This is a genomic window from Marinobacterium litorale DSM 23545 (assembly GCF_000428985.1).
Taxonomy (GTDB): Bacteria; Pseudomonadota; Gammaproteobacteria; order Pseudomonadales; family Balneatricaceae; genus Marinobacterium_D; species Marinobacterium_D litorale.
The window spans coordinates 1-115,343 of the sequence record NZ_AUAZ01000009.1 but is presented as its reverse complement, the minus strand read 5'-3'; the positions used below and the strand labels follow the sequence as shown (position 1 = coordinate 115,343).

Below are 115,343 nucleotides of genomic sequence, written 5' to 3'. Positions count from 1 at the left end.
TTTTCCATGGCTCCACACAGATTGGCTTTGGGCGGGCCGTCACCGATGGGGCTACGTTTACCTGGGTTGCCGATATTGTCGTTGCACCCGAGTATAGGGGCAGCGGGTTGGGGCAGTGGATGATGGAAAGCCTGGTTATGCATCCGGTTATAAAGGGAACCCAGATGGTGCTGCAAACCCGGGATGCTCAAGGGTTGTACGAGAAGTTTGGTTTCTCTGGCAACACTGCGCTGATGAGCACCAAAGTGACTGATTTATAAAAGATCAAAATGGTCACCCCTGAGTTGCTGGGTCACGGAAAACCCTCTTTTGGCTTTCCCGATGAAGTGTTATGCATAAGGAGTAAGCAATGAGCGCTTACGGAACGTTGGTGGTTTTCTGTGGCAAGATGGGAGCGGGTAAAAGCACCTTGGCGTCCCAAATAGCCCGAGAACGTGGAGCTGTGCTTATTTCAGAGGATGAATGGTTAGCCTCGCTTTTTCCCGGAGAGATCAATAATTTCAATGATTACCTCAGATACTCGTCCCGTCTGAAGCCGGTACTCAAAAAACATGTTGAGCAGATGCTCGTAGCGGGTACCAACGTGGTTCTGGACTTCCCTGGAAATACCCGGAAACAAAGGACCTGGTTCAAGGAAATATACGCTGAGCGCGGCATCCCTCACCAGCTCTACTATCTGGCGCTGGATGACGAAACCTGTTTACAGCAGTTAAGGCAACGCCAGAAGGATCAGCCAGAACGAGCACAGTTCGATACGGAGGAGGTGTTTCGGATGGTAACTGCTTACTTTGAACCACCTGCCGAATCCGAAGGGTTTAACGTAGAGGTTGTGGTGCGGCAGTGCTCTTAGCCAACATAGGTAGTTTTTGAGACTGCGTCCAATATGGAGAGGTCCCATGTCAGAGATAGCGAAAACCCCGGAACCGCCCTATTACGCGGTTATCTTCAGCAGCCATCGAACCGAAGGGGACAATGGTTATAGGGAGATAGCGGAGCGTATGGTAGCGCTGGCCGCATCCCAGCCCGGTTTTTTGGGCGTAGAGTCTGCGCGGGAGGGCTTGGGTATCACCGTCTCATATTGGGAGAGCCTGGAGGATATTGCTAACTGGAAGAAGCACAGCGAGCACCGCGAGGCCCAACGGATTGGCCATGAAACCTGGTACTCAGATTTTCGGGTAAGAGTGGCGAAAGTAGAGCGTGAGTATGGCATCTAAAATACCCTCAGTCCTTTAAACGATCCCAATAGATCCAACAGGTGCTCTATGAAAGTAATGATCGATCTCTGTGTGATTCCACTGGGCGTTGGCGTTTCGGTTTCCGAGTACGTCACTGCCTGTCAGCGTGTGCTTGAGGAAACCGGCCTTGAGCATCAGATGCATGCCTATGGCACCAATATCGAGGGTGACTGGGATGATGTGATGGCTGCGGTGAAACGTTGCCATGAGGTGGTTCATGAGATGGGCGCGCCGCGTATCAGCTCCTCCATGCGCCTTGGCACCCGGACTGACAGGGAGCAGAGTATCGAGGACAAGGTTCAGAGCGTGAGAGCCAAGCTGACGGCCGATTAAGCAGTCAGTTCTGGAACTTTAAGCGGCCGGGTACAACCAAATAACGAGGAACTTCGTAACTCACAACATCGACAGAGAAACGATGCGATAAAGAATCTCGCACTGAACCACCGCTGCTGTGGCGCATAGTCAGCACTGACTGGACCAACATATGGATTTTGTAGCGTTGTTGAATGAGTTTGTGTTGCTGTGGGCGGTGGTGGACCCGATCGGCACGGTGCCGGTTTTTCTTGCGGTTGCTGCAGGACTGTCTCTCAAGGAACAACGCAGGCTCGCGTTAAAGGCCACGCTTGTCGCGTCCGGTGTATTGCTGTTTTTCGGTATCGCCGGTGAAGCGCTTTTGCAGGCGATGGATCTTCCCCTGGCATCGTTTCAGGTGGCCGGTGGCCTTATTCTGTTTATTTTCGCGCTGACGATGATTTTTGGGTCTAGCAAGCCGGATGACGAGATTGATCAGATCGGTAAAAATGAAGATCTCGCTGTCTATCCTCTGGCAATCCCCTCTATTGCCTCTCCCGGGGCCATCCTGGCGACCATTCTGATGACCGACAGCCATCGGCACTCATTGGAAGAGCAGGTAGTATCGATCTTATTGCTTGTAACCGTGTTACTTTGCACGTTGCTGTTGCTTCTTTTAGCGCCGGTGATCCAACGCGTTATTGGACGTGCCGGGGCGAGCATTGCCAGCCGGACCATGGGTTTTCTGATTGCTGCGGTAGCAGCGGACCACGTGATTGAAGGTGTTTCGACTTACGTTAGGACTTGGGGGTAACTGGTATGAAGCGGGATTCACACATTGAACTGCCGTTAAACGAACCCGATCCGATCATTCGCTGGAGTCATTACGCGATTCGCTTTGCCGTTAAGCTGCTGGCCATCCTGATGGTGATCGTGATCTTTTTCGGCATCGGTGACGTGGTCTACGTGCTTTACCAGCGACTGACCGCTCCGCCCGTCTTTCTTCTCAATATCAGCGACATTTTCGAGAGTTTTGCCGCGTTTCTCGCCGTACTGGTGGCCATCGAGATTTTTGTGAACATCCGAATCTACCTCAGTAGCGCCGAGATTCCGGTCAAGCTGGTTCTCGCCACGGCGCTGATGGCGGTTGCCCGAAAGGTCATTGTGTTGGACTTTGATAAGTTGGATGCGCTTGAGGTTCTGTCACTGGCCGCCGTAGTACTAGCCCTTGGGGTAACCTATGGGTTTATGGTGTTATCCGAGCGCTCACGTCGTGATGAACCAGAGGCTGAGGGAGAGTCTGCAGGCCCGGTAGAACCCCATTGACTGTTTTCACGAGAGGTGGACTGTTTCGGCGTCTATGAACAACTCTAAGCAACTCAACTACCTCAGCTGCTACAGCCCCGAAGTCCAGCAGCAGGCCCGGACCCTGCTCGATGCCAACAAAGCCGGCGCCTGGCTGTTGAGGAAATATCCACAGGCTCATGAGCTGGGGTCGGAGAAAGCGCTGTATGAGTATGCTCAGGGGATCAAGAATCAGTACATGCGCAGTTCATCACCGATCAGCAAGGTGGTGTACGATGACAAGATCCATGTGATCAACAATGCGCTGGGCCTGCATACCTATGTGTCGCGGGTGCAGGGTAAAAAGCTCAAGGCCAAGAACGAGATCCGGGTTTCTTCGCTGTTTCGGCGGGTGCCGGAACCTCTGCTGCGGATGATTCTGGTTCATGAACTGGCGCATCTGCGCGAGAAAGAGCATGGTAAGGCATTCTATAAACTCTGCTGCCACATGGAGCCGGATTACCACCAGCTGGAGTTCGATCTGCGGTTGTATCTATGCCACCGGGACCGTTTTGGGGAATTGTGGGAATGATCACGCTTTATCAGTTTAAGTTTTCGCATTTTTGCGAAAAGACCCGATGGAATCTCGACTACAAAGGATTGCCGTTCTCCGTCCGGAATCTGTTACCTGGCCTGCATCTGAAGGTTACCGGCAAGCTGGCACCCCAAAGCAGCGTGCCGATCATCGTTGATAACGGACAGATTGTGCAGGGCTCAGCCCAAATCCTTAACTACCTGGATGAGCAATACCCCGAGTATCCGCTGACGCCGGGCGATCCTGCGCTGGCTGAAGAAGCACGGGCCTGGGAGAGGTTTGTTGATGAAGAGATAGGCTCCACGCTCAGGCTATGGTTTTACTACTATGCCCTGCCTGATCGAAAGTGTGCCCTGAACTTCCTGCTTGATGGTGCGCCCTGGTATGGCAGACCGTTGTTTGCGGTTATCTACCCCAAGGTGCGGGCGAAAATGATCGATTTTATGGGAATTAATGCCGAGACAGCTGCCGCAGCCAAGGAACGGTTTGAAACCGCCTTGGACCGGTTGGATGAGGTATTGGCCGGGAAGCGATTTTTAGTTGGCGACCAGTTTTCACGGGCAGACCTGGCCGCCTGTGCCCTGCTTTCACCCTATTGCGCACCCGGGCGATCAAATAGAGAGATCGACTCGGTATTCCCGGGGCCGGTGCGTGAGCTGCGCGAAGCACATAGGGAGCGGCCCTTCTTCAAATGGGTCAATGCGATGTATGGCGAATACCGAAACCCCCGGTAGACGGGTACCTGCGTGCTTTAGTGCTCGTCGTCTTCGCCGTCCGCTTTCAGGCGCTCGCGACGTTTCTCCTCATCCCGCAATATCTGCTGAATCTCCGCCATCACCGAGTCCACATCCGCCGTGTGCAGGTCCTCTTCCACCAGTCCGGTGAGCTCCGAGTCCAGGGTCAGCTCGCCGGCTTCAAACAGTTTCCACATCTCCGCTGCGTAACGGGTTTCCAGCAGCTCTTCGGCGAACTGGGCGTAGTAGCGAGTCATGTTATTCACATCCCGCTCCAGCATAGAGCGGGCGTTGTTGTTGGCTGCGGCATCGACGGCTTGGGGAAGATCGATGATCACCGGGCCATAGTCATCCACCAATACGTTGAACTCGGACAGGTCGCCGTGGACCAGGCCGGCACAGAGCATCCGTTTGACGTATTCCATCACCAGCAGGTGATCTTCGCGCGCCTGCTCGGCAGACATGGCCACATCGTTCAGGCGTGGAGCTACGTCACCCTCATCATCAGTGACCAGCTCCATCAGCAGGACACCATCGAAGCACCCATAGGGCTCAGGCACCCGGACACCCTGTGCCGCCAGTTTGTATAGGGCGTCCACTTCGGCGTTTTGCCAGGTCTCCTCGGTCTGGTTACGGCCAAAGCGAGAGCCTTTTTCCATGGCGCGGGCGCGGCGGGAGTTACGGACTTTTCGTCCCTCCTGATAGAGCGCCGCCTTTTTGAAGCCCCGTTTCTGGGCTTCCTTGTAGACTTTGGCGCAGCGCACCTCGTCGCCGCAGCGTACCACGTAAACCGATGCCTCCTTGCCGCTCATCAGTGGCCGCAGAACTTCGTCGATCAGTCCATCTTCCAGTAGTGGCAACAGGCGTTTAGGCGTCTTCATAGCGCTCCTGCGTGACGGGTATCCTATTTAATTCCGACATAGACGGTATTGGTCGCCATGCGATCCTGAAAGGGGTTATGAAAATCCACTTCATGGACCTCCACCTCGGCAAAGACCTGACGCAGCAACTCGGTGAACGGCGCTTCGGGCGGCTCATTGGACCAGAATCCAAACACCCCACCCGGCACCAGGTGGGTTGCCAGCTGGGCCAACCCTTGTTCACTGTAGAAGGGTTTGCTGGCATCGTTCAGTAACGCCCGGGGAGAGTGGTCGATATCCAGCAGGATGGCATCAAGCTTGCGGCCGGGCTGGTCGGGGTCGAACCCCTCAGGGCTGGCGCTCAGCGCAAAGAAATCACCTTGCACGTAGCGGCAGCGCGGGTCGGCGTTAAGGGTGGCTCCCAGCGGCGTTTTCTCCTGCTGATGCCATCCAATGACCGGAGGCAGGTACTCCACCACCATCAGCTCACCGACATTGTCATGGTTGAGGACCGCTTCGGCGGTGTATCCCAGGCCCAGCCCACCCACGACCACCGAGAGGTTGTCACCAGTCACTGGGCGCAGCCCGCAGTCAGCCAGCGCGATTTCGCCATCGACAAAGTAGCTGGACATCAAAAACTCGTCGCCAAGTTTTACTTCATAGATGTCCCGGTCACCCATGATAGGGATGCGCCGCCGTCTCAGGGAGATGGTGCCGATGGGCGAAGGCTGAGAGTCGATCTCTTCAAATAGTATGCTCATCCCCGCATTCTACGTGTTGATCGAGCGCCGGGATACGTTTTCTAAGCCCGGGGTAGACCGCTACAATGGCCGCTTCAGACTTTACAACGGTGCACTATGACAGATAACCCGGCACAACCCTTCTACCAGCTGAAACCGGATACCGTGATCGATTCGGTAGAGTCATTGGGTTATCTCAGCGATGGCCGAATACTCGCGCTGAATAGCTACGAGAACCGCGTGTATCAGGTGGGAATCGAGGAGAGTACACCGTTGATCGCCAAGTTCTATCGCCCCGGACGCTGGAGCGATGAGCAGATCCTTGAGGAGCATCAGTTCTGCTTCGAGATGGTGGAGCAGGAGCTGCCGGTGGTGCCGCCGTTGCGTAATGAGGCGGGCGAGAGCCTGTTCCGGTTTGAAGACTACCGGTTCTCCCTCTACGAACGTCGCGGAGGGCGGGCGCCGGAGCTGGGTGATCCGGATCACCTTTACCGGCTGGGGCAGACCCTTGGCCGCATCCATCTGGTGGGGGCGGTTAAGCCGTTTATCCATCGGCCGGAACTGAGCATCCAGAGCTATGGCATCGACAGTATTTGCCTGATTACCGACCGATTTATTCCCGCCAGTCTGCGCGAGGCCTATATCAGCCTGGCCGATGACCTGATTCACGAGATCGGCTCAGCCTTTGACCGGGCCGGTTCCCTGCGCATGATTCGCGCCCACGGTGACTGCCACGGCGGAAATATCCTGTGGCGGGACAATACCCCCAACTTTGTCGATTTTGACGATGCGCGTATGGCACCGGCGATTCAGGATTTGTGGATGCTGCTTACCGGGGACGACCGTCAGGAACAGCAGTTGCAGTTAGCCGAAGTGGTGGAAGGCTATAATGAATTCGCCGACTTCGACCCGCGCGAGTTACACCTGCTGGAAGCCCTTCGGACCCTGCGGATGCTGCATTACAGCGCCTGGCTGGGCCGTCGCTGGGAAGACCCGGCCTTTCCGCATAACTTCCCCTGGTTTAACACCGAACGCTACTGGGGCGAGCACCTGCTGCAGTTGCGTGAGCAGTTTGCCAAACTGAGAGAAGCGCCGCTGGAGCTGCTTTGATTTTGGCAGCCCAGCGTCTCGGTTGTAGAATTTGGAATTAGCGGAGCTCGGCCATTTTCAGAACAAAAGCTTCGTTAATTTGCTCGATTACATCGATTGCAGCGGCTTCGAATCTTTCCGGGTCTGCCCGAACGATATAGTCTCGGGTAATGTTGCTCCCTATCCCGCCGAGAAGTCCCACGACATTGGTGACTGTCTGTACCGTTTTATGAGTGTCTGTGGTGCTGTCCTCAACCGCCGCGAATTTAATATCGGAAGTGAGTGGCTGCCCCGTACGTAGTGATCCCACTTCGTCGCTGAAGCTACCTCCCCAGCCGCTAATGATCCCCAGATTGGCGCCCGGGACCAGGGTCATGCCTTGTCCGACGCTCACAGAGCTTGTGCTGGTGAAAAAGTCGCCGTAGGAACCCGTGTTCGCAAAATCGAGGACGTAGCTGACGTTGATAACCGGGATACCGGTGGCTTTCGCGAACTCGGCCGTCACGGCATTCGGGCTGGAAAAGCCAAAACCCCCACTTTCACCCGGTATCTCGCCCATGTAGACATGTGTTTTCCCAAAAACAGCGGGGGTGTGGTAGTAGGTCACACCGTAGTCGGAGAGTAGGCCCGAGTTATCCGATTCTAGCGGGAAGTCAAACAGCTTAACTTTTTCATAACCTTTGTATCCCTGAAGTACGCCAAGCTCGACAATTTCGTAACCGGCCTTTTGTAAGCGCTGTGTAAAGGAGTTATACGCTACTTCTGTTAATGCCTGTTTGTGTTGGTCATCAACACCCTCTAGCTTAAGGCGCGCGACTGATTTCCCGCCGTATGCACTACCCATAATGCCGCCTCCGGCTTTCGCTTCAGCCCGCTTACTATCGACAAATCCAACCTTGAACGAACCGATTATCAGCTTGCTTTTTCCTGCGAAAGCTTTTGGTTTGTTAACCTCCATGTCTGCGTATTCGCTCATGCCGAAAAGGCCGCCTTTAGTGCGCTCTGCAGTAGTGACATCCTGGGTCGCGCGGTTTCCGGTCACACAGGCGGTGAGTACAAGGGATAGTAACGAAAGAGTTGCAGCTCGCCCGAGTGAGCGGCGTAGAGCAAGAGTACGCATGTGTATTGCCTCCATTGCAATATAAGAAGGCAATCTTTTATCAGATTGGAACGGCCGTTTGAAGTGTAAAGTGAGTGCAGTTTAGACAAAGGTTGACCCGAGGCCGGAAACCCGGCGCTCTGTAGCATGCAGTACCCTTTTAGGTGCAGAGGATTGTGGCGAAACGAAGCTTCGTGGGTGTTCCTTTACAGTTTACGCACGCGGAAGTTCTTACCCTTGATGGTGCGGGACTTAATCTGCTCCAGGGCAGCTTCCGAGCACTCCCGTTTAACCGCCACGTAGGTGGTGAAGTCTCCGACTTCTATATCGCCAATATCATCACCGCTGAGTTTGCCGCCAGCAGTCAATGTGCCGACGATATCGCCGGGGCGCAGTTTGTTTTTACGGCCACCGGCAATCGCCAGCGTGCGCATGGGCGCGCGGGGCGGTCGATAATCATGATTGGGTGTCGGCAGCTTGTCGATACGGGTGATCTCGGCGTTTTGACCGGCACTGATGCGCTCCAGTTTGATCGTCTCTTTCGGCCCCACCAAACTGATGGCGCTGCCGCTACGTCCGGCACGGCCAGTCCGTCCGATACGGTGGGTATACACGGCCGGCTCCCTTGGCAGGTCGATGTTTACGACCAGATCCACCGAGTCGATATCCAGGCCGCGGGCGGCTACATCGGTAGCGATCAACAGCCGCAGGCTGCCGTTGCCGAACAGGGTGATGCGTTGATCCCGGTCGCGTTGCTCCATATCGCCATGCAGTACACCCACCTGAAAGCCCGCCTCTTTCAGGGCGGCGGCGTATTCATTGCAGCGCGCTTTGGTGTTGCAGAACAGCACTGCGGCTTCGGGTTCCAGGGTTTGCAGCAGAGCGATCAGCGTGTCGGCCTTATAGGGCTCATCGCACAGGTAGGCGGTTTGAGTGATAGCACTTTCCGTATGCTGCTCCGGTGCGGTTACCCGCTCTGGATTTTGCTGGTAACGCTGGGAGAGCTGCTCAATATCCTGCGGGTAGGTCGCGGAGAACAGCAGGGTCTGGCGTGAGGCGGGCGTGGCGTCGATGATGGTACCGATATCCTCGGCAAAGCCCATGTCCAGCATTCGGTCCGCTTCATCCAGCACCAGCGAGCTGACCTTCTCCAGCGTCAGTGTGCCCTTGCGCAGGTGATCCTTAATCCTACCCGGCGTACCTACAACGATATGGGCACCGTGCTCCAGCGAACCGATCTGTGGTCCGATGGGGGTGCCACCGCACAGCGTGACCACCTTGATATTATCCAGGTAGCGGGCCAGCCGGCGCAGCTCCTTGGCCACCTGGGTTGCCAGCTCGCGAGTGGGGCAAAGTACCAGCCCCTGAACGGCAAATAGACGGGGCTTGAGGTGTTCCAGTAATCCGATACCAAAGGCTGCGGTCTTACCGCTGCCGGTCTTGGCCTGGGCGATCAGGTCCTTGCCTGCCAGCACCACGGGAAGGCTGAGCTGCTGGATGGGCGTCATCGCCTGGTAGCCCATGGCGTTGAGATTGGCGATCTGGCCGGCAGGCAGGTTGAGAGAGTCGAAGCGGGTATCGGTCACGGCAGGTCCGGTTATTTAATCGATGTTATCAAGACGGCCAGTATACAGGGGATCGTTCCGTCAGTAATGGCTGGCAGGCGGGCCGCGCAGCCACGGGTGTTTAGCGCGGCGGGTCGATCTGATTGCCAATGCTGGCGTTGACGCGGAACCAGCCGGCGATGCTGAAACGGTCCGCTTTTGCCGGTAAGACTTCGTGGGGGAAGCGGTCGCTGAGAAACACAACAAGGGTACCGGCAGCGGGCGCCACTCGCTCGATCGGGTGATCCCCGGCTTCCGGGTAGATCACCAACTCGCCACCGTCGGATTGCTGCCACTGAGGGTTGAGATAAAACACCGTGGTCAGTACCCGGTTGGTCTGGCCGCGAAATGCATCCAGATGACGCTTGTAGAAGGCGCCTGGCGCATAATGGGCGAAATGGCACTCGTAATCAAAAAGGCCCATGAACAGGCGTCGGTTGATCCCTTCACGCAGGCTGTCCATCCAGTGCAGATAGGCGGATTCACTCACATCACTGTGCTCCAGCCAGCGGATCTGATCCTGTCGGATACGGCTGTTCAGATGCTGATCCTGTTCCCGGCCCACACCGGCACGGCGAAAGTCTTCATCGTTGAGATGATTGATGCGCTGAAAGAGTGCGGACGTCAAAGCCTCTGGTAGGCCATCGTTCAGGATCAGGTAGCCTTTATCCACCAAGGCATCGGCGATATGGTCGAAAACCAGCTCGTGGCTGGGAGAGGCTAAACTGTTCATGGCGGGACTCCGGATGGGGTGGCTTTATATAAACCGAAACGGGGAGCGAGTCACGCAAAAGATTTCCCGTTTGTTACACCCAGTGTAGACTCCAAAGCCCATTTCACAGTTATCGATTTGAACAGGTTGGCGGTATGCGTCGGTCAGGACGATTTCTACCGGCAGCAGCTTTACTGCTGTTGTTGAGCGGATGTAGCGGAGAAGCGGAGTCGCTGGAGCTGACCGTGATGGCGTCCGCCTACAATTCGGTACCGGACCAGACCAACGAACACCCCAATACGGCAGCCTGGGGCGACCGTCTCAGTCCCGGAATGAAAGCGGTGGCGGTGTCACGGGATCTGCTCAGAAAGGGCCTGACCTACGGGACGATGATTCGGATCGAAGGCTTGGAGGGGCGCTATATGGTGATGGACAAGATGCACAAGCGCTGGAAGCAGAAGATCGATATCTACATGGGGAACGATGTGCAGGCGGCGCTGGACTGGGGCGTCCGCGAAGTCACAATTCACTGGACGCCCCGCACCGAGGACGACTGAGCGCGCTTAAGCGCCGAGCGCCTTGGCATGATGACGCAGGTGGTCATCGATAAAGCTGGCAATAAAGAAGTAGCTGTGATCATAGCCCGGCTGCAGGCGCAGCTCCAGTGGATGACCGTTTTCCTCACAGGCCTGCTTTAGTGCTTCCGGTTTGAGCTGCTCAGCCAGGAAATCATCCGCCTCGCCCTGATCCACCAGCAGCGGCAAGCGCTCGCTGGCCGAGGCGATCAGTTCGCAACTGTCCCAGGCCTTCCAGCTTTCCCGGTCGTTACCCAGATAGCCCGCCAACGCTTTTTCACCCCAGGGGCAGTTGATCGGGTTGCTGATCGGTGCAAAGGCAGAAACTGACTGGTAGCGGCCCGGGTTTTTCAATGCACAGATAAGAGCGCCATGACCACCCATGGAGTGGCCGCTGATGGAACGCTTGTCGGTGACCGGGAAGTGCTCCTCGATCAGCGCAGGCAGCTCATCCACCACGTAATCGTACATGCGGTAGTTTTCTGACCAGGGGGCTTCGGTCGCATTCACATAGAAGCCGGCTGCCGAGCCGAAATCGTAGCTGTCATGCTCTCCCGGATGATCGGTGCCACGCGGGCTGGTATCCGGGCAGACGATCGCAATACCCAGCTCAGACGCCAGGCGCTGGGCACCCGCTTTCTGCATGAAGTTTTCATCGGTGCAGGTGAGGCCTGAGAGCCAGTAGAGCACGGGTACCGATTGGCTCTGAGCCTGTGGTGGAAGATAGATCGCAAAAATCATCTCAGTACCGGTACTGGATGACTGATGCTTGTAGCGCTTGAGCCAACCGTCAAAGCATTTGTTGCTGGCGATTAGCTCGGGGGTTGTATCGGACATGAGGGTCTCCTTGAGTCTATGGGCGGCACCGGGGTGGGAGATGCTTTGGAGCGGTCACTGCAGCCCGACACGCCGTAAACCCGTCCCTGGGGGCTCGATGGCGCGGGGCGGCCTCCCGCCATCCATGGCGCCAACGGTCGGTCAACAGTGACCCCTCTGCGCCTGCATCCTTGGGTGCCTCCCCATCTTGGATGTACTGCGGCATATCAGAACGTATCGGGTATCTGCTAAGCCGACCTTCAGCGCCAGGGATGGCGCTGCAGAGCCTCCATGGATGGATTCACGGCGTGTCGGTGTGCAGATGCCCGATGCAGCGACACGAAATCACTGATCAAACAGGATCACGGAACGGATGCTCTTGCCTTCGTGCATCAGATCGAACGCCTTGTTGATATCCTCAAGTCCCATGGTGTGGGTGATGAACGGATCGATCTCGATCTTGCCGTTCATGTAATCCTCAACGTAGCCCGGCAGCTGGCTGCGGCCCTTGACGCCACCGAAGGCGGAGCCTTTCCAGACGCGACCGGTAACCAGCTGGAACGGACGGGTGGAGATCTCCTGACCGGCACCGGCAACACCGATGATGACAGACTCGCCCCAGCCCTTGTGGCAGCACTCCAGTGCGGAACGCATCACCTGCACGTTACCGATACACTCGAACGAGTAATCCACACCGCCGTCGGTCATGTCGACGATCACCTGCTGGATCGGGTCGGAGTAATCCTTCGGGTTGACGCAGTCAGTGGCGCCGAACTGCTTGGCCATCTCGAACTTATCTTCGTTGATATCGATGGCGATGATCCGCTCGGCACCGGCCATGCGAGCACCCTGGATGCAGGAGAGACCGATACCACCGAGGCCAAAGATCGCGACGGTAGAACCCGGCTCAACCTTGGCGGTGTTCAGTACCGCACCGATACCGGTGGTGATACCGCAGCCCAGCAGGCAGACCTTTTCCAGCGGTGCATCAACGTGGATCTTCGCCAGCGAGATCTCCGGAACAACGGTGTACTCGGAGAACGTGGAGGTACCCATGTAGTGATAGATGGTCTCGCCGTTCAGAGAGAAGCGGCTGGTGCCATCGGGCATCAGGCCCTGACCCTGAGTCGCGCGGACCGCCTGACACAGGTTGGTTTTGCCGGAGAGACAGAACTTACACTTGCCGCACTCTGCAGTGTACAGAGGAATAACATGGTCGCCCGGCTTCAACGTGGTAACGCCAGGGCCGACTTCTTCAACGACACCGGCGCCTTCATGGCCCAGGATCGACGGGAAAATACCTTCCGGATCTTCGCCGGACAGGGTGAAGGCGTCCGTATGGCAGACACCGGTAGCGACGATGCGGACCAGTACTTCGCCCGCTTTCGGGCCCTGAACATCAACTTCTTCGATAGTAAGCGGTTCACCTGCTTTCCAGGCGACGGCAGCGCGAGATTTCATAACGGGCTCCTGTAACTGAGTATCAATTGAACCCAGACAGTTTAGTTGCTGGATAGACAAGTGATAACAGCACGAATAGGAAAGTATTTTTGCTCAGTAGCAATAATTATGGCATACAGGCACAAATTCTTCGGGAGGTGGCCTGTGCGTAACTGGGATGCGATTGAAGCTTTTGTTGAAGTGGTCCAGCAGGGCAGCTTTTCCGCAGCCGCGCAAAAACTGAATGTGTCCGCGTCCCACATCAGCCGACTAGTGTCACGGCTGGAAGCAGAGTTGAACACACCGCTGCTCTATCGCACCACGCGCCGCTTCCGGCTCAGTGATGCCGGCGAACATTACTATCAACACTGCCATCATTTGCTGGAGGGGTTTGATGCCGCCGAGGAAGCGCTCACCAGCTATCAGGCTGAACCGGCCGGGAACCTGCGTGTGACCTGTGCGACCACCTTTGGGGAACGTTTTCTGGCGCCGTTGCTGAACGATTTTCTGCTGCGCTACCCGAAAATGTCGCTGGACCTGCATCTGACCAATCGTCAGACCGACCTGATCGGGGAGGGCTATGATCTGGCAATACGGATGGGGCGGCTGAGAGATTCATCGCTGCTGGCGCGCCGTCTGTGTGATCGGCGGGAGTATCTCTGTGCCAGTAAAGAGTACCTGCGGCGCTTCCCCATGCCCCATACCCTTTCGGAGCTGGCCGGTCATAACTGTCTGTTGGGTTCCAACCCCTGGTGGCTGTTCAGTGAAAAAGGCCAGCGTCGCGAGTTGAAAGTGAGTGGTAACTGGCGCTCCAATTCAGGCCCGGCGCTGCTTGATGCGGTACTTAAGGGACTGGGTATCGCTCAGTTACCGGATTATTACGTGGAGCCTGCATTGGCGCGAGGGGGGCTGGTTTCCATGCTGGAGCAGTATCGCTATCCGTTCAGCGGTGTCTGGCTGGTTTATCCGCAGACTCGGCAGCGCTCACCTCGTTTGCAGGTGCTGTGCGACTTTCTGATCGAACGCTTCCGTGAGGGCTCGCCCTGGCAAACGTCCTAGCACCCGTCATTCGTGGCAGGGTTGCGGGCCAGGTTAACAAACGCATTCAGGTAGTCCACGTCGCTATCCGCCACGCGGCTGCCTAAAAAGATCTGCTTGTGGACCCCTTTTCCACCCAAGCGGAGTGGCTGGATGGGCAATCGATTTTGATACTCGACGACGAGCCAGCGGGGCAGTGCGGCGACACCCCGTCCTGCAGCGACCATCTGCAGCATGATATCGGTGGTTTCGATCTGTTTGTGGCGCCGGGGGGACTGTCCGGCCGGCGTCAGAAAGCGGTTGAAGATATCCAGCCGTTCGGGCTCCACCGGGTAGGTGATCAATGTCTCTCCCGCCAGTTGCTCCGGCTCTACCTGAGACTGAGCTGCTAGCTTGTGTGTATCGGCGACGACCAGCACCTGCTCATAATCGAAAACCGGCTCGAAATGTAGCCCGCTTCTAAACAGTGGATCCGGGGTGACCAGCAGATCGATCTCGTGACCGAACAGGGCACCGATGCCGCCGAATTGAAATTTCTGGCGCACGTCCACGTCGACGTCGGGCCACTGTTTCAGATACGGACTCACCACTTTCAGCAGCCACTGGTAGCAGGGGTGGCACTCCATGCCAACTCTCAGTGTTCCGCGCAGCCCTTCGGCAAACTGACGGACCACATCCTCGGCGTGTTCAAACTGGGGCAGCAAGCGCTCGGCGGTTTGCAGCAGATACTCACCCGCCTGGGTCAGCCTTAGCTGGCGCCCCTCCTTATTCCAGATAGCTGTGCCCAGACGTTGTTCCAGCTTGCGCATGGCGTGGGTCAGCGCCGGTTGCGTCAGACAGAGTTGAGTTGCAGCCGCGGTCAGGGAGCCTTCCTGTTTTACCGCACGCAGAATCATCAGGTGATGGCGTTCGAGCATCTTTAAATCATTAGTTTGAATAATGGATGTATAAAATAATGCCATTATTTTTTATTGATTGCAGTCGCTAGCATACTCCCGAACTGATTTAGGGAGAGGCATATGAGTCTGATACACAACCTGGGATTTCCGCGTATCGGGGCGCGGCGTGAGCTGAAATTTGCGCTGGAAGCGTACTGGCGCGGTGATTTGAACGAGGCGCAGCTGAATGATAAAGCGGCGACTCTGCGCACCCTGAACCGCGAGCGGCAGCAGGATCTGGACCTGATTCAGGTGGGTGATTTCTCACTTTACGATCAGGTGCTCGATATGAGCGTCACTCTGGGTAACCTGCCGACACGTGTTTTGCAGACTGAAGGTGGCGAGCTGGAGCGTTATTTCCGTGCCGCGCGTGGCCGTGCTGCCGGTGATACGGCCTGCCAGTGTGTCCATGCAGGAGAGATGACTAAATGGTTCGATACCAACTATCACTACATCGTACCGGAGTTTGATCGTAGTACGCGCTTTTCGCTGAATAGTGATCGGCTAGTCCAACAGGTCCGTGAGCTGGGCGCTGAGGATAAGCCGGTGAAGGCCGTGGTGCTCGGGCCGCTGACCTATCTGTCGTTGGGAAAATCCAAGGATGAGACACAGCCATTGCAGTTGCTGCCGGAGTTGCTGGAGGTTTACGGCGAGCTGCTGACAGAACTGGCCGCAGAGGGGGTCGAGTGGGTTCAGATCGATGAGCCCGCATTGGTGACCGATCTGGCTAATGACTGGCAGCAGGCGTATCGCCAGGCTTATCAGCAACTGGCATCGGCAAGTGGCATCAAGTTGTTGCTGACCACCTATTTTGGCGCTCTGGAAGACAATCTGGCCCTGGCCTGCTCACTACCGGTAGCGGGTATTCATCTTGATGCGGTTAAAGCACCTCAGGAGGTACAGGTCCTGATTAACCATGCCCGGCCCGATCAGGTGATTTCACTGGGCGTTGTGGATGGTCGTAATATCTGGCGCACCGATCTTGAGGCGTTACTGGATTGGCTGGAACCGGTATCAAGACAGCTGGGAGAGCGCCTATGGCTGGCGCCCTCCTGCTCATTGTTGCATGTGCCGGTGGATCTGGCACTGGAGCAGGAGCTGGACGCTGAAATCCGGAGTTGGCTGGCGTTTGCTCAGCAGAAGCTGGATGAACTGAAGCTGATTCAGCGCGCCTTGCGTGAGGGGCGCAGCGCAGTCGCTGACGCTTTGCTGGAGAACCAGGTGGCGTTGCAGAGCCGTCGCGCGTCTGCCCGGGTTCGTAATCCGCAAGTTCGAGCTGCCGTTGCTGCCATGGAACCGAGTCTGGGTCAGCGGCAGAGTCCCTACGCAGAGCGCGCAAAACTGCAGCACGCACGCCTGCGTCTGCCGCTTTATCCGACGACCACCATCGGCTCCTTTCCTCAGACCGATCAACTGCGTCAGTTGCGCCGGGCGGTGCGGCAGGGGGAAATCGATGAGAGTACCTATCGTGGGGCGATCAAGCAGGAGATCGAGCGGTGTATTGAACAGCAGGAAGCGCTGGGGCTCGATGTGTTGGTACACGGCGAGGCGGAGCGCAACGATATGGTGGAGTATTTCGGCCAGCAGTTGGACGGTTATACTTTCAGCCGCTTCGGCTGGGTTCAATCCTATGGTTCGCGCTGCGTTAAACCCCCGATTCTATTTGGCGACATCAGTCGGCCCAAAGCGATGACGGTGGAGTGGACTCAATACGCGCAGTCTCTTACCAAGAAGCCGATGAAGGGGATGCTCACGGGCCCTGTCACGATCCTGAACTGGTCATTTGTGCGCGATGATCAGCCTTTGGAAGCCACCGCGTATCAATTGGCGCTGGCGATTCGTCAGGAGGTGCAGGATCTGGAAGCGGCCGGCATCGACATCATTCAGATCGATGAAGCGGCGTTGCGCGAGGGGCTGCCGTTACGCAAAAGTCAGTGGCAGAGCTACCTGGATTGGGCGGTGGAAGCGTTTCGGATCAGCGCCAACGGTGTAGCGGACAGCACCCAGATCCATACCCATATGTGCTACTCCGAGTTCAACGATATTCTGCCGGCGATTGCACGGATGGATGCGGATGTGATCACCATCGAGACTTCGCGCTCGGATATGGAGCTGTTGGATGCCTTTGAAACATTCAGCTACCCCAATGAGATCGGTCCCGGTGTGTACGATATTCACAGTCCCAATGTGCCGTCGGAAGCGTCCGTGTATGCGCTGATGCAGCGGGCCGCCGAGCGCATTCCAGCGCAGCGGCTCTGGGTCAATCCGGATTGTGGCCTGAAAACCCGACAGTGGAGCGAGGTGATTCCGGCACTCAGGAATATGGTTGCGGCGGCGCACCGGTTGAGAGCAGAGGCTGGCTGATCGCCGCAGAGGCACTGAACCCAAGCTGCTCGATCAGATGGCTCAGGGTGGGTGCGATGGGGGCATCAACCTTGAGATCCAACAGGTCGTCGGCGCGGGTTCTCCCCAGCGTCAGGGCTGCCATTGGCTTGTTCCACTCCCGGGCCCGGCGGCAGAAACGGAAGCCGGAGTACACCATCAACGATGAGCCGATAACCAATAAGCCGTCAGCTCGTTGCAGTGCATCGAGCGCGTCCTGAACACGGGTTTTGGGGACGTTATCGCCGAAGAAGACGACGTCAGGTTTGAGGATGCCGCCACATTCGGGGCAGTGGGGTACGCGAAAATCGCTGAAATCCACCTCCAGATCCGCATCACCATCCGGTGCGCTGGTCGCCGTGAATTGCGTAAATGCGGGGTTCAGAGAGCCGGAGCGGCGGTGTACTTCGTCGCGGGTGCAACGGTAGTCGCAGTCCATGCAGATAACATCGCCCGCCTGCCCGTGCAGGTCGATGACCGCCCGTGACCCGGCTCGCTGGTGTAAACCATCCACGTTCTGGGTGACCAGCAGCTCAACCAGTCCTTCTTGCTCAAGGGTGGCCAGCGCGTGGTGAGACCGGTTGGGCCGGGCCTGCTGAATCACAGGCCAACCGATCAGGCTACGGCCCCAATAGCGTTGCCGTGTCTTATGGTTTGCCATAAAGTCCGCATGCTGCACCGGTTGCTTGCGCTTCCAGTCGCCGTTCCGGTCCCGGTAATCGGGAATGCCGGAATCGGTACTGATACCGGCTCCTGTCAGAACCAGCAGGCGCGGGTGGCGCTGGATAAAGTCGAGCAAGGCGTCGCCTGAGACCATCGGTTTGCAACCTCCACTCCAAAAAAACTTAATCCTTATACTTTAACAGACTCTTTTCGGATTTTTTCTTACAGCCAGAGCCGTGAGTGCCACTGGCAATCCGCCAACCGATCATGTTTAAAATCGACCAAACTCTCTCTGGAAAGGATGACCATGACCCGTATCTATCTTTACGATCACTGCCCGTTTTGTGTCCGCGCTAGTCTGGTTGCAGGTTACAAACACGTGGCGTTTGAGCGGGTGGTGCTGCTCAATGATGACGAGAAAACCTGTTTCGATCTGATTGGAGCCAAGATGGTGCCGATACTCGAGCATGATGGTGCGCTGATCGGCGAGAGTCTGGATATCTGTAAACGGCTCGATGAGATTGGGGATGAGAAACAGATCATCCTGCCGGCATCCGGTCTTGATCAGCAGGTAGCTGATCAGCTAAGCCAAGTGGGACATGCCCAGTGGGCGCTGAGTTTTCCACGGGTGATCCGTATTGGTCTGCCGGAGTTCGCCACCGAGGGAGCCCAAGCCTATTTCCGTAGTAAAAAAGAGAAGATGCTCGAGATGAGCTTCGATGATGCGCTGGCCAACACCGGGGCGCACAAAAATGCGGTTGAACAGGTCCTTGCCGACCTGCCCAAGCTGCCACTGCCCTCTGAGCGGGAAAATAGACTGAGCTGGGATGATGTCATTATTTTTCCGCGGCTACGCGGCTTAACGCTGGTGAAAGGACTCGAGTTTCCAGAGTCGATTCAGACGTATCTGAAGGAGATTTCCAGTCTGACCGGCGTCGATCTCTATTTTGACCGGGCAATATGAGGCCTCGCTTTCGAAGTATCCACGGTGGATAACGAGCCGTCGTGGTTGACTTGCACACTTGCAAAGTCCTCAGCGAGTATCAGCTTGCCCGAATAGTAGAGACGGGCTTCCGACTCGATCTCATCGATGCCCTGATCCCGAACGTGCCTGGATTTCTGAACATACCTCGGACTGAAATGGGTCAGTATCAGGCTCGGGATTGCTTCGGACTGGGCAAAGCGTGCCACCCGGGCGGCACTGGTGTGCTGGGGCTCTGGCCCTACGCGTTCCAGAACAGGTTCGGTGTAGGTTGCCTCATGCACCAGCAGATTCACGCCCAGGCACAGCTCGGTCAGGGCTTCGGGGGTATCGTTGTCACCGCTGATAACGGCTGCCCGGGGCTTGTGTGATGGGTGGGTATAATCCTGGCTGCAAAGGAGTCGGCCATCCTCAAGGACGGCATCCTCACCGCGCTGCAGCCGGTTATAGATCGGACCGGATGGGATCGCATCCTGCCGGAGTCTGTCGATATCCAGTTTTAGCGCGACACGGGCTTCCTCCAGTCGATACCCCCAGCACTCGGTACGGTGGCTCAGCGGGGCTGCTTGAATGTTGAAGCCCGCGGCCTCCAGGGACAGGGATTGATCCACAGTTTCAAAGATCAGGGGGTATTCGATACGCAGTTCGGTGATCCTGATCACGGCTTGCAGGTATTCCCAAACAGCGGGCGGGCCGACGATGATCAAGGGGTCGGTACGCCCGTTGAGCTGGCAGGACGCGAGAAGTCCGGGCAGTCCGTAACAGTGGTCCCCGTGAATGTGGGTGATCAGGATTGCCGCCAGTTTTTGTGGCGACAGTGCGGTGCGCAGCAGTTGATGCTGGGTCGCTTCGCCGCAGTCCACCAGTATCCAGGCTTTGCCTCGCTCGGGCTGAATAGCTGTTGCACTGACGTTGCGCCGACGGGTCGGGGCACCGGAGGAGGTGCCAAGAAAGGTGATTTTCATGGTTAGTATCCGGTGAGCCGTTGCATCGGGCCAGTGTAGCGTGAATAGCCCAGGAAACTATACAGCGATGATAAAGGGGCCGGCCCCTTCAGGGCTGAGGTGCCGGCGGCGAGAGAGGGAAGCGTTCACGCTACATCATGGGGATCGCCCAGGCGCTTGCGACCGTGCAGCATTGATCTGACCAGACTTTCGCGGTGGCGAAGGCTCGCCAGGATGACTCCCGCCACATGCAGACCGACCAGTAGCAGTATGCCATTGCCGATCACAGCGTGGAGCTCCTGTACCCAGTCTACGCCCCAGTAACGGTCGGTGGTGGCGAGCCAACCGGTAAAGGTCAGTGCACCCAGTCCCGCCAGCAGGGCAACCACCATCATCCCCCCGGCTGGATTATGGCCCAGGTAACGGGCTTCACGGCCGTGGCGGATGTCGTGCAGGTAAGCGAACACTGTGCGTGGATGGCGCACAAATTGACTGAAGCGAGCGTAAGGTGAGCCTATCAACCCCCATAAGAGACGGAAGCAGATAAGACCCACAACAATATAGCCACAGGTTTCATGCAGCTCCTGCCACTCCTCAGAGCTGATATAGGCCACCGCAAAACTCGCGACCAGTGACCAGTGAAAGAGCCTGACCAGCGGATCCCAGACTTTGACCGTCGTCGGTTCTTTTACGGTGGACATGGAGCGTCTCCTTACTCCTGAGTCTTGACCACTTCGAAGGTTTTCGGGTCGAAGTACACTTCGGCACGCTCGCCTTTGTCATCCAGGGCGTAGACTTCGTAGCAGCCCTCATCCACCTTGATGCGTTTTACTTCCCAGCCCTTGTCTTCGAGAGACTGTTTCAGGGCCTCCATATCTTGCCATTCACTTTTCGGTACGTCGCACAGTTCCTGTTCCGCGTACACGTTGGCGGACAGAGCCGCGGTTGCAATCAGCAGCGTTGAGATCAGTTTTTTCATCGGTAGTGCCCTCTTTTGAGTGATCGATGACGGCACTTTAAAGCTGCTTGCTTAAATGAAACTTAAGCGGTCATGTTTAGATGCAGGTCAGTCGTCGGGGGCGGCCTCTACCAGACGGTTACGGCCCTCACGTTTAGCCTGATAGAGCGCCTGATCAGCCAGTCCGAACAGAGACTCCAGTCGGGTCTGGGTCGCCGGTACTCGTGTGACGACGCCGAGACTAACCGTCATCGTCAGCGTATGGCCTTCGATGTGGATCGGTGTCCCTGCCAGGTCGCGGCGCAGATCGTCCAGCCGCTGACGGATCTCATCCGGCTGTTCCGTGGTCGCGATATAGAGGAACTCTTCACCGCCCAGTCTTATCAGGTGGTCTGTGTCCCGGCGGAAGTGCTGGCGCAGTTGTGTGCCAAGACTGGCCAGGCAATGATCACCGATGCCGTGACCATAGGTATCATTGATTCGCTTGAAATGATCCACGTCGAGCATCGCCATGACCAGAGTCAGCTTGTGGCGGCGGGCCGTTGCCAGCAGTGATTCTCCATGCTGGCTCAGCCAGCTCCGGTTGTGGAGGCCGGTCAGACTGTCCGTTTGGCTGAGCGTGGCGAGCTGGTCGTTGGCCTCGGCCAGCTGCCTGTTCAGCGATCCCAGTTTACGGTTCCAGAGTACAAGCAGCATTAGAGCCGTTCCCGCTGCCAGGGCGACCTGCCACAGCAGTGTGTAGTCGGGCGGTGGCTCCAGGCTGAGATGTGTCCACTCATTGGCCAGGCGCTGACGCTCCTGGGGGGAGAGCTGCTCGATCGCCTTGTCCAGAATCGCCATCAGTTGCTCTTCCCCGGGAGGGACGGCCAGGCTCAGCTGGGCATCCTGAGGGACTCGGCCGATCACCCGGATATCGGCCATGCCCAGCTGAGCCAGACGGCGGCTTGTGGTGGCCAGCAGGCCGATATAACCGTAAAGCTCACCTTTCTGCAGTTGTTCTAGAGCGGCCTCTTCACTGCTTATCGTTTTCAGGTTGAGCCCCGGATGATGCAGTGCCAGGGTTGCCTGAAGACCGCTATCCGCGGCCACGCCAATGGGTTGATCACCCAGCTCGGACAGTGAATCGATAAAGGGGGCCTGCAGTCGGCCCAGCACAACAACCGGCATTTGCTGGTAAGGCACACTGGTCGGGTGCTGTTCAGTGCCGGTGGTAATTGTCACCGGTAACAGGTCGCACTGACCGGATGCCAGCGCCTGTTGTGCGGCCTGCCAGCTATCGGTGGCCCGGTGTTCGAAACTGAGGTTCAGCTTGCGTTCCAGAATCGACAGCAGGCTGGCACCCAGGCCCACATAGCGGCCATCCTCCATGGACTCCAGTGGTAAACGCTGGGGGTGGGAGCAGAAACTGAAACGATGCTCCCTGGATTGCAGAAAGCGGTGCTCAGCCGGTGTCAGATTCAACGCTGTCTGAGTAAAGGTGATTTGGGCACCCAGCCATCGGTCGGCAATGGTGTTGCGCTCGGTCACCGAAATCGCTTCCAGCGCCGCATCAATGATCTCCGGTAGTGGGGCCAGCTCTGGACGTACCCCAAAACGCAGGTCTTCATTTTCGATGCCCGAAAGCGTGAGTTCACCGGCCACCTGGACATTGCTCAGGCCCAGCCGGCGCACCAGATGATTGCCCAGTGGCAGGGCGCCGATCACCAGATCCAGCTGTCCGCTGGCGAGCGCTTCAAACATGGCGGCCTGATCGCGGTAGGCGATGCTGGTCACGTCTTTCCAGGACCGGACCTGATCCTGATAAAAGATGCCTTCTCCGTAGCCGATCCGTTTGTCACTTAAGTCCGAGCGGGTTTGAAAGCGAAACCCGGGGTCGCGACTGAATACGACCACCGGGATGCGGTGATAGGGCTTCGAAAAACGGGTGAAGGCTCGACGCTCCGAGCTCTCGGACATGTTGGCGAGAAGGTCGATTTCGCCCCGCTTGAACAGCTCGATCAGGGTGGCCCAGTCATCGGCGACCGGTGTGATCTGCAAACCGGTCAGTTCTGCGATGCGGGACAGGTAGTCCACCGACATGCCTTGAAGCCTGCCGTTGTCGAGGAAGCTGAACGGGGCGTACTGGTCCATCAAACCAACACGCAATGGTGGCAGTTGGCTCAGGTAAGCTTTCTGCTGTGCAGTCAGCTGCAGATCGCCTCCCGCCGTCAGGGCTTCACCGCCGTACTCTTGCCAACGTTCGCGCAGCTGTTCGAGCCAGCGCGGATCAATCGCCTTCAAGCCCGCATCAAGTCGCTGTTGCAGCTCCCGGTCGTCCGGTTGCACGGCAATCCGGAAATCCTCGCTGGCCTGTTTACCCAAAGGCGCTGGCGAGAGAATGCGAAGCTGGTGAAACCCATCCCGGCGGGCCAGGTAATTGAGGGTGATTTCGGGCCCGACAATAGCATCCACCCAGCCGAATGCGAGGGCGCGAACCAGGTCGGGCAGCAGGTCGTAGTGGCGCACTTCAATCCCGGCATCCTGAAAGGCATCGGCGTAGTAAATATCGCGCATGACTCCGAGCCGGAAGGGCTGCAGATCTTCGACAGTCTTCACCGGAGGCAGTGGATTGGCGGGGTTGTGCACGATCACCGTCTGGCGCAGGTGGTAGGGCTCGGTAAACAGCATTTTACCGACCCGCTCCGGGCGCCATGAGACCTCATCGATGGCATCCAGATCACCCCGGAGAAAAGCCGAATAGATCTCCGGCCAGCTGCCCATGCGGTAGCGGAAATCGATCTGGGTTTGCTGACTCAGTTCGTTAAGTACGTCAATAGAGAATCCCCGTGGCCCCAACGGTCCCATACTCGAGTAGGGCTCGTTATCGGCTACAACTCCGATGCTGATCGTATTACTGGCCTGGGCTGAAAATGAAAGAGCCAGTAGCAGCGAAGCGAGCAGAGATAGGAGGATACAACCGGTGGTACGGGCCGTTTCCATACGAAAACCCTAAAATCTTGCGAACGTCGAAGAAACTAGGCTAGCACGAAGGTGGGAAGTGGGGGTAGGAGAAAGCAGGGGGCCGTTGTAACGGCCCCCTGCTCGTTTGGCGCTTCTATCCCTGAGCCTTGGCTTGTATGCGGCGACGATGCAGGACTGGCTCGGTGTAGCCATTGGGCTGCTCGCGGCCCTTGAATACCAGATCGCAGGCGGCCTGGAAGGCCACGGAGCCCTCGAAATCAGCGGCCATGGGGCGGTAGATCGGGTCGCCTTCGTTCTGGCGATCGACGACAGCGGCCATCCGCTTCATGGTTTCCATGACCTGGCTCTCGGAGCAGATACCGTGGTGCAGCCAGTTGGCGATATGCTGGCTGGAGATACGCAGGGTGGCGCGATCTTCCATCAGGCCGATATCGTTGATATCCGGCACTTTGGAGCAGCCGACACCCTGATCGACCCAGCGCACCACATAGCCGAGGATCCCCTGTGCATTGTTGTCGAGCTCCTGCTGAATCTGCTCGGCGCTCCAGTCCGGGTTCTGTGCCACCGGAATGGTGAGGATGTCATCCAGCGCTGCGCGTGGGCGGGATTTGAGCTCCTCCTGACGGGCGAAGACATCCACCTTATGGTAGTGCAATGCGTGCAGGGTGGCAGCGGTGGGTGAGGGCACCCAGGCTGTGTTGGCGCCAGCCAGCGGGTGGCCGATCTTGGCTTCCAGCATGCCGGCCATCAGATCCGGCATTGCCCACATCCCCTTGCCGATCTGAGCCCGGCCACTCAGACCACAGGCCAGGCCGGTATCCACGTTCCAGTCTTCGTAGGCCTTGATCCAGGCCGCGCCTTTCATATCGCCTTTGCGGATCATCGGACCGGCTTCCATGGAGGTATGGATTTCATCACCGGTACGGTCGAGGAAGCCTGTGTTGATGAATACCACACGCTCCTTGGCAGCGCGGATACACTCTTTCAGGTTGACGGTGGTGCGGCGCTCCTCATCCATGATACCCACTTTCATGGTGAAGCGGGGCAGGCCCAATGCCTCTTCGATGCGGCCGAACAGTTCATTGGTGAACGCAACCTCTTCGGGGCCGTGCATTTTCGGCTTTACGATGTAGATCGAGCCGGTCACGGTGTTGTTGAATTGACCGTTACCCTTCACGTCATGAACGGAGATCAATGTGGTGACCAGGCCATCCATGATCCCTTCGGGAATCTCATAGCCATCGCGGTCGAGAATCGCCGGGTTGGTCATCAGATGGCCCACGTTGCGCACGAACATCAGGCTGCGACCCTTGAGTGTTACCTCACCGCCGTTGGGTGCATTGTAGAGTCGGTCCGGGTTCATGGTACGGGTGAAAGTCTTACCGCCTTTACTCACCTCTTCGGTCAGGTCGCCCTTCATCAGGCCCAGCCAGTTGCGGTAAACAAGGATCTTGTCTTCGGCATCGACAGCGGCAACGGAGTCTTCACAATCCATGATGGTGGTCAGCGCGGACTCCATCAGGATATCTTTCACGCCCGCAGCATCGGTCTTGCCGATCATGTCGGTACGATCGACCTGAATCTCGAAATGCAGGCCGTTGTGGACCAGTGCGATACCGTTGGGGCTGCTGGCCTCTCCAGTGAAACCGACCAGTTGACTCGGCTCTGCCAAACCGGTTTCGCTGCCATCGCGCATCGATACGACCAGTGCGCCATTTTGCACGTGATAGCCGGCGGAATCTTTGTGGCTACCCTGGGCCAAGGGGGCGTTGTCATCCAGGAACTGACGGGCGAACGCAATCACCTTGGCTCCACGAGCCGGGTTGTACTCGGAACCGGCCTCGGCCCCGCCCTCTTCGGAGATGGCGTCGGTACCGTAGAGTGCGTTGTACAGGCTGCCCCAGCGGGCGTTGGCCGCATTCAAGGCATAACGGGCGTTCATCACCGGAACGACGAGCTGTGGGCCGGCCATGGTCGCCATTTCCGGGTCCACATTGCTGGTCGAGGCGGTGAAGTCTTCGCCTTCGGGCAGCAGGTAGCCGATATCAACCAGGAATTTTTTGTAGGCGGCAAAATCGAACTGGCCACGGTTGTCACGGTGCCACTGATCGATCCGGGCCTGAAAATCATCGCGTTTGGCCAGCAGTTCGCGATTGCGCGGCGCCAGTTCATGCACGATGGCATCGAATGCGGCCCAGTAGGCATCCACTTCCACGCCGGTGCCCGGGAGGGCTTCGGTGTTGATGAAGTTATAGAGATCCTCAGCGACCTGAAGGCCGCCAACCTGTACGCGTTGGCTCATGAGATATGCCTCAAATTTTTGTTTATGTCCCCCGGATTTCGGCGAGGCTGCACTTTGCCGGGAGGCTGGGTTACCACTGAATATAATTGTGCAATGCGAAAATAGCGCAATTCAACACCAATGTAACCCCTTTTGGCCTAAAGTATGAAAAAACGGATCGTTCGTGTTATTTAGCAACACGATTGCGAAAAGTAGAGATGTTTTCGCGTATTTTTTGTTGTTTTTTTACTAGAAAGGCTGCGTCAGTTCCGGGGGACGGGGTTTGTTGATTCATATGATCCTATAATTGCTTTGATGAAACAAATGATTCAGACATGGGTAATCACGCGTTGTCCGAGACCGGATTTCCTTAATTGGCCTCAGTCGTCTTCTGGACCGCTGGCCGGCGGTTTCTTCGGCGGCGCACGGAAGAGGTGCACATCCAGTTGTGGAAACGCGATTTCGATGCCCGCCTGACGGAATAGGCGATCGATCGTGTGGTTCAGGCTGTCAGTCACCGGAATCCGGTCCTCCATACGGCTGACATAGACCCGCAAATCAAAATTCAGAGTGCTGTCACCAAAGGCCCGGAAGTAAGCGGAGGGCTCCGGTTCATCAAGCACATCCGGGTTCGCTGCGGCGGCGTCGAGCAGCAGTGCTTTCACTTTCTGCGTGTCGCTGCCATAGGCAACACCCACCTGCAGCACGACACGGGTGGTGGCGTCGGTCAGCGACCAGTTGATCAACCGCTCGGTGATAAACGTTTTGTTGGGGATCACCACCTCCTTCATATCCCAGTCGACCAGCGTGGTGGCCCGGATCTGGATCCGGGATACGTTACCGGTTACATCGCCGATGGTGACGGTATCACCGATACGAATAGGCTTTTCGAACAGCAGGATGATGCCCGAGACAAAGTTGGCCACAATCTCCTGCAAGCCAAAACCGAGGCCGACGCCCAACGCCGCCACCAGCCATTGCAGTTTGCTCCACTCCAGCCCAAATTGACCGATACCGGCCATGACCCCTACCAGAATCAGGCTGTATTTAAGCAGGGTCGTGATTGCGAAGCCGCTCCCGGCGCTCAGGCGCAGATGCCGAAGTACCAGAAGCTCCAGTAGTCCCGGCAGGTTGTAGGCGGCCAGCAGGCTCAGTCCCAGTGTCAGGACGCCGGTAAGCACGTCCGCCAGTGTGACTGAGCGTAACTGGCCGGCATCGGCGCCACCTTGATAGACGCTCCAGAGCGGGATGCGATCGAGAATATTCAGGCTGGGCAGGTAATCACCCAGCGTGATCCAGATCAGCAGTCCAAAGCCGCCTGCTACAGCGACTTTCAGCAAGGTTTGGCTCTGCTCGGACAGCGTTTCCAGGTCGTAAAAATTCTCCTCCAGTTCGCTGCTTTCGTTTACGCCCTCTTCACGCGCAGCGCGCTGTTCTGCCCGCTTTTCCAGGGCTTGCGCCAGCGCCAGTCTGCGCTCCTCCATCATCAGCCAGCGTAATCCCAGGCGGTAGCAGATAAAGGCGAGCGCGAGCTGCAGAATCACGAGTGCTAAAAGCATGATCATGTAGAGAGCGCTGAGCAGGTAACCGGCAAGACCCAGTACAAACATGGCCACATTGAATGCCAGCATCAACCCGATCCAGAGCCGTGCGTCTCTCCAGCCCTGTGTATTGCCCGTCAGCTGGTTGATCGGGGTGTGGTTTTTCCACAGGGCCCACCAGAAACGTACCAACAGCAGGGTCAGCAAAAGAAATAGCAGGCGACCGCCGGAGGCGAGCAATTCCGGCTCTTCCAGGCCGTCGCTGATATACAGCCCGGCCAGCAACGGAAGGCTTAGCAGGCTCAGCAGGTGGAGTTCCCGGTTCAGGGACTGGCAGAGGGGTTGTGGCAGTCCCAGGTGAGCATGCAACAGACCGTGGGGGGTGCTCAGCCAACCGTGGAAGCACTGCTGAATAAATATGAGTCCGCCGAAGGTAAAGAGTATCAGGGTGAGCGTATCGTGCAGGGGATAGGCGGGATTGAGGTTGGTCTGCAGCAACAATGCAAAGACGGGTACGGGGGATGCAATCACCACGGGGGCGGCCAGCAACACCAGCGAACGAACAAATCGATCCTGGGTTACACGACCAATTTCAGCGTGCCACTGGGCGCGGTGGTGTCGTACAAAGCGGCGCAGAGTGATGGCGACGCCGGTCAGAAGCGTGAAAATCAGCAGTGCGAGCCAGAGCCGGTGGTTGTGACTCAGTAGTGATGCGCCACTGCCCAGGCTTTTCCAGCGCTGGTGAAGGTGAGTCAGCCCCTGCAACAGGTTGCCGGGTAGATCCGTATCTATAGCCGGTACCGACGGCTGCCAGAGTAGCTGCTGGTTCACCAGGGTCCGGGCCTGACGCAACTGCTCATTGATCTGCTGCTGGGAGGCGAGAATCTGTGCGCGCAGATTAATCAGCTGTTGGCGGCTGTGATGGAGCTGATTGAGCAGACGGATGCGGGTATCCAGCAGGCTCTGATATTGTTCGTGAGTGGCGGCTCCGAAGACCGCCAGCGAGCTGGGAGGATTACTCTTGGCTTGTTCGGCACTGAGTATCTGGCGATTAGTTGCCAGATTCGCCAGGCGTAGCTCATTGATAGACGAGCGTGTGGCATCGCTGTCCAGGGGACGGGTTAGCTGCCGAATAAAACGCCGTAATTCCGTGCTGAGTTGCGGGATATCCAGCTCCAGCTGTTGCCTGATCAAGCGGGATCGCTCGCTGATCTGCGTGATCTGGTTTTCGAGCCGGGTCAGGGTCTCGTTTCCGGCGCTAATCTCCGCCAGCAGATGGCGCAGGCTGTCGCTCGTCTGCCGGTTTCGTTGGCTGATGTCGGCCAGCGGGGTGGGGAGCGCATCAGGCTCCGGCCCCAGGTCAGAGAGCGCCTGTTCCAGATTGCTGCGCCTTGCGACGGCCAGTGCCTGCTGCATCTCTTCCTGCGCGGTGGAGAGCTGTTCGATCTGGCGACGTGTTTGTGTCAAACGGAGCTGATTGAGTTCGCTTTCGCCTGGCAGGGCCAGTAATTCAAGCTCCAGCGCCTGGATCCGTGCGGCTTTCAACTCTGCCTGAGCATCGAGGAGGTCCTGACGCGCTTTTTTAAGGGGGGAAGAGAGGTCCGGGCTCAGAGAGGGAACCAGTTCGTCTTGCTTTAAAGCGGCCAGCTGCGCACGCAGTTCGACCAGGCGGGTATCATTGCTGCGGATCGCCTCCTCCAGCTGCTGTCGCGTCTGGCCCAGCTGGACCAATTCCGCCTTGGTTTGGGTGATCTGCTGTTCGAGTTCTTCAGGAGAGGCTGTATCAGGGCGCTTTATCGGCTCGGGTTCGGACTGAAGATCTTCCCGGAGGGTTGCCAGCTTTTCCGGTTGATTTTCGATCTGGCTGTTCAGTTGTGCAATACGGGATCGGTATTGCTCCAGTTCACTGATCGCATTGCGGGTCTGTTGATAGGTCTCGCGAAGCGCCTCAGTCTCGGTGGTCGTGTCGTCCGGGTCCAGCTTTTCCAGCTGCTGCTCGATCTCCCCAAGACTGGGCACCGCCGCGTGAATATGAACGGTCACGATAGACGTTAAGATGAGCAAGATTAGCGTACAGGGCCACCCCTGTGTCAATCCTGAGCGGTGCAACATGGCTGCGTGAGCTCCTTGCGCGAAAGACTCGAGTAACTGATGTTATGACTATAATGGGGCACAGAGCTGATACAGGAAAGCTGTCTTGATCAACGTTAGACAGAGTGTACGGGGGCGGCCACGCATTATCGACTCGCAAGCGGTGCGAGAGGCGCTGCCCGAGCAGATGACGGCGCTGTCGTCACTACCCCGGGTGATGGTCGATTACCTGAGCTTCTATGGGCTGGCGCCGATGGCGCGACGCTATGGTTATGCTGCGGGTCGACTGCTGTTGTCGGATGCTGAACTGGTGGTGCAGTCATTCTGCCAGCCACAGGGTAATGCACCGCGTGCTTTGCTGGTCCATGGCTATATGGACCACGCCGCATTGACGGGGCCCCTGGCGGAATTTCTGCTGCAATCCGGTTGCGATGTAAGTCTCTATGACTTGCCGGGGCACGGCTTATCCCGCGGACGGCCGTACGAAGTGGATAATTTCTTCAAGTATACCGACCAGCTTGGCGCGCTCGTGAAGCGGATGTTGTCTGAAGATGAGCGTCCGCTGACCCTGATTGGACACAGTACCGGTGGTGCGATTATTACCACCTTGCTGTTGCGGGAGCCCGCGTTGCTGGATCAGTCGCTGACACGTCCGGTTTTGCTTGCGCCGCTGGTCCGGCCTACCCACTGGCCGAGTATTCGGCGTAAATATCGCTGGCTGGGATTCTGGTTGAGGCGGGTACGACGAATCTACCAGGCCAATTCCCATGACCCGGCGTTTGTCGAGTTTATCCGCAGCCGGGATCCACTGCAGCATCCCTGGATTTCGGTACGCTGGATAGGCGCTATGCTTCGCTGGATCGAGTGGGTTGAGCATCAGCCGGCGAGCCCGGCCCGTCCGCTGATTATTCAGGGGTGCGATGACGATACTGTGGAGTGGCGGCATAACCTGGCGGTGTTGCAGCGGTTGTTTCCCCGTTCAGAACAGCTCTGTATCGATGGCGCGCGGCATAATTTGATTAACGAAGGCGCTGCCTGGCGGGATCCGGCCTTTCGGGCCATTGGTCAATTACTGAGGGCTGAAACAGAAACGCCCGGCGCACTGGCCGGGCGTTGAGAACTATTCAGCTGCGATCGAGCGGCTTTTAGAACAGGCGACGGCAGCGGATGGTGCCATCGATCTGGCTGAGCTTTTCCAGGGCCAGATGTGAGTAGTCGGCATCGACATCGATAACCACGTAGCCCACGGTCTCGTTGGTCTGCAGATACTGGCCCGCGATATTGATCCCGTTTTCCGAAAACACGTTGTTGATCTTGGACAACACGCCCGGGATGTTTTCGTGTACATGGAGCAGTCGATGCGCGTTGGGGTGGCCCGGCAGCGCCACTTCCGGGAAGTTGACGGAGGTGATGGAGGAGCCGTTGTCGCTGTACTTGACCAGCTTCTCGGCCACTTCATAACCGATGTTTTCCTGCGCTTCCATGGTCGAACCACCGACATGAGGGGTCAGGATCACGTTGTCGAATTCGCGCAGGGGGCTGATGAACTCGTCATCGTTGCTGCGAGGCTCCACCGGGAAAACATCCACGGCGGCACCCAGCAGTTTGCCGCTGGCCAGGGCCGAGCAGAGCGCGTCGATGTCAACCACAGTACCGCGGGCGGCGTTCAGGAAAATAGCGCCATCTTTCATCTGGTCGAACTGAACCTGTCCCATCATATTTTTGGTGGCGTCGGTTTCCGGAACGTGCAGCGTGATGATATCGCACATGCCCAGCAGCTCCGCCATGGAGGCGACCTGAGTCGCATTACCCAGCGGCAGTTTGGTGACCACATCGTAGAAATAGACTTTCATACCCAGGCTTTCCGCCAGCACGCTCAGCTGGGAGCCGATGCTGCCGTAGCCGACGATCCCCAGCTTCTTGCCGCGGATTTCGTAGGAGTTCTTGGCGCTTTTCTGCCACTCGCCCCGATGGGCCTTGGCATTTTTCTCGGCCACGCCGCGCAGCAGGATGATCGACTCCGCGATGACAAGCTCCGCCACGGAACGGGTGTTGGAATAGGGGGCGTTGAAGACGGCGATACCGTTGCGTGTGGCCGCATCCAGGTTGACCTGGTTGGTCCCGATGCAGAAACAGCCGACGGCAACCAGCTTTTCAGCGGCGTTGAGTACTTTTTCGGTGAGCTGAGTACGGGAGCGGATACCGATAAAGTGAACGTCCTGGATCCGATCAATCAGTTCCTCTTCCGGCAGAGAGCCGGTGTGGAACTCAATGTTGGTGTAGCCCTGAGCGTTCAGCGTGTCGACGGCCGACTGGTGGACGCCTTCCAGCAGCAGAATCTTGATTTTGCTCTTATCGAGGGATGTGGGTGTGCTCGTCATCTGCAACGGGTTCCTAACTTTCGCCGAATATGTCGGCCGGTGGTAAGAAAGCGTCGCATTGTAGCATATAGAGCGGGCCGTGAGCGGCTACCCGCGGGAGTAAAGCGAGAAATTTTCTCAGTTATTCATGAGCAAAACTGGATCAGGCCGCCTTAAGGGCGGCCTTTGTCAGCTCAGCTGTAGTAACAGAGGTAAGCTGTTGTCTTGCTTACTTTAAGGTCGAACGATTGGTCCGCCGCGATGCTGAACTCGGTACCGGCCGGAAAGGACTGCCAGTCCTGACTGCCGGGCAGGCGGACGACCAGTTCGCCGCAGGTCACCTTCATCAGCTCGTTCTGGCTGGTGCTGAAGGTATACTCCCCCGGCGCCATCACGCCAGAGGTAACCGGGCCATCCGGGCCTTCAAACGCGATCGACATTACCTTGCCGTCGAAGTATTCGTTGACGCTCAGCATCGTGCTCTCTCCGCAGAAAAAAGGGCATCATAGTGACATCTTGTGTGTCTGTCATGTTTCTGAATGTTGTAGCAGAAAATCGACAAAGGTGCGGTTGGCTCTAGAGAGGTATCCCTCTCTGCGCCAAGCGATGGAAAGATCCAGCCACACCGGCTCGCTGAAGGGGCGCGCCACTAGGTCGGCATCTTCCTCTATGACCATGGCTAACAGCGTCGTGAGTGCAAACCCATGGCGTACGATCTGTTTGATCAGGGGGAGCAGGTTGGTTTCGAAGCCGATCCGGGGCGTGACTCCGGCTTCGCCAGCCAGACGATCGATCACTTCGCGGTGGAAATAACCGGGTTTGAACACCACCAGATCTTCAGCAAAGAACTGATTGAAACTGATCGCATCGTGCTCGGCCAGCGGGTGGTCGGCGGGCATGACGGCGGTCATCTGATCGCGCAGAAACCGGTGAGCCTCCAGCTCTTCAGCGGGGGTGTTGCTGACGATGACACCCATGTCGATCTCTCCGGCTGAGATCATCTGCTGTATACGCCGAGTGCCGGATTCGACCACGGTCAGCTGCAGGTTGGGGTAGCGGTGGCGAAATGCCATCAGAATCGGAGGGAAGTAGTAGGAGCCGAGCATACTGGGTATACCGATCCGCACCTCCCCCTGGCGCAGGCCATGGATTTCGTGCATCTCAAGTTCTGCATCTTTCACGGCTTGGGTGATGCGCCGGGCATGGCCAAGCAGCACCTGGCCCTCGTCGGTCAACTCAACATGGCGTTCGCGACGGTGAAACAGGTTGAGCGCCAGGCGTTCTTCCAGTTTGCGAATGGCCATGCTCACCGCAGGCTGAGCAACGTTGAGACGTCGCGCGGCGGCGGTAAAACCCTGCTCTTCGGCGACGGCCAGGAAGTATCGCAGGGCGCGAACCTCAAGCATAAGTATTCCTTATGGATAAGATAATAACTATATATTTTAATGATTTTATCTCGATTGGTATTGTTTGCACATTGAAATTAAGCGGGGGTGTGCTCGATGATCGAGTTGGGTAATAAGGCGTTTTGGCGGGCGACACTGGCGCTATGTCTGGGATCTTTCATGATCTTTGCCAATGTCTATGTTACGCAGCCACTGTTGCCGATGCTGGCGCAGGATTTCGAGGTTTCGCCGCTGCTCGCCGGATGGACGTTTACTGTCACTACGCTGATGCTGGGCCTGTCTCTGCTGCTTTATGGCCCACTATCCGACGCGCTCGGGCGGCGCGCGATCATGCTGGTGACCATGGCGGGCGCCACATTGACCACCGTGGCCCTCGCCTTTACCTCGGACTACCTGACTGTTCTGCTGTTGCGCGCTGTGCAAGGCTTCCTGCTGGGCGGGCTGCCGGCCATTGCGATTGCATATATGGGGGATGAGTTCAGTAAGAGTGCGGTGGCTGTCGCCGTCGGCGTTTACATATCAGGCAATAGTCTGGGCGGTATCGGTGGCCGCCTGATTGGAGGCTTTGTCGGTGAGTGGATGGGCTGGAATCACGCTTTTCTGGTCATGGCCGTTGTGAGTCTGGTTTGCTTAACCCTGTTCGCACTGATGTTGCCACCGTCACAACACTTTGTCCCCAGAGCGCTGCATCCTCGACAGATGCTGTCCGATCTGGCCGGGCATCTGCGTAATCCGCTGCTGGTGGCCGCCTACATCATCGGCGGTCTCAACTTCTTTATCTTCGTGAACCAGTACAGCTACATCACCTTCGTACTGTCCGAGGCTCCTTATAATTTATCAACCGCGTCTCTCGGGCTGCTGTTTTTAACCTACTTGACCGGTACCTTCGGTTCGGCGATCTCGGGTCGCGTGGCGCTGCGTTTGAGCCAGCCCTGGTGTATGGCGTTAGGCATTCTGATCCTGATGTTGGGCTCGTTGCTGACGCTGATTCCCAGCCTGGTCGCCATCGTTGCGGGCTTTTTCATCAACAGTTTCGGGTTCTTTTTTGCGCATTCAAGCGCCAGTAGCTGGGTCAGTCACAATGCCCGTCAGGCCAAGGCCAGTGCTTCATCGCTCTATCTGATGTTCTACTACATAGGGGCCAGCACCGGCGGGCTTTATCTGCACCCCTTCTGGGAGTATGCCGGTTGGTCGGGCGTTGTTGCCGGTTCGCTGGTGATCTTAACCCTGACGCTGAGTTGTGCCTGCTGGCTGGGTCGGAGTCGACGTTCGGTTCTGGTCGCTGCCTGAGTGGCGGGATATGATGGTGCAACAGTTTTAAGGAGAAGTGAGCAATGGCATACCAACATCTGCAGGTTGATGGCTCTGCGCTGGATTTGCCGGTGGGCAAAGTGGTGTGTATCGGCCGTAACTATGCCGAACATGCCCGTGAATTGAATAACGAAATACCCACAGAACCGCTGCTGTTCATGAAACCCGCAACGGCGCTGGCACCGTTGGATGAGCCCGTTACTGTGCCCAAGGGGCACGGCAGTGTGCATTTTGAAACCGAGCTGGCCGTTTTGATCGGCGAGCGCCTGACTGATGTGGATGCACAGGCTGCGCAGCACGGTATCGCCGGTGTGGGGCTGGCGCTGGATCTGACTTTGCGCGATGTTCAGGATCAGCTGAAGTCCAAGGGGCACCCCTGGGAGCGCTCCAAGGCGTTTGATGGTGCCTGCCCGGTATCCCGGTTTCTCACCCCGGCCAGCGTGGGTGACCTGACCGACGTCAACCTGCGCCTGACCGTCAATGACGAAGTACGCCAGGAAGGAAACAGCGCTCAGATGCTGACGCCGGTATTGGCGCTTATCAGCTATATCAGCCAGTGGTTTACGCTGGAACCGGGGGACCTGGTATTAACCGGAACGCCGGCCGGTGTCGGGCCGCTTAAACCGGGCGATAAACTCGTGGTCGAGATCGTCGATCTGCTGCGAGTCGATACCGAGGCACAATGATCCGGCTGATCATTGCGCTCTTTCTCTGTATATCGGTCAGTCAGGCTGATGAGCGTGAAGCCTGGCAGCGGCCCGGTTATATCGCTGACAGCTTTATTGAGATTGCGCTGAACAGTGAGTATGGCGTGCACACGCCTCGGTTAAGGCGCTGGGAAGCGCCCGTGCGCGTGTATTTGAGTCACGAAGTCGGTAACCGAGCACTGCACGAGGAGCTGGTCGATGCGCATCTAAGTCAGCTTGCCCAGATTACGGGGCTCTCGATTCGGCGCGTGGATCGGGCCGAGAATGCCAACCTGATGATGTTTCTGTTGCCCGAGTCGGCGCTGTTGGGGCGTTGGCGGGAGCAAAGTGGTCAGGACTCGCTTCCACCCAATGCTCTTTGCCTGGGACGGCTGCAGACGGACAGGCGTGGCGTAATCAGACGAGGCTGGGTTTTTATCCCGGTGGATCGGGCGCGCCATCATGGGCAGTTGATCAGTTGTATCGTCGAAGAGTTAACCCAGGTACTGGGTTTACCCAATGACTCCGATCGTGTATTCCCTTCTATTTTTAATGATCGTTCGGTGGCGCAACTGCTGACCGGACTGGACCTGGTCCTGCTTAAGCTGCTTTACCATGAAAAGCTGGAAGCGGGTATGAGCCCTGATCAGGTGCGGCCTCTGCTCAATGGATTGATAGAGGAGTTGTCGCAGGCGGGGATTATTGCGCGGGCTCAGGAGCAGGTGAGCCAGGGGGCACTTTACCGTCTGCTGGGGTTTGGGCAGTGAGCGGAGCACTTTCTGTCAGGGCGCATTCTGTGAGGGAAACTTCTATCCGCTGTGTTGTCGTATAAAGCGCCTGACAGAACGTAACACGCGCGCCACCGGTTTCGGTGGTTGAAGCGTCGATCAGCTCTGTGCTGTGGCATACTTTTGCAGTGGACAATGGAGTCGAGGGAAAGCGCATGCTTTGGGTGAAGGTGTTTCATATTCTGGCAATGACCAGCTGGATGGCGGGAATTTTTTATCTGCCAAGGATATTCGTGCATTACGTTGAAGGGCGGGAGGCCGGTCAGGATGTGACCCGTCTTTGCATCATGGCGCGAAAGCTGTACGGTTTTATGACCATCATGGCGGCGTTTACGCTGGGACTGGGGTTGTGGCTCTGGTTTGGCTGGGGGATCAGCGGTGGTTGGCTGCACGCCAAGCTGCTGTTTGTGGCCTTGCTGATCGGCTACCACCTCTGGTGCCGTCGTTACCTCAAGCAGATGCAACAGGACGGGCTATCCGGCAGCGGGCGTTTCTTTCGCCTGTTTAATGAACTGCCGTTACTGATCTTTGTGCCGATTCTGATCTTTGTGGTTGTTAAGCCTTTCTGACGTTTCGAGTCGATCAATCCGGGCCAACAGACGGTCGGTGCGCTCACGTAGCGTATCGACCTCATCCATGAATATCTCGACCTCCACCGGAGTTGGTAGCAGCCGCGCCTCCTCCTGCACATATTCCTGCAGGTTCATCAGCATGGAGCGGGAGCTGTCGCGACCGTAGGTACCCAGGGATCTGATGAGTTTGGCCGCTTCGTGGCCTGCGGTATCGCCCAGCCAATCACTGATCCAGGCTTCCCAGTCGATCCGGGTATCGGCCAGTACTTTTTGCAGACGGTGGGCCAGTGCGGAATCGCCGCTGATTGTTACGCCCTGTCCAAAGAGCACTTCATTACCGGCCTGGGGCAGGCGCGCCAGATCGACAGCGCTGCCCTTCAGCCTTACGTCAGCATCGCCCGCGTAATGGGCCAGAAGATCGATCCCTTCGGCATGGGGGATCAGATACAGCTGTAAGCTCGGCGCCGTCACTTCCACAGCGACAATCCGGCCAGCCATCTCACCGAGGCGATCCAGGGTAACCGGGTCCCTGGCCAGGACCCGGTTTAAAGCCGGTTCCAGCGTCGACAGTGCGCCGGTGACGAGCATCTGCAAAGCCATCCCCTCAACCTCCGTTACTGTTATCGTCCGTTCAGGGCTTGATGCCTGTATGAAGCGCGACCACACCGCCGGTCATGTTCTGGTAGCGACAGTTCACGAAGCCGGCCCCGGCCATCATCTCTTTCAAGGTTTCCTGGTCCGGGTGCATGCGGATCGACTCGGCCAGGTAGCGGTAGCTTTCGGCATCATTGGCAATCAGCTTGCCCATCTGCGGCAGGATGTTGAAAGAGTAGAAATCGTAGGCCTTGGTCAGTAGTGGGTTATCGGTCTTGGAAAACTCCAGCACCATCACTTTACCGCCCGGTTTGAGTACCCGGAGCATGGAGCGTAGAGCGGCGTCCTTGTCGGTGACATTGCGCAGACCAAAGGCGATGGTCAGGATGTCAAAGGTATTATCGGCAAATGGCAGGCATTCCGCGTTGGCCTGAACATATTCGATGTTACCGGCGGCTCCGGCGTTGATCAGTTTGTCGCGCCCGACCCGGAGCATGGACTCATTGATATCGGCCAGTACCACCTTGCCCGAGGGGCCGACAATGCGAGAAAACTTGCGCGTCAGATCACCGGTGCCACCTGCGATGTCGAGCACTTTCATACCGGCCCGTGCACCACTCTGTTCGATGGTAATCCGTTTCCAGAGACGGTGAATACCCCCTGACATCATGTCGTTCATCAGGTCATATTTACCGGCCACCGAGTGGAAGACGTCCGCGACCCGTTTGACCTTCTCGTCAACGGGCACTTCCTGGTAGCCGAAATGGGTGGTGTCCTGCTTTTTCTCGCTCATTGTCCGCTCAAGGCCTATGAATGTTGGGCCCATTGTAGCGCCGCGTCCCGGTCTTTGTCCCGTCCACGTTAGCCCCGGGCGATCAATCCGTTGTCACGGCTGGCGCCGGCTGCTTCAAGCGCGTTCAGGTATTGCTGCCAATAGGCTGCCTGATTATGGGCCAGGTCGTGCAGATACTCCCAGGTGAAGAGTCCGGAATCATGACCGTCGTCAAAAATGATTTTCAGAGCATAGTTACCGGAGGGTTCCACACCCTTGATGCCCACATGTTTTTTACCGGTCTGCAATACTCCCTGGCCAATGCCGTGGCCGCGGACTTCGGCCGAGGGCGAGTGAACACGCAGGAACTCTGCGGTCAGCTCAAAATTACCATCAGCGTAAACCAGCTCCAACGTTCGGGACTTGGTGTGTAACCGAATATCCTGAGGCAGGGGGACTTCAACCATGATGCGCTCCTTTGACAAGCAGGGGCCTGCATCCGCAGGCCCGGCAGCGTTACAGGATATAGTGACTGAGGTCTTCGTCGCGGCTGACCTCACTGAGCTGTTCATCGACAAAGGCGCGGTCGATGCTGATGGTCTCGCCACTGCGGTCGGATGCCGCGTAGGAGAGCTCCTCCAGCAAACGCTCCATCATGGTATGCAGGCGCCGGGCGCCGATATTCTCGGTGCTCTCGTTGACCTGGTAGGCCAGTTCCGCGATACGGCTGATGCCCTCTTCGGTGAACTCGACATTCACTCCTTCGGTGGCCAGCAACGCGCGGTACTGCTCGGTCAGGGATGCCTTGGGCTCGGTCAGAATCCGACGGAAATCCTCCGGTGTCAGCGCCTGAAGCTCTACCCGAATCGGCAGGCGGCCCTGGAGTTCGGGAATCAGGTCGGACGGGCGCGCCAGATGGAAAGCACCGGATGCGATAAACAGAATATGATCGGTGCGAACCATGCCGTATTTGGTGCTGACGGTACAACCTTCGATCAGCGGCAGCAGGTCGCGTTGCACGCCCTCGCGGGAAACATCGGCACCGCTGTTGTCGGTACGCTTGCAGACCTTGTCGATCTCATCCAGGAAAACGATGCCGTTCTGTTCGACCCGTTCCAGCGCCTGCTGCTTGATTTCATCTTCCTTGACCAGATTGGCGGCCTCCTCGTCGGTGAGCAGCTTGAATGCTTCCTTCACTTTCAGGCGGCGGCTTTGCTTCTTGTTTTGCCCCATATTGGAGAACAGGCTTTGCAGCTGGCTGGTCATCTCTTCCATGCCCGGCGGCGACATGATCTCGACGCCGACTTGGGGCTGCGCCACTTCCACATCGATCTCTTTGTCGTCCAGCTGTCCTTCACGGAGCTTTTTCCGGAAGATCTGGCGGGTCGCGGAATCGGTTTTGCTGACGGGCTCGTCATTCTCAAAACCGCTGGAGCGGGCCTGAGGCAGCAGCGCATCGAGAATACGCTCTTCCGCCAGTTCTTCAGCGCGGAAGCGGTGCTTCTCCATCGCCTGTTCACGCACCATCTTCAACGACATCTCCACCAGGTCGCGGATAATGGTTTCCACATCGCGACCCACATAACCCACTTCGGTGAATTTGGTCGCTTCCACCTTGATAAACGGGGCGTTGGCGAGCTTGGCCAGGCGCCGTGCAATCTCGGTTTTACCGACACCGGTGGGGCCGATCATCAGAATGTTTTTCGGTGTTACCTCCGGGCGCAGCTCTTCATCCAGCTGCATCCGGCGCCAGCGGTTGCGCAGGGCGATGGCGACGGAACGCTTGGCTTCGTCCTGGCCAACGATGTGCCGGTTCAGCTCGTGAACGATTTCGCGGGGGGTCATGTTGGACATGGAGGTCTCCTCAGCCAGCCGATTCGAGCTGTTCGATGGTCAGGTTGTCATTGGTGAAAACGCAGATGCCAGAGGCGATCTGAAGGCTTTTCTCGACGATGTCGCGAGCGCTTAGGTCGGTGTTATCGACCAACGCGCGTGCGGCGGATAGTGCGTAGTTGCCACCGGAGCCGATGGCGATGACGCCATCCTCGGGTTCGATGATATCGCCGCTGCCTGAGATCAGGTAGGTTTTCTCTTTGTTGGCAACCAGCATCAGGGCTTCGAGGCGACGCAGGACGCGGTCTGAGCGCCACTCGCGCGCCAGCTGGATGACGGCGGTGGTGATGTTGCCCTGGTGCTTGTCGAGTTGCTGTTCAAACAGGTCACGCAGGGTGATGGCGTCTGCCGTGCTGCCGGCAAAGCCGGTAATAACCTGATGCTTGGGCAGCACATTGACCTTGCGTGCGCTGCCTTTCATTACGGTGTTGCCGAGTGATACCTGACCGTCGCCGCCGACGACGACCTGATCGCCGCGGCGAACAGAAACGATGGTTGTCATGACAAAGGATACCCTGTTTGCCGGATTTCAGTGATTGGCTACAGATATGGTTGCCGGAATCCGGATTTCAAGGGCAGGGGACACTCGGGGGCGAAATTCGGCCCCCGAGGCTTTTTATTCCGCGCGTACCTGCAGGGGCTGGATATTCAGCTCATGCAGTTTGTTGGTGGCCACGTTGACATCGGTGCGGGTGTCAAAGGGTCCGGTACGTACCCGGTACCAGATTCCGTTGCTGCCCTCTGTGCGGCTTGTGGTGACATTGGGCAGGCCCGCCAGAATCATCCGTGCGCGCATCTGTTCCGCGTCGGCTGAATTGCGGAAGGAGCCTGCCTGAAGCAGCACTTGCGTATCCAGTTTGGCGGTCTTGGGGGTCGACTTGTAAGCCGAAACCTCCGGTGTTTCCACCTTGCTCTTGGGTAGCATGTCGTAAAACTGGAACCGGTCCGAGTCTGACTCGGCGGGTTCGGCCGTAGCCGGCGGTGTCGGCTTGCTTGCGCTTACCGACGTCTCCGTCCGGGTGGGCTGAGATGCCGGTTTGGGCTTCGGTGCCGTCACGGTACTCGGGACACTGGGCGCGGGCGCCGTGGCCGGAGTCTGCACCAACAGATAGATCAGCGTGGCGAGTCCGCCCAGGCCAATAAGCGCGATCAGCGCCAGCCCCCAGGGCCGGCGTGGCGGCGGGGGTGGCGGCGCTTTCCGTTTCGGGGTGGCTTTACGGCTGGCGGAAGCGCCAGAACGTCTTTTCTGCCCGTAGTCCTGTCGTGCCATTGTGTTTTACATCTGCTCCGGTGCGCTGACGCCCAGCAACTTGAGCCCGTTTGCCAGCACCTGGCGCACGGCAGCGCTTAGAGTCAGGCGGGCGTTGCGTAGCTCGGCATCGTCGATCAACATTTTGTGCGCGTTGTAATATGTATGGAAGTCCCCGGCCAGGTCGCGCAGGTAGTTGGCTAGCAGGTGAGGTTCGTAGTTCAGAGCGGCGTTCTGCAGCAGCTCCGGGTACTTGCCAAGCGTGGTAACCAGGTCCTTCTCCGCTTCGGTATCGAGGCGGGTCAGGTTTTTAAGCCCTGCTTCCGGCATCCAGGCGTTACCCTGCTCCTCAAGTTTGCGCAGTACCGAGCAGACACGGGCGTGGGCGTACTGGATGTAGAACACCGGGTTGTCCTTGGTTTCCGACTTGGCCAGGTCCAGGTCGAAGTCCATGTGCTGATCCGCTTTGCGGGTAACGTAGAAGAAGCGGCAGGCATCGGCGCCCACCTCTTCGCGCAACTCGCGCAGGGTAACGAACGAACCGGAGCGGGTGGACATCTGTACACGCTCGCCGCTGCGATAGAGGATTGCAAACTGCACCAGTTTGACGATCAGCCGTTCTGGGTCATAACCCAGCGCCTGGATCGCCGCTTTGACGCGTGTGATGTAGCCGTGGTGATCCGCGCCCCAGATATTGATCACCTTGTCGAAGCCGCGCTCGAACTTGTTCATGTGGTAGGCGATATCGGAGGCGAAATAGGTCGTCTGGCCGTTGGCCCGTTTGACCACGCGATCCTTGTCATCGCCGAACTCGGTGGAGCGGAACCAGATATTGCCCTCAGCCTCGTACAGGTAGCCCTTGTCCTCCAGCATCTGCAATGCTTTGTCCACATCGCCGTTGCTGGTCAGGGAACGTTCCGAGAACCAGACCTGGTAGTCGGCGCCGAATTCGCCCAGGTCTTCGCGGATATCGCTGAGGATTGCGTTGAGGCCGGCGTCAAACACCAGACCGTAATCATCGCCCAACAGCTCATGGGCACGGTCGATCAAGCCGTCGATATGCTTTTCCTTGTCGCCGCCGGCCGGTTCGTCCGCGGGGATATTGGCAAATACCTGTTCCACCGGGCGTTTCAGGCGGTCGCCGTGAGTCTTCTCCAGGTCGTGAGCGATATCGCGGATATAGTGGCCCTGGTAACCGTTGGCCGGGAAGGTCAGCTCCCCGTCGAGCAGTTCCAGGTAGCGCAGCCAGACGCTGACCGCGAGGATGTTCATCTGACGGCCGGCATCGTTGACGTAGTATTCGCGTTCCACCTGCACTCCGGCGGCTTCCAGCAGGTCGGAGACGGTGGCGCCGTATGCCGCTCCACGACCGTGACCCACGTGCAGCGGGCCGGTCGGGTTGGCAGAGACAAACTCCACCTGAACCCGTGGGCCACTGTTAGTGGTGACGCGGCCAAAGGTCTCGCGTTGCTCCAGAATTTCACCGATGACCGCGTAGGCAGAGGCCTGGGTGATAAAGAAGTTGATAAAACCGGGGCCGGCGATTTCGGTTTTGTCGATGCTGTCAGACGGGGGGAGGGCATCGCACAGTTTCTGAGCCAGCTCGCGCGGGTTGCAGCGGGCGGGCTTGGCCAGGGTCAGGGCGATGTTGGACGCAAAGTCGCCGTGGCTCTTGTCGCGGGTGTTTTCAACCATGATGTTGGGTTGAATGTCCGCCGGCAGCGTACCGTCGGCGATCAGTGTCTGCAGCGCAGTATCGATCAGCTGTGCGATAAGTTCTTTCATCAACGTACCCTGAGGGTGAATGTGCGAATTGCCCGGTGCTGGACGCGTTTTAGTCTGGACGCAGGTCCGGGTCTGCGAGAAACCGGGCATTATATCGTTGTGGGTGGTTTTATTACCACCCGTAGCGTAGTGCTCAGTAATGATCGACCGGGTCGATATCCAGTGTCCAGCGCACCCGTCGCCCCTGGGGCTGCCCCTCGGCCTGGCGAATCAGGACATCGAGCCAGCTGTGTAACGCAGCGCGATGGCTGCCCGCGATGAGTAGCTGGGCCCGGAACAGTCCGCCGCGCTTCTCCATGGGCGAGGGGAAAGGACCCACGCACTGAACGGCGGCAGGCTGTGCCTGATGTGCGCGGCTTTCACTGAGCAGATTCAGCAGGAATTGCTCCGCCCAACCCGCGCGAGTCGCCTCCGCTCTTAGCAGCGCATGGTGAGAGAATGGAGGCAGGTAGCTTGCCCGGCGCAGCCGCATCTCTTCGCCGGCGAAAACCAGGTAGTCCTGAGATATCAGGGTCTGTAGCATGGGGTGCTCGGCGTGCAACGTTTGTAACACCACTTCGCCGGGGTGGTCAGCGCGCCCGGCGCGCCCGGCGACCTGAAGAATGAGTTGAGCGGTTTTCTCCATGCCGCGAAAATCCGCACTGAAAAGACCGGCATCGGCATCGAGAATGGCGACCAGTGTGACGCGTGGAAAATGGTGTCCCTTGGCCAGCATCTGCGTGCCCAGCAAAATACAGGGATCGCCGGAGTGGACCTTGGCCATCAGCTGCTCCAGGGCGTTTTTGCGGGCGGTGCTGTCACGATCTACGCGCAGGATCGGAACATCCGGAAAATGTTTGGCCAGGGCATCCTCCGCGCGCTCGGTACCAATTCCCAGCGGTTTTAACTGAGTGCTGCCGCACTGGTTGCAGGCACGGGGTATTGGCGTCTGACGGTCACAGTGGTGGCAGTGCAGGTGCGGCGGTGTCCGGTGAAGCGTCATATGCGCATCGCAACGGGTGCAGTCGACTACCGTACCGCACTCCTCGCAGATCAATGAGGGTGAGAAACCGCGCCGATTAAGAAATAGCATGACCTGGGTGCCGGCGCCCAGGTGCTGATGGATACGCTGGATCAGCGACTCGGAGAGACCTGAGTCGAGAGGCTGCTGACGAATATCCAATAGCTCGAACCGGGGAGGTTTGGCTTTGCCCGCGCGCGCGCTCAATTTAAGCAACTGATACCGGTTGCTGGCGGCATTATGCAGGGATTCCAGCGCCGGTGTCGCGCTGCCCAGGATGATCGGTATATCCAGACGACTGGCGCGGACCAGGGCCAGGTCCCGGGCATGGTAGCGAAACCCCTCCTGCTGCTTGAAGGAGTTGTCATGCTCCTCGTCGACGATGATCAGACCCAGATTCTTGAAGGGTGTGAATATGGCCGAACGGGTGCCGATCAGTATGCGAGACCGACCTTCCCGGGCATGCAGCCAGGTGTCCAGGCGTTCCCGGTCGGTCAGGTTGGAGTGCAGGGCGTGGACAGGTACCCGGAAGCGCGCCTTGAAGCGGGCCAGGGTTTGAGGGGTGAGGCCGATTTCCGGTACCAGGACCAGTACCTGGGCACCGGTTTTCAGGGTTTGCCCGATCGCCTGCAAGTAGACTTCGGTTTTGCCTGAGCCTGTTACACCGTAGAGCAGGAAAGGGGCAAAGCCCTGGCTGGCGGAGATGCTGTCCATCGCGTCCTGTTGTTCCGGGTTCAGCGTCATCGGCGCTTCGTTGAGCAGATCGTCGGTCAGGTTCCAGTGGGGTGGTTCCGGGTAATGTTCAAATGATTCGGCCAGGGCCTTTTCTGTCAGCGTTTTGAGCAGGGCTGGATTGGCCCCCTCAGCCCTGATGGCATCGGAGCTGATCCCCCGGGGGTGCTTGATAAGCAGGTCAAGGAGTTCGCGCTGCCGGTGGGCGGTGCTGCTCAGCTGATCCGCAGAGGCCGTGCTGCAGGCTCGCCAGAGCACGGCGTGGGCGAAGGCGGCCGGCTTTCCCTGGCGCAGTAAAACAGGGAGCGATTGGCACAGTGCATCGCCTTCCGGGTATTGATAATAGCGTGCGGCCCATTGCGTCAGCTCAAACAGGTGCGGGTCCAGAACCGGTTCCGTATCCAGAATTTCATGGACTGGCTTGAGTTTGGCCAGAGGGAGTTCGCTCTGGTCGGTTATCTCCACGACCAGTCCGATCAGCTCGCGATTACCGAAAGGGACTCGAACGCGGCACCCGGCTTTCGGCACATTGGCGACGGTTAGAGGCAATTGATAATCAAACAGCCGGCGCAGTGGTGTCGGCAGGGCGATCCTCAGTATCACGTAAGGTCTCGGTGGGTCGAAAAGCGAAGCTGACAGTCTAGGTAAGTTTGTGGCCAGATGAAATGCCTTATCGGCCCTATCTGCTATTGCGGGCTCGCGGCGGGCTGCGTATAATCCGCGGCCTTATTTAGCTGTAATAAGCTACAGAGGCAGCCATGTCGCCACGACGCTGCTTTTGTCGACCGTGCGGTGCCCGGCGTATCGAATAGACGTGACGGGTGGCGGCACATTAAACAACGATTCGAGGTTTGACATGAAAGCTGGTATCCATCCGCAATACAATGAAGTCAAAGTTACCTGTTCCTGCGGTAACGTGATGAACACCCGTTCCACCATGGGTGAAGATATGCTGGTCGACGTTTGCAGCCAGTGCCACCCGTTCTACACCGGTAAGCAGAAAGAAGCGACCTCCGGTGGTCGTGTGGACCGTTTCAACAAGCGTTTCGGTGCCCGTTCACTCAAGAAGTGATTGCTGGCGCGATGACGCGGAACCGGAAAAAGGCGCTCCTGATGGGCGCCTTTTTTGTTGGCTTGCTCCAGGGGCTGGTGGCAGGTTCCGCGTACGCGGATTTTTGCCCGGTGCCCCCGGGCGAGCCGGTAGCGGTGGCTCATGTCAGCGATGGCGATACGGTGCGCTTGAGTGATGGACGGTGGGTACGCTTGATCGGCCTGAATACGCCGGAGCTGGCGCGTGATGGTCGGGCAGCGGAGCCGGGGGCGGAGGCGGCCAGAGCGTTTCTACATGATATGGTCTCTGCGGTTGATGGTCGTGCTCGTCTGGCTCTCGGGGAGGAATCAAGAGATCGCTACGGTCGCTGGCTGGGGCATCTGATCCTGGGGCAGACGCTTGCGTCTGAGCGGATGCTGGAGCAAGGCTTGGGGTTTGCTGTCGCTGTAGCGCCCAATACGGCGCTGGCCCGTTGCCTGTTTCAGGCTGAAAATGAGGCGCGGGTAAAGCGTGAAGGCGTGTGGGATGCCGGTGTACAGCGTGCTGCGAAAAGTATAGAGCAGACGGGATTTGTGCTGGCTCAGGGCGTTGTGACGCAGGTGGACCGGGCAGGCAAGGCATTTTACGTGGAGCTTGACGATCATCTGGTGATCCGGGTGCCGGTGTGGTCAGTTAAAGATGAAATTTATCACTGGAAGGGTCGCCGGCTGGAGGTGAGGGGCTGGGTCGTAGACCGAGGGCGTAACCTGAAACCGGGGCGTAAACGCTGGTTGATCAGTATCAGTGATTCGCTCAATCTACGGCTTTTGGCACCCTGATCGGCACCGAAGTGCTGTTGTCGCTTATACCCTGTTTCTATATGATGCAAGCTCTCCATATGCAACCTTAGTTGGAAACAGCAACCATGTCTCAAGATTTTAAACAAGCAGCACTTGATTACCATGAGTTTCCTCGTCCCGGTAAGATCAGTGTTGAGCTGACGACCCCTGCTGAGACCTCCCGTGATCTGTCTCTGGCATATTCTCCGGGCGTCGCAGAACCCGTTCGTGAAATCGCCAAGGATCCGGATGCGGCCTACCGCTACACAGCCAAAGGTAACCTGGTTGCCGTTATTTCTAACGGAAGCGCGATCCTCGGTCTTGGCGATCTGGGGCCGCTGGCCTCCAAGCCGGTTATGGAAGGTAAGGCTCTCCTGTTCAAACGTTTCGCAGGTATCGATTCCATCGATATCGAGGTCGATGCGGAAAGTCCGCAGGCCTTTATCGATACCGTGGCACGCATCGCGGATACCTTCGGCGGTATCAACCTGGAAGATATCAAGGCGCCGGAGTGTTTTGAGATCGAGCGTGCGCTGATTGAGCGCTGCAATATCCCGGTTTTCCACGATGACCAGCACGGTACCGCTATTGTCACCGCTGCAGGCATGATCAACGCCCTCGAACTGGCCGGTAAGAAGCTGGAAGAAGCGCAGATAGTTTGCCTGGGTGCCGGTGCCGCAGCCAGCGCATGCATGAAGCTGCTGATCAATATGGGCGCGAAGGTTGAGAATATCTTCATGCTCGATCGTAAAGGCGTGATACATTCCGGCCGTGATGATTTGACCCCCGAAAAGGCGGCGTTTGCTACTGAAACCGACAAGCGGACTCTGGAAGATGCCATCGAGGGCGCTGATGTGTTCGTGGGTCTTTCCGGCCCCAACCTGCTGTCTCCGGAAAATCTGTTGAAGATGGCGGAAAATCCAGTCGTGTTTGCCTGTGCGAACCCGGATCCGGAGATTCTGCCTAGCCTGGCAAAGGAAACGCGTTCTGACGTGATTATGGCCACTGGCCGCTCTGACTTCCCGAACCAGGTTAACAACGTGCTGGGTTTCCCGTTCATTTTCCGGGGTGCGCTGGATGTGCGTGCATCGGCAATTAACGAAGAGATGAAAGCGGCTGCTGTTGTTGCGCTGGCAGAGCTTGCCAAGCAACCGGTCACGCAGGAAGTGCTGGATGCCTATGGTCTGGACAGCCTGGAATTCGGTCGCGAATATATCCTGCCGAAGGCAACGGACTCTCGTTTGCTGCCTGCGATCGCCAAGGCGGTTGCTGAAGCGGCCATCGATACCGGTGTTGCGCGGCTTCCGCTGCCGGATCAGTACAAGTAAGCGATAATCTGCAGGGAGGTTCTCCCTGGGCTATAAAAAAACCGCGGTCTGGGCCGCGGTTTTTTTTGGCTGTTAGCCGCCAAGTCCGAAGATCTGTTCGGTCGTCGGTGGTGCCATTTTTTCTTCGGGGCTGCGGGCGTGCTCCGTCGGCATCTGCTCACTGCGAAAATACTCCCGAATCGCATCCTTTTGACCGGGGTAGGCGAGTTTGCCAGTCGCTGGGTCGATCAGGGTGCTGGTAATGGTTGCCGGCTCTGGTGGTGTTGTTTCGGGTGTGCCCGCCAGAGCTTCCTCCATAAAATCGATCCAGACCGGTAGGGCTGCAGTGCTGCCGTACTCACGGCGTCCCAGTGTCGTGGGTTGATCGAAGCCGACCCAGGCTGTCGCGACCAGGGATTGGTTGAAGCCACTGAACCAGGCGTCTTTCTGCTCATTGGTGGTGCCGGTTTTGCCGGCGATATCCGAGCGGTTTAGCACCAGGGCGCGGCGGCCTGTGCCGCGTGTAATGACGTCACGCATGACATCATAAATCAGGAACGCAGACTCGGGACTTATGATACGAGGCGCCGCCTGGGGGGTGTCGCTAACCATCACGACCGGCTCCTGGCTCTCAGGTTTAACCCGATCCGCCTCACTTTCGCTGAGCTCGGAGCTCTGTGCCGGTTGGTAGGTACACTCAGGGCAGGCGCGAAGCGGTTTTTGTTCGAATATGAGATCCCCCATCGCGCTCTCTATTCGAGATATCAGGTAAGGCTCCACCTTAAAGCCGCCGTTGGCGAAAGAGGCGTAGCCGGTGACAACCTCCAGGGGGGTGGCATCGGCACTACCCAGTGCCAGCGACAGGTTCTGAGGTAGTCGTTCGGGTTCAAAAGCGAAACGCAGCATGTAGTCGCGAGCTTTCTCAATCCCCAAGGAGCGCATCAGACGAATCGATACCAGGTTGCGGGAGCGGTAGAGGGCTTCCCGCAACCGGGTCGGGCCGCCGAATTTACCGTTATCGTTTTCCGGGCGCCAGTTGCTTTCCAGACTTACATCATGAAAAACGACCGGGGCGTCGTTGATGATCGAAGCCGGTGTAAAGCCATATTCCAGCGCGGCTGTATACAGAAACGGCTTGATGTTGGAACCGGGTTGGCGATAAGCCTGCGTGGCCCGGTTAAACTTGTTAAGACCAAAACTGAAGCCGCCGCTGAGTGCGCGAATCGCTCCGTCGGCAGGGTCGAGAGCGATCAGCGCACCTTGTACCTGGGGAATCTGGCTCAGTTTCCAGGGTGCGTCGTTGTCGTCACGGGTGATGCGGATAAGGTCGCCGGGGCTCAGTACTTCGTCAGCGGTTTTGGGAGCGGCGCCGGTATAGTGAACGCTGCGATAGGGCCGCGCCCACTCAATGCCGTCCCAGGTCAGAGTGATGAGCCCCTCTTCGGTTTGTAGCTGCGCGGACTGTTCCTCCACGGATATGACCAGTGCGGGTTTAAGGCCAGCATAGGTGGGTGTTTCTTGCAGGAGTTTTTTACGGGCGTCTTCGTCGGTCGTGGCGAGGTCGAGGTGTTTTTCGGGGCCACGGTAACCGTGGCGATAGCTGTACGAGAGAAGGCCTTTGCTCAGTGAGTCGCCAGCATTTTTCTGCATTTTGCTGTCAACGGTTGTAAACACCCGTAAACCTTCCGTGTACAGGTCTTCGCCGTACTGCTCGTAAAGCTCTGCCCGGACCATCTCCGCAATATAGGGAGCGCTCAGCTCAATATCACTGCCGTGATAGCGAGCCGTTACCGGCGCATTGACGGCATTTTCATAGCGGTTTTGATCGATATAGCCCAAGCTCAGCATGCGGCCGAGAATCCAGTCTCTACGCTCCAGTGCCCGCTGTGGGTTGGTGATCGGGTTGTAGGCAGATGGTGCTTTGGGGAGGCCGGCGATCATGGCCAGTTGCGCAAGGCTTAAGTTCTCGATCCCCTGGCCGTAATAAACGGTAGCGGCGGCCTGAATGCCGTAGGCGCGATGGCCCAGGTAGATCTTGTTCACGTAAAGCTCGAAGATCTCCTCTTTGCTCAGTTCACGCTCAATCTGCAGCGCGAGCAGTATTTCCATGAACTTGCGGGTAAAGGTTCGCTCCCGCGTCAGGAAAAAGTTCTTGGCCACCTGCATGGTGATGGTGGAGCCGCCGCTCTGAATGCTGCCGGTGCTTGCCAATTGGTAAGCGGCCCGGGTCAGCCCCTTGATGTCGATGCCGATATGCTCGAAGAACCGGGAATCCTCGGCGGCTTGCATGGCATGTACGAAATCTTTGGGGACCTGCTCGAAGTTTACCGGTGTGCGACGTTTTTCGCCGAACTCTGCTATAAGCTTATTATCGGCAGAATAAACCCGGAGCGGGGTTTGAAACCTCACTTCGCGCAATGTCTGTACATCCGGCAACTGCGGTGCGAAATAGTAATACAGTCCGCCAGCCAGAAGCGCAGCGCAGACGGCACCGAACAGTGACAGGGCAGTTAGCCATTTTAGGAACTTCGTCAGGATACGCATGCAACCCCTGATATGATGAGAAAATTGAGCCTGAGCATTATATCGGCAGCAAAAGCTTGGCCTCTAGTGAACAACAGTTTAAATTCTGCATGATAGAGACTAAAGTGACATTCGGAATGTCACTCCGAGATATAAGGAAAATGTCGTGGTCAGCTTGTTCGGTAATAAAACCGCTGGCTGGGTGGGCGTCGATATCGGCTCCTCATCCGTAAAGCTGGTCTCGCTCTCGCAGCATGGGCAGAGCTACCAGGTCGATACCTATGCCATTGTGGCGTTACCGCCCACGGCAGTGGTTGATGGTAGTGTCGAGAACCAATCCGAAGTATCGGAAGCGATCGAGCGGGGTTTGAAAATCTGCGGTGGCAAACTCAAAAACGCGATCGTCGCCGTTCCCTCCTCCGCCGTTATTACCAAACGGCTCGAAATCAGCAACGTATTTACCGGCCTTGAGCTCGAAGAGCAAGTCAAGATTGAGGCTGATCAGTTTATTCCTTATGCGTTGGATGAAGTTGCCCTCGATTTTGAGGTAATAGGCCCGGTCGAAAAAGCACCCAGTCTGAACGAGATCCTGCTTGTGGCCTGCCGTCGTGATGATGTGGCGCGTCGCGAAGAATCCGTGAATGGCGCTGAGCTGAAATGCGACATCGTCGATGTGGATACGTTCTCCACCGAACGCGTGCTGCCACTTCTCGAAGAGTTTGATCCCGAAGCACTGGTGGGGCTGGTCGATATCGGCGCAGCAACGCTCACGCTCAATGTATTCCGCAACGGTAAGGTGGTCTATAACCGTGAGCAGGCGTTTGGGGGTAACGAGCTGACCAACGCCATCCATCAGCAGTACGGAATGGAAGCGACCGAGGTTGAAAAGCAGCTTCGCAATGGCGAGCTCGATGCCGAAATCATGGAAATGCTGGTATTGCCGTTCCGACAGTCGGTGATACAACAAGCTTCCCGAGCGCTTCAGTTTTTCTATTCGTCAGGTATCCAGAGCCAGCTCAATGAACTCTATCTGGCAGGTGGGACGGCGAGTATCGAGGGGTTGGCGGATATGATGCAGGAAGAGATCGGGGTGCCGACGCATGTGGCTAACCCGTTCAAGAATATTCGTATTGGGTCCAGGCTGAATCAGGAACGTCTGATGAAAGATGCGCCCATGTTGGTCAAGGCGTGCGGACTGGCGCTGCGAAGCTTTGACAGGTAGGGAAGGAATATTATGGCGCGAATAAACCTCAGGCCCTGGCGAGAGGAACGCAACGCCCAGCTGCAGAAGCGGTTCATCACGAATTTGGTGGTGGCAGCGGTGCTTGGGGCACTGACCGTGTTCGGTATCAGCTATTTCTACGACATGCAGATGGAGCGCCAGCAGGCCCGCAACGATTATGTGCGAGCTGAAATTAAAAAGCTGGATCGAAAAATTGCCGAGATACAGGAGCTACGCCGCAAACGTGAACGTCTGCTTGAGCGTCTTAACGCGATCCAGGAGCTGCAGGGTAACCGCCCCGTTATTGTTCGTAACTTTGATGAGCTCGTCAGGGTGCTGCCGGATGGGCTCTATTACCAGGCGCTGACGCGGCGGGGAGATCGCATTAATATCGATGGTCTGGCTGAAATTAACAATGATGTCTCGATGCTGATGCGTAACCTGGATGGGTCGATATGGTTTGGCGAGCCCAGCCTGTCACGGGTCGTGAGTGCCAACGCCATGCGTCGGTTTGACCTGTCGGTGCCGTTGACCAAGCCCAAGGCAGAGGAGGCCGGCCAATGAATCTGGATAGTATCAAGGGGGCGTTCCAGGGGTTTGATCCCAATGACCTGGATTTCAACAGTGCCGGCAACTGGCCGGTGGGTATCAAATTTATCTGTTACCTGCTGCTTTTCTCCGCCATTGTCGGTGCCGGCATCTACTTCCTGATTGTTGATAAACACAAGGCGGTTGAGCGAGAGATTGCGCGTGAAACCGAGCTAAGGCAGCAGTTTGAAGCCAAGGCTTTTCAGGTTGCGAACCTGGCGGCTTTGCGCAAACAGATGGAAGATGTGGAGGAGCGCTTCGCGGAACTGCTCAAGCAGCTGCCAACGGATAAAGAGGTACCGGGGCTGCTGGAAGATATTACTGCGATTGGCAAGAACGCGGGTCTGGATATCGATACCATCGCGTTGCAGGCGGAGCGGAAATCGCAGTTTTATGTTGAACTGCCAATCAATATTCAGGTGCGGGGCACCTACCACCAGATGGGCGAATTTGTCAGTGGAGTTTCCGCGATCAAGCGTATCGTGACCCTGCATGACTACTCGATTCAGCCCAGTGGCGGCCAGCTGTCAATGTCCATCAGTGCAAAGACCTACCGATATGATGATACGAACTGAATCAACAAGGGCTAGCGGACAGCCCATCCGGACCTGGATTGCACTGTCGCTGGCAGCAGCGTTGCTGGGCGGCTGTATTTGGGTGGAAGATACCACGGATTTGCGCCAGTTCGTGTCAAGAACGCTGGCGAAGCCCGGTGGGAAAATAGAGCCCCTGCCCGAGTTTAAACCCTACGAGAGCTTTGTGTATGAAGGCTCCAGTCTGCGCGATCCGTTTCAGCCGCTGGTGCCGGCTTCAGAAGCAGATCAGGTAGCCCAGCCCGACTCGGGTATTCAGCCCGATACCGAAAGGCCAAAAGACTACCTTGAGCAGTTCGCCCTGGATCAGTTGAAAATGGTAGGAACCATTACCCCATTGGGGCAGCCCGGTTTGCTGGCGCTGGTGCGTGATAACAAGGGTGAAATCCACCGTATCACCGCCGGTGATCATATGGGCTTGGACTACGGTGAGGTGGTTGAAGTCACCGATCGGGCGGTGAAAGTGATTGAGATTGTATCGAATGGGCGCGGAGGCTGGATGAAACGGCCGCGAAATCTGGCCCTGGCGGAGCAGGAATAACGAGGGATGCTGGCTGTGAATAGATTCAACGGACAATTAAATGGTCGTACAAAGGCCGTCAATCACGGATGGCTCCGGGGTTTTCTCCTCGGTGCTCTGGCGCTTTCGTTCATTCCCAGAGCGATGGCAGAGGCACAGCTAACCGACACCTCGTTCGTGGCGATGCCGGGCAACAGGCTGGAGGTGAAACTGGATTTTGACCAGGCTCCACCCGCGCCACGCGCATACATGATCGATAGTCCCCCTCGCTTGATTCTGGATTTCCAGGATGCTTCCAATCAGGTTGGTGCCCGTCAAGTCGATATCAAGTCAGGGCAGGTAGACAGTATTAACTTCGCTGAAGCACAAGGGCGTTTGCGGGTCGTCACCAACCTGAATGAGCCGGTTGACTACCGCACGTTCACTGAAGGGAATAGCCTCCTGGTGGAATTTGCCGGTTCGGAAGGCAGTCCGGTCAAGCGATCCTCGGCGCCGGTAGCCCAGAGCGCGACGCCGGCTGCGGCCAGCCCCGCGCCGATGAAAGCCGACGAAACTCGCATTCAAGGTATCGATTTTCAGCGGGTTGAAGGTGGTCAGGGGCGTGTGATTATCGCAATGACCAATGATGAAGCCGGCCTCGATATTATCGAAGAGGGCAATAACGTTGTTGTTAATCTGATCGGTGCACAGTTGGCCCGGGATATGGAACAGCGCGTGGATGTGCAGGATTTTGCCACGCCGGTAATGTTCATTGATTCCATGTCCAGCGGCAACAATACCAGCATTTTGATCAGGCCTACCAACGAACCCTACGATTACATGGCGTACCAGACGGGAAATCAGCTTGTGCTGGATTTTAAACCGCTTACGCCGGCCGAACAGGCGGATGCGGAGCGTGATCGCTTTCCTTATTCCGGTGAGAAAATCGACCTGAACTTCCAGGATGTGGCCGTACGCTCGATTCTTCAGATTATCGCCGAAGTGGCGGAGATGAACCTGGTGATCAGCGACAACGTGGATCAGCAGGCGGGTAACATCACGCTGCGATTGAAGAATGTTCCTTGGGATCAGGCGCTGGACATCATTCTCAAGACCAAGGGGCTTGCCAAGCGTGAGTCCGGTAATGTGCTCCTGATCGGCACCGCTCAGGAAATTGCGGACCGCGAGCGCCAGGAGCTGGAGAGCCAGAAGCAGGTTGAAGAGCTGGCGCCCCTGGTGACTGAATTTATTCAAATCGACTACCGCAGTGCTTCTGAACTGAAAGATCATATCGAGGCGGCCAAGCTGGTTTCCGAGCGCGGTTTTGTGCTGGCGGATGATCAGACCAACGTGCTGATGATTCGTGAAACCGCAGCGCAGATCGAGGAAATTCGGCGTACCCTGCGTCGGTTTGATGTGGAGGTCGCGCAGATCATGATTGAAGCACGCATCGTGACTGCCAATACCGACTTTACCAAGAACCTGGGGGTTCGCTGGGGTATCGCCGATAACGGTAACCTGGGTGATGTGACAATCGGCAAAACCGCGGCGATCGGCACCGGAACGGCAACTGCGATCCCCGGCCTGAACGTGGATCTGGGGACGGCCTCCAACAATACATTCGCGATCGGTATATCCGGTAACAGTGCATTGTTGGCTGCCCAGATTTCGGCCCTGGAGAGTGATGGGCGTGGTGAGGTAATCTCCCAGCCCAAGGTGATTACCACCAATGGCAAGCCCGCAATGATCAAATCCGGTCAGGAGATTGGCTACCAAACGGTGGAAGACAACGATGTGCAGGTCGAGTGGAAAGATGTTGTGCTGGGGCTTGAGGTCACACCACAACTGAACCCCGGGGATCGCATATCACTTGATCTCAAAATCAATCAGGATACCATTGGCGACACGCTCAGTACCGGGGAGCTTTCCTTAAATACCAATGAGCTTGAAACATCCGTTGTCGTCAGTGATGGAGAGACAGTCGTTCTGGGTGGGGTTTTCCAGGAAGAGTCGCGGAATGATGTGGATAAGATCCCATTCTTTGGCGACCTGCCCGTCATTGGCGCGGCGTTCCGTAACAAAGTGGAAAGCCGAAGCAAGAACGAGCTGCTGATCTTTATCACTCCGAAGCTGGTGCGGAACTCGTTGACAGTCAAGCAGTAAAGGGTAGAGCTGTCGTTGAATGTGTTTTTAATTGGCCCTATGGGCTCTGGAAAGAGCACCATAGGGCGTTTGCTTTCTAATGAGCTGGGCCAGGAATTTATCGATTCCGATCGTGCTATCGAAGAACGTGCAGGTGCTGATATCCCATGGATATTCGATGTCGAGGGCGAGTCGGGTTTTCGTGACCGGGAGCAGATGGTGATCGATCTGCTTTCCCAGCAGGAGCGCATTGTTCTGGCGACGGGAGGTGGCGCCGTTCTGCGAGCGGAAAACCGTACCAATCTGAAGAGTCGGGGCTATGTGGTCTATCTGCAAACCTCGGTAGAACAACAGTTGGAACGCACAGCCCGGGATCGAAACCGTCCTCTACTTCAGAACGATGATCCGAAAGGGGTGCTGGTTAAACTGATGGCAGAGCGGGATCCGCTCTATCGGGAGTGTGCTGATCTGATAGTCCGCACCGACCGCCGTCACCCACGCAGTGTTGTCGCCGAAATCGTCCGTCACCTGAACAAGCTCCGGGCACTGAGTCAGCCCGGCTAACTCTGAGTCCCAAAGAGAACCCGCTATGCAAACGCTGACTGTGGATCTTGGCGATCGCAGCTATCCGATCTATATCGGTTCTGATCTTTTGAAAACGCCCCTGCTGGCCAAACACGTGAGCGCCCGGCAGGTAATGATCGTCACCAACGAGACCGTGGCTCCCCTATACCTGGAGCTTGCCAAAGCGCAGTTTAGTGGTTGCTCGGTGAGTACTTTGGTGTTGCCGGACGGTGAGCAGTATAAAACACTTGAATATCTTGAACGGATCTTCGATGCGTTGCTGGAGAATCGCCATAACCGGACGACGACGTTGGTTGCCCTCGGAGGCGGCGTTGTTGGCGATATGACCGGGTTTGCAGCGGCCTGCTACCAGCGTGGTGTCAGCTTTATCCAAATACCGACAACACTGCTGTCGCAGGTGGATTCGTCGGTCGGTGGCAAGACCGGTGTCAATCACCCGTTGGGCAAAAACATGATCGGCGCATTTCATCAGCCCGTAGCTGTCATGGCGGACACCGCTGTACTCAATACATTGCCAGAGCGTGAGCTCAGCGCGGGCCTTGCCGAAGTGATCAAATATGGACTGATCTACGATTCGGCTTTCTTCGATTGGCTTGAGACCGAGATGCCGAGTTTGATGGACCGGGATCCGGCTGCCCTTGCGTATGCCATTCACCGGGCTTGTGAGATCAAAGCAGAGGTTGTCGCCCAGGACGAGCGGGAGTCTGGTATTCGTGCTCTGCTTAATCTGGGCCACACATTTGGCCACGCAATCGAAACAGACCAGGGCTATGGCAAATGGCTGCATGGTGAGGCCGTTGGAACGGGTATCCTGATGGCGGCTGATCTCTCTGCGCGTTTGGGTTGGTTAAACTCGGCTGATCTTGAGCGCGTGCGTAAGGTGTTGCTGGCCGCGCGCCTGCCGGTGGCGCCCCCAACAGATATGAGTGCAGATCGGTTTGTCGAATTAATGGCCGTTGACAAAAAGGTTGTCGATGGCACTCTGCGCCTGATTCTGTTGAAAAGCATTGGTGATGCGGTGGTTACGTCTGATTTTCCCCAAGAGACGTTGTACGCCACGTTGACTGCTGGCCAGCAACTGGGACAAGGCTGAGGTTCCCCGGATGGATGCGATGCAGCACTATTTTGAGCCTGCGTCCCGGACCCAGCTGGCATCCAAACTTTGCCATTTGCTGCGGTTTTCAGACCTGCTGTTACTGCTGGTCGGTGACGATGGCAGTGGTCGTACGACGGTACTCAACGCTGTCGCCGAGGCCGATCACGAGGAACGCGGTCGCCGAAGAGCCTGGCTAAAGCTCGACGCGACCGCGGATGTGACGGGTTTGCTCAGAATGCTGGTTGATCAGCTGGGTGTCGACTGCCCGGATGATGCCGATAACCGCACCCGCCTCAGCGCGGTACATGAGTTAAGTCGAACGCTGCATGAGTCGGGTATCGCTCTGCAATTGCTTGTGGATGATGCCGATTTTCTGACCAACAATGCGTTGGAACTTTTAGTGAGCTTCTCGCGTCTGGAAGAGGCTGCGCCCCGTGTGGTGCTTACCGGAAGCCCGGAGTTTGAGCAGCGCTTTCTGGCCAATGAGTTTGACCAGATGCTCGATGGCCGGTTGCATGTTCAGCACCTAGAGCCTTTCGAGCCCGATGAGGCGGAGGCGTTCATTGATGATCAGCTCCCTGCCGGCACCCATATTACCAAGCGTCAGCGTCGACGCCTGTTGGACGGTGCTGACGGGTATCCGGGGCGTTTACATCGGGGCTTGATTGCGCTGACCCGCGAAGGCGGAATCAAACGCCGCAGTGGTCGAGCCTTTCCGCTGTCCGGCGCTCAGATGTCGGTGATTGTGGTGGTGCTGGTGTCAATTTTTGGCGCGTCACTGTGGCTGTATCTTCCCGAGTCATCGCCCGATGAAGCCGAGGCTACGCGGGTTTCTCTGCCGCTGGATATACCGGTACCTGCAACAGCCGCGGAACCGGAGGTGGTGAGCGTGCGCGAAGAGCTCAGCCAGCGTTTGGCAGAACAGGAAAAACAGCTGATAGACTCCGCGGGCTCCGGTGATGAATCTGCCGGGGAGGAGAGCGTCCAGAATGGAATAGGGCCAGAGGGTCAGGGGAGCGCTGAGCCATTGTCACAGCCTGCTGAGACAGGGCTCGCTGAATCCACAGAGCGTTCGCAACCCGAAGTATTGGCCAATGTCGAACCGGAACCGGTCGCGGAAAGCCCTGATCGTAGCGAGAGTGAAGGGGAGAGACCACCGGGCAGTCCGGTTAAGGGCTCCGGTGATCAAAACGGTGGATCCCAGGGCGAGCCTGTCCCGGCAGAGGTTGCGACGGCTCCTGAAGAAAAAGTAGAGCAAAGTACGCCTGAGCCTTCGCCCGCTCAAAAAAATGATGAGCCGGAGAGAGAGGAATCCGCCGATACGGAGGTGACTAAGTCGCCTGCGGTGCACGCCCTGTTGCGTGCGGATGAACTGTTGGAGTGGCCGGACCAAGGGTATACCTTGCAGATGCTGGGTGCGCGTTCGGTTGCCAGTGTAGAAAAATTCATTGGCGCTCAAGACAACCCTGAGCGATTCTATTACTTTAGAACTGTGTACAAAGAAGCACCCTGGCATGTGGTTGTATACGGACAGTATGCGACCCGAGAGGCTGCGATGAATGCGGTGGCGGCGCTGCCGGCCTCATTGCGTAAGCTGAGGCCCTGGGCTCGCTCTATTGCCGGTGTAAAATCTGATATCAGGAAGTGAGACCTCTAGCGGCTATCCTCTCAGTTATCGGTAAAACCAAAGTATAAAACGCTGTTGGAATACTCTTTGGTGGGGTTTTGTTCTGATTTCGCGTTTTGGTTCCCTTCTTTTTTCTGCACGGCGTGCTGGTCAATATTTGTCCCCGACCGGGTGCGAGTGTAGAATTGCTGTCCCTTTTCGTCCGCAATGTCTTCAGTCGGGAAAAGAGAAAGAATTTAAGTTATTGATTTGTGTGTATTTTTAGTGGGATTGGCTTATGAGCAAAGGTCTGTATCGCCCCGGTGAGTTCAAGGATAACTGTGGCTTTGGCCTGATGGCCCACATGCAGGGTCAGGCAAGCCACGGCGTGCTTGAGAAAGCGATTGAAGCGCTCGCCTGCATGACGCACCGAGGCGGTATTGCCGCCGACGGTAAAACCGGCGACGGCTGTGGCCTGCTGATGCAGATGCCCAAGAGCTTCATGCGCGCTGTGGTTAAGGAAGAGCTTGGTGTCGAGCTCTCCGAACTGTTCGCTGTAGGTATGGTGTTCCTGTCCAAAGAGGATGCCAAGGCGACAGCGGCTCGCGATCGTATTAATGCCGAGTTAAAAGCTCAGGGGTTGGATGTTGCCGGTTGGCGCGTCGTTCCCACTGATCAGGCGTGCCTCGGGCCGATTGCCCGGGACACCCTGCCACAGATCGAGCAGGTGATCGTCAATGCGCCGGACAAAAGCGAGCGTGAACTGGCGGTGGCCCTGTTTACGGCACGTCGTAAAGCGGAAATCGCGCTGGCGGACGATCCGGATTTCTATATTTGCACCCTGTCTCACCGCGTGCTGAGCTACAAGGGCCTGATGATGCCGGTGGATCTGCCGGTGTTCTTCAAGGACCTGGCCGATCCGCGTCTTGAAACCGCGGTATGCACCTATCACCAGCGTTTCTCCACCAATACGGCGCCGCGCTGGCCGCTGGCCCAGCCGTTCCGCTTCCTGGCTCATAACGGTGAGATTAACACCATCGAGGGGAACCGGAACTGGGCGCGAGCCCGTGCACCCAAGTTCGTGACGCCGGAACTTCCTCACCTGGGCGAACTGCAGCCTATCGTCAACACAACAGGGTCCGACTCTTCGAGCATGGATAACATGCTTGAATTCCTGCTGGTGGGCGGCATGGATATCTACCGTGCTGTACGCATGATCGTGCCGCCGGCCTGGCAGAACGTGGATACCATGGATTCGGAGTTGCGCGCTTTCTACGAGTACAACTCCATGCACATGGAGGCCTGGGACGGCCCTGCCGGTATGGTTATGACCGACGGTCGGTACGCGGTCTGTATGCTCGACCGCAACGGCCTGCGTCCGTCTCGCTGGGTGATGACCCGCGATGATATGATCTGTACCGCATCCGAAATCGGTGTGTTCAGCTACCAGCCCTCCGACATCGTCGCACAGGGTCGGGTGGGGCCGGGACAGATCCTGGCGATCGATACCGAAACTGGCGATGTTCTGCACACGGCGGATGTGGATAACCGCCTGAAAACGGCCAAGCCCTACAAAAAATGGCTCAAGGAAAACGCACTGCGCCTTGAGAACACCATGAACCTCACCGAAGAGTCACGCTCTTTTGAAGAGATGAGCACCGATGAAGTGCGCACTCATATGAAGATGTTCAATGTGACCTTTGAAGAGCGCGACCAAGTGATTCGTCCGCTGGGCGAAAGCGGAATGGAAGCGGTGGGTTCCATGGGTGATGACAAGCCGATGGCGGTTCTCTCCACTCAGGTACGCTCGCCGTACGACTACTTCCGTCAGCAGTTTGCGCAGGTGACCAACCCGCCGATTGACCCGCTGCGGGAATCGATCGTGATGTCGTTGGAGACCTGTATCGGTCGCGAACGCAACATATTTGAAGAAACACCGGAGCACGCCCGTCGCGTTATCCTGACCATGCCGGTGCTGTCTGCCAGCAAGTTCAACCGCATTCGTGACAATAAAGAACAGGGCTTTGAGCCGATCCAGTTCGATCTGAACTACGATCCGAGCAAAATGAGTCTGCGCGAAGCGATCGATAACCTGTGTGACGCCTGTGAAGCGGCGGTGCGCAACGATAAGGTTATCCTGATCCTGTCCGATGCCAAGATTCGCCAGGGCTTCCAGCCGATTCATGCCGCCATGGCAACCGGTGCGGTGCATCATCGCCTGGTGGATAAGGGGCTGCGTACCGACGCAAACATTGTGGTTGAGACCGGTACTGCTCGCGACCCGCATCACTTTGCTGTTCTGTTCGGTTTCGGTGCCACGGCGGTTTATCCGTATCTGGTATACCGGGTACTGAACGATCTTTGCCGCACCGGCGAGCTGCCGATGGATCCGCTGGACAGCCACGAAAAGTACCGCAAGGGAATCGACAAAGGTCTGTTCAAGATCCTGTCGAAGATGGGTATTTCCACCCTGGCGTCCTACCGAGGCGCCCAGCTGTTCGAGGCCGTGGGCCTGAGCTCCGAGATTGTCGATCTCTGCTTCAAGGGCGTCACCAGCCGCATTGAGGGTGCGCGATTCGAGCATTTCCAGGCGGAGCAGGCGGAACTGGCGAAAGAGGCCTGGACCGCACGCAAACCGATTCGTCCCGGCGGCTTGTTGAAGTACAAGTTTGAAGGCGAGTATCACGCCTATAACCCGGATGTGGTCAAGACCATCCACGAAGCGGTAACCACCGGTGATAAACGGGCTTACCAGCGTTACGCCGATCTGGTGAACAACCGGGGTATTGCGACACTGCGTGATATGCTGGCGCTGCGCAAGGATATCAAGCCGATCTCCCTGGATGAGGTTGAACCGGCTGAAGCCCTGTTCCCGCGTTTCGACTCGGCGGCCATGTCACTGGGTGCACTGTCGCCGGAAGCGCACGAAGCGTTGGCGATGGCAATGAACGAGCTCGGCGGTCGCTCCAACTCCGGCGAGGGGGGGGAAGACCCGGCCCGCCATGGCACGAACAAGCGCTCCAAGATCAAGCAGATCGCATCCGGTCGTTTCGGGGTGACGCCGGAGTACCTGGTTAACGCCGACGTTATGCAGATCAAGGTCGCTCAGGGTGCCAAGCCCGGCGAGGGCGGCCAGCTGCCAGGCGGCAAGGTCAATGATCTGATTGCGCGGCTGCGCTACTCGGTACCGGGTGTGACGCTGATTTCGCCGCCACCGCATCACGATATCTACTCCATCGAGGATCTGGCACAGTTGATCTTCGACCTGAAACAGGTCAATCCTGACGGTCAGGTTTCGGTGAAGCTGGTATCCCGTCCCGGTGTGGGCACCATCGCCTGTGGTGTGGCCAAGGCCTACGCGGACCTGATTACCATTTCGGGTTATGACGGTGGTACGGCGGCGTCTCCGCTGACCTCTATCCACTATGCCGGCTCTCCCTGGGAGCTGGGTCTGGTTGATGCACACCAGTCACTGCGCGCGAACCACCTGCGCGGCAAGATCCGCCTGCAGACAGACGGCGGCCTGAAGTCCGGTTTGGATGTGGTTAAAGCTGCGATTCTCGGTGCCGAGAGCTTTGGCTTCGGGACCATGCCGATGGTTGCTTTGGGTTGTAAGTACCTGCGTATCTGTCACCTGAACAACTGTGCAACCGGTGTGGCGACCCAAAACGATGAGCTGCGTCGCGATCACTTCCGCGGTACCGTGGAAATGGTCAAGAACTACTTCCGCTTTGTGGCCGAAGAGACCCGCGAATGGATGGCCAAGCTGGGCGTGCGTACGCTGGAAGAGCTGGTGGGCCGTGTTGACCTGTTGGAAGCGGTTGAAGGTAACACCGATCGTCAGCGCGGGCTGGATCTGTCTGGCCTTATCAGCGATGCCGGTATCCCTGCCGAGTATCCGCAGACCGTTCAGGAACACCGCAACGTACCTTACGATCCCGGTGCATTGAACAACCGCATGCTGGAGCTGGCCCAGGATTCCATCGATCACAAATCCGGCGGTAGCTGGGAGCTCGAAATCGGCAACTGTGACCGCTCAGTGGGTGCTCGTACTTCCGGTGCCATCGCCAAGGTGCACGGTAACCTGGGCATGATCGATACGCCGATCGAGTTCAATTTCCGCGGCCATGCAGGTCAGTCTTTCGGTGTCTGGAACGCCGGCGGTCAGAACCTGTTCCTGGAAGGGGATGCCAACGATTACGTGGGCAAAGGTATGGCCGGCGGCAAGATCGTGATCCGTCCGTTCAAAGAGGTCACCTTCAAGTCCAATGAAACCGCTATCATCGGTAACACCTGCCTCTACGGTGGTACGGGCGGCAAACTGTTCGCGGCCGGTAGCGCCGGCGAGCGTTTCGGGGTGCGTAACTCCGGTGTTCATGCCGTCATCGAAGGTGCCGGTGATCACTGCTGCGAATACATGACCGGCGGTATGGTGACGGTACTGGGTCCTACCGGCTATAACTTCGGGGCGGGTATGACCGGTGGTTTTGCCTATGTGCTGGATAAGGACCGCAGTTTTGTGGACCGTTATAACCACGAGCTGGTGGAGATCCACCGTATCCATACCGAGCAGATGGAGCAGTATAAAAACCACCTGCGTTCGGTAATCATCGAGTTTACCCGGGAAACCGGCAGTGCCTGGGGCCAGGAGATCATCGAGAACTTTATCGATTACATCGGTCTGTTCTGGCTGGTCAAGCCCAAAGCGGCGAGCCTCAATCAGCTGCTGGACAGCATCCGCAAGCGTCCTGAGTGATCGCACGCAACGAGAGCGTTTTGGTTTTCCGTATTATTGAGCGTCCGGGCTTGCCCCGGACGCCCCGAAAGAGGTGGGACTATGCCTAACCGTCTGAGTAACGATTTTCAGTTTCTCGATGTGTCCCGTGAAGGGCCGAGCAAAATCCAGGCTGAAGTGCGCAAACGCGAATTCGCCGAAATTTATGAACCGTTCCGCAATGATGATGCGGCCGAACAGGCGCATCGTTGCTTGGATTGCGGCAACCCCTATTGTTCCTGGAAATGCCCGGTTCACAACCATATCCCGAACTGGCTCAAGCTGGTGTCGGAGGGCAATATCCTTGAAGCCGCTGAGCTGAGCCATCAGACCAACACGCTGCCGGAAGTCTGTGGTCGCGTGTGTCCGCAGGACCGCCTGTGCGAGGGCGCCTGTACGCTGAATGATGGCTTTGGCGCGGTTACAATCGGCCCGGTCGAAAAATATATCAGCGATACCGCGTTCGCCATGGGCTGGAAGCCGGATATGTCCAAAGTTGTTTGGACCGATAAAAAAGTCGCGGTTATCGGCGCCGGTCCCGCCGGCCTTGGATGCGCCGATATTCTGGTGCGTAATGGCGTCAAACCGGTGGTCTTTGATCGTAATCCGGAGATCGGTGGTCTGCTGACTTTCGGTATTCCCGAGTTCAAACTCGAGAAGGAGGTCATGGTCAACCGCCGCGAGATCTTCACCGAGATGGGAATCGAGTTCCGTCTGAACACCGAGGTGGGCAAAGATATCACCATGGCGGAGTTGGACCAGGAGTTTGATGCGATCTTCATGGGTATGGGGACCTATACCTACATGAAGGGCGGTTTCCCCGGCGAAGACCTGGAGGGGGTGTATGATGCATTGCCGTTCCTGGTCTCCAACGTGAACCACTGTCGTGGCTATGAGCAGGATCCGGCTGAGTTTATCAGCGTACAGGGTAAGAAAGTGGTTGTGCTCGGTGGTGGTGACACCGCGATGGACTGTAACCGCACCTCCATTCGTCAGAATGCCGAACGCGTTACCTGTGCGTACCGTCGGGATGAAGCCAATATGCCAGGCTCCAAGCGTGAAGTGGAAAACGCGCGCGAAGAGGGCGTTCAGTTCCTGTTTAACCGTCAGCCGGTCGAAGTGGTCGGCGAAGAGGGTCGCGTCACCGGTGTGAAACTGGTCACCACTAAAATGGGCGAGCCGGATGAAAATGGTCGTCGTCGCGCGGAAGTGGTTGAAGGTTCGGAAGAGGTGATCGACGCGGACGTGGTTCTCGTCGCTTTCGGTTTCCGCCCCAGCCCGGCACCCTGGTTTGATGAGTTCAAGATTGAGCTGCACCAGGATGGTCGCGTAAAAGCGTCCAAACAGCCGGATGCCGGTCGTTTGCCCTACCAGACCAGCAACGACAAAGTCTTTGCCGGCGGTGATATGGTGCGCGGCTCCGATCTGGTGGTGACAGCGATCTACGAAGGCCGTGAGGCGGCGGAAGGCATTCTCGACTTCCTTGAAGTCTGATTCCATTAACCCTTGATAAAGGCCACCCATCGGTGGCCTTTTTACTGCCTGTATGAAGGACCTGTCATGAGGCCAGTTCTACTCTTCGTCGCCGCTTTTTACTTAAGTGCCTGCGTACCCTTTGTTCCTTTTATCTGAGACGCTCCATCAAAGGGCTTAACGCTTGATTTCGGTCTCTACAAAGGCCATGGGTGAGTCACTGGCGTTCGTTACATTGTGCTCAACACCCGCGCGCCGAAAGTAACTGACACCCGCAGTGATTGCGACCTGCCTGCGTCCTTCAGCGTCATCGATCTGCATTACACTGTCAGTCAATGGCGTGATCACGTAGTCGTATTCATGCCGGTGGTGGCCGGTCTCGGCGCCGGGCGCGAAATTCCAGCGAGTGACACGTACATCGTCATTATCCACATCGATAGTTGCTACCGCCGTTGTGTTTGCGTTTGTTTCACACATGTCTGGGCTCTCCCTTTGACCAGAATAAAAAGGCATTGTAAAGGTAAAGGGGGCGCCGATAGTTGGGCTTTTTTAAAACATCAGGTTGAGCTGAACGTGAATGGGACGGGGGTTTCGGGACGATGCTATGCGAAGGTGCGCGGGATTCAGGCGGCGTTTGGTGTACGTAAAAAAGCGCCGGAAAGCCGGCGCATCAATCGGAGGGCGTCGAAAGGAGACGCCACCGCTGCCAAACGGTGGCGAAGGGTTGTTCCCGGTTAACCGGGAATAGAGTCGGAGCTTGTTCAGTACCCAGGACCGGCAGTTGCTTCAGGCAAATGCCGGTGCCCGTTCGTTACAGCTTCTTCAGCATCTCCTCATGCTGAGCTCGGATGGACTCTTCAGGTTCTTTACCTGCCAGTGTTACGACCACAATGGCAATGGTTGCGAAGATGATGCCCGGAACAATCTCGTACAGATCAAAGATACCGCCGGAGAGCTGCTTCCAGACCACCACAGTCACCGCACCCACCACGATACCGGCCAGGGCACCGTTACGGTTCATGCGTGACCAGTACAGGCTTAGCAGCAGTGCAGGACCGAAGGCGGCGCCGAAGCCGGCCCAGGCATAGGAAACCAGGCCGAGGACGCTGGAGTCTGGATCGAAAGCGAGGAAAAGCGCGACCAAAGACAGGCCCAGCACCGCCAGCCGGCCCACCATAACAATTTCCTTGGCACTGGCGTCTGGCCGAAACAGCTTCTTGTAGAAATCTTCCGCCAGCGCAGAGGAGGACACCAACAGCTGGGAGTCCGCCGTACTCATGATTGCCGCCAGGATAGCAGCCAGCAGGATGCCGGCAATGACGGGATGGAATACGGCGTTGACCAGAACCATGAAGATCTTCTCGCCGTCGGCGATATTGCCATCCATGTGACCGTTGACGTACACGAGGCCAGCCAGCCCCACGAATACGGCACCTGCCATGGCAAGGCCGCTCCAGATGACCGCAATACGGCGAGCGGTGGGGATCTCCTCATTGGAGCGGGAGGCTTTGAAGCGTGCCAGAATGTGGGGCTGACCGAAGTAGCCCAGACCCCAGGCCGCCAGTGAAATGATGGAGATCAGTCCCAGTGTTTCGCCATCGGTGTCGCGGGCGATGGTCAGCAGCTCAGGGTTAATGTCACGCAGAGAGCTGAACATGGCGCCCCAGCCGCCATCGACCTGCATCACGATAATCGGCACGATCAACAGCGCAGCGGCCATCAGCAGGCCTTGAACCAGGTCAGTCCAGGAGACGGCGAGGAACCCGCCAAACAGAGTGTAAGAGACAACGCAGACCGTACCGATGACCACGGCGGTGGTGTAATCGAGACCGAACACGGTTTCGAACAGTTTACCGCCTGCGACCAGGCCGGAGCTGGTGTAGAACAGGAAGAACAGCAGGATGAAAAAGGCTGAGATCACCTGCAGCAGCGCCGAGCGGTCCTGAAAACGGTTGGCAAAAAACTCAGGCAGTGTCAGAGAATCTTTGGCAACAATACTGTAGGTCCGCAGACGCTTAGCGGTGATCAGCCAGTTGCCCCAGGTTCCCAGCAGCAGGCCGCCTGCAAGCCAGAGTGATTCCAGACCCGCCGCGTAGGCGTAACCTGGGAGGCCGAGCAGGAGCCAGCCGCTCATATCGGAAGCGCCGGCTGACAGGGCCGCGGGCCAGGGGCCCAGAGAACGCCCGCCCAGGAAATAATCAGATGAACTCGCCGTGCGCATGTACGCGTAGTACCCGATCGCCAGCATCAGGATCAGGTACACGATAAAGGTGCCATAGATGGCCAAATTGCTCTCAATCATCAGTCTTATTCTCGTCGTTGTTGGGTTTCGGATCGAACTTAAGCCGTGCCTCCAAGCTCAAGTAACGTGGCGTTACCGCCGACGGCGGTGGTGTTGATAGTGCGGGTTTTTTCGGTCACAAACCGATGCATATGATCGGGTTGCAGCAGCGTTGTGCAGCCCACCGGGTCGGTTTCAGGAGCCAGCTGCACCAGCAGGCCATCACGTTGGGCCAGCTTGCGCTGCAGGCCCAGCAGTTCACTCTGACGACACACGGGTGCAACCAGGGCCAGCTCAGGTAAGGCGAGAAGCTGTTCCAGAGTTTCCTGAGTACTCATGGCGAGCACCGCGCGCGGTACCCCAACCTGGTGTAGCAGCGCGACAAAGCGCTCACACCACTCCACTTCGGCTGTTGCGTGAAGGATCACGGGGTTACCACAGGCGAGGGCCGCGGTAACCTGACCGGACAGGGCCAGCGCTGAGGTCCATTCGGTGCAGGTTACAAGCACGGCGCCCCGTGCACTCAGGTAAAGCTCGTTGCTCTCACCGGTAGGGCCGGGCATCTGTTGGATCTGTCCCATATGCCGGGCTCTATCCAGTAACACCCTGATCAGGCGTATCTGCTTGTCCTGCTCGCCACTGACGGGCAGCTGCTCCAGGATCGCCTCCAGTACCCGGCAACGCTCGTCAAAGCCGCGCCGGTTCCAGGTTTCGAAAACAGCGGCAGCTTCGCTGCCGAAAAACGCGTTATCGCTCATCGGTTTAACTCCCGTTTCAGTGGTGGCTCAGCGGTGCCAGCTGGGTAAAACGCGGTAGATAGTGGGGCCCGCCCGCCTTGGGGCCGGTCCCCGAGAGCCCCTGGCCACCAAAGGGTTGAACGCCGACGACCGCGCCGATCTGGTTGCGGTTGACGTAGGTGTTACCGACGCGTGCCCGGGCCTCGATATGCGCAGCGGTGCTTTCGTTGCGGCTGTGCACGCCGAGGGTCAGCCCGTACCCGGCGTTGTTGATTTGATCGATCAGCTTATCCAGATCCCGCGCTTTGTAGCGCAGCAGGTGAATGATCGGCCCAAACTGTTCACGGCCGATCTGGTCGATGCGTTGGATCTCAATGGCGGTGGGTGGCACAAAGAAGCCTTTCGCCGTTTGTTCGGGTAACGGGGTTTGGGCCAGCACTTTGGCGTGCTCGCGCATGCGTTCGATATGACCAAGCAGACCGGACTGTGCCGTTTCATCGATGACAGGTCCCACATCGGTACTTGGCAGCGAGGGGTCGCCCAGACTTAACTCCTGCATGGCGCCGTCAAGCAGCGCGATCAGGCGCTCAGCGATATCTTCCTGCACGCAGAGAATTCGAAGCGCCGAGCAGCGCTGACCGGCGGAGGCGAAGCCGGACAGAATGGCATCCTTGATCACCTGCTCCGGAAGCGCGGTTGAGTCCACAATCATGGCGTTCTGACCGCCGGTCTCGGCAATCAGCACCGCAGGCTCGGTTTCCCGGGCTGCCAGAGAGCGGTTGATTAGCTGGGCGGTTTCCGTGGAACCGGTAAAAGCAACACCGGCGATGCGAGAGTCCGCAGTCAAAGTGGCTCCCACCGTGGCGCCATCGCCGGGTAGAAACTGTATGGCACCCGCGGGAATACCGGCTTCGAGCATCAGCTCGATAGCACGCGCGGCAATCAGGCTGGTTTGCTCCGCCGGTTTGGCAATGACACAGTTTCCGGCACAGAGTGCGGCGCTTACCTGGCCCAGGAATATAGCCAGCGGGAAGTTCCAGGGGCTGATACAGACGAAGATGCCGCGGCCCTGTCGCTGCCAGAGCGACTGCTCTCCATCCAGATTGGTCCAGGCTTCGGGCTCGGCGTAAAGTTCTTCAGCGCGGGCCGGATAATAGCGGCAGAAATCCACCGCTTCGCGCACCTCGTCGATACCGTCCTGCACCGTCTTGCCCGCTTCCTGATGACATAAGGCAACGAACTCTTCCAGGTTCTCCTCCAGCAGATCGGCCAGCCGACGGATGGCGTTGGCACGGTCCGACACGGGCGTCGATTGCCACTGAGGGAAGAAGTGATCAGCGACATCAATCGCGTGAGCAACCTGAGCTTTGCTGGCCCAGGTAACCTGGCCGACCAGATTGTCCCGGTTCCAGGGGGAGCGAACGTCACTGTGGGCGGCGTCGCCTGCGACCTTTTGGCCATCAATGATCGGATCCGCCTGCCAGCACTGGTTCAGGTGCCGGGTCACACCGTCTGCAAACGGCTGCCACTGGCTTTCGATCAGAATATTGGGGCCACTGGAGTTGACACGCTCCGCGCCGAAAATCTCCCCGGGCAGGGGAATATGGGGGTTGTGCAGTGTTTCTCGCTGGCTGAGCGTCTGCCAGGGGTGCTGCACCAGATCTGCGACGGGGCAGCGCTGATCCACCAGACGGTGGACGAAAGAACTGTTGGCGCCATTTTCCAGCAGGCGACGTACCAGGTAGGGCAGCAGATCCTTGTGGTTGCCGACCGGTGCATAGATGCGCACCGGCACGCCGGCCTGTTCCAATACCTCGTCATAGAGCGCATCGCCCATGCCGTGCAGACGTTGGAATTCAAAGTCCGCGTGTTGAGCCAGCGTCATTATCGAGGCGACAGTATGGGCGTTATGGCTGGCAAACTGGGGCCAGATCAACCCGCGGAGGTGTTCGCTTAACAAAAACCGGGCGCAGGCCAGATAGGAGACATCGGTGCCCTCCTTGCGGGTAAATACCGGGTAACCCGAGAGCCCTTTCTGCTGGCAGAGTTTGATCTCGCTGTCCCAGTACGCGCCCTTAACCAGTCGAATCGGAATCATATCGCCCACTTCGCGCGCCAGGGCCGCCAACCAGCCAAGTACCGGCAGTGCGCGCTTGGAGTAGGCTTGCACCACCAGGCCCAGGCCATCCCATCCGCGTGCGGAGTCATCGCGATAGATCTTTTCGAACAGCTTGAGCGACAGTTCCAGCCGATCCGCTTCCTCTGCATCGATGGTCAACGCCACGCCAAGCGGGCGTGCCCGGCGAACAAGTTTCAGGACCCGCTCGGCCAGCTCCTCCATCACGCGTTGCTCCTGCAACACCTCATAGCGCGGGTGCAACGCGGACAGTTTGATCGAGACGCTGGGCCGTGGCGCTCCGCCAATCTGTTTCATGGTGCCGACATGGTCGATGGCGCGGGCGTAATCATCGAAATAGGCCTGGGCGTCATCGAGAGTCAGTGCCGCTTCTCCCAGCATATCGAACGAGTATGTGTAGCCGCGCTCCCGGTATTCCCTGCCTCTTCGCGTTGCTTCGTTCATATCCTGGCCCAGCACAAACTGGTGACCCATGATTTTCATCGCCTGCTGCATCACCCGGCGGATCACCGGCTCACTGAGGCGATTGACCAGACGGTTGATGACACCGGAGGGAGAGCCATCCTCGTTCTCGTCCAGGGTGACCACTTTCCCGGTCAGCAGGAGCCCCCAGGTGGACGCATTGACAAACAGCGAGTCGGACTGGCTCAGGTGGCGCTTCCAGTCCGCGACGCTGAGTTTATCCTTGATCAACTCATCCGCTGTTTCTGAATCGGGAATGCGCATTAACGCTTCGGCCAGACACATCAGCAGGATGCCTTCGCGGGTGTCCAGGCTGTATTCGAGCAGCAGTGCGTCGATCATATGGATAGCGCCATCATTGGCGCGCACTTGTTCGATCAGACGGGTCGCTCGCGACTCGATCGCCTCCAGTTCATCGGTATCGGGTTCGGCCAGGGGCATCAGCGCCCGCAGTACACTGTCCTCGTCTGCCGCGTAGAGCGGAGAGATCAACTGCCAGATCTGGGAGAGCGGCTTATCGATAAAAGCCGGTTCGAGCACTTCGATCGCCTTGAACATAGGGGTCTCCTGAGTTTCATCTACGGACGGGGCAGGAACTGCCAGTGTTTCTTACTGTAGACTCCGTCCACTATGACTGCAGGGTATGAAGATTGAGGAGGGGGCGTCTTGTCTGGATCTACGCTGTTTTTGACGCAAACTCCGGTGGCGCGTGTAAAGGTTGCAGCGCTACACACATTGGACGTGCAATGTCTATGTGTGCCAATGAGTGGCAGCGCGTTGGAACCTGATTGGGATCAGGACTGGTTATCGCGACGGTAGCGAGCAGGGGGCAGGCCGTAGCGGCGGGTGAACGATCGGGTCAGCGCGCTTTGGCCGGCAAATCCAAAACGTGCGGAGAGCTCGGCGATGGGCAGGTCGGTTTGTACCAGAGCCTGGGCCACCGAGGTTAATCGGCGCTCGAGGATATACTGCTGGGGCGTTCGTCCGGTTTGCTCCCGGAACAGAAAATAGAACTGGCTCTCACTGAGACAAGCGCTGCCCGCCAGCTCCGAGACGCTGATGCGACGCTCCATATGCAGATCGATGTAGCTGTCTACATAGTCCAGGTTGAGTTGTCCGTTACGCCTGGCTTGTCGGTTTTGCTGATCGAACTGGCGCTGAAGCGCGCACACCAGGGTGCCCGCGCAGGCATCCTGCAGCAGTGTATCGCCAGGGCTTTGGGCCATCTCCTGCCCCAGGGTTTTGACCAGCATCTGCATGTGTGGCGTACAGTTAAAATACTCGGCACGGGAGAACAGCGCTTCGATACGAGACTGCAGCTCCCGATCCTCCTCTGTAACCGGCAGATTGACTACAACGATCCGATTGTCCCCCAGGCCGTGGAAAGCATGACCGGTGGCGGACGGCATCAGGCAACCCCAGCCGGCCGTGATCGGCCTGCAGTAGCCGGACAGGTCGAACTCCGTATCACCCTCCAGTCCGAAGACCAGCTGGTGATAGCCGTGGTCGTGCTGATCCGCGCGATCAGGCAGGGAAATAACGGAAGTTTCCTTGCGCATAGCTTGGCATACTCGATGACAGTCGTGTTGTTAAATATAACACAGGGTTGACTGGTGTTGATCCATCCACCAGCTTGAGGTGCTACGCCCCGGGCGATGAAATCGGTACAATGGCCGCCATCTTTTTTGCACCGATACAGGATAAGACCATGGCAGAGCTCAAGAACGACCGCTTCCTGCGCGCACTACTGCGCGAGCCAGTGGACCGTACCCCCGTCTGGATGATGCGCCAGGCAGGCCGCTATTTGCCGGAGTATCGGGAGACGCGAGCCCAGGCCGGGGACTTCATGAGCCTGTGCAAAAATCCCAAGCTTGCCTGTGAAGTGACTTTGCAGCCGCTGGAACGCTATGACCTGGATGCCGCTATCCTGTTCTCTGATATCCTGACCATTCCCGATGCGATGGGACTTGGGCTGTATTTCGAGACTGGTGAAGGGCCTCGCTTTAAAAAGGTCGTTCGTACTGAAGAGGATGTGGACGCGCTCCTGCAGCCGGATGTGGTGAATGACCTCGATTACGTGCTGGCGGCCGTCAGAGAGATCCGCTCTGAGCTCAAAGGACGGGTGCCTTTAATCGGCTTTTCCGGCAGTCCCTGGACGCTGGGCACCTATATGGTCGAGGGTGGTTCAAGCAAGGATTTTCGCCATATCAAGGAGATGATGTACGCCCGTCCGGAGGTGATGCATAAGCTCCTTGGCAAGCTGGCCGATGCGGTCACGCTCTATCTGAATGAACAGATTCTGGCCGGTGCCCAGGCGGTTCAGATCTTTGATACCTGGGGCGGAGCGTTGAGCGGCCCCATGTACCAGGAGTTTTCACTGGCCTATATGACCCGGATTGTTAAGGGCCTGATTCGCGAACATGACGGTCGTCGTATACCGGCTATTCTGTTTACCAAGAATGGCGGACAGTGGCTGGAAGCGATGGCGGAGTCCGGCGCCGAAGCGCTGGGGCTGGACTGGACCACGGAAATCGGTGATGCCCGCCGCCGTGTCGGGGATCGTGTGGCGCTGCAGGGGAACATGGACCCCAGCGTCCTGTACGCTCCCGCTGAGCGGATCCGCGCCGAAGTGGCCCGCATCCTGGAGAGCTTTGGCACCGGTAATGGCCATGTGTTTAACCTGGGCCATGGGATCCACCAGTTTGTAGACCCGTCTGCCGCCGGTGTGTTTGTGGATGCCGTACACGAGTTAAGCGCTGAATATCATCGCTGATATGCTACCGTCCAAGCTTTGGCCAGAACCTGAAGGATGCCATGAATAACCTGGAATCACTGTTCGAGAAAAATCGCAGCTGGTCTGAACGGATCAGTGAGCAGGACCCGGAGTTCTTTCCCACGCTCGCGTCTCAGCAAGCACCGGAATACCTGTGGATTGGTTGTTCGGACAGCCGGGTACCGGCCAACGAGATCGTTGATCTGTTGCCGGGCGAGCTGTTCGTGCATCGCAATGTGTCCAACCTGGTAGTGCACTCCGATATGAACTGTCTGTCCGTGCTGCAGTTCGCCGTGGAGGTGCTCAAGGTCAAGCATGTCATGGTGGTGGGGCATTACGGTTGTGGGGGTGTGCGTGCGGCCATGGACAGCAAGCGTCATGGCTTGATCGATAACTGGCTGAGCCATATTCGCGATGTTTACCTTCAGTATCGCCACCTGATCGGCCCCTGGCAGGATACGGTGGAACAGAATGATCTGTTGTGTGAGCTGAATGTGATCGAGCAGGCGCACAACGTCTGCAATACCACAATCGTGCAGGATGCCTGGGAGCGGGGTCAGGATCTGACCGTGCACAGCTGGGTCTATACGCTGACCAACGGTCAGCTAACCGATCTTCAGTTCTGTGCCAGCGCTCAGGACAGAATCGATGCGGAGCTGGAGCGCGCCGTATCTCGCGTTGAACAATTGGTCAGATCAAAAGCGTAAAACCGAGCCCGCCAACCAGCAGAAACAGAAACAGCAGGGCGCCGAGCAATAGCGGTGCCCAGCCTGCCTTTTTCAGTACACTAAACCGTGTTTCCAGTCCCAGAGCTGCCATCGCCATGCATAGGATGATGGTGTCCACCTGAGCGATCAGCTTGAGTTGATCCGCGTTAAACAGGCCGCTGGCGCTCACAAACGGCATCAGCAGGAACACCAGAGCAAACCAGGGGGGGCGAATCGGCTCCTCCTGACAGCCGCCATCCCGTTTGGCGAAAATGCTGCCAATGACGAAAATCACCGGGACGAGCAGCATGACGCGCACCAGTTTGGTCAACACGGCCGCTTCGCCGGCTTCCGGCTGGAGCCCGCCGGCGGCCGCTGCCACTTGAGCGACCTCATGAATTGTTGCGCCCATGTAACGGCCAAAATCCATCTCCGAGCCGTTAAACAGCGACTGTACCGGTGACAGCGTCCACAGCCAGGGGTAGAGCAGCATGGCGCAGGTGCCAAACAGAACAACGGTGCCGATGGCGACCGGAATATCCTGCTCCCGGGCGCGCAGGGCGGGCGCTGTGGCCAGAATAGCGGCTGCGCCGCAGACAGCGCTACCGGCGCCAACCAGAAGCGCGCTGCGCAGCTCCATCTTGAGCAAACGCACACCCATCCAGGCGGCCAGCGCGAACGTGCAGGTAACCACCAGAAGATCAGTCACCAACGCCGAGGGGCCGATCTGAATCAGGTCATCAATACCGATACGCAGGCCATAGAGCACTATGCCCAGACGCAACAGACGCTGACGCGCAAATGAGGTCCCGCTTTGAGTATGGGAGTGGATCGTTTCGGGCAGCCACTGACCGATCCCGAGCCCGATAAGCATCGCCAACGTCAGAGGCCCCAGTATCGAGAAACCGGGAACCGGGAGCTGAGACAGGCTTAAGGCCGCAGCAGCAAGGAGCAGACACAAGGCTACGCCGGGGATCCCTTTGGCTCGGATGCCGGGTCGGTCGGCGATCAGGGTAAGCAGGTTCTGCATCGGACTGGCCTGTTTCAGTTCGTGATAGACGCAGTGTAGGTTGGGAATTATGATTAAAAAAACAGATTAATTAGTTTGTAGTAACCTTAAAAATAGGTAAATAGGTGATTTCTCTGCGACAGGTTCAGGTTTTTCTGGCGGTGGCTGAAGTGGGTACCACGGCGCAAGCCGGTGATCAGATCGCGCTATCGCAGTCGGCGACCAGTGCAGCTTTAAGCGAGCTGGAACAGCGTCTGGATGCGCCTTTGTTCGATCGGGTGGGGCGTCGTCTGGTGTTGAATGATAACGGTCGACGTTTCTATCCGGAGGCCCGGCAGCTTCTGGCTCAGGCGGAGCGAATGACCGAGCTGTTCTCCGAGTCCGGTACACGACTCCGGCTGGGGGCGAGCACGACGATCGGGAATTACCTGTTACCGACGCTGCTGGCTCAAATGGGTGATGAGTATGGAGGGGCTCAGGTTACGATTGCCAACACACGGGAAATTGCCGAACAGGTCGCCCGCTGTGAATTGGAGCTGGGGTTGGTTGAAGGCAGCGTGCAACATCCGGATCTCAGTGTTCGTCAGTGGCTTGCCGATGAAATGGTGGTTGTAACGGCGGTCGACTCACCCTGGGCAGGGCTGGGTGATGATCTCAAGGCGTTGTCGGCGGCCCCCTGGATCATGCGGGAAGCAGGTTCAGGGACGCGCAGCGTGGTTGAGCAGCAGTTGCTGGCGGAGTTAAATCGGGTTCATATAGCCTACGAATTCGGCAGCTCGGAAGCGATTCGCAGCGCGTTGCTTTCCGGCCTGGGCGTCAGCTGCCTGTCACGGCAGGTTGTTGCGCGCCGTTTACAGGATGGCTCGTTGACCGTGATTGCACCCTCATCGAGTATCCAGCGTTGGTTTTATATCGTAGAGCATCGCCAGCGTCGGGAAAGCCCGTCGCTGGCGCGTTTTGTGGCCCGCTGTCAGGCTTTGGCCAGGGCCTGATCCAGATCGGCGATCAGGTCATCGATATGTTCGATGCCCACGGACAGGCGAACCATCTCCGGTGAAACCCCGGCGGATTTCAACTCCTCGTCATTCAACTGGCGGTGAGTTGTTTCGGCGGGAATCGCAGCCAGTGACTTGCAGTCGCCAATATTCACCAGGCGGGTAAACACTTCCAGCGCATCGTAGAAACGACGTGTGCCATCACGGCCGGAGTTGATGCCGAAGCTGAGGATGCCTGATGCTTTGCCGTTCATATATTTCTGCGCCAATGCATGGTCGGGATGGCTCTCAAGACCGGCATATTTGACCCAGGTAACGTCCGGATGCTGCTCCAGGTATTCGGCGATCTTCTGTGTGTTTTCGCAGATCCGTTCCATACGCAGGGTCAGTGTTTCCAGACCCTGAAGAATCAGGAAGACGTTCATCGGCGAAATAGCGGCACCCATGTTGCGCAGCGGGACGACCCGGGCGCGTCCGATGAAGGCCGCCGGCCCAAAGGCGTCGGTGTACACCACGCCATGGTAGGAGGGATCCGGCTCATTAAGCATGGCGAAGCGCTCTTTGTGATCGGCCCAGGGGAACTTGCCCGAATCTACAATGACGCCACCGACCGAGTTGCCGTGGCCGCCCACATACTTGGTGGCGGAAATAACGACGATATCGGCGCCGTGCTCAATCGGCCGCCAGAGCGCCGGGCTGGGTACGGTGTTATCCACAATCACCGGAACGCCGTGACGATGTGCCAGTTCGGCAACGCGCTCCATGTCGATGATACCGCCGGAGGGGTTACCCACGGTCTCACAGAATACGGCCTTGGTGCGGTCGTCGATCAATGACTCCATCTTGTCGAAGTCATCTTTATTAACAAATCGCACTTCGATGCCCTGGCGCGGCAGTGTGTGGGCAAACAGGTTGTAGGTGCCGCCATAGAGCTCGCTGGTCGAGATAATGTTGTCGCCGACTTCGCACAGCGTCTGAAGTGCGTAAGTGATAGCGGCCATCCCCGAGGCAACGGCAAGTCCGGCGATGCCTCCCTCCATGGCGGCAACGCGCTGTTCAAGCACATCGTTGGTCGGATTCATGATCCGGGTGTAGATGTTGCCGACGACTTTCAGGTCAAACAGATCAGCACCGTGCTGGGCATCATCAAATGCATAGGAGGTGGTCTGGTAGATCGGCACAGCCACAGCCTTGGTGGTGGGATCGGGGGCGTAGCCGGCGTGAACGGCGAGGGTTTCCAGTTTCATGAAGGGCATCCTGTGATTTGTTGTTTATGTTCCCGAGCAAACAGTGATTCTAGCACTCGTTGTGGCGAGTGAAAGTGCGACCTTCCGTGTACAATCGCGGATGGCAAAAGGAGGAACTATGGCCAAGGCAAAAACCGCCTATGTCTGTAACGACTGTGGCGCCGATTACAGCAAGTGGCAGGGGCAGTGCAGCGCCTGTCGTGCCTGGAATACGATCACTGAAGTACGCCTTTCGCAGGCGCCCGCCGGCGGTGCTCAGGCGGCGGTGCGGCGGTTTGAGGGTTATGCCGGTGGCGCGGGCAAAGAGCGTGTGGTCAGCCTCAGTGATGTGGCCTTGGAGGAGATGCCCCGCATCGGGACCCGTATCGGAGAGTTGGACCGGGTTCTGGGCGGTGGGCTGGTGCCCGGTTCCGCGGTATTGATCGGCGGACACCCCGGTGCCGGGAAAAGTACACTCTTGCTGCAAACGACCTGTAGCCTGGCGTCTCAATATCCGGCGCTTTACGTGACCGGGGAGGAGTCGTTGCAGCAGGTGGCGATGCGGGCCTCACGCCTGGGCCTGAAGGCCGACCAGCTGAAGATGCTCTCGGAAACATCAGTGGAAACGATTTGTGATGTTGCCGATCAGCTCAAACCGAAAATTATGGTAATCGACTCAATTCAGGTGATGCATGTCTCCGATGTGCAGTCGGCACCGGGGTCGGTATCCCAGGTGCGTGAGAGTGCCGCATTTTTAACCCGCTATGCCAAACAGACCGGCACGGTGCTGTTTCTGGTGGGGCACGTGACCAAGGATGGCAGTTTGGCGGGCCCCAAGGTCCTGGAACATATGATCGACTGCTCCTTGCAGCTCGAAGGTTCCGCCGACAGCCGCTTCCGAACGCTACGCAGTCATAAAAACCGTTTTGGCGCGGTGAATGAGCTGGGTGTGTTTGCGATGATGGAGTCAGGTCTGAAAGAGGTCAAAAACCCGAGCTCCATTTTTCTCAGCCGTGGTAGTGAGGCGAGTCCCGGTAGCGTGGTGATGGTGGTCTGGGAAGGCACCCGTCCCCTGTTGGTGGAGCTTCAGGCGCTGGTGGATCTGTCCCATATGGGCAATCCCCGCCGTGTCGCGGTGGGTCTGGAAGCCAATCGGTTGGCGATGCTGCTGGCTGTTTTGAACCGCCACGGTGGTCTGATGACCGGGGATCAGGATGTCTTCGTCAATGTGGTAGGGGGGGTGAAGGTGCTGGAGACCAGTGCTGACCTGGCCTTGCTGCTGGCGGTGGTGTCCAGCTTCCGCGACCGGCCTCTGGGGCAGGATCTCGTGGTATTTGGGGAGGTGGGGCTCTCCGGTGAGATCCGTCCGGTGCCCAATGGTCAGGAACGGATCAGGGAGGCGGCCAAGCATGGCTTCCGGCGTGCCATCGTACCCAAAGCCAATGTCCCCAAGGAGGGTGTGTCGGGTCTTGAGATTATAGCCGTCGAAACCCTGTCTCAAGCCCTGGATGCAATCTGATTCAGGGCGTGTCCGGAAACAGGGCTTCCAGCTCACGTTCGAGCTGCGTTTCATCACCCAGGTTGAGCTCGATCAGGCGGCGCAAGTGACTGACGCTCTCCAGATCCATCTCACCGGCACGGAAACCGTATTGACGGCCATCCAGGTGTTTGACGGTGCCTGGCATCTCGATCAGCACATCGTTGGCCAGGTAGATATGCAGAGACACGGATTCACCTTCGGTCAGCGACAGTGGTTTGGCTGACTCGATCAGTGCGCCGCGCAGTGATATATCGACCAGTTGAACTTCAACAGGGCCGGAGGGCGTGTGCAGTTCACAGCCCGCATCAAAAGGGATACGGCTGAAGCGGCGACGTTCGTTGGCGGGGCGCTCGGTCACGATGATTCCTCAACATTGCTTCTTAGCGGCAATCGCATCAATGGTACAGCGCTTTTGGATGCCAGCGCCAGTCCCGCATTGGTGAATGGCTCTGCTGTGCTGCGCTGATCGCTCTATGCGTCGATTCTTATATGTAGCTCAATACTTTACTACTGGCGACACCTGTATTACACAGGAACAGTTCATTGAATAAGAGATGACGCCGCGCAAAGATTGGCGTCGCAAAATCAGTTAGCTTCCCTTCTTTGGCACGGATGTTTTCAAGAGGTCGGGCTTGTTCAAGATGATGATGCTAAACATGCTGGATGTACTCTCGGTCGCGCGGCATTCGCGTTATTTTAACCAGACGCGAAGCCACCATATTTTTCAGCGCGTTCGATTGATAGCCTTCCTACTCGCCGTTTTGCAAACGGGGTGGGTATTGGTGGATCACCTGTTGTTGCCTGAGGCGGTGCAAAACCCCATAGCGATTGGGCGCGTTGTCAGCAGTGTGGCCCTGCTGGGCATCGTGGCCTGGTATAAACAGCCCTACCATCTCGGGTTTTCACTGGCGCGTTTGGCGCTGCTGATCCTGATCCTGTCCGGTTTTCAGACATTCAGTAACCTGATTTTGTTTAACAGTGGATATGAGCATTCCGTTGCAGGTTATCAGTTCTTCCCCTTTATGATTGTGGCGATGCAGGCAATTTTTCCGCTGACTGTTGTCGAGGTCCTGGCAATTACCGTGGTTGTCGCGCTGATAGAAGTTGCGACCCAGATCGCCGGTGGCCAGTTTGGCGGCATTGCGCAGATCAATGATCTCTGGCTGTTGCTCGTGCTGGCTGTTATCGCAGGTTGGGCATCCTGTAACCAGCTAAGTATGCTGCTTGGTTTGTACCGTCAGGCGACCCGTGATGCGCTGACCGGGCTTGCCAACCGTCGTCAGGTTATGGAGCAACTGGAGGGCGATGTGGAGCTCTGTCGACAGGAAAAACGTCCGTTGTCGATCCTGCTGTTCGATCTGGACAAGTTTAAGGGCTTTAACGATAACTACGGTCATGCGGCCGGGGATATCGTGCTCAAGCAGTTTGCCCGTATCCTGCGTAAACACGCCAATGGCGGCGGTAAGGAGAGTAAGGTGAATCTGGCTGGCCGTTTTGGCGGCGAGGAGTTCCTGATTATCCTGCCCGGTGCCGACGAGAAAGCCGCAGCGGAAATGGCGGGACAGATCAATGCGGCCTGTCATGTATCGCCGGTACGCATCCCTACCGGTGAGCAGGTCGGTTTCACGACCAGTATCGGGGTCGCGACACTGACCGCAGCCGAGCCGCCCTCGGATCTGCTGCGTCGTGCCGATGAGGCGCTGTACGAGGCCAAATCCACGGGTCGTGACCGGTACGTGGTTGCGGACGAAGAGGGTAAACCGATGGCGGTAGCCACGGCGGAGTAGTCAGGGGCACTCAGGAGCCCCGGTAGGTACCGGTGGGGTTTTCCGGTACCCGCCGTTGGCTTTTGCCGGGCTACACAATTCCTGTGTAGCCCGGGTGCAGAGAAGCGCAACCCGGGGGGCCCCGAGTCCAGCTTTTAGCTCATGCGGCGATACTTGATCCGCTCCGGCTGATGATCCTTGCCATAGCGGCGCTTGTAGTCCTCGGCATACTCGCTGTAGTTGCCCTCGAAGAACTCCACATTGGAGTCACCTTCATATCCGATAATATGGGTGCAGATACGGTCCAGGAACCAGCGGTCGTGCGAGATCACGACGGCGCAGCCCGGGAACGCCAGCAGGGCTTCTTCAAGTGCTCGTAGCGTTTCGATATCCAGATCGTTGGTTGGCTCGTCGAGCAGCAGGACGTTGCCACCCTCCTTGAGCAGTTTCGCCATATGCAGGCGGTTACGCTCACCACCGGACAGATCCTTCACAAACTTCTGCTGGTCTGAACCCTTGAAATTAAAGCGACCGCAGTAAGCGCGGGCCGGGGTCTGGTAGTTACCGACGGTGATGATGTCCTGACCGTCGGAGATCTCCTGAAAGACCGTGTTGTTGCCTTCCAGTTCGCGGGACTGGTTAACGTAAGAGAGCTGCACGGTGGAGCCGATCTCGATCTCGCCGGAATCGGGCTTTTCTTCCCCGGAAATCATCCGGAACAGGGTGGACTTACCGGCGCCGTTGGGGCCGATGATGCCAACAATTGCACCGGGCGGTATAGAGAAGTTCAGGTTTTCGAACAGCAGCTTGTCACCGTAGGATTTGGTGACGTCGTGGAGCTCAATCACCTTGTCGCCCAGGCGTGGGCCGGGCGGAATGTAGATCTCCTGGGTTTCGTTACGCTGCTGGAACTCGCGGGAGTTCATCTCTTCGAACTGTTTCAGGCGCGCCTTGGACTTGGTCTGGCGGCCTTTGGCACCTTGGCGAACCCACTCAAGCTCTGCCTTCATCGCCTTACGGTGAGCCGCTTCAGATTTGGCTTCCTGCTCCAGACGCTTCTCTTTCTGCTCCAGCCAGCTGGAGTAGTTGCCCTCCCAGGGGATGCCATGGCCGCGGTCCAGTTCCAGGATCCAGCCAGCGGCGTTATCGAGGAAATAACGGTCGTGGGTAATGGCCACTACAGTGCCCGGATACTCTTGCAGGAAGCGCTCGATCCAGGCGATCGACTCCGCGTCCAGGTGGTTGGTGGGCTCGTCCAGCAGCAGCATGTCCGGGTGATCGAGCAGCAGGCGACACAGGGCGACACGGCGACGTTCACCACCGGAGAGGTTTTTGACCTCGGCATCCCAGGGTGGCAGTCGCATGGCATCGGCCGCGCGCTCCAGGGCCTGGTCCAGGTTGTGGCCGTCTTTGGCAGTGATCAGGTTTTCCAGCTCGGCCTGCTTTTTCGCCAACTCATCGAAGTCCGCATCCGGGTCGGCATAGGCGGCGTAGACCTGATCCAGCTCGGCCAGGGCATCCTTGACGTCAGAGACCGCTTCTTCGACCACTTCGCGCACGGTCTTGCTGTCATCCAGCTCCGGCTCCTGCGGCAGGTAGCCCACTTTCATATTGGGCATGGGCCGGGCTTCACCGGTGTATTCGGTATCAACGCCGGCCATAATGCGCAGCAGCGTCGATTTACCCGCGCCGTTCAGACCCAGTACGCCGATCTTGGCGCCCGGGAAAAATGACAGGGAGATATCCTTGAGAATTTCACGCTTCGGCGGGACTACCTTGCCGACGCGGTTCATCGTGTAAACGTATTGAGCCATCCAGAAGAACCTCTGGTTTTGCAGTTGGACAGGGTTTTGTGATTGAGTGAATTCTACCTGTCTGCTAAATCGAAAGCCATTTTGCCCCCGGTCAATAAAGCGACTGGCGTAAGTTTCGCCCCATTTCTATATTCAGTTTGCGAGATCGGAGTGCTCATGGTGAGCGCGTCCCGTGCCTGATAATAAAATGAATAAAGGGGTGGTCTTATGAACCGTAATCTAACCCGTTTTAACAGCCTGTTTGATGATACGTTTCTCAATGATTTTTTCCGGCCGCTCAGTGTCCGGGAGGATGGTGAAAAGGTTCCGGCCATTGATGTTCACGAAAGCGACAGCGCCTACACGGTTAATGTAGATCTGCCGGGGGTTAAAAAAGAGGATATCAGCGTCAGTCTGGACAACGGTGTGCTCACTGTGCGGGGTGAAACACGCAAGGAAGACAAGGAAGAGAAGGATGGCAAGCTGATCCGTCAGGAGCGTCACGTGGGCCAGTTTATCCGCCAGCTCAGTGTCGGCTCCGATGTGGACCCGGGCTCCGTGAAAGCCAGTTTCCAGGATGGCGTGCTGGCGTTGACGCTGCCGAAAAAGGTTCCGGAAGAAAAAGAGGGCGTAAAAATCGCCGTCGAATAGCAAAACCGCGGTGCGTTGGCCGATGCCAGCGCACCCTGACCTCTGCTTGAACCCCACTCTATATCGCCTGACCTTATTTCATGTGCGCAGCGGCCAATTTTTCGACTATAATGCTCGCCTTTTCGCGGCGTGCGGGTACTTTTCCCTTTTCAGGCGAGGCCCGCAGCCGAAGACGTTGCTCAATCAGGGGACAGTAATGTTTAGCAAAGATATGTCTATCGCAGGCTTCGACAAGGATCTCTGGGACGCCATGCAGTCCGAAGTGACCCGTCAGGAGGAGCACATCGAGCTGATCGCTTCCGAAAACTACACCAGCCCACGGGTGATGGAAGCACAGGGCTCGGCTCTGACCAACAAGTATGCGGAAGGCTATCCCGGCAAACGTTACTACGGTGGCTGTGAGTATGTGGATATCGTCGAGAACCTGGCGATCGATCGTGCCTGCGAGCTGTTTGGTGCGTCCTTTGTCAACGTTCAGCCGCACTCCGGCTCTCAGGCCAATGCCGCGGTTTACATGGCGCTGTGCAAGCCCGGTGATACCGTGCTCGGTATGAGCCTGGCACATGGTGGTCACCTGACTCATGGGGCGTCCGTATCTTTCTCTGGTCGTATCTACAATGCGGTCCAGTACGGTCTGAACCCGGACACCGGTGAGATCGATTACGACGAGGTTGAGCGTCTGGCGCTGGAGCACAAGCCGAAGATGATCGTAGCGGGCTTCTCCGCCTACTCCATGATCATCGACTGGGCACGCTTCCGTGAGATCGCCGATAAAGTCGGTGCTTACCTGTTCGTTGATATGGCGCATGTCGCGGGTCTGGTGGCTGCCGGGGTTTATCCGTCACCGATGCAGTACGCCGATGTTGTGACGACCACGACCCATAAAACGCTGGGTGGTCCGCGTGGTGGTCTGATCCTCTCCGCCCGTGCTGATGAAGAGCTGCAGAAGAAGCTGAACTTCGCGGTATTCCCGGAATCTCAAGGCGGCCCGTTGATGCATATCATCGCGGCCAAGGCGGTCTGCTTCAAAGAAGCGATGGAGCCGGAGTGGAAAGAGTACCAGGCGCAGGTTGTTAAAAACGCCAAGGCGATGGTCAAGGTGTTCCTTGAGCGCGGTATCGATATCGTCTCGGGCGGTACTGAAGATCACCTGTTCCTGGTTGATCTGGTCAGCAAGGATATCACCGGTAAGGATGCGGACGCTGCCCTGGGACGCGCCAACATCACTGTGAACAAGAACGCGGTCCCCAACGATCCGCGCTCTCCGTTCGTGACCTCCGGTCTGCGTATCGGTACACCCGCCGTGACCCGTCGTGGTTTCAAGGAAGCGGAAGTGACCGAGCTGACCGGCTGGATCTGTGACGTGCTGGAAGATATCAACAACGAAGCCGTGATCGAAGCGGTTAAGGCCAAGGTCGTTGATATCTGCGCGCGTTTCCCGGTGTACAAGTAACATCCGATCGTTCGGGAGGCTGGAAACTTATCCACGGCCTCCCTAGAATACCGAGGCGGCGAAAGCCGCCTTTCTTTTCAGGCACGGAATTCAAACCGTAGTGCCGACGCTCTTTACTCGAGGCTGAGGATGCATTGTCCCTTTTGTGGCGCAGGTGATACCAAGGTTGTCGACTCCCGGCTGGTGGCTGAGGGGCAACAGGTGCGTCGTCGTCGGGAGTGTGTCAAATGCCACGAGCGTTTCACCACCTTCGAAGAAGCCGAACTGCTGATGCCGCGGGTGATCAAATCCGATGGCAGCCGCCAGCCCTTTGATGAAATCAAGCTGCGCGGTGGCATCCAGCGCGCCCTGGAAAAACGTCCTGTCAGTATTGAGTCGATAGAAGCCAGTGTAACCCGAATCAAGTTGCGTCTGCGCGCCACCGGCGAGCGTGAGCTGCCTTCCCGTGATGTGGGTGAGGTGGTCATGCAGGAGCTGCGTAAGCTTGATCAGGTGGCTTACGTTCGCTTTGCCTCGGTCTATCGCAGTTTTCAGGATATTAACGAGTTCAGGGAAGAGATCGACCGGCTATCAGCCAATGGCGAGGGACAGGACTGAACGATGACGGCTTTCTCTTCCAGTGATCACCAACATATGGGGCGAGCCATTGTCCTTGCCCGACGCGGGCTCTATACCACCGATCCCAACCCACGGGTGGGCTGCGTGCTGGTGCGTGATGCTGAAGTGGTTGGCGAGGGCTGGCATGAACGTGCCGGTGAAGGTCATGCTGAAGTGAACGCCCTGCGCGAGGCGGGAGATCGGGCTCGCGGCGCTACGGCTTATGTCACGCTGGAACCCTGCAGTCATCACGGTCGCACGCCGCCCTGCGCTGACGCGCTGGTGGCGGCAGGTGTATCGCGGGTTATAGCGGCGATGGTGGACCCCAATCCCGCCGTTGCGGGACGAGGTCTGGCCAGGCTGGAGCAGGCGGGTATCGCGGTGTCCAGTGGCTTGATGGAGTCTCAGGCGCGAGAGCTGAACCCGGGCTTTATCAAGCGCATGGAAACCGGGATGCCCTTCGTCCGGGTTAAATTGGCCATGAGCGCTGATGGCCGCACGGCGATGGCCAGTGGGGAGTCGCAGTGGATCACCGGACCTGCAGCACGCGCCGATGTTCAACGGTTAAGAGCCCGGAGTTCCGCGATTATCACCGGTGTTGATACGGTACTATACGATAACGCCGCGTTGACCGTCAGGGCGTCCGACCTGGGCTTGCCTGAGTCGCAGGCGAAACAAGTGGCCCTTCGACAGCCGTTGAGAGTGGTGCTGGATAGTGGTTTGCGGCTCTCCAGCTCGGCGAGCATCCTCAGTCAACCGGGTCTGACTCGGGTGGTGACATTGAACACTGATGCCGGGAAGTCGACCGCACTGACTCTGAATAGAGAAGGCGTGCAGGTTTGCTTGGCGCAGGCTGACAGTGAGGGGCGTATTGATCTTGAGCCCCTGTTGAAAGGCCTCGCTGCAAACGACCAATGCAATGAGGTCCTGGTGGAGTGCGGTGCAACCCTGGCGGGGAGTTTTGTCAGCCAGGGATTGGTGGATGAATTGGTGGTCTACATGGCGCCCAAACTGTTGGGCAGCAGCGCCCGGCCCCTGCTTGATCTGCCGTTAAATACGATGGCTGAACAGGTTGCTCTGGAGCTGACTGAGGTTCGCCACCTGGGCAATGATCTGGCGCTGCACTGGCGGTTACCGGTGTCGGTTGAGGAGAGACAGTAATGTTCACCGGAATTATCGAAGCGATAGGCGAGGTGGCGGAGATCCGCATGGTGGATGGCGACATGCGCCTGCGGATCCGCACCGGTACCCTGGATCTCGGTGATGTATGTCTTGGGGACAGTATTGCCACCAACGGCATTTGTTTGACGGCCGTCGAGCTGCCCGGAGATGGATTTGTGGCCGATGTCTCACGGGAGACTCTGGCCCACAGCCGCCTGCCGGAGTTCAAGGTGGGTGAGGCGGTCAACCTGGAAAAGGCGATGATGTCCACCAGCCGGTTTGGCGGCCATATCGTGACCGGGCACGTGGATGGCTTGGGACGGATTGTCGAGCGTCGCGATGATGCGCGCTCCGTGCGTCTGAGTATTGAGGTGCCGGCCGCGCTACAACGTTATATTGCAGCCAAAGGATCGATCACCGTTGATGGTGTCAGTTTGACCGTCAACAGTGTGGAAGGCTCCACCTTTGGCCTTAATATTGTGCCGCATACGGCACAGGAAACTATTATCGATGGATACCGGACCGGTCAGCAGGTTCACCTTGAGGTGGATATTATCGCGCGCTATCTGGAGCGCCTGATGACCGGTGTTGCGTCGGCTGATACGGGGCAGGAATCGTCCCGGGGGCTGACGATGGAAACCCTGGCCGCATCCGGTTTTATGCGTCGTTGAGAGGCGGAGATACCCTGCTATGCAAATGAATACCACTGAAGAGCTGATCGAAGATATCCGTCAGGGCAAGATGGTGATTCTGATGGATGATGAGGATCGCGAGAATGAGGGCGATATCATCATCGCGGCCGAAAAGGTTCGGCCTGAAGATATCAACTTTATGGCGACCCACGCCCGCGGCCTGATCTGCCTGACGTTGACCCGTGAGCGTTGTCAGCAACTGAAACTGCCGCTGATGGTTCAGAGCAACGGTGCGGCCTTCTCCACCAACTTTACGCTGTCCATTGAGGCGGCGCAGGGTGTGACAACCGGCATCTCTGCGGCGGATCGGGCACTGACGGTGCAGGCCGCTGTGAAAGCGGATGCCAAGCCGGAAGACATTGTTCAACCCGGTCATATCTTCCCATTGATGGCTCAGCCGGGTGGCGTTCTGAGCCGGGCCGGGCATACCGAGGCCGGTTGCGATCTGGCGCGTTTGGCGGGGCTGACGCCGGCGGCGGCGATCGTCGAGGTGATGAACGAAGATGGCACCATGGCGCGTCGGGAAGACCTGGAAAAGTTCGCTGCCAAGCATGGCCTGAAGATCGGTACCATCGCGGACCTGATCCACTACCGTACTATGAATGAGCACACCATTGAGCGTGATGACGAAGGGGTGCTGCAAACGGAGTATGGCGAGTTCAGTTACGCGGTTTACCGCGATGAGATTCAGAACTGCACGCATCTGGCACTGTACAAGGGTGAAATCAAGCGCGACGAGCCAACACTGGTGCGCGTACATATCCGCAGTGAAGTATTGCGTGATGTGGTGGGTGTGCTGCCGGGTGAGGAGAAAAAATGGACCATGCGCCGCGCACTTGAACGTGTCGCACAAGAGGGCAAGGGTGTGGTGCTGCTGATCGACTCCGGTCAGCGTATCGATCTGGGTGATGCGATCCGCGGGCTGACCAATAACAGCAAGACACGCTCGAAAGTGAAAGTCAGTGCGTCTGGCGCCTATCTTCAGGTCGGTACCGGTTCACAGATACTGCGCGAGCTTGGAGTCGGCAAAATGCGCCTGCTCAGCTCACCGATGAAATTTAACGCGATCTCAGGGTTTGATCTTGAGGTTGAAGAATATATCTCCTGCGAAGAGTAAAAACGGGATAAACCAATGACAGTCAAAGTCTTTGAAGGCGACTTCGTTAGCGTCGACGGCAAATATGCGATCCTGGTCGGACGCTTTAACTCCTTTGTGGTCGAGAGTCTGCTGGAAGGCGCTCTGGATGCACTCAAGCGCCACGGCGTGAAAGAGGACAATATTCGTGTGATCCGGGTTCCGGGCGCATTTGAGATCCCGCTGGCGGCCCAGAAGGTGGCAGCGCAGAAGCGGGATGATGCGATTATCGCACTGGGGGCGGTCATCAGGGGCGGGACGCCGCATTTTGAATATGTATCCGCCGAGAGTTCAAAAGGCGTGGCTCAGGTCTCGCTGGAGTATGGTATCCCCGTGGCAAACGGCATCCTGACCGTCAACAGTATTGAGCAGGCGGTGGAACGTTCCGGAACCAAGGCAGGTAACAAGGGAGCGGAAGCGGCACTGTCGGCCATGGAGATGGTCAGCCTGATGCGTCAGCTCGAGGCCTGATTACCATGAGCGACACCCCAAGCCCCAAAAAGAACCGTAAGCCTTCACTCACGGAACAGCGTCGCAATGCACGCAAGCTGGCATTGCAGGCGCTTTACCAGTGGCAGATGGCCAGGCAGCCGGTTAACGAGATCGAGGCCCAGTTTCGCGTCAATCAGGATATGGGTGATGCCGATATTCAGCTGTTCAGTCAGCTGTTACGTGGTGTGGTAGAGGCCCGTAGCGAGCTGGACCTGACCTTTTCCCCGTTTCTGGATCGTAATATCGATGATCTGGACCCGGTTGAGGTGAGCGTGCTGCGCATAGGGAGCTTTGAGCTGATGCGTCGGATCGAGGTTCCTTATCGCGTTGCGATCAACGAGAGTGTTGAACTGGCCAAGGTCTTTGGTGCCACCGACAGCCACCGTTACGTCAACGGGGTTCTCGACAAGGTAGCGCACAAGGTCCGTGCGGCCGAAGTGGCTGCGCGTCGTTAAGGACACTCTGTGGGTGAGTTTGAGCTGATTCGTCGCTATTTCGCCGGTGCCTCTCAGGCCCGAAGTGATGTGGCCCTGGGTATTGGTGACGATTGCGCGCTGCTCAATCCGCCCCGCGCCGGCTATCAGCTTGCCCTCTCCATCGATACGCTGGTGGAAGGCGTTCATTTTTTACCCGGTACCGCCCCCGAGCATTTGGCGACACGGCTGTTGGGTGCGGCGACCAGCGACTTGGCCGCGATGGGTGCCACTCCGGGCTGGCTGAGCCTGGCGCTGACCCTGCCCCAGGCTGATCCGCTCTGGCTCGAACCCTTCGCAACGGCTTTGTCTGAGCGCGCTCGTGAGCTGGGGCTGGCTCTGATCGGTGGTGATACCACGCGGGGGCCGTTAACACTGACCGCCCAGGTGCATGGCTGGGTCGAGCCCGAGCGGGCGCTTAAACGCAGTGGGGCACGGGCCGGTGATTGGGTGCTGGTCAGTGGTACCCTGGGCGACAGCCGCGGTGGCCTGGAGTTACAGCAGCGAGGCCAAACCGACTTGCCCGGCGCTGCCTACCTGCTGAATCGTTTCTTCCGGCCCGAGCCCCGCCTCACTCTGGCGCATGCACTTGCGCCCTGGCTCAGCGCAGCTATCGATATCTCTGACGGCTTACTGTCAGACCTGGGGCACCTGGCTACGGCCAGTGGTCTGGGCGCGCGTGTTGAGCTGGATCGGCTCCCCCTGTCTAACGCGCTATCCGAACTGGTCGATCAGACGACCGCGCGTCATTGGGCACTGACTGGCGGGGAAGACTTCGAGCTCTGCATGACCTGTGCGCCGGAAAATCTGAACATGTGCCAGCAAATAGCGAAGGAGCAGAGCATTCTGCTGACCGCGATTGGCATGATGACCGAAACAAACGGGATCAGCGTCTATCTCGGTGATGAGCTTCAGACACAGCAGGTCACCGGCTACGATCATTTTGGGGGTGGGGTATGAACCGGGTACCGGCCTCGGTGTGGCGCAATCCGATCCATTTTCTGGCATTCGGGCTTGGCAGTGGTGCTTCGCCCTGGGCGCCGGGTACCGTGGGAACACTGGCCGCCATACCATTGTGGTATCTGTTGATGATGGCCCCGCTGCCACTCTATCTGGTGCTGGTCGCTATTGCTTTCGTGATCGGCTGTTGGCTGTGTGATCGGACCAGCTCAGATATTGGCGTACATGACCATGGCGGCATTGTCTGGGATGAGTTTGTCGGCTTCTGGGTCACAATGATTGCAATTCCGGCGGAGCCGGTTTGGGTCGTCGCCGGCTTTGTGCTCTTTCGCTTGTTCGACATTATCAAACCCTGGCCGATACGCTGGGCGGACAAAAAAGTGCATGGCGGCCTGGGAATCATGCTGGATGATCTGATCGCCGGTGGGTTTGCCTGGGTGTTACTCTATTGCGCTTATCGTATTTGGGGCGGATAGGACGCTACGAATCGATTATACTAAGGCCCGTTTTTTCAGGCCCGTATCTTAGGGAGCTTGTCATCATCGACGAGCCGGCGCTTTTGTTGAGGCGCTTTGTTAGAGGTATCTATAAGTGACAGTTCAGTACGTTGCCGATTCCAAACTGCCGACGCCTTGGGGCGTGTTTACCATGGTGGGTTTTGAGGATCGGACCACCGGTAAGGAGCATCTGGCTTTGGTGTTCGGTGATGTAGATACCGAAGAGCCGGTGCTGGGGCGTATTCACTCCGAATGCCTGACCGGCGATGCGTTGTTCAGTCTGCGTTGCGATTGTGGATTTCAGTTGCAGGAAGCGCTCAAGCGGATCGCCGAAGAGGGCCGCGGGGTGCTGCTCTACCTGCGCCAGGAGGGGCGTGGTATCGGTTTATTGAACAAGATTCGCGCCTATCATTTGCAGGACCACGGCGCGGATACGGTGGAAGCGAACGAAAAGCTGGGGTTTGCCGCCGATATGCGTGATTACAGCATGTGTCTGCCGATGCTCAATCATCTGGGAGTACGTTCGCTGCGCCTGATGACCAATAATCCGCGCAAGGTGCAGGCACTGGAGCAATACGGGCTCAATGTGGCCGGTCGAGAACCGCTACAGGTGGGTAAAAACAGCCACAATGAGCACTACCTGCAGACTAAAATGGGTAAGCTCGGGCATATGATGACCGAGGTTCATTTCCAGGATTCTGACGAAGAGCGCTAACCGGGTCTGTCGCGCAACGGCATACTAGGATGTCTGAGTATGCCGGTTCAGGGCAGACCGAACCGCGTGTTCGATACCCGGTGCATCCAGCCCACATTCACTAAGTTGCTCTTCCCGGGATGCGTGATCGATCCAGCGATCAGGCACCCCCAGCGTCAGCACCCGGGTCTCCTCTGCTTTCCCACTCAGGTATTCAAGCACCGCCGACCCGGCACCACCGGCAGTGGCGTGGTCTTCAAGGGTTACGAGGAGCTCATGAGCGCTGGCCAACTGGTCAATCAGCGCGTTATCCAGCGGTTTCACAAAGCGCATATCGACCAGGGTCAGGTCGAGAGTCTCGGCTACTTGCTGAGCCTGTGGAAGGAGTGGTCCGAAGTTGAGTAGGGCGGCCCGCTGCCCCTGCCTTTTAATCTCACCGCGCCCCAGTGGCAGAGCGGGCAGCCTCTCATCGACATCTGTACAGCTACCACTGCCTCGGGGGTAGCGTACTGCAGCCGGTCCCGGGTGTTCATAGCCGGTCTTGAGTAGCTGATAGAGCTCCTGCTCATCGGAAGGGGTCATAATCACCAGCCCCGGCAGGCAGCGCATAAAGGCGATATCGAAAAGGCCCGCGTGGGTCGCACCGTCTTCGCCGACCAGTCCTGCCCTGTCTACGGCAAGCAGTATGTCCAGCTCCTGTATCGCGATGTCATGCACCAGCTGGTCATATGCACGCTGTAGAAATGTGGAGTAGATGGCCAGTACCGGTTTCATGTCGCGACAGGCAAAGCCTGCAGCCAGCGTCGCGGCATGCTGCTCGGCGATGGCGACATCGAAATAACGTTCCGGAAACCGCTCGGAAAACTGGATCAGATCCGAACCTTCGCGCATGGCCGGGGTTATGCCGACCAGGCGTTTATCGTCAGCGGCGGTTTGAGTTAACCAGCGGCCAAAGATATTGCAAAACTTGGCACGTTTGGCTTTGGGTTTGGCGTCCAGCGGCTCAATCTTGGTGATCGCGTGATAGCCCACCGGGTCGCTTTCCGCCGGCACGAAGCCTTTACCCTTCTGCGTGGTGATATGCAGAAATTGCGGGCCCGGAGTACTCAGCGAGTGCTGCAGTGCGGGCAGCAGACGGTCGAAGTCATGACCATCCACGGGGCCCTGATATTCAAAGGTCAGAGCACCGAAAAGGGCCCCCGTTGTCGCGCCATCCAGGTTGGGCGCTGCGGAGTTCTGGCGCAGCTGCTGGGCCAGATAGGTCGCCAGGCCGCCTTCATTGGGTGAGATCGACATCTCGTTATCGTTCAGGATAACCAGTAGATCAGCGCGGGTGTGGGCGGCATGGCTCAGCGCTTCAAACGCCATGCCGGCGCTCATGGCTCCATCGCCAATCACGGCGACCGATTTGTTGTTGAGGCCGCGCAGCTGGTTCGCCAGCGCCATACCCAACGCGGCACTGATCGAGGTGCTGGAATGACCGGTACCAAAACAGTCATATCGGCTTTCCGCCCGCTTCGGAAAAGGCGCCAGCCCGCCGGGCTGGCGCATAGTCAACATCGCTTCCCGACGCTCGGTCAGGATCTTGTGCGGATAGCTTTGGTGGCCTACGTCCCAGATCAGCGAGTCCTCCGGCGTCTCCATCAGGTAGTGGAGTGCAATGGTTAACTCCACCACACCGAGGCCGGCACCAAAATGGCCGCCGGTGACCCCAACGCTGTAGAGCAGAAACGCGCGTAACTCCCGGGCCAGCGCAGGCAGCTCCCGGGCAGAGAGTTGGCGTAACGCCTGCGGCGAGGTAATACGGTCAAGTAGCGGCGTGGAGGGCCGCTCAGTGGGTATCTGTGTGAACATCAGTGGTCGCGGGTGACGATATAATCGGCCAGCGCGATCAGAGGCTGTGCCGCGCTGCCAAAGGGCGCGAGACAAGCCACCGCTTCGCGATGGAGTTCATTAAGCTTTTCATGAGCACCTTCCAAGCCTAGCAGAGCCGGATAGGTGGGTTTGGACTGAGCCTGATCGGATCCCTGAGGTTTGCCCAGTGTAACCGTGTCGCCCTCCACATCAAGCAGGTCATCCTGCACCTGAAAGGCGAGGCCGATCAGCTGGCCATACAGCGCCAGTCTATCGAGCGTTTGTGTATCGGCATCGGCGGCCTCGGCACCGAGCAACAGGGCCGCTTCAATCAGACGACCGGTTTTGTGGCGGTGCATCTGCTCCAGTTGGGCCAGTGTCAGTGCGTCACCGACGTGCGTCAGATCGTAGGCCTGGCCTGCGACCATACCGTGCATGCCGCTGGCGTTGGCAAGTACCCGCATCATGCGCAGGGCGCGCCGCGCGCCCGCCGCATCGCTCAGATCCGCTTCATTGCTGAGCAGTTCAAACGCGAAACACTGTAGTGCATCCCCGGCGAGAATCGCCGTGGCTTCATCAAAGGCGATATGGCAGGTTGGCTTACCGCGACGCAGGTCGTCATCATCCATCGCCGGCAGGTCGTCATGAACCAGTGAATAGCAGTGGATCGCTTCGATTGCAGCGGCCGCCCGGTCGGTTTGCTCAGGTGTCGCTCCGCAGAGCTCTCCGCTCATATAGACCAGTGCCGGACGGATGCGTTTGCCACCGTTGAAAAGCGCGTATCGCATGGCATCCGCCAGGCGTGGTTCAAGACCGCTGTTCTGGCCCAGAAAATGTTCCAGCTTATGTTCGACGCGCGTTGCCCAAGCCTTTAGCTGAATGGATACAGGGTCGTTCACTCCGCATCAGCCTCATCGAAGGGACGGGTCTTGAGTTCGCCCTGCTGTTCGATCAGCACCTGCACTTTTTGCTCGGTCTGGTCCAATATAGTCTGACATTCGCGGGTCAGCTTGACCCCCTCTTCGAACGCCTTCAGCGCGTCTTCAATGGGCAGGTCACCCTGCTCCATGCGTTCAACAACGGCTTCGAGCTGGGCCAGTGAGTTTTCAAAATCCGGTGTTTTACGAGTGCGCGGCATGGTCGGTTCGGTGTCTATCGATAGGGGGTCTCAAGTTAACCAACTGGTGTGGCCCGGGTCAATTCGTGAGGTGCTATAAACTGCGCGTCATCCCAAAGTTCCCCATGATCAGTGCGTGTACAGGAAACGATTTCTGGTATCATCCTCATACAGCTGTATAAACCTGGTCCATCAGTCAGGGGTAAAGGAGCTATTCAGTGGATCTGGCGACTCTCGTAGGCCTACTCGGTGCCCTGGGCATCGTAATCGCTGCCATGGTATTGGGTGGCGATGTCGGTATTTTTGTTAACGTACCTTCAATTTTGATCGTTATTGGCGGTTCACTCTTCGTGGTTCTGATCAAGTTCACGCTGGGTCAGTTTCTGGCGGCGGGGAAAGTGGCAGCCAAGGCGTTTATGTTCAAGTCGCTGGCACCCGAAGAGATCATTGCGGAAACCGTTGAGCTGGCCGATGCGGCCCGTAAAGGTGGCTTGCTCTCTCTGGAAGAGAAAGAGGTTGCCAGTCCCTTCATGCAGCGCGGTATTCAGCTGCTTGTGGATGGCCATGACCCGGAAGTGGTCAAAGGTCTTCTTCACAAGGAAGCAGACATGGCAACGGAGCGCCATGAGTTCGGCGCCAAGATATTCAAGGCGCTGGGGGATGTGGGCCCGGCCATGGGGATGATCGGGACGCTGGTAGGTCTGGTGCAGATGCTCTCCAACATGTCTGACCCCAAATCGATCGGTCCGGCGATGGCGGTCGCGCTGCTGACGACACTGTATGGTGCGATGTTGGCGACCATCGTTGCGCTTCCGATCGCCGACAAGCTGGAGAACCGCAAGGATGAAGAGGCGCTGAATCAAGCGCTGATTATCGATGGATTACTGGCGATTCAGGCCGGTCAGAACCCCCGTGTGATCGAGCAGATGTTACGTAATTACCTGCCGGAGAAGAAACGCGAACAGGCCGCCGCGGAAGGCGAGGGCTAAAGGGGTAGCGCGATGAGCGAAGGGCAGAAAAAGTGTAAATGTCCACCGCCGGGGGCTCCGGCATGGATGGCGACCTTCTCCGACCTGATGTCGCTGCTGATGTGCTTTTTCGTACTGCTGCTCTCATTCTCCGAAATGGACGTGCTCAAGTTCAAGCAGCTTGCGGGCTCCATGCGTGAAGCCTTTGGCGTTCAGAACCAGATCAAGGTTGAGGATATCCCCAAGGGGACCTCCATCATCGCCCAGGAGTTCAGTCCTGGACGGCCGGAGCCCACGCCGCTGAATGAAGTGCGGCAGATGACCATCAATAACGATATGAGCACACTGGATATTCGCTCTCAGGAGGGTGAAGCCACCATCAAGGATAAGCTTGAGGGGCTACAGGAGCTGATTAAGCAACAGGAGCAGCAGGCTCAGCAGGATGCGGTTCAATTTGCCCAGGCGTTGGCTCAGGAGATCGGTGATGGTGCCGTGGAAGTGGAAACCGAAGGAACCAAACTGATTATCCGGGTTAAGGAGCAGGGGTCTTTCGACTCAGGTTCAGCCGAGCTGAAATTTGCCTATATTCCCGTCATTGCCAAGATTCGTGACGTGCTGCTGGATGTCAGTGGCCGGGTGGCGATCGAGGGGCACTCCGATAATATCCCCTATTCCGGGGCCCGTTTTGAATCCAACTGGGACCTCTCTTCAGCGCGTGCGTTGGCGGTGGCCCATGAGCTGTTCTCCGACCCCCGGATCGATGAGTCACGTTTTCAGGTGGCTGGGTATGCGGACAGTAAACCGCTGGTGCCCAATAACTCCCCGGAAAACCGTTCTCGCAATCGGCGGGTTGAGATCGTGATCCAGAAAGGTAACGACCAGGAAATGCTGGAACGTCTTCAGTCCCGTCCTGAGGGTGATACGGAAGGTCAGCGCCTGAATCCTGGCGAGATTTTCTAACTCGCCGGGCTAGGGTTACGTTGTAGCCTGGCTGGAGCGACGCGCAACTCGGGAACGGCTTTCCAAAAGCAAGCACAAAAAAACGCCGCCAGGCGCAAGCCGGGCGGCGTTTTTACATTGTATCGAACGCTTACTTGGAGTTGTCGATCATGTACTGGATAGAGGCCTTCAGCTCAGCATCAGAGCAGTCGACACAGGTGCCCATCGGCGGCATGGCGTTGATGCCGGATTTGGCCGTGGCCAGCAGCGCGTCAATGCCTTTTTCGGCACGCGGTGCCCAGGCAGCGGCGTCACCGAAAACCGGTGCGCCTGCTACGCCAGCTGCGTGGCAGACGGAACATTTGGTGTTGTAGATTTCTTCGCCGGTACGTTCCGCCATGGCGGCAGCGGGGGCCAGCAGTGCAGCAGCGGCTGCAAGAACAAGCGCTTTTTTCATCGTTATTTCCTTTGACAGTGCTTTTGGGTGTCGGGCTTGTTCCCGAAACCCAGGTAAAAACTCATGCGCCCACAGTTTAGGAGCGGCCTGTAAATGAGTAAATACAGCTTAAGTGGTGAACACTGCCTGAACGAAGCACTTTAGTGATTAACCGGAAAGTACAATTCAGCGGCGCTGCAGGCGCATGGCGTAGGTGGCCTGGCTGTGAAGCTTGCGATCATGCTGGCGCTGTTGGATCTCTTCCCGGTACTGCAGTACAGCCCGGTCAACCAGATCAGCCGGTGCGCTCAATACGGTTCTCAGATCATCAGCGGAGTAGCCGCGCTTGAGCAGTTGTTGCAGGTCATTTGTGAAATGATGTTCTGTATTCATTGTCATTATCCTCTTTCATCCACAGGCGATTAAACGCTGATCAGATTGCAGCTATATGTCATTTCTGTGCGGATCCGGTTAAACCCCCTCTGTCGTCGGATTGGTCAACCTATGCGCCTGGGTCTATGTTTTTAAGCTAAACGCTGAAAATACTTTCGTTTTCAGCTGAGATTGTTCATATTCGCCTTTATGTCGGCACCCCGCCGCGACAGGGGTCGCGTTGGGTTTTCAGGGATCACCGCAGGAGAAACAGTGCGATGAAACGTGCAGTCACCAGTGTTACCAGTCTTGCTCTCGCTCTCTCCATGGGCATTCACGCCCAGGCTGAAGAGCTCCATGTCTACAATTGGTCCGATTACATTGCGGAAGACACGGTCGCTAACTTCGAGGCCGCCACCGGTATCGATGTGGTCTATGATGTCTACGACTCCAACGAAGTAGCGGAGGCCAAGCTGCTGGCCGGCCAAAGCGGCTATGATCTGCTGTTCCCCACCGCGCGTCCCTTTGCAGACCGGCATATACAGGCCGGGCTCTATCAAAAGCTCGATAAGTCGAAGCTGGATCGATGGGACAACCTGGACTCGGTGATCATGGAATCACTGACCGATATAGACCCCGGCAACCAGTATTTAGTTCCCTACATGTGGGGAACAACCGGAATCGGCTACAACGTGGACAAGGTCAAGGCGATCCTGGGCGATGACATGCCTTTGGATACCTGGCGTTTGGTGTTCGACCCGGAGATCTCCGGTAAGCTGGCGCAGTGTGGTGTCACGCTGATGGATGATGCCACCGAAGTATTGACTGCGGCGCGCGCCTACCTGGGTAAGCCGGTGGACGATTTCAGCCGTGAGGCGATCGATGAGGCCGCCGAAGTTGTCGCGGCGGTACGCCCTAATATTCGCTACTTCCACAGTTCGCAGTACATCAATGACCTGGCTAATGGTGATATCTGTGTAGCTCACGGCTACTCCGGTGATGTGTTGCAGGCCCGTGATCGCGCCGCCGAAGCCGGGAACGGTGTGAACGTGGCCTACGCGGTTCCCTCCGAGGGCGCGGTGGTCTGGACCGACGTGATGGTGATTCCTACCGATGCACCAAACCCGGACGCCGCGCACAAATTTATTAACTATCTGCTTGATCCGCAGGTGATTGCGCCGGTGACCGATTACGTGGCCTACGCCAATGCGAACGCCGCAGCTGAAGATCTGATTGATCCGGAGATCCGCGCCGATGCCGGCATCTACCCGCCGGCTGAAACACGGGAGAAACTTTTTGTGTTGAAAACGCCGGGTGAACGCGAGATTCGCAATATGAACCGCGCCTGGACCCGCGTTAAAACCGGCCAGTAACCGAGCTTCCTTTCTCTGTTATCCCCAACCTCCCCGACCGGGGAGGTTGGGCGTTTAGCGACGCCGATTAATGCCTAGTACACGACAGTTCACACCCGACAGCGCCTGGCAGGCCCCGGAAGGGGAGCCGATCATCCGTATCGATCAGGTCAGTAAACGCTTTGGCGACTTCTATGCCGTTGATGATGTCAGCCTGCAGATCCACGCCGGTGAGTTTTTCTCGCTGCTTGGGCCCTCCGGCTGCGGTAAAACCACGCTGCTGCGGATGCTGGCCGGTTTTGAAATCCCCAGCGAAGGCCGGATACTGATCGACGGTCAGGATATGACGGCGGTGCCGCCCTACGAGCGCCCCGTTAATATGATGTTTCAGTCCTATGCGCTGTTTCCGCATATGAACGTGGCTGACAATATCGCCTTTGGACTCAAGCAGGAGGGGATGGCGAAGTCCGAGCGGCAAAGTCGCGTTGCCGAGATGCTCTCCCTGGTGCAGATCGAAAAGTTGGCCACACGTAAACCGCACCAGCTCTCCGGGGGGCAGCGTCAGCGGGTAGCGTTGGCGCGTGCGCTGGCTAAACATCCCAAGATCTTACTGCTGGACGAGCCGCTGGGTGCGCTGGATAAAAAGCTGCGTGAGCAGACCCAGTTCGAGCTGGTTAACATTCAGGAGCGTTTGGGGATCACCTTTATTGTTGTGACCCACGATCAGGAGGAGGCGATGACCATGTCCAGCCGGATCGCATTGATGCGTGATGGTCGTGTGGAGCAGGTCGATCCGCCCCGGCGACTCTACGAGTATCCCAATTCAAGGTATGCCGCGGATTTTATAGGCTCGGTAAACCTGCTCGAGGGTTTTGTACTGGCGCAGGAGGAGGATCGCGTCACCATACGCAGCGAGGAGGCCGGAACCGACCTGGAGGTTACGCACGGACAGCCACTGATACCCGGAACCCCGGTTACGCTGGCGGTCCGGCCAGAGAAAGTACGTCTGCAAACGACGGAAAACCGTCTGCCTAACGCCCTGTCCGGTGTGATCAAGGAGATCGCCTACCTGGGTGATGTGTCGATCTATCATGTGGAGCTGCCCACCGGTAAACGGGTTCAGTTTACCCAGTCCAATATCCAGGCGCTCGCGGAGCAACCGCTGACCTGGGAAGATTCGGTGGAGCTTGGCTGGCAGGCAAACAGCTGCGGAGTGCTTGAGCGATGAGGTGGCGTCTGCCCCGGGGCAGAAGTTTGATCATCGGCGTGCCCTGGCTTTGGCTCGGGCTGTTTTTCCTGCTGCCGTTTCTGTTTGTCTTGAAAATCAGCCTGGCAGAACCGGCCCTGGCCCAGCCTCCCTACACGGAGCTGTTCAGTGCGCTGGGGGATGGACTGGTCTCGGTTACGCTTAACTTCGGTAACTACCTGTTACTGCTGGATGATCCGCTTTATCGCGCGGCCCTGTTCGGTTCGTTGAAGATTGCGGCGATCTCAACGTTGATCTGCCTGCTACTGGGATATCCGATGGCGTATGCCATCGCGCGGTCTCCCGGGCACTGGCGTCTGCCCCTTTTGATGTTGGTGATTCTGCCGTTCTGGACCTCGTTCCTGATTCGAGTCTATGCCTGGATCGGTATCCTCAAGGGCAATGGTCTGCTGAACAATCTGCTGCTCTGGAGCGGACTTATCGACCAACCGCTGGAGATCTTGCATACACCCATCGCGGTCTATATCGGCATTGTTTACAGCTATCTGCCATTTGTTGTGTTACCGCTTTATGCGACCTTGATCCGGCTGGATCTGACCTTATTGGAAGCGGCGGCTGATCTGGGATGTCCCCCCTGGAAACAGTTTCTGCAGATCACCTTACCGCTTTCGCTGCCCGGTTTGATCGCCGGTGGCATGCTGGTTTTTATACCGGCGGTGGGCGAGTTTGTGATTCCGGATCTGTTGGGCGGCCCCAACACGCTGATGATCGGCAAACTGATGTGGACCGAGTTTTTCAGTAACAAGGACTGGCCCCTGGCCTCATCATTGGCGGCGGTACTCCTGGTGGTGCTGATTGTGCCCTTTGTGGCCATGCGACACTTTGAGCAGAAAGCGGGGGAAGAGACATGAGCAAGAAAGGCGTGCTGAAACGCCGGTTTCCGCTGTTGTTGACCCTGCTCGTTTTTGGTTATGCCTTTCTCTACGGTCCGATTTTGAGCTTGATCGTCTACTCCTTCAACGAGAGTCGGCTGGTAACAGTCTGGGCCGGATTCAGTACCCGCTGGTATGGTGAACTGCTACAGAATGATCAGTTACTCAGTGCCGCCTGGTTGAGTGTGAAAATAGCCGCAACCACGGCCTCGGGAGCGGTCATCCTGGGTACTCTGGCGGCCATGGCGCTGGTCCGGTTCCGTCGCTTTCGCGGGCGTGCCAGTCTCCAGGTCATGGTGACGGCTCCCTTGGTGATGCCCGAGGTGATTATCGGTCTCTCTTTGCTGCTGCTGTTTGTGGCGATGCAGGAAACCATCGGCTGGCCTTCCGGCCGTGGCCAGACGACGATTACCATCGCGCATATGACCTTTGCCATGGCTTACGTGACGGTGATTGTGCAGAGCCGGCTGGCGCATATGGATCGTTCGCTGGAGGAGGCGGCACTGGATCTGGGCGCGAGACCGGTCAAGGTGTTCTTCACCATAACCCTGCCCCTGATAGCACCGGCCCTGATGGCGGGTTGGCTGCTGGCCTTTACCCTGTCACTGGATGATCTGGTGGTAGCCAGCTTTGTCTCGGGCCCCGGTGCTACCACCTTACCGATGGTGGTCTACTCCAGTGTCCGGCTCGGCGTGAGCCCCGAGATCAATGCGCTGGCGACTATTGTCGTTCTGCTGGTGAGTGTGGCGGTGCTGGTGGCCGGCGTATTGCTCTATCGACAGGAAAAGCGTGCACAGATGGAGATGCAACTGACGCAGGCTAACAATCAGGCTACTAAATAATCGTCAGTGATCAAGAAGAGGTCACTGACCTCAACAGCACTGATCCTCGGATGAGGGCAGTTGCTCTGTTCGGAGATCTTCTGACCAAAAAGCGCGGCGCCGGTGTCGATGTAGATGCCGTTGCCGCGCTTTTGAATCTGCGGCAGGATCACATGACCGTGGACGGTCAGGTCTATCTCCTCAACGGTGTGTTTAAACTTGGGGTCTTTCACCGGCCGGCCCCAGATCAGGGCTTCACGCAGTGCCGGTTCGTTGGGCAGCCGCAGTTTCAAATCCAGCCAGTTATCCACCGGAACCGTGGTATGAGTTATTCCCACGGCTCGTCCATCGGCAAGCTCAAGTTCAATCGCCCAGGGCATTTCGACGGCAAGCTTCTCGGCGAACTGGCGCATGCCTGAATGGCGCCAGAAATAGTGCTCCGGCCCTTCGCCCAGCCAGGCTTTACCGCCATAGCGCATCCAGTCTTCGGTATTGATACTGGTTGGATCGTTCAGCCAGTTGAATAGAATTTGCTCGTGATTGCCGCGCACGGCGAAAAACCAGGGTTCTTTGACCAGCTCCAGGCATTGCTCGGAGTCCGGACCCCGGTCGATCAGGTCCCCCACCGAGAACAGCCGGTCCACGGCCGTATCGAAGCACACCGCTTCAAGCTCGGCCTGCAAAGGCCCCAGCCAGCCATGAATATCGCCGACGACAAAATCGCGCCCTTTGAGGTTAGGGCCCACGGTCTGCACAAATACCGACACTCAGCTACTCCCTTTTCCTGATGTCACTTTTAGCATATGCCACAACGCATTGATCTGAACAGTACCAACGGGTTATACAGAGTTGCGGCACCGTTTTATGATTGAGGTAACGCACGGTATAGAGGGCTAGGCCGATGAAAAAGCGGGACGATCTTCGCCTGTTGCTGTTACAGATCCGCGAAGGCGAGCATGTCCGCGTGGAAGAGCATCAGAGCTTTGCTCGCTACTGTGAGCTCAAACCTGAGCAGATCCGGATTTTAAATGTCTTTGATACACCCCGCTTCGAGCCTTCTGTGGTGGACGGTTATGACGCCGTTCTCGTCGGTGGTGCCAGCGAAGCGAACGTGCTGGAGCCTGAGCGCTATACCTTTGTTTCTGACGCTAAGCGGCTACTGAGACGTTGTGCTGAGCTGGATATGCCGGTCTTTGCGTCCTGTTTCGGGTTTCAGTTAGCGGTACTGGCGCTCGGCGGCGAAATCAAACACCGGGACGTAGGCTTCGAGATGGGAACAATCCCTATCTCACTCACGGAGTTGGCAGCCGGGGATCCGCTGTTCCGGGATCGACCGGACCCGTTTATGGCGGTATCGGTTCATCGGCAGTATGCCGACCAACTGCCCGACGCCTGTGAGCTGCTGGCCTATACCGAACAGTGCGCCCATGCTTTTAAACTGCGTGGAAAACGTTTCTGGGCGTTTCAGTTCCACCCGGAGGTCGATAAGCGGATTCTGGTAGAGCGGCTGACCCACTACAAAGCCCACTATACCGACGGTGATGGGCATCTGGATGCCGTGCTTTCCAGCGCTGTGGAAACGCCCCATTCCAACCACCTGATGACGGCGTTTGTGGACCGTATAGTGCTGGGGGCCGGTTCTCAGTAGGGCTGTTGGACCGATCGATAGCCGGTGTTCGCGGGAGGCGTTGTGCAGTACAGGGTCTCGTCCAACGCGGTACGGATCAGGTGCTTCTCACGCTCTTCAATCTGCCGGAGCGACTCGCTGACATGCCGTACATGGGCCATAGCCGCTTTTCTGGCCCAGTGCGCCTGACGGCTGATGACAGCGTGATAGATTTGCCGGTGATGTTTGTCGATCTGCTGTTTGAAAGAGCGACGGTGGTTCAGGTTCGCCACTGATGCCTGAACCGAATTCAGCATCAACCCCTTTAGACTGCTCAGCACGTGAACAAGCACCGGGTTGTGAGAGGCTTCGACGATGGCGCGATGAAACGCGTGGTCGAGCTCCGCGTTGGTTAATGGGTCCGCCGCCTCCATCGCTGCGAAGGCCTGCTGAATCCGATACTGATCTTTCTCGTTGGCGCGTTCCGCCGCCAGCGCTGCCGCCTGTCCTTCCAGTTGCTCGCGCACCTCAAACAGGTCGTAGAGCGTACGTGCGTTATCGGAAAACGCCAGCATTAACGGACTGGATTCCTCCACCGGGGGGACGACACAGGCAACGAATGAGCCTTTGCCATGACGGGTTTCGATCATTCCTCGACCGTGCAGCTCGTGCAGGGCTTCACGGACGATAGCGCGTGATACGCCCAGCCGGGCAGCAAGCTGCCTTTCCGAAGGCATTTTTTTTTCCGGTGCCAGACTGCCATCCAGAATCATCTGTTCCAGATGTGTGGCGATCGATTGAGCGGTCGAGAGAGGCTGCTGTTTTTTCATTTTATCCACTGGTTGGACCAGCTGTTCTTATTTTGGGTGTTCGCTCGCGGCATATTAGCGGCGGCTGAATAAATATCGGCTATTTCTACCAAAGCGTCCACCAAGGGCAACAAAAAACTGGTCCGACCAGTTACCGGTTTGCTGGACGCCCTATTCGTTCTGGACAACGCTTCTTGCGCACAACGCTCGGAGTGCCGCTTAGGTCGGTGCGCCGTGCAGTACTGACTCAGCGTTCCAGTCCCGACCCAGAAAAATAAAAAGTGTGGAGAATGAATATGAACAACGATGACATGCGCAATCCAACCGTGGGCAAAAAGCCACGGCGCGCGTTTCTCAAGTCCGTTGCTCTGGCCAGTGCCGCTGTGGCCGGCACCTCGATGCTGGCCGCTACGCCTGCGCAGGCGGCTCAAACATGGAAAATCCAATCCGTCTGGGATGCCGGTACGGTGGGTTACCGGTTGTTCGAGCAGTGGTGTAACGAGATGGAGGAGAAAACCAACGGTGAATTGATTTTCAAGCCGTTCCCGGCGAAGTCGGTAGCGGCGGACAATAATGCGCTGTTCGATGCGGTGCGCAACGGCGTACTCCAGGGCATGAATCCCTTCACCCTCTACTGGTCCGGTAAGATTCCGGCGACTGTTTTCCTCTCTTCCTATCCGGCCGGTCCTGACCAGCCCCATCAGTGGGATACCATGTTTTACTCCATGGGGATGCTGGAAAAAACCCGTGAAATCTATAAGAAATTCGGTCTTTTTTACGTCGGTCCCATTCAGCATGACGCCAACATTATTCATTCCAAACAGCCGGTTAACAGCCTGGATGACCTCAAGGGAATGAAAATTCGCTTGCCTGGCGGCATGGTGGCCGAGGTGTTCCAACAGTTCGGTGTATCCACCGTCAGCTTGCCGGGTTCCGATATTTTCCCGGCACTGGAGAAAGGCACTATTGATGCCGCGGACTACGTGGGCCCGGCTGTGAACTGGGAACTGGGTTTTTCTCAGGTCACCGACTACATCCTGTTCGGACCGCCGGGGGTTATGTCGATCTATCAACCGGTGGATCTGATGGACCTGACCGTCAATATGCGGGCCTGGAACAGCCTGGATCCGAAGTTGCAGAATATCGTTGAAGAGCAGGTGCGCAATTACTCTCAGCGCCACTACCTGACGATCCAGCAGCGCAACATCGAGGCCATGGAGAAGTTCAAGGAAGCGGGGGACACCGTCTCTCGACTGAGTCAGGATGATCTGATGCGCTTCCGTAAGGCGGCGATACCGGTCTGGTACAAGTGGGCGAACAAGGATGAAGATGCGCGTGCCATCTTTGATCTGCAGCTTAAGTACATGATGAACGACACCGTGGGGTACATCTCGGAAGAGGATATCAAGGGTATGGAGTAGCCCCCAGCCCAAGCTATCCACAGGGGGAGGCGGGCCTCCCCCGCAGTTGTGAACAGTCTTCTACGAGGTAACCTACATGTCTGATCTTGAAGGCTTTGGTTTTGTAATGCCGCACTGGCTCTATTGGGGCTGGCTGGCGGTAATGCCGTTGATCATGATGGCCCTGAGCCGGCGGGCGGCTCGAAAGGGCGCTGAGGTCGCCGAATCCCATCCGATCATGGGGGAGGTGCAGGCGGATGAAGATCCGATCATCCACCAGCATTTTGAGGGTAACGCCGTTACCCGCGTGATCGACTGGATCAGTGAAAAGTCTGGGGTATTCGTCGCCTTCTGGACGGTCAACGCGGTCTGCTTCTACTTCTATGAAGTGATCATGCGTTATTTCTTCAACATGCCCACCATCTGGGTACATGAGTCCAGCTTTCTGCTCCTGGGTATGCAATATCTGCTGGCAGGGGCTTATGCCATGTTGCATGGCGCCCATGTTCGAGTGGATGTGCTCTATAACCTGCTACCGGAGCGTGGCCGGGTTGGCATGGATATTTTTACCTCCATGTTCTTTTTCATCTTCACGCTGGCGCTGGCGGGCACCTCCTGGACCTTCTTTATCGATGCCTATCGCATGGGGGAGACCACGGTGGAGACCTGGGGTATTCAGTATTGGCCGGTTAAGGGAATGATGCTGCTCGGTGCCTTACTGATCCTGCTGGCGGGGGTATCGAAACTGATCAAGGATATCGCGCTGTTCGTGCGCATGGGACGGGAGGGCGCGCAATGACGACACATACGTCCGATATGCCGATAGTGAGCCATCGTGGCTCTCTGGTGGGAAAACTCGGCACCTGGTTGATGATCATCGCAACCGTAGGGCTTGGGTTCATTATCCTGGTGGAGACGATCAACACCGTTTTCTATGACCCCTACGGCGACGAATACTTCCTGTTCCGGCTGGCCGGATCCTTGTCCAGTGTATCGATCGGGCCCCTGACCTACCTGATGTTCGGGTCCCTTCTGGTGGCGTTGATGATGGGGTTACCGCTGGCCTTCGTGACCGGGGGCCTCGGTGTCACCTTTATCTACCTGGTGGGTGATGGGTTGATGCTGAATATCATCCCGGGCCGCATCTTCCCGATGATGACCAACTCTGATTTGGCAGCGATACCGCTGTTTATCTTCATGGCATCGATGCTTGAACGGGCCGGTTTGATCGAAGAGATGTTCAATGTGGTCTACAAGTGGATGGGGGGCTTAAGCGGTGGGCTTGCGACAGCGACTATTATCGCATCGACCATCCTGGCCGCCATGGTCGGTGTAATCGGCGCCGCCGTGGTGACCATGGGGATTATCGCTCTGCCGGCCATGCTGAAGCGCAACTACGACCACCAGATTGCCCTCGGTTCAATTATGGCCGGCGGTACATTGGGGATACTGATTCCGCCCTCAATACTGGCCATCCTCTATGCGGTGGTTGCTCAGCAGTCGGTGGGTGAACTCTACCTGGGTGCGGTGGTGCCAGGCCTGTTGCTCTCGGGTATGTATATCGCCTACGTGCTGATCCGCACCATGCTGAATCCCAAACTGGGACCGCCGGTGCCGATGGAAGAGCGTATTTCGCTGAAAGAGAAGTTGCTGCTGCTGAAAGACCTGGTGGCACCTATCATCCTGGTGATGCTGGTGCTCGGGTTATTGTTCGGTGGTGTCGCCACCCCGGTGGAGGCTGCCGGTATCGGCTCCTTCGGCGCGATCCTGGTGGCCTGGAAGCACGGCGCTTTTTCGGTGCAGACTCTGCGTGAGGCCTCAATTACCACGGCCAAGGCGTCCGCCATGGTGCTGTGGATCATGTTCGGTGCATCAGTGTTTGTCGGCTTCTACATCCTTCAGGGGGGGCAGAACTTTATTACCGAGACTATTCTGGGCACAGGACTTTCTGCCTACGGCATTCTGTTCCTGTTGATGGTGCTGCTGGTCATTCTCGGTATGTTCCTGGATTGGGTGGGGATCCTGCTGCTGGCCGTGCCGATCTTCATCCCCATTGTGCAGGCGCTCGAATTCGATGGCCTGTTCGGGCTTCCGGCTGTGCCGGGTGACGACGTGGTGCTCTGGTTCGGTGTGCTTTATCTGGTGAATATGCAGATGTCTTTCCTGAGCCCACCGTTCGGCTATGCGCTGTTCTATATCCGCGGTGTCTGTCCGCCGGAAATCTCCATGGGCACGATCTTCCGTTCATCGCTGGTGTTCCTGGCGCTGCAGGCCACAGGTCTGGTGCTCTGCATCCTGTTCCCGGCGCTGATTACCTGGCTGCCGGATTTGGTCTACGGCTAAACGTTATTAAAGCGAGATTCAGATATGAGTAATCGAATTCAGGAAGCTGGCCTGCAGATAGATGCTGCCCTTTACCGGCTGATTGAGCAGGACATTGCCCCGGGAACCGGCGTGGAACCGGCCGATTTCTGGGCCTCGTTTGACGCCATTCTCAAAGATCTGGGGCCAAAAAACCGGGCGTTGCTGGCAAAAAGGGATGCGCTTCAGGCTCAGCTCGATGAATGGCATCGCCAACACAAACATGTGTCCTTCGATGCGCAGGCGTACATGCAGTTTCTGCGCGAGATCGGTTATCTGGTACCGGAAGGTAAACCGTTCTCGGTGGCCACAAAGAATGTGGATGTGGAGATTGCCCAGGTGGCCGGTCCGCAGCTTGTTGTGCCCTGCAGCAATGCTCGCTTTGCTTTGAATGCGGCTAATGCCCGCTGGGGTAGCCTCTACGATGCGCTCTACGGTACCGACGTGATTGCGGAAAGTGACGGCTGTGAAAAGGGCAAAGCGTTTAACCCGCAAAGAGGCAAAAGAGTCATCGAGTGGGCGGCACGCTTTCTGGATAGTGTGGCCCCTCTGAATGAGGGATCTCACGCCCGGGTGAGTGAATACCGTGTGCATCCCGATGGCGGGCGGATGACTCTCTCGATCGAACTCGACAGTGGTCAGGTCACCGGTCTGTCGGATCCGACCCGGTTTGCCGGTTATCACGAGGAGGGTGCGTCCCGCGGTGTACTGCTGCGCAATCACGGGCTGCATGTGGAGCTGCAGATCGATCCGGAGCACCCCATCGGCCAACTCTCCTCGGCCGGGGTGAAAGATATTCTGATGGAGTCGGCCATGAGCACCATCATCGACTGCGAGGACTCCGTCGCAGCGGTGGACGCGGAGGATAAGGTGGGCGTTTATCGGAACTGGCTGGGTCTGATGATGGGTACACTGGAGGATACCTTCGACAAGGGGGGGCGGCAGCTGACCCGTCGGCTCCACGCTGATCGCACCTACTCGGCTCCTGATGGCAGCACATTGACGTTGCATGGTCGCAGCCTGCTGCTGGTGCGCAACGTGGGGCATCTGATGACCACCGATGCGGTATTGGATGCGAACGGTGATGAGGTACCCGAGGGGTTCCTCGACGCCATGGTGACCACGCTCTGTGCCGTACACGATCTGAAAGGTCAGGGCCGTTACCGTAACAGTCGGACCGGTAGCATCTATATCGTCAAACCGAAGATGCATGGGCCTGAGGAAGCGGCGCTGACCAACGAGCTGTTCACGCGCGTTGAACAGGCGCTTTCGTTGCCGGCCAATACCCTGAAGGTGGGCGTGATGGATGAGGAGCGCCGTACCTCAGCCAACCTGAAAGAGACCATGCGTGCCGTCCGTGAGCGACTGTTTTTCATCAACACCGGCTTCCTGGACCGTACCGGTGACGAGATCCATACCTGCATGGAAGCGGGGCCTGTCTTGCCTAAGGAGGCGATCAAGGCGGAGCCCTGGATAAAGGCTTATGAAGATCGCAATGTGGACATCGGCCTTGCCTGTGGCCTGGAAGGCGTTGCTCAGATCGGTAAAGGTATGTGGCCGATGCCCGACGAGATGGCCCGGATGATGGAGGCTAAGCTGGCGCATCCGCAGGCCGGTGCCAACTGCGCCTGGGTACCTTCGCCTACCGCCGCAACCTTGCATGCCACTCACTACCACCAGGTCGATGTTCAGGCGCGTCAACATGAGATCGCGGGTCGCGCCGCCACCCCCATCGAACAACTTCTGACCCCGCCTTTACTGGGTGATACCCCGCTGACGCCGGAGCAGATCCAGAACGAGCTGGATAACAATGTGCAGGGGATCCTGGGCTACGTGGTGCGCTGGGTCGGGCAGGGGATCGGCTGCTCCAAGGTGCCGGATATCCACAACGTGGGATTGATGGAGGATCGTGCCACGCTGCGTATCTCCAGTCAGCACCTGGCTAACTGGCTGCAACATGGCATCTGCACTGACGATCAGGTCAGTGACACGCTGAAACGCATGGCTGAGGTGGTGGATAACCAGAATGCGGGCGACCCCGCCTATCAGCCGATGGCGCCTGATCTGGCCTCGAGTATTCCGTTCCAGGCCGCTCGGGACCTGATTTTCAAAGGATGTGATCAACCTAACGGTTATACCGAGCCGCTGCTGCACGCCCATCGCCGAACGCAGAAAAACCAGTACTCAAACTAATTGTCTACTTAAAGAAAGGACGGGTGTGCGTATGTTAACGATTACTCGACTGGATCAGCAGGATGCCCGGCTTCTGATTGCAGGAGCAGCCAACAAGGCGCAGGAAATCGGCGTGCCCATGTGTATCGCCGTGGTGGATGAGTCCGGCAACCTGGTTGCTTTCGAGCGCATGGATGGCGGCAAAATCACCAGTGTCACCATCGCTCAGGACAAAGCGTTTACCGCGGCAGCGGCGAAAAAAGCGACCCACGAGTATAACGAAAAGTGTGTGCCGGGCAGTCTGGTGTTCGGGATTCATACGGCTCTTGGTGGACGACTCTGCGTGGTGGGCGGTGGACTGCCGGTGAGTATCGATGGCGAGGTTGTGGGTGGCATCGGTTTGAGCTCTGGGACACCACAGCAGGATATGGAATGTGCCCAGGCGGGCATCGATCATTTTCTTGCCACCAGAGGCTGAGCTTTTGAGCCGCAGCAAAGGGGAGAGTCATGAGTGACAGGCAGGATGTGCATCCGGGAGTATCCCGAGAGGTACTGGCGCAGAAGTTCAGGGCGTTTATCGACCCGGAATATGTGATCAGTGACGATGAGACCCTAAAGCCCTACGAGTGCGATGGTCTCTCGGTGTACAGTGAGATGCCGATGCTGGTGGTGCTGCCGGAGACCGTGGAGCAGGCCCAGCAGGTTTTGCGGATCTGCCATGAAGAGCGGGTGCCGGTGGTCGCCCGTGGCGCCGGTACCGGCCTTTGCGCTGGTGCTATGCCCCACCGGGAAGGGGTAGTGCTCTCCATGGCCAAGTTCAACCGGATTCTGGAGATCAACCCGGTGGCCCGCGCCGCCCGGGTACAGCCCGGCGTGCGTAACCTGGCGATCAGTGAGGCGGCCGGCAAGTATGGGCTGTATTACGGACCGGACCCCTCCTCACAGATAGCCTGCACCATTGGCGGCAATGTGGCGGAAAACTCCGGCGGCGTGCATTGCCTTAAATACGGTTTGACGGTGCACAACCTGCTCAGTGTGGATCTGCTCACCGTGGAAGGGGAGAGAATTACCTTGGGGAGCGAAGGGCTGGACAGCTGCGGCATGGACCTGCTGGCGCTGATGACCGGCTCCGAGGGGTTGCTTGGGATCGTGACCGAAGTGCGAGTCAAGCTGCTGCCCAAGCCGGAGGTGGCTCAGGTGGTGATGGCCGGCTTCGATTCGGTGCAGACCGCCGGTGACGCAGTGGGAGCGATCATCGCTGAGGGTATCATTCCCGGTGGCCTGGAGATGATGGACAGCCATGCCATTGTCGCCGCCGAAGCCTTTGCCAAAGCAGGTTACCCGACCGAGGCGAAGGCTCTGTTGCTGTGTGAAGTGGACGGAACCGAAGAGGAGGTCCACGAGCATATCGACGCGGTGGAAAGCCTGTTCAAGCGCCTTGGTGCTACTTCCGTACGGACCTCGCATAACGAGGAGGAGCGGGCGCGGCTCTGGCAGGGGCGTAAATCGGCATTTCCCGCAGTGGGTCGAATATCCCCGGATTACTACTGCATGGATGGCACCATTCCCCGGGGACAGCTTGCTCACGTGCTGACCGAGATGGAGCGTATGTCCGAGGCGTGTGGCCTGCGTGTGGCCAATGTTTTCCACGCCGGTGACGGCAACCTGCATCCGTTGATTCTGTTCGATGCCAACGTTCCGGGCGAGCTGGAGAAAACCGAGGATTTCGGCGGCCGAATCCTGGAGCTTTGTGTCGCGGTGGGCGGTTGTATCACCGGTGAACATGGTGTGGGCGTAGAGAAGATCCGGCAGATGCCTGCCCAGTTCAACGATCTTGATATTGCTCAGTTTCACCGTATCAAAGCGGCGTTCGATCCGGCCGGTACGCTGAATCCCGGAAAAGGGATCCCGACCCTGCGTCAGTGCCAGGAGTACCGCTCCCTGGAGATGAGCATCGAGCCCAATAGTGGTGCCGAAAATCAGCTGCACAGGGAGGGTGGTCATGAGTGATAAACAGGTACAGCTAGTCGATCAGGTACTGGCGGCCCGCGAGCGGCGACAGCCGGTGCGAATCGTGGGGGGTGACACCAAAGCATTTATGGGGCGTAGCACCGATAGTGCGCTGCCGGTGCTGGATCTCAGTGGCCATACCGGCATTCTGACCTACCATCCGGTGGAGCTGGTGCTGACAGCCCGGGCAGGAACCACGCTGGCTGAGCTCGATGCGGCACTGAGCGAGCATAACCAGATGCTGTCGTTCGAGCCGCCCCGGTTCGGTAAGAACTCGACTTTGGGCGGCACGTTGGCCTGTCATTTATCTGGTCCCGGCCGTCCCTGGTGGGGCTCGGTGCGTGATCAGGTATTGGGTGTGCGCTTGATTAACGGTCAGGGAGAGGCGTTACGTTTTGGTGGTCAGGTGATGAAAAACGTGGCGGGTTACGATGTCTCGCGGTTACAGGCCGGTGCAATGGGGACGCTTGGAGTGATGACCGAGATAAGCCTCAAGGTACTACCCCGGCCTGCCTCCACGCGGACGCTGGTTTTCGACTGTGAGATGGACGAAGCGGTGTCGATCATGAACCGCAGGAGCGTGGAGGCCAAGCCGCTGAGCGCGGCCTGCTGGCTCGATAACAAGCTCTACCTGAGGCTCTCGGGTGCTCACTCTGCGGTAGATGCCACCCTGTCCCACTGGGGTGGCAGTGAGCTGATGGATGCTGAGCATTTCTGGCACAGGTTACGTGACCATCAGCTGGATTTCTTCTGCACCAGTCTGCCGCTGTGGCGCTTTTCGGTGAATCCCACAGCCCGTATGCCAGGCTTGTCCGGACAGTGGCTGGTGGACTGGGGTGGCGCCCAGCGCTGGTACCTGGGTAATGCTGAGCTCAGCGAGATGGAACGAATCGCCGTCGAAGCCGGGGGGCAGGTGAGCCTGTTCCGTGGTGGTGATCGCAGCGCTGAAGTGATGCATACGCCGCCACAAGCCGTCAAAGCCTTGCAGCAGCGCTTGAAGCACGCTTTTGATCCAGACGGCTTGTTCAACCCGGGCCGCCTCTATAGCTGGATGTAGATCGATATGAAAACCGAGATTCTTCAAATCTATCAGTCCACCCCAGAGGGTCAGGAAGCCGAAGAGATACTGCGCAGTTGTGTGCACTGCGGGTTCTGCACCGCCACCTGTCCCACCTACCAGGAGCTCAGTGATGAGCGTGATGGCCCTCGCGGGCGGATCTATCTGATCAAACAGTTGCTGGAAACCGGCGAGGTCACGGAAAAAACGCGGACTCATCTGGATCGCTGCCTGACCTGTCGCAGCTGTGAAACCACCTGCCCGTCAGGTGTGCAGTATGGACGGCTGGTGGATATTGGCCGGGGCCTGGTGGAGCAGAAGCTGGACCGGCCGCTCAAGGAAAAGCTGATGCGTTGGGGGCTGCGCAAGGTGCTGCCGTATCCCGAGCGCTTTGGTCCGATGATGAAACTGGGCCAGACGTTCCGTCCTGTCCTGCCCGCCGCGCTTAAAGCCAAGGTGCCACCCAAGCGGGTTGCATCCCCCTGGCCTGCGAAGCGCCACGCCCGGGTGATGCTGGCGCTCGCCGGGTGCGCTCAATCGGCTGCCGCACCCACCACCAACGCAGCCGCTGCGCGGGTGCTTGATCGGCTGGGCATTACTCTGGTTGAGGCCCCGGAGGCAGGCTGCTGCGGCGCGGTGAGTTACCACCTGTCAGCCCATGAGGAAGGGCTCGATTTTATGCGTCGTAATATCGATGCCTGGTGGCCGGCCATAGAGTCGGGCTGCGAGGCGATCGTTATGACAGCGTCGGGCTGTGGTGCGATGGTGCAGGAATATGGGCATTTGCTGCGTCATGATCCCCGGTATGCCGACAAAGCAAAACGGGTCAGCGAACTGACCCGGGATCTGGCCGAAGTTCTGCTGGAGGAGGATTTGAGCCTACTCAAAGCGGAGCGTCCGTCAGGCAAGGTGGCTGTGCACTGTCCCTGTACGCTGCAGCACGCCATGAAGCAGGGCGGTTGTGTAGATGCGGTGCTTAAACAGGCCGGCTTCGATCTGGCAAAAACCGAGAATAATCACCTCTGTTGCGGCTCGGCGGGCACCTACTCTGTATTACAGCCGGTGTTGAGCCAGCGTCTGCTCAACAACAAAATTCAGGCACTCACCGGAGAGTCCCCGGCGCGTATTGTTACCTCCAACATCGGCTGCCAACTGCATCTGGAGAGCAAGGCAAGCGTACCGGTGCAACACTGGATTGAGCTGCTGGATCAATAAACGTTCTGTTGAGCTTTTCTACTCATCCCGGCTATGCGTCGACTCGAAGATCTTGTCGGCGTTGCCCTCGATAAACCCGGCAAAGAGTTTGCCCGGCGACTCCTCGTAACGCAGGGCAAACTCGTAGTAGCAGCTGGGTACCCGGTGGGTTTCACCCTCTCCAAATTCGACCGCGATATGGTCGGCCAGGGTCGAAGACTGCTCCAGTAACAGGCCGGGCGAGCCCTTGATCTCGCCCCCCTGTACGTTGAGCGCATAACCATTGTCCTTGAGCAGTTGGTTTACTGCTTTAAGGTCCGGCAGCGTTTCCAGGTGATTAACACTGACGGTGAAGTGGTTGGCTCTGAGCCCCAATACGGACAGCCAGGCCGCATATTCGCTCTCTTTCAGTAATGCCTCGTATGCCTCCCAGGTGGGTATTGCCCAGTGCCGCCCGCTCCAGAAAACGCTTACATCACTGGCCGCATCCTCAGGAACTTGGGCGAGCAGAGTGTGGATAATCGCCTGTACCTTGTCCGACAGGTGTTCGAATTCGAGCTCGCTGAGGAAAATCTTTGGCGCGGTTGCATCCACCTCATGAGCAAAGGCGCGGGCCCGAAGCTTCTTGGTCGCAAAGTGATATTGGCCGAACGCACGATAGCCAAGTTGTTCCAGTAGCGGCTGTAGTCGCTCTAACGAGATTGGGCTGTGAGCCAGGGTGCGAAAGGCCACATGGTCATTGACGATCGTTTCTCCCCGTTCGATGAACAGGCGCTGGATCGCTTCCGCCTGTGGTGTGATCCCAACGTAATCCTGCCAAAGCTGTTGAAAGAACCGGTAGTGGTTCACGACTCACCTCCTCCCTCACAAACAGGGAATTTGTCTGTAGTGGTTCAATGATTCCGGACACCCAGATAGGTGGTAACCTTGCCACCCTAGAGGTGTTCAATGAAAAAACAACGTCGTTCCTTTACGCCCGAGTTCAAGCTGGAAGCCGCTAGTCTTGTACTGGATCAGGGCTATTCCATCGCTGAGGCCTGCCGGTCACTTGGTATCGGTGATACCGCACTGCGTCGGTGGGTGGATCAGTTACGTGCCGAACGTGACGGGGAAACGCCCGCAAGCAAAGCTATGACGCCCGAGCAGAAGCGCATCCAGGAACTGGAAGCCAGGGTTAAACGCTTGGAGCAAGAAAAGGACATATTAAAAAAGGCTTCCGCTCTCTTA

At 57.5% G+C, this 115,343-nt stretch carries 107 protein-coding genes (1 of these 107 running past the window's edge); 63 read left to right on the top strand and 44 right to left on the bottom strand.

Annotated elements, in window-relative coordinates:
• From G403_RS0109625 to G403_RS0109590, 8 genes are all read left to right on the top strand, one after another.
• A protein-coding gene (locus G403_RS0109625) for a GNAT family N-acetyltransferase (protein WP_027853809.1) crosses the window boundary here: on the top strand, positions 1-260 show its 3' portion. Its footprint begins 154 nt before the window's first position; the window shows 260 of its 414 coding nt (coding positions 155-414); its start codon lies beyond the left edge, outside the window; it ends in the stop codon at positions 258-260.
• 89 nt (positions 261-349) lie between these two features.
• Positions 350-850 carry a P-loop nucleotide/nucleoside kinase family protein gene (locus G403_RS0109620; protein ID WP_027853808.1) on the top strand — a complete coding sequence of 167 codons (501 nt, stop codon included), beginning with the start codon at positions 350-352 and terminating at the stop codon, positions 848-850.
• A 46-nt stretch (positions 851-896) separates the two neighbouring features.
• Positions 897-1,214, top strand: coding sequence for an antibiotic biosynthesis monooxygenase family protein (locus tag G403_RS0109615; protein WP_027853807.1), 318 nt, complete (start codon positions 897-899; stop codon positions 1,212-1,214).
• 48 nt (positions 1,215-1,262) lie between these two features.
• A complete protein-coding gene (locus G403_RS0109610) occupies positions 1,263-1,568 on the top strand; it encodes an MTH1187 family thiamine-binding protein (RefSeq protein WP_027853806.1) in 306 nt (101 codons plus the stop codon).
• A gap of 151 nt (positions 1,569-1,719) precedes the next feature.
• Entirely contained in the window at positions 1,720-2,340 is a 621-nt protein-coding gene (locus tag G403_RS0109605; protein ID WP_027853805.1) for a MarC family protein, read from the top strand.
• Between the two features lie 5 nt (positions 2,341-2,345).
• Positions 2,346-2,852: a phosphate-starvation-inducible PsiE family protein gene (locus G403_RS22810; RefSeq protein ID WP_051298805.1), complete on the top strand. Its 507-nt coding sequence runs from the start codon at positions 2,346-2,348 to the stop codon at positions 2,850-2,852.
• Between the two features lie 34 nt (positions 2,853-2,886).
• Complete coding sequence (locus tag G403_RS0109595; RefSeq protein WP_027853804.1) at positions 2,887-3,402, top strand: YgjP-like metallopeptidase domain-containing protein; 516 nt, start codon at positions 2,887-2,889, stop codon at positions 3,400-3,402.
• The gene (locus G403_RS0109590) at positions 3,399-4,139 is read left to right on the top strand and encodes a glutathione S-transferase family protein (protein ID WP_027853803.1); all 741 of its coding nucleotides are present in this window, start codon (positions 3,399-3,401) and stop codon (positions 4,137-4,139) included. The genes G403_RS0109595 and G403_RS0109590 overlap by 4 nt, the downstream gene beginning before the upstream one ends.
• A 17-nt stretch (positions 4,140-4,156) precedes the next feature.
• Here the strand turns inward: G403_RS0109590 and G403_RS0109585 are convergent, their stop codons facing one another.
• The gene (locus G403_RS0109585; RefSeq protein ID WP_027853802.1) at positions 4,157-5,020 is read right to left on the bottom strand and encodes a PA4780 family RIO1-like protein kinase; all 864 of its coding nucleotides are present in this window, start codon (positions 5,018-5,020) and stop codon (positions 4,157-4,159) included.
• A 23-nt stretch (positions 5,021-5,043) separates the two neighbouring features.
• On the bottom strand, positions 5,044-5,760 hold the full coding sequence (locus tag G403_RS0109580) for a spermidine synthase family protein (RefSeq protein ID WP_027853801.1): 717 nt from the start codon (positions 5,758-5,760) through the stop codon (positions 5,044-5,046).
• 96 nt (positions 5,761-5,856) lie between these two features.
• On the opposite strand from G403_RS0109580, the gene G403_RS0109575 reads away from it, so the two are divergent.
• Complete coding sequence (locus G403_RS0109575; protein WP_027853800.1) at positions 5,857-6,849, top strand: serine/threonine protein kinase; 993 nt, start codon at positions 5,857-5,859, stop codon at positions 6,847-6,849.
• A gap of 37 nt (positions 6,850-6,886) precedes the next feature.
• Here G403_RS0109575 and G403_RS0109570 read toward each other — a convergent pair whose 3' ends face one another.
• The 3 genes from G403_RS0109570 to G403_RS0109560 all read right to left on the bottom strand — a co-directional run bounded on the left by G403_RS0109570 (position 6,887) and on the right by G403_RS0109560 (position 10,264).
• A complete protein-coding gene (locus G403_RS0109570; RefSeq protein ID WP_027853799.1) occupies positions 6,887-7,948 on the bottom strand; it encodes a hypothetical protein in 1,062 nt (353 codons plus the stop codon).
• 185 nt (positions 7,949-8,133) lie between these two features.
• Positions 8,134-9,513: an ATP-dependent RNA helicase DbpA gene (gene dbpA / locus G403_RS0109565; RefSeq protein ID WP_027853798.1), complete on the bottom strand. Its 1,380-nt coding sequence runs from the start codon at positions 9,511-9,513 to the stop codon at positions 8,134-8,136.
• A gap of 100 nt (positions 9,514-9,613) precedes the next feature.
• Complete coding sequence (locus G403_RS0109560; RefSeq protein ID WP_027853797.1) at positions 9,614-10,264, bottom strand: 2OG-Fe(II) oxygenase; 651 nt, start codon at positions 10,262-10,264, stop codon at positions 9,614-9,616.
• A 134-nt stretch (positions 10,265-10,398) separates the two neighbouring features.
• On the opposite strand from G403_RS0109560, the gene G403_RS0109555 reads away from it, so the two are divergent.
• Entirely contained in the window at positions 10,399-10,800 is a 402-nt protein-coding gene (locus G403_RS0109555; RefSeq protein ID WP_027853796.1) for a 3D domain-containing protein, read from the top strand.
• A gap of 6 nt (positions 10,801-10,806) precedes the next feature.
• On the opposite strand, the gene fghA is transcribed toward G403_RS0109555, so the two are convergent.
• Both fghA and G403_RS0109545 read right to left on the bottom strand, forming a co-directional pair.
• Complete coding sequence (gene fghA, locus G403_RS0109550) at positions 10,807-11,655, bottom strand: S-formylglutathione hydrolase (protein WP_027853795.1); 849 nt, start codon at positions 11,653-11,655, stop codon at positions 10,807-10,809.
• A gap of 324 nt (positions 11,656-11,979) precedes the next feature.
• Positions 11,980-13,095 carry an S-(hydroxymethyl)glutathione dehydrogenase/class III alcohol dehydrogenase gene (locus G403_RS0109545; RefSeq protein ID WP_027853794.1) on the bottom strand — a complete coding sequence of 372 codons (1,116 nt, stop codon included), beginning with the start codon at positions 13,093-13,095 and terminating at the stop codon, positions 11,980-11,982.
• Positions 13,096-13,239: 144 nt separating this feature from the next.
• Here G403_RS0109545 and G403_RS0109540 point away from each other — a divergent pair, with 144 nt between their 5' ends.
• Positions 13,240-14,133 carry a LysR family transcriptional regulator gene (locus G403_RS0109540; RefSeq protein WP_027853793.1) on the top strand — a complete coding sequence of 298 codons (894 nt, stop codon included), beginning with the start codon at positions 13,240-13,242 and terminating at the stop codon, positions 14,131-14,133.
• Here the strand turns inward: G403_RS0109540 and G403_RS0109535 are convergent.
• Entirely contained in the window at positions 14,130-15,029 is a 900-nt protein-coding gene (locus G403_RS0109535; RefSeq protein WP_027853792.1) for a LysR family transcriptional regulator, read from the bottom strand. The genes G403_RS0109540 and G403_RS0109535 overlap by 4 nt on opposite strands.
• A gap of 102 nt (positions 15,030-15,131) precedes the next feature.
• Here G403_RS0109535 and metE point away from each other — a divergent pair, with 102 nt between their 5' ends.
• Positions 15,132-17,414, top strand: a complete 2,283-nt coding sequence (metE, locus tag G403_RS0109530; protein ID WP_027853791.1) for a 5-methyltetrahydropteroyltriglutamate--homocysteine S-methyltransferase — start codon at positions 15,132-15,134, stop codon at positions 17,412-17,414.
• On the opposite strand, the gene G403_RS22805 is transcribed toward metE, so the two are convergent.
• Positions 17,365-18,249 carry an NAD-dependent protein deacetylase gene (locus G403_RS22805; RefSeq protein ID WP_051298803.1) on the bottom strand — a complete coding sequence of 295 codons (885 nt, stop codon included), beginning with the start codon at positions 18,247-18,249 and terminating at the stop codon, positions 17,365-17,367. The two genes, metE and G403_RS22805, sit on opposite strands and share 50 nt — an antisense overlap.
• Before the next feature lie 153 nt (positions 18,250-18,402).
• On the opposite strand from G403_RS22805, the gene grxB reads away from it, so the two are divergent.
• Positions 18,403-19,059, top strand: coding sequence for a glutaredoxin 2 (grxB, locus tag G403_RS0109520; protein WP_036233227.1), 657 nt, complete (start codon positions 18,403-18,405; stop codon positions 19,057-19,059).
• On the opposite strand, the gene G403_RS0109515 is transcribed toward grxB, so the two are convergent.
• The 6 genes from G403_RS0109515 to G403_RS0109490 all read right to left on the bottom strand — a co-directional run bounded on the left by G403_RS0109515 (position 19,038) and on the right by G403_RS0109490 (position 29,805).
• Positions 19,038-20,042 carry a ribonuclease Z gene (locus G403_RS0109515; RefSeq protein WP_027853789.1) on the bottom strand — a complete coding sequence of 335 codons (1,005 nt, stop codon included), beginning with the start codon at positions 20,040-20,042 and terminating at the stop codon, positions 19,038-19,040. The two genes, grxB and G403_RS0109515, sit on opposite strands and share 22 nt — an antisense overlap.
• A 125-nt stretch (positions 20,043-20,167) precedes the next feature.
• Positions 20,168-20,722 (bottom strand): cytochrome b/b6 domain-containing protein, encoded by a 555-nt coding sequence (locus tag G403_RS22800; RefSeq protein ID WP_036233224.1) that lies wholly within the window; start codon positions 20,720-20,722, stop codon positions 20,168-20,170.
• Between the two features lie 11 nt (positions 20,723-20,733).
• Entirely contained in the window at positions 20,734-21,000 is a 267-nt protein-coding gene (locus G403_RS0109505) for a PepSY domain-containing protein (protein WP_027853788.1), read from the bottom strand.
• Between the two features lie 87 nt (positions 21,001-21,087).
• Positions 21,088-23,958 carry a transporter substrate-binding domain-containing diguanylate cyclase gene (locus G403_RS0109500; protein ID WP_051298800.1) on the bottom strand — a complete coding sequence of 957 codons (2,871 nt, stop codon included), beginning with the start codon at positions 23,956-23,958 and terminating at the stop codon, positions 21,088-21,090.
• Between the two features lie 115 nt (positions 23,959-24,073).
• Complete coding sequence (locus G403_RS0109495) at positions 24,074-26,242, bottom strand: malate synthase G (RefSeq protein ID WP_027853786.1); 2,169 nt, start codon at positions 26,240-26,242, stop codon at positions 24,074-24,076.
• A 359-nt stretch (positions 26,243-26,601) separates the two neighbouring features.
• Positions 26,602-29,805 carry a mechanosensitive ion channel domain-containing protein gene (locus G403_RS0109490; RefSeq protein WP_169719895.1) on the bottom strand — a complete coding sequence of 1,068 codons (3,204 nt, stop codon included), beginning with the start codon at positions 29,803-29,805 and terminating at the stop codon, positions 26,602-26,604.
• Positions 29,806-29,959: 154 nt separating this feature from the next.
• Between G403_RS0109490 and G403_RS22795 the strand changes: the two genes are divergently transcribed.
• Positions 29,960-30,970: an alpha/beta fold hydrolase gene (locus tag G403_RS22795; RefSeq protein ID WP_051298796.1), complete on the top strand. Its 1,011-nt coding sequence runs from the start codon at positions 29,960-29,962 to the stop codon at positions 30,968-30,970.
• A gap of 28 nt (positions 30,971-30,998) precedes the next feature.
• Here G403_RS22795 and serA read toward each other — a convergent pair whose 3' ends face one another.
• The 3 genes from serA to G403_RS0109470 all read right to left on the bottom strand — a co-directional run bounded on the left by serA (position 30,999) and on the right by G403_RS0109470 (position 33,619).
• Positions 30,999-32,234: a phosphoglycerate dehydrogenase gene (gene serA / locus G403_RS0109480; protein WP_036233221.1), complete on the bottom strand. Its 1,236-nt coding sequence runs from the start codon at positions 32,232-32,234 to the stop codon at positions 30,999-31,001.
• 173 nt (positions 32,235-32,407) lie between these two features.
• On the bottom strand, positions 32,408-32,689 hold the full coding sequence (gene ppnP / locus G403_RS0109475) for a pyrimidine/purine nucleoside phosphorylase (RefSeq protein ID WP_027853783.1): 282 nt from the start codon (positions 32,687-32,689) through the stop codon (positions 32,408-32,410).
• A 51-nt stretch (positions 32,690-32,740) separates the two neighbouring features.
• Positions 32,741-33,619 (bottom strand): LysR family transcriptional regulator, encoded by an 879-nt coding sequence (locus G403_RS0109470; RefSeq protein WP_027853782.1) that lies wholly within the window; start codon positions 33,617-33,619, stop codon positions 32,741-32,743.
• Positions 33,620-33,715: 96 nt separating this feature from the next.
• On the opposite strand from G403_RS0109470, the gene G403_RS0109465 reads away from it, so the two are divergent.
• The 4 genes from G403_RS0109465 (at position 33,716) to G403_RS0109450 (ending at position 36,973) form a co-directional block, all read left to right on the top strand.
• On the top strand, positions 33,716-34,909 hold the full coding sequence (locus G403_RS0109465) for an MFS transporter (protein WP_027853781.1): 1,194 nt from the start codon (positions 33,716-33,718) through the stop codon (positions 34,907-34,909).
• Positions 34,910-34,953: 44 nt separating this feature from the next.
• The gene (locus G403_RS0109460; protein WP_027853780.1) at positions 34,954-35,616 is read left to right on the top strand and encodes a fumarylacetoacetate hydrolase family protein; all 663 of its coding nucleotides are present in this window, start codon (positions 34,954-34,956) and stop codon (positions 35,614-35,616) included.
• Positions 35,613-36,383, top strand: a complete 771-nt coding sequence (locus tag G403_RS22790; protein WP_036233220.1) for a DUF2927 domain-containing protein — start codon at positions 35,613-35,615, stop codon at positions 36,381-36,383. The genes G403_RS0109460 and G403_RS22790 overlap by 4 nt, the downstream gene beginning before the upstream one ends.
• 176 nt (positions 36,384-36,559) lie before the next feature.
• Positions 36,560-36,973, top strand: coding sequence for a CopD family protein (locus G403_RS0109450; RefSeq protein ID WP_027853779.1), 414 nt, complete (start codon positions 36,560-36,562; stop codon positions 36,971-36,973).
• Here G403_RS0109450 and G403_RS22785 read toward each other — a convergent pair.
• The 8 genes from G403_RS22785 to G403_RS0109410 all read right to left on the bottom strand — a co-directional run bounded on the left by G403_RS22785 (position 36,923) and on the right by G403_RS0109410 (position 45,604).
• On the bottom strand, positions 36,923-37,576 hold the full coding sequence (locus G403_RS22785; protein ID WP_051298794.1) for a ubiquinone biosynthesis accessory factor UbiJ: 654 nt from the start codon (positions 37,574-37,576) through the stop codon (positions 36,923-36,925). The two genes, G403_RS0109450 and G403_RS22785, sit on opposite strands and share 51 nt — an antisense overlap.
• Positions 37,577-37,607: 31 nt before the next feature.
• Positions 37,608-38,363 (bottom strand): bifunctional demethylmenaquinone methyltransferase/2-methoxy-6-polyprenyl-1,4-benzoquinol methylase UbiE, encoded by a 756-nt coding sequence (gene ubiE / locus G403_RS0109440; RefSeq protein WP_027853778.1) that lies wholly within the window; start codon positions 38,361-38,363, stop codon positions 37,608-37,610.
• 68 nt (positions 38,364-38,431) lie between these two features.
• Positions 38,432-38,809 (bottom strand): gamma-butyrobetaine hydroxylase family protein, encoded by a 378-nt coding sequence (locus tag G403_RS0109435; protein WP_027853777.1) that lies wholly within the window; start codon positions 38,807-38,809, stop codon positions 38,432-38,434.
• A 49-nt stretch (positions 38,810-38,858) separates the two neighbouring features.
• Entirely contained in the window at positions 38,859-40,196 is a 1,338-nt protein-coding gene (gene hslU, locus G403_RS0109430) for an ATP-dependent protease ATPase subunit HslU (RefSeq protein WP_027853776.1), read from the bottom strand.
• A gap of 10 nt (positions 40,197-40,206) precedes the next feature.
• The gene (hslV, locus tag G403_RS0109425) at positions 40,207-40,737 is read right to left on the bottom strand and encodes an ATP-dependent protease subunit HslV (protein WP_027853775.1); all 531 of its coding nucleotides are present in this window, start codon (positions 40,735-40,737) and stop codon (positions 40,207-40,209) included.
• Positions 40,738-40,851: 114 nt separating this feature from the next.
• The gene (locus G403_RS24455; protein ID WP_051298792.1) at positions 40,852-41,505 is read right to left on the bottom strand and encodes an SPOR domain-containing protein; all 654 of its coding nucleotides are present in this window, start codon (positions 41,503-41,505) and stop codon (positions 40,852-40,854) included.
• A 6-nt stretch (positions 41,506-41,511) separates the two neighbouring features.
• Positions 41,512-43,269 carry an arginine--tRNA ligase gene (gene argS, locus G403_RS0109415; RefSeq protein WP_027853774.1) on the bottom strand — a complete coding sequence of 586 codons (1,758 nt, stop codon included), beginning with the start codon at positions 43,267-43,269 and terminating at the stop codon, positions 41,512-41,514.
• A gap of 133 nt (positions 43,270-43,402) precedes the next feature.
• Entirely contained in the window at positions 43,403-45,604 is a 2,202-nt protein-coding gene (locus G403_RS0109410; protein ID WP_027853773.1) for a primosomal protein N', read from the bottom strand.
• A gap of 253 nt (positions 45,605-45,857) precedes the next feature.
• On the opposite strand from G403_RS0109410, the gene rpmE reads away from it, so the two are divergent.
• From rpmE to G403_RS0109395, 3 genes are all read left to right on the top strand, one after another.
• Complete coding sequence (gene rpmE, locus G403_RS0109405) at positions 45,858-46,073, top strand: 50S ribosomal protein L31 (protein ID WP_027853772.1); 216 nt, start codon at positions 45,858-45,860, stop codon at positions 46,071-46,073.
• Between the two features lie 41 nt (positions 46,074-46,114).
• A complete protein-coding gene (locus G403_RS0109400; protein ID WP_051298790.1) occupies positions 46,115-46,870 on the top strand; it encodes a thermonuclease family protein in 756 nt (251 codons plus the stop codon).
• A gap of 86 nt (positions 46,871-46,956) precedes the next feature.
• Entirely contained in the window at positions 46,957-48,198 is a 1,242-nt protein-coding gene (locus G403_RS0109395) for a malic enzyme-like NAD(P)-binding protein (RefSeq protein WP_027853770.1), read from the top strand.
• A gap of 72 nt (positions 48,199-48,270) precedes the next feature.
• Here the strand turns inward: G403_RS0109395 and G403_RS22775 are convergent, their stop codons facing one another.
• Positions 48,271-50,721, bottom strand: coding sequence for a penicillin-binding protein 1A (locus tag G403_RS22775; protein WP_051298788.1), 2,451 nt, complete (start codon positions 50,719-50,721; stop codon positions 48,271-48,273).
• A gap of 145 nt (positions 50,722-50,866) precedes the next feature.
• On the opposite strand from G403_RS22775, the gene pilM reads away from it, so the two are divergent.
• The 10 genes from pilM (at position 50,867) to G403_RS0109340 (ending at position 65,299) form a co-directional block, all read left to right on the top strand.
• Positions 50,867-51,922, top strand: a complete 1,056-nt coding sequence (gene pilM / locus G403_RS0109385) for a type IV pilus assembly protein PilM (protein ID WP_027853769.1) — start codon at positions 50,867-50,869, stop codon at positions 51,920-51,922.
• Between the two features lie 12 nt (positions 51,923-51,934).
• Positions 51,935-52,486 (top strand): PilN domain-containing protein, encoded by a 552-nt coding sequence (locus G403_RS0109380; RefSeq protein ID WP_027853768.1) that lies wholly within the window; start codon positions 51,935-51,937, stop codon positions 52,484-52,486.
• Positions 52,483-53,085 carry a type IV pilus inner membrane component PilO gene (locus tag G403_RS0109375; protein WP_027853767.1) on the top strand — a complete coding sequence of 201 codons (603 nt, stop codon included), beginning with the start codon at positions 52,483-52,485 and terminating at the stop codon, positions 53,083-53,085. The genes G403_RS0109380 and G403_RS0109375 overlap by 4 nt, the downstream gene beginning before the upstream one ends.
• Positions 53,069-53,644, top strand: coding sequence for a pilus assembly protein PilP (locus tag G403_RS0109370; RefSeq protein WP_084403992.1), 576 nt, complete (start codon positions 53,069-53,071; stop codon positions 53,642-53,644). The genes G403_RS0109375 and G403_RS0109370 overlap by 17 nt, the downstream gene beginning before the upstream one ends.
• 6 nt (positions 53,645-53,650) lie before the next feature.
• Positions 53,651-55,765, top strand: a complete 2,115-nt coding sequence (locus G403_RS22770) for a type IV pilus secretin PilQ (protein WP_036233217.1) — start codon at positions 53,651-53,653, stop codon at positions 55,763-55,765.
• Positions 55,766-55,774: 9 nt separating this feature from the next.
• The gene (gene aroK, locus G403_RS0109360) at positions 55,775-56,308 is read left to right on the top strand and encodes a shikimate kinase AroK (protein WP_036233213.1); all 534 of its coding nucleotides are present in this window, start codon (positions 55,775-55,777) and stop codon (positions 56,306-56,308) included.
• A 25-nt stretch (positions 56,309-56,333) separates the two neighbouring features.
• Positions 56,334-57,422, top strand: coding sequence for a 3-dehydroquinate synthase (gene aroB, locus G403_RS0109355; protein ID WP_027853764.1), 1,089 nt, complete (start codon positions 56,334-56,336; stop codon positions 57,420-57,422).
• Positions 57,423-57,432: 10 nt separating this feature from the next.
• Positions 57,433-59,073: an SPOR domain-containing protein gene (locus G403_RS0109350; protein ID WP_027853763.1), complete on the top strand. Its 1,641-nt coding sequence runs from the start codon at positions 57,433-57,435 to the stop codon at positions 59,071-59,073.
• 256 nt (positions 59,074-59,329) lie between these two features.
• The gene (gltB, locus tag G403_RS0109345; RefSeq protein ID WP_027853762.1) at positions 59,330-63,787 is read left to right on the top strand and encodes a glutamate synthase large subunit; all 4,458 of its coding nucleotides are present in this window, start codon (positions 59,330-59,332) and stop codon (positions 63,785-63,787) included.
• Positions 63,788-63,868: 81 nt separating this feature from the next.
• Positions 63,869-65,299 carry an FAD-dependent oxidoreductase gene (locus G403_RS0109340; protein WP_027853761.1) on the top strand — a complete coding sequence of 477 codons (1,431 nt, stop codon included), beginning with the start codon at positions 63,869-63,871 and terminating at the stop codon, positions 65,297-65,299.
• Between the two features lie 156 nt (positions 65,300-65,455).
• Here G403_RS0109340 and G403_RS0109335 read toward each other — a convergent pair whose 3' ends face one another.
• The 5 genes from G403_RS0109335 to G403_RS0109315 all read right to left on the bottom strand — a co-directional run bounded on the left by G403_RS0109335 (position 65,456) and on the right by G403_RS0109315 (position 72,454).
• Positions 65,456-65,755, bottom strand: a complete 300-nt coding sequence (locus G403_RS0109335) for a cupin domain-containing protein (RefSeq protein WP_027853760.1) — start codon at positions 65,753-65,755, stop codon at positions 65,456-65,458.
• A gap of 334 nt (positions 65,756-66,089) precedes the next feature.
• A complete protein-coding gene (gene putP, locus G403_RS0109330; protein ID WP_027853759.1) occupies positions 66,090-67,580 on the bottom strand; it encodes a sodium/proline symporter PutP in 1,491 nt (496 codons plus the stop codon).
• 38 nt (positions 67,581-67,618) lie between these two features.
• Positions 67,619-68,317 (bottom strand): aldehyde dehydrogenase family protein, encoded by a 699-nt coding sequence (locus G403_RS22765; protein WP_051298786.1) that lies wholly within the window; start codon positions 68,315-68,317, stop codon positions 67,619-67,621.
• Between the two features lie 16 nt (positions 68,318-68,333).
• Positions 68,334-71,453 carry a bifunctional proline dehydrogenase/L-glutamate gamma-semialdehyde dehydrogenase PutA gene (gene putA, locus G403_RS0109320; protein WP_027853758.1) on the bottom strand — a complete coding sequence of 1,040 codons (3,120 nt, stop codon included), beginning with the start codon at positions 71,451-71,453 and terminating at the stop codon, positions 68,334-68,336.
• 236 nt (positions 71,454-71,689) lie between these two features.
• Complete coding sequence (locus G403_RS0109315) at positions 71,690-72,454, bottom strand: helix-turn-helix domain-containing protein (RefSeq protein ID WP_027853757.1); 765 nt, start codon at positions 72,452-72,454, stop codon at positions 71,690-71,692.
• A 149-nt stretch (positions 72,455-72,603) separates the two neighbouring features.
• Between G403_RS0109315 and hemE the strand changes: the two genes are divergently transcribed.
• Both hemE and can read left to right on the top strand, forming a co-directional pair.
• The gene (hemE, locus tag G403_RS0109310) at positions 72,604-73,668 is read left to right on the top strand and encodes a uroporphyrinogen decarboxylase (protein ID WP_027853756.1); all 1,065 of its coding nucleotides are present in this window, start codon (positions 72,604-72,606) and stop codon (positions 73,666-73,668) included.
• 41 nt (positions 73,669-73,709) lie between these two features.
• Entirely contained in the window at positions 73,710-74,375 is a 666-nt protein-coding gene (gene can / locus G403_RS0109305) for a carbonate dehydratase (RefSeq protein WP_027853755.1), read from the top strand.
• On the opposite strand, the gene G403_RS0109300 is transcribed toward can, so the two are convergent.
• Positions 74,359-75,405, bottom strand: coding sequence for a YeiH family protein (locus G403_RS0109300; protein WP_036233208.1), 1,047 nt, complete (start codon positions 75,403-75,405; stop codon positions 74,359-74,361). The genes can and G403_RS0109300 overlap by 17 nt on opposite strands.
• Before the next feature lie 104 nt (positions 75,406-75,509).
• Between G403_RS0109300 and G403_RS0109295 the strand changes: the two genes are divergently transcribed.
• Positions 75,510-76,376 (top strand): LysR family transcriptional regulator, encoded by an 867-nt coding sequence (locus G403_RS0109295; RefSeq protein WP_027853753.1) that lies wholly within the window; start codon positions 75,510-75,512, stop codon positions 76,374-76,376.
• On the opposite strand, the gene G403_RS0109290 is transcribed toward G403_RS0109295, so the two are convergent.
• Positions 76,355-77,626 (bottom strand): O-acetylhomoserine aminocarboxypropyltransferase/cysteine synthase family protein, encoded by a 1,272-nt coding sequence (locus G403_RS0109290; protein ID WP_027853752.1) that lies wholly within the window; start codon positions 77,624-77,626, stop codon positions 76,355-76,357. The genes G403_RS0109295 and G403_RS0109290 overlap by 22 nt on opposite strands.
• A gap of 118 nt (positions 77,627-77,744) precedes the next feature.
• Here G403_RS0109290 and radA point away from each other — a divergent pair, with 118 nt between their 5' ends.
• The gene (gene radA / locus G403_RS0109285; RefSeq protein ID WP_027853751.1) at positions 77,745-79,124 is read left to right on the top strand and encodes a DNA repair protein RadA; all 1,380 of its coding nucleotides are present in this window, start codon (positions 77,745-77,747) and stop codon (positions 79,122-79,124) included.
• Position 79,125: 1 nt separating this feature from the next.
• Here the strand turns inward: radA and G403_RS0109280 are convergent, their stop codons facing one another.
• Positions 79,126-79,503 (bottom strand): PilZ domain-containing protein, encoded by a 378-nt coding sequence (locus G403_RS0109280; protein WP_027853750.1) that lies wholly within the window; start codon positions 79,501-79,503, stop codon positions 79,126-79,128.
• Positions 79,504-79,786: 283 nt separating this feature from the next.
• Here G403_RS0109280 and G403_RS22760 point away from each other — a divergent pair, with 283 nt between their 5' ends.
• Complete coding sequence (locus tag G403_RS22760; RefSeq protein WP_245578234.1) at positions 79,787-80,932, top strand: GGDEF domain-containing protein; 1,146 nt, start codon at positions 79,787-79,789, stop codon at positions 80,930-80,932.
• Between the two features lie 134 nt (positions 80,933-81,066).
• Here G403_RS22760 and ettA read toward each other — a convergent pair whose 3' ends face one another.
• A complete protein-coding gene (gene ettA / locus G403_RS0109270) occupies positions 81,067-82,725 on the bottom strand; it encodes an energy-dependent translational throttle protein EttA (protein WP_027853749.1) in 1,659 nt (552 codons plus the stop codon).
• 207 nt (positions 82,726-82,932) lie between these two features.
• On the opposite strand from ettA, the gene G403_RS0109265 reads away from it, so the two are divergent.
• The 11 genes from G403_RS0109265 to ribA all read left to right on the top strand — a co-directional run bounded on the left by G403_RS0109265 (position 82,933) and on the right by ribA (position 91,530).
• Positions 82,933-83,355: an Hsp20/alpha crystallin family protein gene (locus G403_RS0109265; RefSeq protein WP_027853748.1), complete on the top strand. Its 423-nt coding sequence runs from the start codon at positions 82,933-82,935 to the stop codon at positions 83,353-83,355.
• A gap of 196 nt (positions 83,356-83,551) precedes the next feature.
• A complete protein-coding gene (glyA, locus tag G403_RS0109260) occupies positions 83,552-84,808 on the top strand; it encodes a serine hydroxymethyltransferase (RefSeq protein ID WP_027853747.1) in 1,257 nt (418 codons plus the stop codon).
• Between the two features lie 129 nt (positions 84,809-84,937).
• A complete protein-coding gene (gene nrdR / locus G403_RS0109255; RefSeq protein WP_027853746.1) occupies positions 84,938-85,405 on the top strand; it encodes a transcriptional regulator NrdR in 468 nt (155 codons plus the stop codon).
• Between the two features lie 3 nt (positions 85,406-85,408).
• Positions 85,409-86,566 (top strand): bifunctional diaminohydroxyphosphoribosylaminopyrimidine deaminase/5-amino-6-(5-phosphoribosylamino)uracil reductase RibD, encoded by a 1,158-nt coding sequence (ribD, locus tag G403_RS0109250; protein ID WP_027853745.1) that lies wholly within the window; start codon positions 85,409-85,411, stop codon positions 86,564-86,566.
• Positions 86,566-87,237, top strand: a complete 672-nt coding sequence (locus G403_RS0109245; protein WP_027853744.1) for a riboflavin synthase — start codon at positions 86,566-86,568, stop codon at positions 87,235-87,237. Before ribD ends, G403_RS0109245 begins: the two co-directional genes overlap by 1 nt.
• Positions 87,238-87,256: 19 nt before the next feature.
• Positions 87,257-88,375 carry a bifunctional 3,4-dihydroxy-2-butanone-4-phosphate synthase/GTP cyclohydrolase II gene (gene ribBA / locus G403_RS0109240; protein ID WP_027853743.1) on the top strand — a complete coding sequence of 373 codons (1,119 nt, stop codon included), beginning with the start codon at positions 87,257-87,259 and terminating at the stop codon, positions 88,373-88,375.
• Positions 88,376-88,390: 15 nt separating this feature from the next.
• Complete coding sequence (gene ribH, locus G403_RS0109235) at positions 88,391-88,864, top strand: 6,7-dimethyl-8-ribityllumazine synthase (protein WP_027853742.1); 474 nt, start codon at positions 88,391-88,393, stop codon at positions 88,862-88,864.
• Between the two features lie 5 nt (positions 88,865-88,869).
• Complete coding sequence (nusB, locus tag G403_RS0109230) at positions 88,870-89,340, top strand: transcription antitermination factor NusB (RefSeq protein WP_027853741.1); 471 nt, start codon at positions 88,870-88,872, stop codon at positions 89,338-89,340.
• A 9-nt stretch (positions 89,341-89,349) separates the two neighbouring features.
• Positions 89,350-90,318, top strand: a complete 969-nt coding sequence (gene thiL / locus G403_RS0109225) for a thiamine-phosphate kinase (protein ID WP_027853740.1) — start codon at positions 89,350-89,352, stop codon at positions 90,316-90,318.
• A complete protein-coding gene (locus G403_RS0109220) occupies positions 90,315-90,794 on the top strand; it encodes a phosphatidylglycerophosphatase A family protein (RefSeq protein ID WP_027853739.1) in 480 nt (159 codons plus the stop codon). The genes thiL and G403_RS0109220 overlap by 4 nt, the downstream gene beginning before the upstream one ends.
• Before the next feature lie 115 nt (positions 90,795-90,909).
• On the top strand, positions 90,910-91,530 hold the full coding sequence (ribA, locus tag G403_RS0109215) for a GTP cyclohydrolase II (protein WP_027853738.1): 621 nt from the start codon (positions 90,910-90,912) through the stop codon (positions 91,528-91,530).
• A 24-nt stretch (positions 91,531-91,554) separates the two neighbouring features.
• Here the strand turns inward: ribA and dxs are convergent, their stop codons facing one another.
• The 3 genes from dxs to G403_RS0109200 are packed head-to-tail and all read right to left on the bottom strand — an operon-like array spanning position 91,555 to position 94,501.
• Positions 91,555-93,363 (bottom strand): 1-deoxy-D-xylulose-5-phosphate synthase, encoded by a 1,809-nt coding sequence (dxs, locus tag G403_RS0109210; protein WP_027853737.1) that lies wholly within the window; start codon positions 93,361-93,363, stop codon positions 91,555-91,557.
• Positions 93,363-94,262, bottom strand: a complete 900-nt coding sequence (gene ispA / locus G403_RS0109205) for a (2E,6E)-farnesyl diphosphate synthase (RefSeq protein ID WP_051298784.1) — start codon at positions 94,260-94,262, stop codon at positions 93,363-93,365. The genes dxs and ispA overlap by 1 nt, the downstream gene beginning before the upstream one ends.
• Entirely contained in the window at positions 94,259-94,501 is a 243-nt protein-coding gene (locus G403_RS0109200; RefSeq protein ID WP_027853735.1) for an exodeoxyribonuclease VII small subunit, read from the bottom strand. The genes ispA and G403_RS0109200 overlap by 4 nt, the downstream gene beginning before the upstream one ends.
• Positions 94,502-94,698: 197 nt before the next feature.
• Between G403_RS0109200 and pomA the strand changes: the two genes are divergently transcribed.
• Both pomA and G403_RS0109190 read left to right on the top strand, forming a co-directional pair.
• Positions 94,699-95,469 (top strand): flagellar motor protein PomA, encoded by a 771-nt coding sequence (pomA, locus tag G403_RS0109195; protein WP_027853734.1) that lies wholly within the window; start codon positions 94,699-94,701, stop codon positions 95,467-95,469.
• A gap of 12 nt (positions 95,470-95,481) precedes the next feature.
• Complete coding sequence (locus G403_RS0109190) at positions 95,482-96,408, top strand: flagellar motor protein MotB (protein ID WP_027853733.1); 927 nt, start codon at positions 95,482-95,484, stop codon at positions 96,406-96,408.
• A 130-nt stretch (positions 96,409-96,538) separates the two neighbouring features.
• Here the strand turns inward: G403_RS0109190 and G403_RS0109185 are convergent, their stop codons facing one another.
• Together G403_RS0109185 and G403_RS0109180 are read right to left on the bottom strand one after the other, a co-directional pair.
• Positions 96,539-96,844: a c-type cytochrome gene (locus G403_RS0109185; RefSeq protein ID WP_027853732.1), complete on the bottom strand. Its 306-nt coding sequence runs from the start codon at positions 96,842-96,844 to the stop codon at positions 96,539-96,541.
• 165 nt (positions 96,845-97,009) lie between these two features.
• Entirely contained in the window at positions 97,010-97,216 is a 207-nt protein-coding gene (locus tag G403_RS0109180) for a hypothetical protein (protein WP_027853731.1), read from the bottom strand.
• A 257-nt stretch (positions 97,217-97,473) separates the two neighbouring features.
• Here G403_RS0109180 and G403_RS0109175 point away from each other — a divergent pair, with 257 nt between their 5' ends.
• From G403_RS0109175 to G403_RS0109160, 4 genes are all read left to right on the top strand, one after another.
• Positions 97,474-98,568, top strand: a complete 1,095-nt coding sequence (locus G403_RS0109175) for a polyamine ABC transporter substrate-binding protein (RefSeq protein ID WP_027853730.1) — start codon at positions 97,474-97,476, stop codon at positions 98,566-98,568.
• 70 nt (positions 98,569-98,638) lie between these two features.
• A complete protein-coding gene (locus tag G403_RS0109170) occupies positions 98,639-99,775 on the top strand; it encodes an ABC transporter ATP-binding protein (RefSeq protein ID WP_027853729.1) in 1,137 nt (378 codons plus the stop codon).
• Positions 99,772-100,665, top strand: coding sequence for an ABC transporter permease subunit (locus tag G403_RS0109165; RefSeq protein ID WP_027853728.1), 894 nt, complete (start codon positions 99,772-99,774; stop codon positions 100,663-100,665). Before G403_RS0109170 ends, G403_RS0109165 begins: the two co-directional genes overlap by 4 nt.
• On the top strand, positions 100,662-101,528 hold the full coding sequence (locus G403_RS0109160; protein WP_211232668.1) for an ABC transporter permease subunit: 867 nt from the start codon (positions 100,662-100,664) through the stop codon (positions 101,526-101,528). The genes G403_RS0109165 and G403_RS0109160 overlap by 4 nt, the downstream gene beginning before the upstream one ends.
• On the opposite strand, the gene G403_RS22755 is transcribed toward G403_RS0109160, so the two are convergent.
• Positions 101,513-102,274, bottom strand: a complete 762-nt coding sequence (locus G403_RS22755) for a metallophosphoesterase (RefSeq protein ID WP_051298782.1) — start codon at positions 102,272-102,274, stop codon at positions 101,513-101,515. The two genes, G403_RS0109160 and G403_RS22755, sit on opposite strands and share 16 nt — an antisense overlap.
• A 134-nt stretch (positions 102,275-102,408) precedes the next feature.
• Here G403_RS22755 and G403_RS0109150 point away from each other — a divergent pair, with 134 nt between their 5' ends.
• Positions 102,409-103,155, top strand: a complete 747-nt coding sequence (locus G403_RS0109150; protein ID WP_027853726.1) for a type 1 glutamine amidotransferase — start codon at positions 102,409-102,411, stop codon at positions 103,153-103,155.
• Here G403_RS0109150 and G403_RS22750 read toward each other — a convergent pair.
• On the bottom strand, positions 103,149-103,943 hold the full coding sequence (locus G403_RS22750; RefSeq protein ID WP_051298780.1) for an FCD domain-containing protein: 795 nt from the start codon (positions 103,941-103,943) through the stop codon (positions 103,149-103,151). The two genes, G403_RS0109150 and G403_RS22750, sit on opposite strands and share 7 nt — an antisense overlap.
• Positions 103,944-104,218: 275 nt before the next feature.
• Here G403_RS22750 and dctP point away from each other — a divergent pair, with 275 nt between their 5' ends.
• From dctP to glcF, 8 genes are all read left to right on the top strand, one after another.
• Positions 104,219-105,343, top strand: a complete 1,125-nt coding sequence (gene dctP / locus G403_RS0109140; protein WP_051298817.1) for a TRAP transporter substrate-binding protein DctP — start codon at positions 104,219-104,221, stop codon at positions 105,341-105,343.
• Between the two features lie 76 nt (positions 105,344-105,419).
• The gene (locus G403_RS0109135) at positions 105,420-106,121 is read left to right on the top strand and encodes a TRAP transporter small permease subunit (protein ID WP_027853724.1); all 702 of its coding nucleotides are present in this window, start codon (positions 105,420-105,422) and stop codon (positions 106,119-106,121) included.
• Positions 106,118-107,665, top strand: coding sequence for a TRAP transporter large permease (locus G403_RS0109130; RefSeq protein ID WP_027853723.1), 1,548 nt, complete (start codon positions 106,118-106,120; stop codon positions 107,663-107,665). Before G403_RS0109135 ends, G403_RS0109130 begins: the two co-directional genes overlap by 4 nt.
• 24 nt (positions 107,666-107,689) lie before the next feature.
• On the top strand, positions 107,690-109,876 hold the full coding sequence (locus G403_RS0109125; protein ID WP_027853722.1) for a malate synthase G: 2,187 nt from the start codon (positions 107,690-107,692) through the stop codon (positions 109,874-109,876).
• Between the two features lie 31 nt (positions 109,877-109,907).
• Positions 109,908-110,333 carry a GlcG/HbpS family heme-binding protein gene (locus G403_RS0109120; protein ID WP_027853721.1) on the top strand — a complete coding sequence of 142 codons (426 nt, stop codon included), beginning with the start codon at positions 109,908-109,910 and terminating at the stop codon, positions 110,331-110,333.
• A 29-nt stretch (positions 110,334-110,362) separates the two neighbouring features.
• Positions 110,363-111,865, top strand: coding sequence for an FAD-linked oxidase C-terminal domain-containing protein (locus tag G403_RS22745; RefSeq protein WP_051298777.1), 1,503 nt, complete (start codon positions 110,363-110,365; stop codon positions 111,863-111,865).
• Positions 111,858-112,922 (top strand): glycolate oxidase subunit GlcE, encoded by a 1,065-nt coding sequence (glcE, locus tag G403_RS0109110; RefSeq protein ID WP_027853720.1) that lies wholly within the window; start codon positions 111,858-111,860, stop codon positions 112,920-112,922. The genes G403_RS22745 and glcE overlap by 8 nt, the downstream gene beginning before the upstream one ends.
• 6 nt (positions 112,923-112,928) lie before the next feature.
• Complete coding sequence (gene glcF / locus G403_RS0109105) at positions 112,929-114,137, top strand: glycolate oxidase subunit GlcF (RefSeq protein ID WP_027853719.1); 1,209 nt, start codon at positions 112,929-112,931, stop codon at positions 114,135-114,137.
• Between the two features lie 18 nt (positions 114,138-114,155).
• On the opposite strand, the gene G403_RS0109100 is transcribed toward glcF, so the two are convergent.
• Positions 114,156-114,965 carry a DUF1338 domain-containing protein gene (locus tag G403_RS0109100; RefSeq protein ID WP_027853718.1) on the bottom strand — a complete coding sequence of 270 codons (810 nt, stop codon included), beginning with the start codon at positions 114,963-114,965 and terminating at the stop codon, positions 114,156-114,158.
• A 99-nt stretch (positions 114,966-115,064) separates the two neighbouring features.
• Here G403_RS0109100 and G403_RS0109095 point away from each other — a divergent pair.
• Positions 115,065-115,343: IS3 family transposase (locus tag G403_RS0109095; protein WP_027853717.1), on the top strand; the 279-nt coding region annotated here is incomplete at its 3' end.

Coding starts and splice junctions, on each gene's coding strand:
- G403_RS0109620 (WP_027853808.1), top strand. CDS start 350: ATGAGCGCTTACGGAACGTTGGTGGTTTTCTGTGGCAAGATGGGAGCG.
- G403_RS0109615 (WP_027853807.1), top strand. CDS start 897: ATGTCAGAGATAGCGAAAACCCCGGAACCGCCCTATTACGCGGTTATC.
- G403_RS0109610 (WP_027853806.1), top strand. CDS start 1,263: ATGAAAGTAATGATCGATCTCTGTGTGATTCCACTGGGCGTTGGCGTT.
- G403_RS0109605 (WP_027853805.1), top strand. CDS start 1,720: ATGGATTTTGTAGCGTTGTTGAATGAGTTTGTGTTGCTGTGGGCGGTG.
- G403_RS22810 (WP_051298805.1), top strand. CDS start 2,346: ATGAAGCGGGATTCACACATTGAACTGCCGTTAAACGAACCCGATCCG.
- G403_RS0109595 (WP_027853804.1), top strand. CDS start 2,887: ATGAACAACTCTAAGCAACTCAACTACCTCAGCTGCTACAGCCCCGAA.
- G403_RS0109590 (WP_027853803.1), top strand. CDS start 3,399: ATGATCACGCTTTATCAGTTTAAGTTTTCGCATTTTTGCGAAAAGACC.
- G403_RS0109585 (WP_027853802.1), bottom strand. CDS start 5,020: ATGAAGACGCCTAAACGCCTGTTGCCACTACTGGAAGATGGACTGATC.
- G403_RS0109580 (WP_027853801.1), bottom strand. CDS start 5,760: ATGAGCATACTATTTGAAGAGATCGACTCTCAGCCTTCGCCCATCGGC.
- G403_RS0109575 (WP_027853800.1), top strand. CDS start 5,857: ATGACAGATAACCCGGCACAACCCTTCTACCAGCTGAAACCGGATACC.
- G403_RS0109570 (WP_027853799.1), bottom strand. CDS start 7,948: ATGCGTACTCTTGCTCTACGCCGCTCACTCGGGCGAGCTGCAACTCTT.
- G403_RS0109560 (WP_027853797.1), bottom strand. CDS start 10,264: ATGAACAGTTTAGCCTCTCCCAGCCACGAGCTGGTTTTCGACCATATC.
- G403_RS0109555 (WP_027853796.1), top strand. CDS start 10,399: ATGCGTCGGTCAGGACGATTTCTACCGGCAGCAGCTTTACTGCTGTTG.
- fghA (WP_027853795.1), bottom strand. CDS start 11,655: ATGTCCGATACAACCCCCGAGCTAATCGCCAGCAACAAATGCTTTGAC.
- G403_RS0109545 (WP_027853794.1), bottom strand. CDS start 13,095: ATGAAATCTCGCGCTGCCGTCGCCTGGAAAGCAGGTGAACCGCTTACT.
- G403_RS0109535 (WP_027853792.1), bottom strand. CDS start 15,029: ATGCTCGAACGCCATCACCTGATGATTCTGCGTGCGGTAAAACAGGAA.
- metE (WP_027853791.1), top strand. CDS start 15,132: ATGAGTCTGATACACAACCTGGGATTTCCGCGTATCGGGGCGCGGCGT.
- G403_RS22805 (WP_051298803.1), bottom strand. CDS start 18,249: ATGGTCTCAGGCGACGCCTTGCTCGACTTTATCCAGCGCCACCCGCGC.
- grxB (WP_036233227.1), top strand. CDS start 18,403: ATGACCCGTATCTATCTTTACGATCACTGCCCGTTTTGTGTCCGCGCT.
- G403_RS0109515 (WP_027853789.1), bottom strand. CDS start 20,042: ATGAAAATCACCTTTCTTGGCACCTCCTCCGGTGCCCCGACCCGTCGG.
- G403_RS22800 (WP_036233224.1), bottom strand. CDS start 20,722: ATGTCCACCGTAAAAGAACCGACGACGGTCAAAGTCTGGGATCCGCTG.
- G403_RS0109505 (WP_027853788.1), bottom strand. CDS start 21,000: ATGAAAAAACTGATCTCAACGCTGCTGATTGCAACCGCGGCTCTGTCC.
- G403_RS0109500 (WP_051298800.1), bottom strand. CDS start 23,958: ATGGAAACGGCCCGTACCACCGGTTGTATCCTCCTATCTCTGCTCGCT.
- G403_RS0109495 (WP_027853786.1), bottom strand. CDS start 26,242: ATGAGCCAACGCGTACAGGTTGGCGGCCTTCAGGTCGCTGAGGATCTC.
- serA (WP_036233221.1), bottom strand. CDS start 32,234: ATGACGAGCACACCCACATCCCTCGATAAGAGCAAAATCAAGATTCTG.
- ppnP (WP_027853783.1), bottom strand. CDS start 32,689: ATGCTGAGCGTCAACGAATACTTCGACGGCAAGGTAATGTCGATCGCG.
- G403_RS0109470 (WP_027853782.1), bottom strand. CDS start 33,619: ATGCTTGAGGTTCGCGCCCTGCGATACTTCCTGGCCGTCGCCGAAGAG.
- G403_RS0109465 (WP_027853781.1), top strand. CDS start 33,716: ATGATCGAGTTGGGTAATAAGGCGTTTTGGCGGGCGACACTGGCGCTA.
- G403_RS0109460 (WP_027853780.1), top strand. CDS start 34,954: ATGGCATACCAACATCTGCAGGTTGATGGCTCTGCGCTGGATTTGCCG.
- G403_RS22790 (WP_036233220.1), top strand. CDS start 35,613: ATGATCCGGCTGATCATTGCGCTCTTTCTCTGTATATCGGTCAGTCAG.
- G403_RS0109450 (WP_027853779.1), top strand. CDS start 36,560: ATGCTTTGGGTGAAGGTGTTTCATATTCTGGCAATGACCAGCTGGATG.
- G403_RS22785 (WP_051298794.1), bottom strand. CDS start 37,576: ATGGCTTTGCAGATGCTCGTCACCGGCGCACTGTCGACGCTGGAACCG.
- ubiE (WP_027853778.1), bottom strand. CDS start 38,363: ATGAGCGAGAAAAAGCAGGACACCACCCATTTCGGCTACCAGGAAGTG.
- G403_RS0109435 (WP_027853777.1), bottom strand. CDS start 38,809: ATGGTTGAAGTCCCCCTGCCTCAGGATATTCGGTTACACACCAAGTCC.
- hslU (WP_027853776.1), bottom strand. CDS start 40,196: ATGTCCAACATGACCCCCCGCGAAATCGTTCACGAGCTGAACCGGCAC.
- hslV (WP_027853775.1), bottom strand. CDS start 40,737: ATGACAACCATCGTTTCTGTTCGCCGCGGCGATCAGGTCGTCGTCGGC.
- G403_RS24455 (WP_051298792.1), bottom strand. CDS start 41,505: ATGGCACGACAGGACTACGGGCAGAAAAGACGTTCTGGCGCTTCCGCC.
- argS (WP_027853774.1), bottom strand. CDS start 43,269: ATGAAAGAACTTATCGCACAGCTGATCGATACTGCGCTGCAGACACTG.
- rpmE (WP_027853772.1), top strand. CDS start 45,858: ATGAAAGCTGGTATCCATCCGCAATACAATGAAGTCAAAGTTACCTGT.
- G403_RS0109400 (WP_051298790.1), top strand. CDS start 46,115: ATGGGCGCCTTTTTTGTTGGCTTGCTCCAGGGGCTGGTGGCAGGTTCC.
- G403_RS0109395 (WP_027853770.1), top strand. CDS start 46,957: ATGTCTCAAGATTTTAAACAAGCAGCACTTGATTACCATGAGTTTCCT.
- G403_RS22775 (WP_051298788.1), bottom strand. CDS start 50,721: ATGCGTATCCTGACGAAGTTCCTAAAATGGCTAACTGCCCTGTCACTG.
- G403_RS0109380 (WP_027853768.1), top strand. CDS start 51,935: ATGGCGCGAATAAACCTCAGGCCCTGGCGAGAGGAACGCAACGCCCAG.
- G403_RS0109375 (WP_027853767.1), top strand. CDS start 52,483: ATGAATCTGGATAGTATCAAGGGGGCGTTCCAGGGGTTTGATCCCAAT.
- G403_RS0109370 (WP_084403992.1), top strand. CDS start 53,069: ATGATGATACGAACTGAATCAACAAGGGCTAGCGGACAGCCCATCCGG.
- G403_RS22770 (WP_036233217.1), top strand. CDS start 53,651: ATGCTGGCTGTGAATAGATTCAACGGACAATTAAATGGTCGTACAAAG.
- aroB (WP_027853764.1), top strand. CDS start 56,334: ATGCAAACGCTGACTGTGGATCTTGGCGATCGCAGCTATCCGATCTAT.
- G403_RS0109350 (WP_027853763.1), top strand. CDS start 57,433: ATGGATGCGATGCAGCACTATTTTGAGCCTGCGTCCCGGACCCAGCTG.
- gltB (WP_027853762.1), top strand. CDS start 59,330: ATGAGCAAAGGTCTGTATCGCCCCGGTGAGTTCAAGGATAACTGTGGC.
- G403_RS0109340 (WP_027853761.1), top strand. CDS start 63,869: ATGCCTAACCGTCTGAGTAACGATTTTCAGTTTCTCGATGTGTCCCGT.
- G403_RS0109335 (WP_027853760.1), bottom strand. CDS start 65,755: ATGTGTGAAACAAACGCAAACACAACGGCGGTAGCAACTATCGATGTG.
- putP (WP_027853759.1), bottom strand. CDS start 67,580: ATGATTGAGAGCAATTTGGCCATCTATGGCACCTTTATCGTGTACCTG.
- G403_RS22765 (WP_051298786.1), bottom strand. CDS start 68,317: ATGAGCGATAACGCGTTTTTCGGCAGCGAAGCTGCCGCTGTTTTCGAA.
- putA (WP_027853758.1), bottom strand. CDS start 71,453: ATGTTCAAGGCGATCGAAGTGCTCGAACCGGCTTTTATCGATAAGCCG.
- G403_RS0109315 (WP_027853757.1), bottom strand. CDS start 72,454: ATGCGCAAGGAAACTTCCGTTATTTCCCTGCCTGATCGCGCGGATCAG.
- hemE (WP_027853756.1), top strand. CDS start 72,604: ATGGCAGAGCTCAAGAACGACCGCTTCCTGCGCGCACTACTGCGCGAG.
- can (WP_027853755.1), top strand. CDS start 73,710: ATGAATAACCTGGAATCACTGTTCGAGAAAAATCGCAGCTGGTCTGAA.
- G403_RS0109300 (WP_036233208.1), bottom strand. CDS start 75,405: ATGCAGAACCTGCTTACCCTGATCGCCGACCGACCCGGCATCCGAGCC.
- G403_RS0109290 (WP_027853752.1), bottom strand. CDS start 77,626: ATGAAACTGGAAACCCTCGCCGTTCACGCCGGCTACGCCCCCGATCCC.
- radA (WP_027853751.1), top strand. CDS start 77,745: ATGGCCAAGGCAAAAACCGCCTATGTCTGTAACGACTGTGGCGCCGAT.
- G403_RS22760 (WP_245578234.1), top strand. CDS start 79,787: ATGATGATGCTAAACATGCTGGATGTACTCTCGGTCGCGCGGCATTCG.
- ettA (WP_027853749.1), bottom strand. CDS start 82,725: ATGGCTCAATACGTTTACACGATGAACCGCGTCGGCAAGGTAGTCCCG.
- G403_RS0109265 (WP_027853748.1), top strand. CDS start 82,933: ATGAACCGTAATCTAACCCGTTTTAACAGCCTGTTTGATGATACGTTT.
- glyA (WP_027853747.1), top strand. CDS start 83,552: ATGTTTAGCAAAGATATGTCTATCGCAGGCTTCGACAAGGATCTCTGG.
- nrdR (WP_027853746.1), top strand. CDS start 84,938: ATGCATTGTCCCTTTTGTGGCGCAGGTGATACCAAGGTTGTCGACTCC.
- ribD (WP_027853745.1), top strand. CDS start 85,409: ATGACGGCTTTCTCTTCCAGTGATCACCAACATATGGGGCGAGCCATT.
- G403_RS0109245 (WP_027853744.1), top strand. CDS start 86,566: ATGTTCACCGGAATTATCGAAGCGATAGGCGAGGTGGCGGAGATCCGC.
- ribBA (WP_027853743.1), top strand. CDS start 87,257: ATGCAAATGAATACCACTGAAGAGCTGATCGAAGATATCCGTCAGGGC.
- ribH (WP_027853742.1), top strand. CDS start 88,391: ATGACAGTCAAAGTCTTTGAAGGCGACTTCGTTAGCGTCGACGGCAAA.
- nusB (WP_027853741.1), top strand. CDS start 88,870: ATGAGCGACACCCCAAGCCCCAAAAAGAACCGTAAGCCTTCACTCACG.
- G403_RS0109220 (WP_027853739.1), top strand. CDS start 90,315: ATGAACCGGGTACCGGCCTCGGTGTGGCGCAATCCGATCCATTTTCTG.
- dxs (WP_027853737.1), bottom strand. CDS start 93,363: ATGTTCACACAGATACCCACTGAGCGGCCCTCCACGCCGCTACTTGAC.
- G403_RS0109200 (WP_027853735.1), bottom strand. CDS start 94,501: ATGCCGCGCACTCGTAAAACACCGGATTTTGAAAACTCACTGGCCCAG.
- G403_RS0109190 (WP_027853733.1), top strand. CDS start 95,482: ATGAGCGAAGGGCAGAAAAAGTGTAAATGTCCACCGCCGGGGGCTCCG.
- G403_RS0109185 (WP_027853732.1), bottom strand. CDS start 96,844: ATGAAAAAAGCGCTTGTTCTTGCAGCCGCTGCTGCACTGCTGGCCCCC.
- G403_RS0109180 (WP_027853731.1), bottom strand. CDS start 97,216: ATGAATACAGAACATCATTTCACAAATGACCTGCAACAACTGCTCAAG.
- G403_RS0109175 (WP_027853730.1), top strand. CDS start 97,474: ATGAAACGTGCAGTCACCAGTGTTACCAGTCTTGCTCTCGCTCTCTCC.
- G403_RS0109170 (WP_027853729.1), top strand. CDS start 98,639: ATGCCTAGTACACGACAGTTCACACCCGACAGCGCCTGGCAGGCCCCG.
- G403_RS0109165 (WP_027853728.1), top strand. CDS start 99,772: ATGAGGTGGCGTCTGCCCCGGGGCAGAAGTTTGATCATCGGCGTGCCC.
- G403_RS0109160 (WP_211232668.1), top strand. CDS start 100,662: ATGAGCAAGAAAGGCGTGCTGAAACGCCGGTTTCCGCTGTTGTTGACC.
- G403_RS0109150 (WP_027853726.1), top strand. CDS start 102,409: ATGAAAAAGCGGGACGATCTTCGCCTGTTGCTGTTACAGATCCGCGAA.
- G403_RS22750 (WP_051298780.1), bottom strand. CDS start 103,943: ATGAAAAAACAGCAGCCTCTCTCGACCGCTCAATCGATCGCCACACAT.
- dctP (WP_051298817.1), top strand. CDS start 104,219: ATGAACAACGATGACATGCGCAATCCAACCGTGGGCAAAAAGCCACGG.
- G403_RS0109135 (WP_027853724.1), top strand. CDS start 105,420: ATGTCTGATCTTGAAGGCTTTGGTTTTGTAATGCCGCACTGGCTCTAT.
- G403_RS0109130 (WP_027853723.1), top strand. CDS start 106,118: ATGACGACACATACGTCCGATATGCCGATAGTGAGCCATCGTGGCTCT.
- G403_RS0109125 (WP_027853722.1), top strand. CDS start 107,690: ATGAGTAATCGAATTCAGGAAGCTGGCCTGCAGATAGATGCTGCCCTT.
- G403_RS0109120 (WP_027853721.1), top strand. CDS start 109,908: ATGTTAACGATTACTCGACTGGATCAGCAGGATGCCCGGCTTCTGATT.
- G403_RS22745 (WP_051298777.1), top strand. CDS start 110,363: ATGAGTGACAGGCAGGATGTGCATCCGGGAGTATCCCGAGAGGTACTG.
- glcE (WP_027853720.1), top strand. CDS start 111,858: ATGAGTGATAAACAGGTACAGCTAGTCGATCAGGTACTGGCGGCCCGC.
- glcF (WP_027853719.1), top strand. CDS start 112,929: ATGAAAACCGAGATTCTTCAAATCTATCAGTCCACCCCAGAGGGTCAG.